The sequence below is a fragment of the Alkalicoccus urumqiensis genome (assembly GCF_002993335.1).
GTDB classification, from domain to species: Bacteria; Bacillota; Bacilli; order Bacillales; family Salisediminibacteriaceae; genus Alkalicoccus; species Alkalicoccus urumqiensis.
The window spans coordinates 1-113963 of sequence record NZ_PVNS01000003.1; the positions used below are offsets into that span (position 1 = coordinate 1).

A 113963-nucleotide genomic window follows, 5' to 3' on the forward strand; every position below is an offset into this window, starting at 1 on the left:
GATGACACACCCTAACCTTGAAGTTTGTTCAAAACAGAAATGGACTGCGAACGCTTAATCATTCAAGAATCCCACTCTTCACACCGTAAGGTGTAGAGCTTGCCCCTTTAGGGGTGGGAGTGTCAAATGTTTGACTATGAAATGTCTGAACTTTTTCCCACTGATCATGTTTATTCGGTTGTTCGAACTCCTGAACACATGCGATCGGGCCTAATGGTGGGCTCTTCTGAAATCCTTGAAGAAGAAGGGATAACAGATAATATCTGGCCTTTTTTTAAGGTGAAACATTCTTCACTGTTAACTTGGACTAGAAATGCCGTGGATATACACATGCCAAAACAGAAAAAACCAAATCATTATGTGTATGTTACCGTAGATGAAGTCGTTGAAGTGATTGCAGATAGAGATCCGAAAGTGACCATTCAAACCAAAAAATAGATCTAAATACGATACCTCCAATTTCTGGTGCGATGACATTACACACATCACATAGTACTAAACAAGCAACATTCTCTGTAGCTGCACGAAAGGAGAAAATCAGGTACGAATAAAAATAATTTTATACGAGAAGCCATTCAATGGAGGGGTTTAAAATTATACCGTTAGTTTTTTGGAATCCTATTCCGAATCACACATTAAGCATCTCTGGAAAGCTTGGTGAATATGATGCAATGCAACTGTACTCTATAGCACAAGGACATGAGCTTCATATTGTTTTGGAAGATAATGATTATTTTTACTTGATTGATTATGAACGGCCTGAAATTCCTAATGCGGAAGGAATTGAGGGGGATGTCTATGCTGTTGTTCAAACTCCTGAGGTCATGCGATTTGATATAAAAAGCACTGCTGATGACAAGCTTAACGAAGTAGGGGTAACAGAGTACTATTGGCCTTTCTTTAAAATGGAGGATTCTTCCTTACTGGCATGGACCAGGGAGGCAGTGGGAATCTTTCTGCCACCAGAAAAAACGGCGTATCATCATGTGTATGTTACCGAAAGTGATATAGTTGAAGTGATTGCAGATAGAGATCCGAAAGTGACCATTCAAACCAAAAAATAGACAGCTGCACGAAAATAAAATCGTCCTCCTTCGTATTGGTTTCAGGATACGGAGGAGGACGTATTTATTGACCGTCTGCATGGATCTGCTCCAAGAACGCCTCCACTTCTTCGAGTCCTTCACGCACACCCTCTATATAGTATGCACAATTTCAAAATCTCATCGTTTTGAAAGACAGGCTGCTGGTTTTCAAAGGTGCCGGAAGAAACCAACGCTCTTTACAAATGTATCTATTTAGACTAATGTCTAAATAGATACATTTGTAAAGGGAGGGAAGGATCATGCAGCTGGACCGGCTGGAAGCTTTTCATAAAGCGTTAGGGGATAAAAATCGGCTGCGGATTGTGGCGATACTGCAGCGCGGGGCGAGAGCCGGCGGGGAATTGGCAGAACAGCTGCAGTTAAAACACGCGACTGTTTCCCATCACCTTCATAAATTGAAAGATGTCGGCCTCGTGTACCAGCGGCGCGACCGGAATACAATTTACTATCATCTGCACGAGAGGCGGTTAGAGCAGATGGCAGTCTCTGTGACGAAGATCGGACTGCGCACGGATCCGGAGCTGTTCGTCAGTGAGGAAGAGAAAGCGGCGGTACTGCAGTCCTTTCTTCATCCGGACGGAACCGTCAAGGCGCTGCCGGCCAAACATAAAAAGCGGCTGGTCGTATTAGCCTACCTCTCCGAGCAGCTGACCGAAAAAACGTATACCGAAGCGGAAATGAATCAAGTGCTCGCCGCGTGGTATGAGGACACCGCTTCCCTGCGGCGGGAATTAATCATGAACCATTTCTTTTACCGGGAAAAGGGATATTACGAACGGAATCCAAAAGAAATGTGGGTCATTTAAGGCTGGTAAACTGCCGGCCTGCTTTTCAACAATCTATTTAGATAATTATCTAAATAGATGAAAGAGGAGGGATCGTGATGTCGATACTAAAAAGAGAAAAAGACTATGCGGCGCTGTTTTATGCAGCGCTTCTGAACGGCACCGGGCACCGCTTTTCCCAGGTAGCCATTCTCGCGGCCGTTTATCTCTATTCAGAATCCGGAACAGCTGTCGGCCTGCTCATGGCCTGTCTCGTGGTGCCGGCAGTCGCCGCCGCGCCGCTCGCCGGCGTGTTATCGACCCGGACGACCATCATCAACGTCCTGAGAGTCATCGATGCGCTCCGTGCCCCCATCGCGCTGCTGCCACTCACAGCAACAGCCGATACGATCTATCTTTATTACATCACGACCGCTGTCCTCTCGTTTGGGCAGGGCGTTTACCAGCCGCTCCGCTTTGCCGCGATTCCCGCACTGGTCGACCGGAAGCACATTCGACGGGTGAACGGCATGGAGCAGACGATGACAGGGTTAACCTTAATCGTCGGCTCGGTCAGTGCCGGCATACTGGCATTTGTGTTCGGCACCGGGCTGCTGTTTCTTCTGCACGCCCTTTTACTCGCAGCTTCATCCTGTACGCTGCTCCGCTGCCGGCCGGTGAAAACGGCGGTTGATCCCCGCGTCACGAAAGCGAAAGCGATTCCGCTGTCCTTTTTCCTGCGGATTTCCCTGATGAGAAGCCTGCTTCTTATTATGCTGCTGATGCCGCTCGCGAACGGCGTCGACAACGTCATTTTTAACTTGTTTGCCCTGGACATATTTGAAGCAGGTGATTTGGGTGTCGGCATAATGTATGGAGCACTCGGTACAGGGTTAATGCTCAGCACGCTGTTTGCCGGCATGATGAAAACCCATCTGATCACACTCGGCATCGTCACGATCGCGCTGGAAGGCGCGGGCCACCTGCTGCTGAGTACTTCCTCCATGCTCGCCGTCGGTGCTCTCACCGCCGTCGGTATCACATTCGCAGCGGGAATCAGCAATATTTGCTTTGATACGGTGATGATGAAGGCCTTTCCGGAGGATAAGCGGGGTCCGCTGTTTGCCATGCTTGCGATGATCCAGCAGGCCTCCATGGGGCTCGCGATGATTGCAGCAGGCTTTTCAGCCGAGCTTCTGACACCGCCTCAGCTCGCGGCTGGAGTCGGCGTCGTCTACCTGCTGTTTTCGGTTTTGTTTGCCGGCCTGCTTCGCAGCCTCTCCATCAAACGGTCGATGCGTCAGCTGCGTGAGCCGGCCTGATGCATCCCGCCAGCCTTCCGTCCAGATTTCCGGAATCGTGTCCAGAAATCTGGACTCCCTGCCGCACCTGCATTTTTGTAAGGGTTTTCATCCCTTTCACAAAAGTCATTCCAGAAATCTGGACAGCGCCGACACAATTTTGACACAAGCAGGCGGCACGGCGCCTTTTCCTTTCTTGGCACGCTTTTTGCATTACAGGAAGGGGGAAGGGAGCGTGACAATGTGAAACAGATATATACGTCATTTGATGAAGCAGTACAGCATATTCAGGATTATTCCACGATCATGGTCGGAGGGTTCGGGCTCGTCGGCATTCCGGAGAACCTCATTCTCGCCCTCGTCCGCTCGAACGTCCAGCACCTGACCGTCATCTCGAACAACTGCGGCGTGGACGACTGGGGGCTCGGCCTGCTTCTCGAAAACAAGCAGATCGATAAAATGATCGGCTCCTACGTCGGCGAAAACAAAGAATTCGAGCGCCAGGTGATCGCCGGGGAGCTGGAAGTCGAGCTCACCCCGCAGGGCACACTCGCCGAGCGGATCCGCGCAGGCGGCGCCGGCATTCCGGCCTTCTACACCCCGGCAGGCGTCGGCACCCCGCTCGCCGAAGGAAAGGAAGTCCGCACGTTCGACGGCAAAGACTACCTTCTCCAGACCGGGCTGAAAGCAGACGTCAGCCTCGTGCGCGCCGCAGAAGGCGACACCTACGGCAACCTGATCTACAACAAAACCGCAAGAAACTTCAACCCGATGATGGCAGCGGCAGGGGACATTACGATCGCAGAAGTGGAAGCGCTTACCGAAGCCGGCACGCTGCATCCCGATCACATCCATACCCCCGGCATCTACGTCCAGGGTCTCATTGAAGGAAAACAGGAAAAACGCATCGAACGCTACACGATCCGCGAACGCACCGCAGAAGGAGGAAACTAAACGATGGCCGTACAAAAAGACAAAGCAGCACTCCGTGAACAGATCGCCCGCCGCGCCGAACAGGAAATGGAAAGCGGCATGTACGTCAACCTGGGCATCGGCATGCCGACGATGGTCGCCAACTACATCGATCCGGACAAACAGGTCGTCCTCCAGTCCGAAAACGGCCTCATCGGCATCGGACGCTTCCCGTACGAAGACGAAGTCGACCCCGACCTCATCAACGCCGGCAAAGAAATCGTCACCGAAGCCAAAGGCGCCTCCTACTGCGACAGCGCGGAATCCTTCGCCATGATCCGCGGCGAACACCTGGATCTCGCCGTCCTCGGCGGCATGGAAGTCGCAGCCAACGGCGACCTCGCCAACTGGATGATCCCCGGCAAAATGATCAAAGGCATGGGAGGCGCCATGGACATCGTACACGGCTCCAAAAAAGTCGTCATCATCATGGACCACGTCAGCAAACACGGCGAACCCAAAATCGTCCAGGAATGCAGCCTGCCGCTCACCGGCACCGGCGTCGTCGACCGCATCATCACCGACCGCGCCGTCATCGACGTCACCGAAACCGGACTCACCCTCGTCGAAACCGCCCCCGGCTGGACGATCGACGAAATCACCGAAGCCACCGGCGCTCCGCTCGCCGTCGCAGAAAACGTCAAAGAAATGACCGTCTAAAAAGGAGAGAACCCCCATGACACAAACCGTCCTTATTACAGGAGCAGCAAGCGGCATCGGCTACGAAATCGGCGCAGCATTCGCCCGTGACGGAGCCCATGTTGTACTGAGCGACATCAACGAAACGAAGGTCCGGGAAGCGGCACAGGCCCTGCAGGAAGGTGGGCACGACGCCCTCGGTCTCGTCTGCGACGTGACGAAGGAAGCCGACATTCAAAAGACGATCGATACCGTCGTGGACACTTACGGACGTCTCGACGTTCTCGTCAACAACGCCGGCCTGCAACACGTCGCCGCGATCGAAGACTTTCCAACGGAAAAGTTCGAGCAGATGGTGCAGATCATGCTCACCGCGCCGTTTGCGGCAACAAAGCACGTCTTTCCCATCATGAAAAAGCAGGGATTCGGCCGGATTTTAAACATGGCCTCGATTAACGGCGTCATCGGCTTTGCCGGCAAAGCGGCCTACAACAGCGCGAAGCACGGCCTCGTCGGCCTGACGAAAGTGTCCGCCCTGGAAGGAGCAGAGCACGGCATCACCGTCAACGCCCTCTGCCCGGGCTACGTCGACACGCCGCTCGTCCGGAACCAGCTGAACGACCTGGCCAAAAACCGCGGCGTTTCCACAGAAAAAGTGCTCGAAGAGGTCATCTACCCGCTCGTGCCGCAGAAGCGGCTGCTCGCCGTGCAGGAGATCGCCGACTACGCACTGTTTCTCGCGAGCCCGAAAGCAAAAGGCATCACCGGACAGGCGGCCTTAATCGACGGCGGTTACACGACGCAGTAGAAAAGCAGAAATAGACCGGATGGAGCTGCCGGACGGAAGAGGCGCGGCCACCGGTGAACATACCGACAAGCACCGAAGGCAGATAGAAACGTTCGTTTTATAAAGGAGAGGTTACGATGACACACGTGTATGTACTGGAAGGGGCGCGGACGCCGTTCGGCACGTTCGGCGGGGCGCTCCGGGATGTGCGTCCGACAACGCTTGGTGTGACGGCGGCGTCGGAGGCGATGCGCAGAAGCGGCGTGGAGCCGGGGCTGGTGGATTTTACGGTAATGGGGAATGTGATTCATTCGTCGAAGAATGCGCCGTACCTGGCCCGCCATATTGCGCTGGAGAGCGGGGTGCCGGAGTCGAGTCCGGCGCTTGCGGTCAACCGGCTGTGCGGCTCGGGCATGCAGGCGGTGATTTCGTCGGCACAGTCGATTCTGCTCGGCGACGGGGGTATCGCGCTCGCCGGCGGCGTTGAGAGCATGAGTCAGGCGCCGTACGCGCTGCACGGGAGCCGGTTCGGCACGAAACTCGGTGCGCCGAAGCTTGATGACATGCTCTGGGCGGCGCTCACGGACGAGCATATCGGTGCCGGCATGGGCATCACCGGGGAGAACCTGGCGGAGAAATACGGCATTACGCGCGGGGAGCAGGACAACTACGCCGCACGGAGCCACAAGCTCGCAGCAGACGCCCGGGCGTCCGGACGCTTCCTCGAGGAGATCGCTCCGGTGGAGTATGAGACGAGAAAAGGAACGGTGCGTGTCGACGCCGATGAAGGGATCCGCGACGACACGACGGTCGAGAAACTCGCCGGATTGAAGCCTGCCTTTCAGAAGGACGGCACCGTCACCGGCGGAAACGCAAGCGGCATTAACGACGGAGCAGCAGCACTCGTACTCGCCGAGGAAGACGCGGTCGAGAAGCACGGCCTCACGCCGGGCGCGCGCATCCTGTCCTGGGCCGTCACCGGCGTTGACCCGCATATCATGGGCATCGGCCCCGCACCTGCGATCCGTCAGGCTGCGGAAAAAGCCGGCCTCGATATTTCGGATCTCGACCTGATCGAAGTAAACGAAGCCTTCGCGGCCCAGTACCTCGCCGTCGAAAAAGAGCTTCAGATCGACCGGGACAAAACGAACGTAAACGGCGGAGCCATCGCCCTCGGTCATCCGATCGGCGCAAGCGGCAGCCGCGTGCTCTACACGCTGATGAAGGAGCTCGAACACCGCGGTGCGCGGTACGGAGCGGCGTCTTTATGTATCGGAGGCGGACAGGGCATCGCCGTCATTCTGGAACGTGTGTAACACCGTGTTTCACGTGAAACAGACAGAGGGGGAATAGACATGCTAGGTATTTTTCTCGGTCTCGCGACACTGATGATCCTCGCCTATATGGGCTGGTCGATTATCTGGGTGGCGCCGATCGCAGCCGGCGTCGTCGCACTGACCGGCGGACTCGATTTACTGGAAGCGTACCGCGACACGTACATGGGCGGCTTCGTTTCATTTGCGCAGGACTGGTTCCCGGTGTTTATGCTCGGAGCCATTTTCGGAAAGCTGATGGAGGATACGGGCATGGCCCGCTCGGTCGCTGTGGCGCTGACGAAAGTAATCGGTACACAGCGCGCGATTCTCGGCGTGCTCGTCTCCGCAGCGGTACTGACGTACGGCGGGGTGAGCCTGTTCGTCGTCGTGTTTGCGGTTTATCCGCTCGCGCTGTCTCTCTTTAGAGAAGCGGACATTACGCGGAGGCTCATTCCAGCCACCGTCGCACTCGGCGCGTTCACGTTTACGATGACCGCGCTTCCCGGATCGCCGCAGATTCAGAACCTGATTCCGATTCCGTACTTTGAGACGAGCGCAACCGCAGCGCCGCTCATGGGAATCATCGCGGCCATCGTCATGAGTGTCGGCGGCTACCTGTACCTGCGCTGGCGGGAAGGAAAGCTCCGCGATGCCGGAGAGGTATTCACCGAGCCGAAGGAAAAGCAGAAGGACAGCGGTCCGGAAAGAACACCGACATTTCTTCTGTCGGTGCTGCCGCTTCTTACCGTGCTTCTCACACTGAACCTGCTCGACTGGGATATCGTCGTCGCGCTCTTATCCGGTATTATTTTGATCATGCTGTTAAACATAACGATGGTGAAACATTTCGTTCCGGCGATGAACAGCGGGGCCGGCGGCTCGGTCATTGCCATCATTAATACGAGCGCTGCCGTCGGTTTCGGTACCGTCGTCCGCGAAGTGCCCGGGTTCCAGAACCTGACCGAGCTTCTCATGGGCGTGCGCGGCAACCCGCTCATCTCGGAAGCGATCGCCGTCAACGTCCTCGCCGGTGCCACGGGCTCCGCTTCCGGCGGGATGGGCATCGCGCTGGAAGCACTCGGCGCGCAGTATTACGAGATCGCCATGAACACCGGCATCAGCCCGGAAGCGTTCCACCGCGTCGCCTCGCTTTCCTCCGGAGGCCTCGACGCGCTGCCGCACAACGGAGCCGTGCTCACACTGCTTGCGATCACCGGCATGACCCACAAGGACAGCTACAAAGACATCTTCGTCGTCGCCGTCCTCATCCCGGTCATCTCCGTCGCCGTCGTGATCCTGCTGAACACGATCGGTATTTTATAAGGGAAAGAAAGGCAGTCCTTAGCGGGCTGTCTTTTTCTATGAGGTATGGCAGGAAAGGGTGAATGTCGAAAACTTGTTGTAGATAGAGGAAAATAGCATGCATGGAGTTTTTTGGAGGGAAGGCGCTGCGTGGTACACTAGAGAAAATCGCAGCAAAGGAGTCCACTATGCAGATTACGATTATCAGCGTCGGCAAACTGAAAGAAAAATATTTAAAGCAGGGCATCGCCGAATTTGAAAAGCGGCTCTCCAGCTACTGCCGCCTGCAGCTCGTCGAAGTAAACGACGAACAGGCCCCGGAGACGATGAGCGAGAAGGAAGTGGAACAGGTCAAAGACAAAGAAGGGGAGCGCATCCTGAGCAAAGTCAAACCCGGCCAGCACGTCATCGCGCTCGATCTAGCCGGCAGACAGCGCACTTCGGAAGCCTTCGCCCGCGAGCTGGAGCAGCTCTCCATCCACGGCAAAAGCCAGATCGCCTTCATCATCGGCGGATCCAACGGTCTGAGCCAAAGCGTCCTTTCCCGCGCCGACGACCGCATCAGCTTCTCCCACATGACCTTCCCCCACCAGCTCATGAAGCTCATCCTCGTCGAGCAGGTGTACCGCGCGTTTCGGATTATGAAGGGGGAACCGTATCATAAGTAAATGAGGTTTTGGAGATGATGGGTAATTTTTAAGGATTGTTGTATTATATGAAAGGAGATAACTTGTGAGTGATCTGAAAACAATTGAATTGAAACAAATTGCATACCAAGAATTATTAATTGAAGTTCAAGAAGTATATGAAGTGTTGCATAGACTAAAGAATTCAGATGCTAAAATAACTGCCTACATTTCAACGTCTCTTATTCCTTATTTATGCTTTTTGTGTGATGGTTTAGATTATTTTCATAAAGGAACGAACAAAGTTCATTCAAATTGGTACAACGATATAAAAGGAAACTCTGTACAAAAATTAGTTAAAGAAAATCGTAGTGCTCTAAAGCTATACTCAGATTACAAAAAAAATAAAGTTATTCCAAAATTAGAAGATGACACAGATCTTTTTAATGAATTATTAATTGGCAATTATAATTTAATTCAAAAAGCAATTATAAAATCATTTGGGCAACATGATTTAGGAATTTATTCATTTAGAAATATAGATTATGCCAATACTTACCAGCTGTTTAAAAATTTAAACACTCTGTATTTTGATAATGAAATTATTGACTCTGTAATAAAAGAGTTTGGCAGGATTCTTGCAAATTATATTTCCAAAGCAAGTATCTATCCAGTAAGCAAGTCTCCACATCAAATTTTTTCTTTTACAGATAATTTTACTCACCAAGACGTTTACTTTAAGGACTCTAAGCGTTTTAATGCTTTTAATAATAAAGAAGATAAATATTGGCAACTATTTTTATATAATTATTACTGTCAAAATAATTTCATTAGAGACATTTTGCCGGTGGTATTAGGAGTCCGTAGAAATTTCTACTATCGAATGAAATTTTGTTCCTATCTATTGTCAATAAAGGGGTTGGATTTATTGTTAAAGAAAGTACCAAAAATTACAGAAGAACACCCTAGTATTATCGAATTAATTAATGCTAGGGAAACTATTGTTCCAATAAATTCTGATTTAAGAAATAACCTTTTCCATTATGGTATTGCAAACATTCCATATGAATCATTTGACGAAAACAAAAATCTATTAACTCAAATAGTAGAGTATTCAGTCATGAGACCTTTTGAAGAATTCGATAATTTAGTCGATCAAGAATTAGATAAATACCAAAAATTAATAAGTGAAATTCTATTTAGATTTTCCTAACCTCTATCGATGGTATAGTAAGGGTGCTTACGGTAGCGGAAGCACCCTTACTAATGAAAAAATGTGCGTACTACGTATCGAGTAATGGCGGACTTGGTTCGGTGGAGGCTGTAGATACATAGAAGCGATGGCTTATACATGCTATAGGCTGCCGTCGAGAAATGCGTTCCATTTTAGCCGCGTTGCTCGTTCCACGCTGCCTGCTGCGGCGCAGAGTCCGAGGCCGATGTTCGTCCACATGGGCAGATGAATGGGGGAGTCGAAGGTTCCGAAGTGTTTAGCTGCGGAGGGAATCTGTGTAACGGATTCGATCACTTGAGGGACAGCGAATACGATTGGGAGGAGAACCATCCCTAACGAAACCACTCCGATCCACCGGCTTAGCGTCGGATGCTCTCGGTCAAGGCGGGCACGCCGGCCTTCAGCAGAACGTGGATCCGGGATAAGTGGCTGCACCGTTCCTTCATCCGTGACGAGGTGACAGCGCTTGAGCCCAAAAAGGCTGGAAGCAACCTCGATCCTGCCTCCTGCCAAGGGAAATGAGGCCGGGAGTCTGGATACTGCGTAATGTTTGCCGTCGAGGTATAGGTGGGCCTTTCCTTTACCATCATTGGAGAAAAACTGCTGCCAATAGGATACGTCAACAGCTAACACCATTTGCTGACCCATCTCGTTTGTCAACGGCAGGTAAAATAGGGCGCGGGAGAACGGCTGCCACCAGCGGAACTTCTTCAGCGGTCGTCCGTTCCCGGCTTTATATTTTCTTTTCTGTGTGAACATTTCCTTCCCACCTTTCAGTATGATGCTGCTGCGGTCATTCGCTGCCTGACCTTCTTCGTTTGTTGCTTTTCCTGCATGTAAAGGATTTCTTTATGACAGAAGAATAAATCTCCTTGTTAGTTTAAAAGGAACGTATGATTACAGCATTAACTGGAGAGTGAAAAGAAGAAAGATTGGAGTGAATGGAGCTGTGTGCCTGTGAAGGCTTCATATCAACGGTCAACATATTGCAGAACGTATGTTCCTTTTTGTGTGCTTCCTCGAGCAAGCGGATGGAAAAGAATTTGATTCATTCTGGAGTGATTTGAATGGCAGAGCAGCCCGTCCTTTCCATACAAAACCTAAGTAAAATCGATAGAGATAAGGTATGGTTTCATCCCTTCAGCTTCCAGCTGAATCAGGGGGAAGTAGCCGCTGTCCAATGCGACCATATAGTAGGAAAAGTATTACTTGGCATCTTAACCGGACAGGACGCTGGTTCAGGGACCGTTTTTTATTTTGGTCAAACGGACTCCCTCCCTTCGCGCTGGAAGCAGTACAGTCACCGAATTGGATTGGTGCAGCATGAGGAAGGGATTTATGATCGGTTAACCCCTTATGAATATTTGAAATTTTACCAGCGTCTGTACGGCCAAAAGACAGATATTGAGGCATGGTTACATAAAATCAATTTGTTCGGTAAAAAGGCGCAAAGAATTAAAATGCTGACGTTTTCAGAAAGAAAGCGTCTGTCGTTTGTCAGGGCCCTTCTTCACCACCCTGATCTGGTAATTTTGGAAGAGCCGGACCAGAATATTGACTTAGAGAGCAAGGTGATCCTCCGGAGTTTAATTCATGCGTACAAAGCAAAAGGGGGAGCTGCTTTCATTCTTACGAGTAATATGGAGAGCGCCATCCTTATTACGAATGATGTATACCGTTTACATGAAGATGGATTAAAGAAAATGGATGTACAGGAGTCGGAAGAGCAGGAGGAAGTCGAAGAACAGGATGACATGAACCAGTCGGAGCCTGAAGCGAGCTCCCAGGTTCATTTGGAAAGAATTCCAGCGAAGGTAAAAGAAAAAATCATCCTGTTTGATCCTACAGAGATCGACTATGTGGAAAGCGTGGATGGCACGGTGCAGCTGCACGTGAAAGGAGGATCCTTTCCGTGTACAATTACGCTGCAGCACTTAACGGAGAGACTGGAGCCATTCGGGTTCTTCCGCTGCCACCGCTCCTATATTGTGAATCTGCAGAAGGTGAGGGAAGTAATGACCTGGACGCGAAACAGCTACAGCTTAATTCTCGACGACACGAATAAAAGCAACATCCCATTATCCAAAGGAAAGCTGCAGGATCTAAAGGATGTATTGCGGATGTAAACAACTATTTCCCGGGAAATAATAGCGAATGATTCTTTGGAAAACCGGTCTGGTGCGTCAATTTCTCGTTCTGTTCACAGGCTTATAGCTCCATTCATCCCATTATCTACTCTTTCTATGCTTGATTTAATGCTGTTATCATCAGCTCCTTTTAGACTGAAGGTAGTCATTTGCGAAAGCAGGAAAGGGGAAATAATGATGAGCGAGATTATTGAAGTGTCGAATGTTCGTAAAGATTTTGACGGGAAGCGGGCGCTGGATGATTTGTCGTTTTCTATTCAGGCGGGAGAGACCTTTGGGTTTTTAGGGCCAAGCGGCTCAGGAAAAACGACCACCATTAAGCTGCTGACAGCTCAAGAAGGTTACCAGTCTGGAAGCGTCCAAGTGTTTGGAAATGCTGTAGAAGCTCTAAAGGATCCAAAGCAGATGAAGCGGATTGGCGTACTGACAGATAACACCGGCCTGTATGAACGCTTAACGGTAGATGCCAATTTAAAATTATATTGTAATCTGTACGGCTTGTCCTATAGCCGTATTGCTGAAGTGCTGCATGAAGTCGGGTTAACGGGAGAAGAATCGAAGGTGGTCAGTAAGCTGTCGAAGGGGATGAAGCAGCGGGTGACTCTGGCCCGGACCATCCTGCATAAACCCGAATTGTTATTTCTGGATGAACCTACGTCTGCTCTGGACCCGGTCAGCACCGAACGGATTCACTGTATACTGCGTACGTTAAACGAAGAAGGGACCACCGTTTTCCTAACGACCCATGACATGTATGAAGCGGAAAGAATCTGTGATCGTGTCGCTTTTTTAAATAAAGGAAAAATTCAGCTGCAGGGGCCGCCGCGGACACTGCGGGTCAATCATTCGGACTCTTCCATCCTTCTTTTACTGAAGGATGGAAGGGAACAGCTTGTCGGTCAGAATCCCGAAGGAGCAGAGCGCATTCGGGAAGTGATCGCCAGTCAGCAGCTGGCGTCGGTGCACTCCAATGAACCGACCCTGGGAGACATTTTTGCCAGAGTCACAGGAAAGGAGCTGTTCTAATGACTTCGATCAGACGCATCCAGGCCGTATTTATGAAGGATTATCGTGATCTGCTGAAAAATGCGTATATGCTCTCGACGGCAATCGTGCCGCTGTTCTTTGCTTTCATGTTAAACCAGGAAGGAGAAATCGAAACAACAGCTGCCTTTTTACCCATCATCCTGTCGATGGTAATCGTTGGTTCCTTCATTCAAGCAGGAGTCATTGCGGAAGAAAAAGAAAAGAACACCTTGAGGGGGCTGCTTCTTTCTCCATTAAACACCACGGAAATTTTTATTGGAAAAAGTTTACTTTCAACGGTTCTCAGTATTATGATGATTGTGGCGGTCATTTTCATCGGGAACATCTCTATGCCAGATCAAACGCTCCTTGCAGCTGCAGCGACACTAATAAGTCTCGCGGTATTTATCAGTCTCGGGACCATCGTTGGTCTTGTTTCCCGAACAGTCATGGAAACGTCGGTTATTGGCATCCCTGTTTTATTTATTTTCGGTATGGGAGAGATCATTCAAACGATGATTGAATCCGAACTGGTCATTGACGTGATGGGCTATCTGCCGGATCAACAATATGGCCAGCTGCTTCTAAACCTAAGGGAAGGCCAGGCCGTTGGGGAACCTTTCTTCGTATTATCAATGTGGGTCGTGGTAAGTGTAGGATTGACCATCCTTATATATAAAAAACGCCGGTTTGATTAATGATACCGGCTTCGATCCCATGCTGCAGCCGGGCCCCAGCTCTCCGGCTGCATTTACTTTTCTTTCCTGCAATTGTATAGTAAGTGTGTTTACGACTACGGAAAACGGGGTGAGGATGTGCGAATCTTACTGGTGGAGGATGACCGGACGATTGCGTCGGGGCTGCAGTATTCGCTGGAGCAGGAGGGCTTTTCGGTGGTGCTGTGTGCCGACGCGGCGTCGGCGCAGGAGGTGATCCGCGGGGAGCTTGGTTCGATTGATTTGTGTCTTCTGGATTTGTCGCTGCCGGATGGGAGCGGCTATGATCTGTGCCGTATGATTAAAGCAGCGGGGGATACGCCGGTGATGTTTCTGACAGCGGTCGACGAGGAAGTGAACGTCGTTATGGGGCTCGATATGGGAGCGGACGACTACATCACGAAGCCGTTCCGCGTGCGCGAGCTGATCTCCCGCATCCGCATGGTGCTCCGCCGCTATCAAAAACAGCCGCAGCATGTCATTCAGCTGAAGCACGTGACGGTACATACACTCGAAGGGAACGTCTACAAACACGGCGTGGAAGTGGATATGACGGCGCTGGAATACCGGCTGCTCCTCATTTTTGCAAATCATGTCGGCCAGGTGCTGACGCGGGCGCAGCTGCTGGAGCGCATCTGGGATGTGGCGGGGGATTTTGTGAATGACAACACGCTCACCGTCTACATGAAGCGCCTCCGGGAGAAGCTTGAGGAGAATCCGCACAAGCCGGAGATTATTAAAACGGTCCGCGGCATCGGCTACAAGGTGGACGGCTGATATGCTCCGCAACCGGGAAATCCGCCTGCTGCTTCTCGTGATGATCGGCATCAGCGCCGCAGCGTCGGTCCTCGCTCTGCTGCTGCCTGCTGCGGCGCCGGTCCTCGTTCCGGTACTTGCCGTCCTTTTGATCGGCGCGTCGCTGTTCTTTACGTTCCGGCGGTACAAGAAGCTGGAGACGCTGTCCGGCTATTTGAAAAAAATCAGCGCGGGCGACGTGTCGCTCGACGTGCGGGATAACGAAGAGGGCGAACTGAGCATTTTGAAAAACGACATATATAAAGTGACATCGATGCTCGCCGAGGAGCGTTCGGGGCTGAAACAGGACAAAACGGCGCTGACCGAAGCGATCTCGGACATTTCACATCAGCTGAAAACGCCGGTGACGTCAATGGTGATTATGGCGGATCTTCTCCGCGCGCCGGAGCTTTCCGAGGAGAAGCGGCGGGAGTTTACGAACAACATTTCCGTGCAGCTGGAGCGGATCGAATGGCTCGTCTCGGCGCTGTTGAAGCTGTCTAAAATCGACGCCGGCTCGATTCAGTTTAAAAAGGAGACCGTACTGCTCAAGGACCTGATTGCCAAGGCGCTCGAGCCGCTGGCTATTCCGGCTGAGCTGAAGGAGCAGTCGCTTCTCGTCCACGGAGAGGACGGCGCTTCGTTTCAGGGCGACGTGAACTGGACGGCGGAAGCGCTGATGAACATCGTGAAAAACGGCGTCGAGCATACGCCGGCAGGCGGGACGATTTCAGTGACCGCCGCAGAAAATGCCCTCTACTCGGAAATCGTCATTCAGGACAGCGGGGACGGCATCCCGAAAGAGGATCTCCCGTATATCTTCCAGCGGTTTTACAAAGGCCGCCATACCGGGGAGGACAGCGTCGGCATCGGGCTGGCGCTTGCCGAGCGGATCATTACCGGCCAGCAGGGGAATATCGACGTAAAAAGCCGGCCGGGGGAAGGGACGACGTTCCGCATCACGTTTCATAAGCACGTGTTTTAACAAGACGCCGGGTGACAATATTGTCACTTTGGAGTCACCGGATCGTCATGCTGCCCGTCTATGCTGAACGTATCCTAACGCAGTGGAGGGCATCATTTATGGACATTTTACACGTAGAAAACCTGTCGAAGGTGTACGGCAGCGGCGATACCGCCGTCAAGGCGCTCGACAACATCTCTTTCAGCATCAAAAAAGGCGAATTCACCGCTATTATCGGGCCGTCCGGCTCGGGAAAATCGACGCTGCTTCACCTTCTCGGCGGCGTCGACCGTCCGACATCAGGAAAGGTCATCGTCGATCAGACGGACATTTACAGCCTGGACGAAACCCAGCTCGCCATTTTCCGGCGCCGGCAGATCGGGCTCATTTACCAGTTTTACAACCTGATCCCGATTTTGACGGTGAAGGAGAACATGACGCTTCCGGTGCTTCTGGACCAGCATGAGGTGGAAGAAAAGCACCTGCAGGACATCATCACCGCGCTCGGGCTCCAGGACCGGCTCGACCACCTGCCGAACCAGCTCTCCGGCGGCCAGCAGCAGCGCGTCTCGATCGGACGGGCGCTCATCAGCCATCCGACGGTCATGCTTGCCGATGAGCCGACCGGCAACCTCGACAGCAGAAACAGCCACGAAATTATGGACCTGTTGAAGATGTTTAACAAAACCTTCAACCAGACGCTCGTCGTCATTACCCATGACGAGCAGATTGCGCTGCAGGCGGACCGCGTCATCGCGATTGAAGACGGCGTGATTGCCAAAGATGAGGTTCTCCGGCCATGAATATCATCAACCAGCTGACGCTCCGTCACTTAAAGCAGAACCGGCGGCGGACGCTCGTCACCATTTTCGGTACAATCATTTCCGCGGCCATGATCACTGCTGTAGCCACGCTCATCATCTCGTTTATCGACCTGCTCGAGCGCCAGCACATTCATGACCACGGCGAGTGGCACGTGCAGTACGCAGACATCCAGGCGCATCAGGCCGAGGCGGTCCGCAGCGATGAGGCAACGGACGAACTGATCCTCTCGCGCGACCGCGGCTATGCAGTGTTCGAAGCGAGCACGAACCGCTACAAGCCGTATGTTTTCGTCCGTGAGCTGAATGAGAGCGGGCTCGACCGGATGCCGCTTTCCGTCCAGGAGGGGAGGCTCCCGGAAGCGCCCGGGGAAATCGTCCTCTCCGAAGAAGTCATGAAGGCGGAAGAAGCATACGCCATTGGCGGAACAGCCTCCTTCGACGTCGGCCGGCGCGTGCTGCTCGATGAGCCGGACACGCCGGCTGATCAGGAGATGGGACTGCACGTCGTAGACGATGAGCGGAGAGAGGAGATCCGCGGCACCAGGGAAGAAATGTACACCATCGTCGGCGTCATCGACCGCCCGCTGTGGGAGCCGTCCTGGTCGCCGGGGTATACCGCGGTGACGTACATGGATGACAACTCTCTCGCCGGAACCGGCGCCGTGAACGGGCTCGTGCTGTTAAACGACGTGGACCGGTCGCTGTATGACCATGCCTACGAGGTGGCCGACGAAGCGAACATCAATCCGGAGACGGTGAGCTTCAATCAGGAGCTGCTCCGCTTTATGGGAGTTTCGAACAACGAAAACATCCAGACGACGATGTATTCCCTGGCAGCTATCATTATGGGGATCATTCTCTTCGGCTCCGTGGCGCTTATTTACAACGCATTTGCCATTTCCGTTTCCGAACGTGCGCGGCATCTCGGCATGCTCGCAAGCGTCGGCGCGACGAAAAAACAGAAGCGCAACTCGGTGTTTTTCGAAGGAGCAGTCATCGGTCTGATCAGCATTCCGATCGGCGTGATTTCAGGGATCGGCGGCATGGCCGTGACGTTCTGGTTTGTGAACCGGCTTCTGAGCGAAGCGCTGAATGTCTCCGTGCCGCTTCTCGTCCGCGTCACACCGGGCATGCTGCTGACGGCGGCTGGGATTTCGGCACTGACGATTTTCATCTCCACGTACCTGCCGGCGCGGAAAGCGTCGAAAATAGCAGCGATCGATGCGATCCGGCAGACGAACGAGGTGAAATTGACGACAAAACAGGTTCGCAGCTCCCCGTTGACGCGCAGGCTGTTCGGCTTTGAAGGCGAGATTGGATTAAAGAACATGAAACGGAACAAACGAAAGTACCGGGTGACGGTGTTTTCGCTCGTCGTCAGTATCATTCTGTTCCTGTCTGTCTCCTCCTTTACCGATGCGCTCACAAAATCGATGACGCTCTCGCAGGAGGAGCTGAACTATGATATTCAGGTCAGTCTGAATGACGCGGACGAGGATTTCACCGAAGCGGTCACGTCGCTCGAGGAAGTGACGAGTGCGGCGGTCGTGAACGAAACCTTCTACTCTGCGATGGTGGAGGAGGAGCATCTGGCAGCGCCGCTTCAGGAGCAGGTAAGCGAAGCGCCGGATCTGTTGGAGGATGGTCGTTTTCCCCACTTTGTCAATGTGTATGGGCTGGATGAATCGTCCCTTGCGGCGTATGCCGAAACGATCGGCGTGGACGTGGAGGCGCTCGCTCCGGGGGAGGACCTCCCGGCGGTACTCATCGATACGATGGTATATGAGACGGGGACACCGACGCGGCGCGTGGAGGCGGCACCGATCCAGGCGTCGGTGGGCCGCACGCTGGAGCTGTACGCGGAGGACATGGAGACCGGTGACAGGCTGCCGGCAGGAGAGGTGACGATGGCGGCGCTGACCGGGGAGCTGCCGACCGGGGTGATGACCGGCGGGCCCGGCCAGCTGGCGCTGATCGTGTCCGAGGAGGTGTTCGAGGACTTGACGGTGGAGGAAAGCGTTGAGACGACGTCGTATTTGTACGTGGAGAGCACGGATCCAGAGAAGACGCAGGAGGACATCGAGGCGCTGTCGGACTCGTACCTGTCGATCTACAACGTGCATACGTCGCGCGAAGGGCAGGAGCAGCTCGTCCTCCTCGTCCAGGTGTTCACGTACGGCTTCATTGCACTGATTACGCTCATTTCTGTGGCGAATATTTTCAACACGATTTCGACGAGCATTGCGCTGAGAAAACGGGAATTTGCGATGCTGCAGTCGATCGGCATGACGCCGGCGTCGTTCCGGAAGATGATCCACTACGAGAGCATTTTCTACGGATTGAAGGCGCTGCTATACGGCCTTCCGGTCAGCATCGGCATCATGTATCTCATCCACCAGTCGGTGAACACGACGTTTGTTTACAGCTTTACCCTGCCGTGGCTGAGCATGCTCTACGCAGCGGCTGCCGTGTTCGCCGTCGTCGGCGCATCGATGCTGTATGCCACCGCGAAGATCAAGAAGGAAAATATTATCGACACGTTGAAGCAGGAGAATATTTAACCGCAGGAAGCGCCTCTTTTTTCGGAAAGGGGCGTTTTTTCGCTGCAGTCAGCTGAGGCCCTGCACCCAGCAGGCGGTTGTTGTCATTGGCAGAAGCCGACCACTCATACAGAAAGCCCTCACCAAAAATGGTAAGGGCTTCTTTTTCTTCTGGTTGTCCCAGCCTGTTGTTATTATAACGATACTTTATCATTCGTATCCGTTGGATGCTCTCCAATGGAAAAGGTCGTGTGCAGTACGTTAGCAATGGCTAATAATGTGGAGACTTGAGGGACGGTGATCCCCGCTTCAATCCGGCCGATCGTTGATTTAGGTTTGCCAATCGCATCGGCGAGTGCCTGCTGCGACAACCCTTGTTGCTGCCGTTTCGTTTTGATGGCTGCTGCCAGCGCTGCTTCCTGCTTTAACCGATCAATATGCGCTTTTCCTACAACTTGTTCATAGTTGTTGAATGCATGACTCATGGATATCTTCTCCTCTATTTTAAAGGCCACTGTAATCTTTTTACATTTGTTCCGCAGTTATTATATTTATATGATAGCACATAAGCTATCACAAAGGAGAGTATTATGGTGATAGATATTCGTGTCAGGAGACCATATCTGCCGGAGCAGGGATTGGTTTTGGAGCAGAGGGCCGCCGGGATGGACTGCCGTGCGGCGTGTGCAGACCGCCACAGCATTTTCTAACGTTACCACGGCCAGTCTGGAGACCGCAGCAGATTCTTTTTGCACCCGACCGGCAGGAGAGACTGATCAATAAGTTTATAAACAATAATAAATTTAAATAAAAACCGGTATATTGAAGAATATATGTACCGATAAAGGAAAAAAAGAGAAAAAATTTTATTTGAAATAATAAAATACAGTGTATAATTTAAAAAAAGCTGTTTTTTTAAATGGAGGTGGTGAAAAAGGATGGAATATGAGCGGTTATCGAAGGTTTTTTATAAAAAAGGGAACGAGGCTTATCAGGAAGAAATAAAGAAACGCAGAGAAAACTATGGAAGTTTTGACACAGGGCTGAAAATAAGAGGCTTTCGAAAAGGGAAAAAAATGCCGGAGTCCTATGGGTTGTTTTACGTCAATGTCCCTTCATTAATGATATTGAATAACCGAGTACTCTTAAACAGCTCCAACATAACTTCCCTCATTGCCCGTCTGCCTGCTTTTGTAGTGGAGCCTTACTTTCATAAGTTGATTGTCAACGAAGCGCAGAGTAATAATGCGGTCGAAGGCGTGCGCAGCACGAAGAACGAACTGAAAGAGGCGCTCACCGATGTCCTTCAATCTGAAGCGAAGCGCAGGCGGTTTAACGGCTTGATGAAGACGTATTTGTTCATTGACACGATCAAGCCATTTAGGGAAGCTCGTGATTTCCGCAGTCTCTATGATGAGCTGGTTTCTGGAGAAATCGAAAGCGGGGACGAACCGGATGGTGTTCTCTTTCGGAATGGGTATGTAGAAGTAAACGATGGAACGAAAACCACACACATCGGCCTTCTTTCGGAAGTTGAAATTATGGAGGGGCTGAACTCCCTCATTCAATTTTTAGAAGATGACAGGCAGCCGGAACTTTACCGCTTTATGGCAGCTCACTACTATTATGAATATATCCACCCTTTTTATGATGGCAATGGAAGGACTGGAAGGCTTCTGGTTGGAAGTTATGTATCCAAGTATTTGGAGAAGTATTCTGCCGTCGTGTTTTCCTATATGGTGAACAAAAATAAATCGACGTATTATAAAGCGCTGGAAACCATACCGGACCCGTTGAACCAGGGGGAAATAACCTTTTATCTGATGGACATGCTGCAGCTGCTGGCACAGGGACAGGAAGAAGTAATCGACGATTTAGAGATGAACGCAGCGAAAATGGAGCGTATTGAGGCGTTTTTTCAAAGCGGGGGCGGGCCGGAAAAGAAAGAGGAAGCCGAGCTTCTGCGTCTGATGACATACATGCATGTGTTTGTAGAAGAAGATGAACCGCATACGTTGAAGTCCTTAATGAACCTCTCCGGCCACTCCCGTTACAAAGTAGAGCAGGCGGCCAGCCGTCTCGAAGCGGAGGGGGCCGTTCATCTTACGAATCACCGGCCGAAATCGTATCGAGTGTCAGAAACCTGGCTTAACCAGGTGTTTGAATCTGAAAAAACGGACATCAACCACGTATAATAGTTACTTCACTGGAGGCGGTATAGATGACAGATGCATCCGCGCAGTCGTTAGGGAGGACGATGAAACGATGCCGCTGCGTGAAACACACCTCCGGATCGTCCCCCCGAAAAAGTGCGTAAGAATCACTCACACGTGACGATTACATGTATTTTCAATCATGACAACAAAAAAAGAAGCGGCGGCAGCCGCTTCCTTTTTATCAAGCAATACTATGCTTTTTTCTTACCGGCTACAGCTTTCATCACGAATGAAACAATAAGAATCAAGATGATAGCACCTAATATACCGCCGACAATACTAATACCGCCGACTGACGGTCCAATATCCAACCCGAGCGAGTTACCGATCGATGCACCGACAAGACCGGCAATAATATTACCAATAATACCAAGAGGCATATCTTTACCAAGAACCACTCCAGCAAGCCATCCAATAATACCTCCAACAATCAACGTAATAATCCAACCCATTTGATGACCTCCTATCGAAAAGTTTTAAAGTGAAAAGAATGAACGGTCTTCCCTACCTCAGCTGAGAAAATTTTAATCATTGACCTATCATTTTTCATCTTTACTTGTATATTCCATTTCATGAAAGAAAATAAACCTTTTCATTCGGGAAATGACCAACCTGTATTTACCGCAGGCCGAACCCGCCCGGCGCTGACACAAAAAAGCTGCCTGCCGGCAATGAACCGGCAGGCAGCTTGTCATTTCTCGTTAGTTGGAGTAGGCAAACCCTTTTTCTTCCTGAAAGCCGTTCGCTTTCTCGAATTCGTCGAGGAGAGCCCGGACGTCGTCGGTGGATTCGGTTTCCATCAGACGGTTCCGGAGCTCGCCGGCGCCGCGGAAGCCGCGCACGTAAATTTTGAAAAAGCGGCGGAGCGGCTTAAAGAGACGCGGCTCCAGCTCTTCGGAGTACTTGTCGTGCAGATCGAGCTGCAGCCGCAGCAGATCGAGCAGTTCGGCACTCGTATGCTCTTTCTTTTCCGTTTCAAACGCAAACGGATTGTGGAAAATGCCGCGTCCGATCATGACGCCGTCGATGCCGTACTTTTCCGCAAGCGCTTCGCCCTGCTGCCGGTCTTCAATATCGCCGTTGATCGTGAGAAGCGTCTCTGGAGCGACCTCGTCGCGGAGCTTTTTGATTTCCGGAATCAGCTCCCAGTGCGCCGGCACATTGCTCATCTCTTTTTTCGTCCGCAGGTGGATCGACAGGTTCGTAATGTCCTGCTCAAGCAGATGCTTCAGCCAGTCGTGCCATTCCTCAACGTACGTATAGCCGAGGCGCGTTTTCACACTGACCGGCAGGCCGCCCGCTTTCGCCGCCTGAATGATCTCGGCCGCGGTTTTTGGATGGCGGATCAGGCCGGAGCCCTTGCCGTTTGCGGCCACATTCTGCACCGGGCATCCCATGTTAATGTCGACGCCGCGGTAGCCCATTTCCGCCATGCCGATGCTCATCTGCCGGAAATATTCCGGCTTGTCGCCCCAGATGTGTGCAACGATCGGCTGCTCATCCTCAGTGAACGTGAGCCGCCCCTTCACGCTGTCCTTGCCGCGCGGGTGACAGTAGCTCTCGGAATTGGTAAACTCAGTAAAAAACACATCCGGCCGCGCCGCCTCGCTGACAACGTGACGAAACACGACATCCGTCACCGCCTCCATCGGAGCAAGCACAAAAAACGGCCGCGGCAGCTCATGCCAGAAATTCTCTTTCATCTCTATCGGAACCCTTTCTTTTTAAAAAATAAGCAGTGCGTATCTTTATATACTTTAGTAGGATTCGCCCAAAAGTGCAAGTAGCAGGGAGGAAGAAACATGACACGTGCAGACGAGAAACACATCCGGAGACTCGCCCCGGAGGAATGGGAGCTGTGTGCCCCCATACGAAAAGGCGGGGAAAACGACGAGCTGGATGCGTGGTTTTTTCAAGAGCTTCTCACCGGCAACCGGTACACCTTTGTCTATGTCGAGGAAGGTCGTTTTCTCGGGGAGGTGTCGCTTGTGTTCCGTCACGAGGATCCGGCGTATGCGATTGCGGGGAAACGGGTGTATGTGTCGCGGATGATCGTGAGGGAGGACTGCCGCGGCCGGGGGATCGGCGGGGCGCTGCTCCGGTTTGTGACCGCGTATGCCGACTCGCTCGGGTACACAGAGATGGCGCTCGGTGTGGATACGGCGAACACGGCTGCGCGGGCACTGTACGAAAAGCACGGGTTTACGACGGTGCTGTTCCGCGGGGAGGATGAGGCCGGAGAATATGAGAAACGGTTGAAGCGGATTTAAAAAACAGCTGGAAGCATCGTATCTGCTTCCAGCTGTTTTTGATTAGGATGCTTCGTTGGTTTTTTTCAGTCTGTCGAGGAGGTCTTCAAGTTTCGGGTCGCCGATATAGTTGTCGATGGCAATGATCTCATGATCTTTAAAGGACATCTCGGTCCGGTCGACGAGGTTTTTGTGTACGACGATAATGTCGGAATCCGTCGGTACGTCTTCGATCCGGTAGTGCTTTACTTCGATGCCGTCGATGTTCTGCTTGGATAGCTTTTTACGGAACGTTGTTGCACCGAGTGCACTGCTTCCGGCACCGGCATCACAGGCAAAGGAAATTTTGCTTACTTCTTTCGCTGGTGCTGCTTCTTCAGAAGCAAACGCCTGCTTTCCTTCTGCTTTCATGGACTTCGATTTTTCGATCGATTCATTCAGTGCGTCATCGTCCTGATCGGAGCGGCGGTCCAGCTTCAGGATGATGGACGTGACGATGAACGAAACGATGGTAGCAACAAGGACACCGGCGATGATACCGATAAAGCTTCCGCGAGGTGTCAGTGCCAGGTAAGCAAAGATGGAGCCCGGGCTTGGTCCTGCAACCAGACCTGCATCAAACAGCTGGAACGTGGCAATACCGGACATACCGCCTGCGATGACACCAAGAATGGTCAGCGGCTTCATCAGGACGTACGGGAAATACAGCTCGTGAATCCCGCCGAAGAAATGGATGACAATCGCACCGGGAGCAGTTCTCCGCGCGATTTTGTTTCCGAAAAATGTATAGGCGAGAAGCAGTCCGAGACCCGGTCCCGGGTTGGAAGCGACGGTGAAGTAAATCGACTTTCCTGCATTCACCGACTCCTGCAGGCCGAGCGGGTAGTAGATCCCCTGGTCGATCACGTTGTTTAAGAAAAGTACTTTTGCCGGTTCGTTGATTAACGAGAGAAGCGGCAGGAATCCGGTCGCAACCAGTGCTTCAATAGCCACTGTTACACCGCCGTTGGCTGCTTCGATGACCGGTCCGATCACTGTGTAGGAAAGCAGCATCAGGAAGAAGCCTAAGATCCCGATGGAAAAGTTGTTGATGATCATCTCAAACCCTGCTGGAATTTTATGTTCGATCAGGCTGTCGAACTTTTTAATCAGCAGGCCGCCCAGTGGACCGATAATCATGGCTCCGAGGAACATGGGAATATCTGCGCCGATAATCAGCCCCATCGCACCGATGGAACCCATGACAGCTCCCCGCTGTCCGCCGACCATCCGTCCGCCGGTATAAGCGAGCAGAAGGGGCAGAAGATAGTCGATCGTCGGGCCGACCAGTTCAGCCATATACTCGTTCGGAATCCAGCCGGTTGGGATAAAGAGGGCGGTGACAATCCCCCAGGCAATAAAGGCACCGATATTCGGAAGGACCATATTCGTTAAAAACCCGCCGAATGCCTGAACTTTCGCCCGTGCCGACGACTTTGGTGCGGAAGTTTCCGCCTGCGCTAATGGTGTGGACATAGCTTTTCACCCTTTCAGGAAAGTAGTTTTTGAAACAGAGAAACGGTTATTTTGTAAGCGGTTAAATTATTTTCTACGCTGAAGTTACTCAGCGCTGTCAATAATCCGGAGAACCTCGTCTTTCGTTTGGGCATTCTCCAGCTCTTCCCGAATTTCTTCGTCGGCCAGAACCGAAGCCAGATCGGAAATGAGTTCTAAATGACCCGAGCTGTCTGTGGCAGCCAGCACCATGACGATCTTGACTTCTTTCTCTTCGGGGTAAGCAACGGGTTTCTCCAGCTTCAGAAGAGACATACCGTTTTCCAGAACGCCGCCCTTATTCTGCGCGTGCGGCATGGCGATGCCCGGAACGATAATCACATAAGGTCCGAATTCGTGGATGTTGGAAATCATATCGTCCACGTAGCTGTCGTTAATGTTTTCTTTGGCAAGCAGCGGTGCGGCTGCGATGTGGATGGATTCCTCCCAGGAGGAAACGGTGTCCTTAAATTGAATGGTTTCTTCTAAATATGCGCTCAGCATCGTGATTCATCCTTTCTTCAGGTAGCCGTTCATGCGTTTACTCAATGTCAATTCTTCGTACCGGCTGGCGAGCTGGTCGAGCAGCCGGGTATCGGTAATGCCGGTGATGTCCTCCACGGTCCGGCGGATGCCGTTTTCCGAAATCATCGTTTGAATGCGGACGGCTTCCTCGTCCTCTGCTGCGGTGAAGTGAAATCCTGCAGCGGCTGCGGTGATGAGATGGGAAACAGGAAGCTCCAGACTGTGCAGCTTCGTCATCGGAGTGACGATCCGTTCGTCCGGCCCCAGTTTCCGCATAGGAGCGCGGCCGACGCGGAATACCGAATCGCTGATGTTCGGGTTTTCAAATCGTTGGAGTGTCTTTTTAATATACCTCTCCAGCTCCGCTTCGGCGATGGGAAAAACCTCCACAAAGTAGCGGGCCGATTCATGCATGACGTCTGAGACAAACTGCCGGATATCCGGATGCGTTAATGCATCCTGAATCGTCGTATATCCGTGCAGATATCCGTAGTAGGCAGCGGCGGCATGACCCATGTTGATGATATAGAGCTTCCGTTGGATATACGGGTCCAGGTCCTCCACATAAGAGGCATCCGGAATCCGGGGAAGTCCGGTGTCGGCAATATCTTTGGTGTGAATGACCCACTCAAATGACGGTTCCACAAGCGCTGTCGTCGACTCTTCCTCTGACGTCAGTGCCAGGCGGTCGACAGCGGTGTTTGGGAAGCCGGTCTGCCCGAGAATCGCTTCCATCTCTTCTGAAGAGACCTGTTTTTCAATCTCCTTTTTTAACGTGGAGGAGGCGTACACGGCATTTTCGTTGGCTATCACGTTCAGTTTTTTGCTGCTGTCGGCGGTCCGCCTGCGAAGCCCTTCTGCCAGTACCGGTGCAATGCGCGGTAAATTCTGCACGCCGACGGAAGTCGTAATAATATCCGCCTGTTCAATGCTTTGGACCACTTCTTCTTCCTGTGTCCGGCTGTTTAATGCCGACACAGTGGAGATGGTTTCCGTCGTGCCTTCATCATCCAGGTATTTTACCTTGTAGGCCTGTTCGTCATTCAGCCGTTGAACCGCCGCCTCGTCGACATCGACAAAACAGACGCTGTAGCCGGCTTTGTGAAGCAGCAGGCCGATAAAACCCCGGCCGATGTTTCCCGCTCCAAAGTGGAGTGCCTTCATGTGTTCCGCCCCTTTCTCCTCGTTCGTTTCTTTTGATCCTATTCCAGGTTGGCGTGGTATTCCCACAGGCTCGGCATATCAATGTCCTGTTCGCGGATCAGCATCAGTGCGAGCGTATCGCCGAGAAGCAGCAGGCTCTGCTCAAACAGGCTCGTCATAGGCTGGACGGAAGGAACTTCGTTCGGCAGCTGCAGCTTCGTGCTGACGGGAATGCGGACAAATACATCCGAGTATTCTTTCATCGAGCAGTCCGGATTGGCACCGATGTGGGCTACGCGCGCCTGATATTTCTTTGCTTTCTGAGCAATGATCAGCGGGAAGGCGGACTCACCGCTTCCGGAGCCGACAATGAGCAGATCCTTTTCTGTAATGGCAGGTTCTGTAATCTGACCGACGACGTACGTTTTAATGCCGAGGTGTGCCAGACGTTTGGCGATGGCCTGCAGGGACAAAAGTACCCGGCCGACGCCGACGAAAAAGACTTTGTCTGCTTTTTTAATCTCTGCGAGCAGATCGTCGACACTTTCGCTCTCAATGTGACCGAGCGTATGAAGAATTTCTTCGGTAATCCCTTTCTGTGCTTCTGTGTAGTTCATTATCGAACGCCCTCCTTTGATTGCATGCCTTCTGCAATTTTTGCTTCCATGATCTTTTTATTCTCTCCGAGGCTGTTTCCTTTCAGAAAAAGGCTCGTGCTTCCTGCGACTAACATGTCGGCGCCGGCGGCAACGAGTTCCGGGATGGTTTCCAGCGACACCCGGCCGTCGACTTCAATCTGTGTGGAAAGACCGCGTTTCTGGATCAACTCGTGCAGGTCTTTCACTTTCTCCGCGGCATATACGACCTGCTGCTCGCTTTTCACGGTCGCAAATCCCGGGTTGATGAGCATGAGCAGCACCGTGTCGCACTGCGGCAGGATGTATTCCAGTGAAGAGAGGGGAGTGCTCGGCGTCAGTGCGACACCGGCTTTTGCTCCGCTCTGCTTGATCAGGTTCAGGTAGCGGTCCACGTGGACGCTGCTTTCTAAATGGAACGTGATCTGCTCGACGCCGATATCGAGCATTTCCTGGATAAAAAACTCGTTGTCGTTCGCCATAATATGAACATCGAAATTCATCGACGTAATTTTCCGAAGCTGTTTGACGGTATCAATACCGAGCGGCATGCTCGGGCTGAAAGCGCCATCAATAATGTCAATGTGAAGTGTGTCTAGTCCGGCGGCTTCAATTTCCCGGACGCTTTTTTCAAGGCTCAATAAATCCGAACTCATAATGGACGGTGCAATGGTAACTGCATGTTTCTGCATGTTGGTGCCTCCCTTTGCCTGTTTGAATAAATTATAATCGGTAAACATGCAGATGTAAACACTTAATTTGCACTTTTATGCCCGTTTATGCACATCAGACGTCTGTTTTTGCATGTTTTTTCTTGAATATGGTAAGATGAAGGCAAGAAAATGAAGCAGAATGAGGGTGAATCAGCCGTGCTGAAACAAGAGCGCCAGAAGAAAATACTCGATATATTAAATGAGGAACAGAAAGTAATCGCCAGAGACTTGAGCCGGCGGCTGTCTGTCTCCGAGGACACGATACGAAGAGATTTGAAGGAACTGGATAAGAACGGCCTGGTGCGGCGGGTGCACAGCGGAGCGCTGCGGATCGGTCCGCCGGTAGAAGACTTTTTTACGCGCAAAGAAGTCATGAATGAAGTGAAAATGGAGCTGGCGAAAAAAGCAGTCGAATTTGTCGAAGATGATATGGTGCTCCTAATCGATGGGGGAACGACGAACCTGCATTTCGTCAATCAGCTGCCGCTGTCATTGAAAGCGACGGTGATAACTAACAGTCCGCCGATTGCGATGGGGCTGTCGAATCATCAGGATGTCGAGGTCATCATGATTGGCGGTGCGCTGTTTAAAGAATCGATGGTAAACCTCGGTGTGGAAACGGCAGAAGCGCTGAATAACATACGTGCAGACCTCTATGTGATGGGTATCCATAAAATTGATCCGCAGATCGGCATCAGCGTGCCGAGTCTTGGGGAGGCGGCCATCAAGCGGAAAATGGCGTCGATTTCCAACGAAGTTCTGGGTATGGTCACGTCGGATAAATTGAACACTTTTTCCAGTCACATTGTGACGCCGTCGAGCTCGTTGACGTATCTCATTACAGATGCGGTGCAGCAGGATCTCGTCAGTCTCTATAACAGTCAGCACATCATGGTCGTCAACGAATAACGAAGGCAGGCCGTCCTTTCCTAGAGGGCGGCTTTTTTGTGTTATTGTGTAACCGGCGCTGTGGCGGGGGAGCAGATCACCTGCCATTGGGCTGTTTCGTTCCGGGAATTCATCACACATTTTCACATAATTAAAAAAGGGAAAAAAAGGGGATTTAGTGTGCGTATAAGGGGTATGAACAAGGGCGAAGGGTGACTTTTTAGTATTGGGGATGTGCCGTGGTGTGCGGCCGCCCTGAAAAGTATAAAAGAAAGCTTCATTAGTGGTTTCAATAAAGGAGGTATTTATGCGGTTTTTAGGTGTTGGCCTGGTGATGCTGGCGGCGATGTTCTGGGGAATCAGCGGGGGCATTGCAGATATATTAATTGAAAGAGACTGGGATCCGATGGTGATCTCCTTTTACCGAGGGGCGGTCGGTCTCTTATTCTTCATCGTCTGGTTTCTGTTGAAGCTCCGCGGAGAGCACGTCCGCTCGAGAGGACTGTACATCTGGTCCATTCTCGCCGGTATCGGTGTGGCGGGGAATTTCTCGTTTTACTTTCTCAGTATCGAGGAATCGAGTGTCGCCGTTGCGGCGACGCTGATGTATACCGCTCCGATCTTCGTGCTTCTCGTTTCCTTTATTCTGCGGATCGAGCGCTCGACCTGGTTCAAGTGGGGATGTATCGGCGGCGTTCTCGTCGGCATTTTCTTCCTGACCGGTGCATATGATTTCGGTGAGCTTTCGGTCAGTCTTATCGGCGCCGCGTTCGGTCTTGCGGCCGGTGTATCCTACGCGCTGTTTATTTTCGGTTTCAAAAACGCCTCGGTGATCGGACAGCCGCAGACGACGCTGACGATCGCGTTCCTCACGTTTTCCATCGTGTTGTTCGCCTTTATGGACCGGGGGCAGGCGCTTTCTGCGGCCACTTCCAGTGATTTCGTCTGGTTTATTCTTCTCGGGGTGATCGGTGCCGGTCTTTCCTTTATTCTGTACATGATCGGGCTGAACCGTACGACAGCGACCACTGCATCCGTCGTCGCCATGGTGGAGCCGGTCACCGCCTCGGTATTCGGCGTCGCGTTCATGGGGGACTCACTTGGTCTGATGCAGATTCTCGGTCTCGTCCTCATCCTTGCCACGGTTACACTGTTAAGTGCCAAGCAGTCCGGCTGATAACGAATATGTTTCACGTGAAACACCCAGCACGTTCCACAGCGGAGCGTGCTGTTCTCAATTTAATACGAAAACCCCGCTGTGAGCGCTTATATAACGGAACATTTCGACTATTTTCCATTCTATTGCAATCTCCTCCCCTTCTTGGCAGGATAGAGACACACAGGAAAAACATTTGTCCTTTACATGAGGACAATACAGGGGAGAGAGACAATATGAAGCTGATTATCAAGCTGCTGATCGGGATTGCAGCAGGTATTGGTATCGGCCTGTCCGGGGTGGACTGGCTGATCCGTTCGCTGGTGACGTTTACCAGCATCTTTGGAGAGTGGATTAACTTCGTCATTCCGCTCATCATTCTCTTTTTTATCGGCTCCGGGATCGCAAGTATCGGCAAAGGATCCTCGAAGCTCGTCGGGGCGACGGTCGGCACCGCGTACGTCTCCACGATTACAGCGGGTGTTCTCGCCTTCTTCGTTGCAGTGGCTGTCATGCCGTTTGTGGCAGACGGACGCAGCGCACCGGAGGAAGGAACAGCGCCGGAAGCGTTTTTCAGCTTCGAACTGGCGCCGCTCATGGATATTTTAACCGCGCTCGTGCTGGCGTTTATTTTCGGGATCGCCATTGCGGCACTGAAGCTCGACGGCTTAAAGCGTGTATTCGATGAAGGACGGACGGTTATCGAGAGGGTCATTTACACGGCCGTCATTCCGGTGCTTCCGTTTTACATCGCCGGCGTGTTCGTCGATATGGCCGCAGAAGGCACCGTGCTGCAGACGCTGCAGGTGTTCGGCGTGGTGCTCGCTGTCGCGGTGTTGACCCACTGGGTATGGCTCACGATTCAGTACACGATCGCCGGACTGGCAACGGGGCAGAACCCATTCGCATTGATTAAAACGATGCTGCCGGCCTACGTGACCGCACTCGGTACGATGAGTTCTGCAGCGACGATTCCGGTGACGCTCCGCCAGACAAAAAAGAACCGCGTGAACGATGCCGTGGCGAACTTCAGCGTGCCGCTCAGCGCAACGATCCATTTGTCCGGCAGTGTTATCACGATTGTCAGCTGTGCGGTCGCCGTCATGGCCGTGCTTGACGGCTACACCGTACCCGGCTTCTTCACGATGCTGCCGGTCATTCTGGCGCTCGGCATCATCATGGTGGCAGCACCCGGTGTTCCCGGCGGCGCGATCTTCGCCGCCCTCGGTGTACTGACCTCCATGCTCGGCTTCTCGGAGGCTGCGATGGGCATGATGATCGCCCTCTACTTTGCGCAGGACAGCTTCGGCACCGGCGCGAACGTAACCGGTGACGGCGCCATCGCCGTCCTCATGGACAAGCTCGCCGGGCGGACGCCCGAAGACCCGGCAGCCCAGGCCGTTCCCGACGAACGGCAGGCGCAGTAACGCAGGAAAAGAAAAAACGCTCCCGCAGCAGTGACCGCGGGAGCGTTTTTTTATGGTTTACCATGATGGATCATGCGCACGCGCTAGGCCGAGACTGTTTTCGCCGCCCGCCCTTGTGCACGGTATGGCTGGAATAGAAAACGGTCCGGGCAGAGGGGGCAGCGGGGCTTGGCTGCCGGTGGATGGAGAAGTTGGACTTTTCCGGTGCGTAGTGGGAAAAATGCGTGGAGAAGTTGGAATAGTTGTTGATAAAGTTGGACTTTCCGCCCCGTGTGGGAACGGGTACCTAAGTTATAGGAATGGAAGGCGGAGTTATGGGAATGGCCCCTGCCGTTATGAGACTCCAGCCCTCTGAAGTGAGACTCGGACACTGCAGGCCAGCCTGCTGCGAATGTTAAAGCAGTGCAGGATTTCATTCAATCACCGCATTTGGCAGATATATGGTAAAATTGTGGCAGGTGAATACTGATCTGGAGGGATTTGATGAGAAATTTTTTGGAAATCTACCTGATATGTCTCATCACCTGCGCTATTATCGTGGTGTTCTTTGGGGCCATCCTGCAGAACTTCTGGATGTTCGTCGCCGTTATTGCACTCGTGCTGGCCGCCGGAGTGACGGCTTTTTTCGAACAGGAATCCCGGCTTGAAGCGCTGGAGCAGAAGGTGAAGAACCTGGAGGGCGAAGAATAGAAACCGATCATCCGGCACCAGCCGTATGTTTCCCCTGATTGGATACCGCCATGATAGACTAAAGAAGAATGAAAACGAAGAACACTTTAGAAGCGCGATGATCGTAAAGGTCAAGGGGCGCAAAAATGGAGGAAAGCCATGCGCAAGTTTTTGAAAGTTTACGCTATGTGTCTGCTGGTCAGTATCGTGATACTGTACTTCCTGGGCTGGGCACTGCAGTTCCCCGGAGTGTTCCCTGCGGTTATTGCGCTCGTTTTCGCCATCGGTATCACCGTGGTGGACGGGCTCGAGGACCGGGTGGAGACACTGGAGCGGCAGGTGGCCAGGCTGGAGCGCGAAGTAAAAAACAACTCGGCCTGAATGGATAAGGAACGCTTCTCTGGAGAAAGGTGGTAAAGCGATGAAAAACGACGATACCAATGAATCCATCCGCAGATGGAACACCTTTGCGGAGGCATACGCAGCGGCCCATCACGAAGAGGGGGATCTTCACAAAGAAGTCCTCCTCAATCCCGTCCTTCACCGCTTTCTCGGTGATGCAGACGGGAAAGATATTCTGGACGCAGGCTGCGGAGAAGGATATTTCAGCCGGCAGCTCGCTGCAGCAGGAGCCGTCGTCACAGCGGCCGATGCGTCGTCCCGGATGCTTGCGATCGCCGGAGAACGGACGGATCCGGCAGCGCCCATTCACTACATACAGGAAAACGCGGAGACGCTCGCTTCTTTAAACAGCAGAACGTTTGATGCGGTCATCTCGAACATGGTGATGCAGGACCTCGGAGACATAGAAGAGGCCTTTGGGGCTGTCCACCGTGTGCTGAAAAACGGCGGGGCCTTTGTGTTCTCCATTCTGCATCCGTGCTTCATTTCTCCGGGCGGGGGCTGGGTGAAAAACGACGCCGGAGAAAAGCTCTACTGGAAAACGGACCGCTACTTTGAAGAAGGCGTGTACGAGCAGCCTTTCGGCACGGAGGAAAACATGCTTCTGTTTCACCGGACACTGACGACCTACATCATGACGCTTCTCCGCGCAGGCTTTACGCTGAAAGCCGTCGAGGAGCCTAAGCCGTCCCCGGCGATGCTCGAGAAATACCCCGCTTTTCAGGAAGATCTCCGCTGCGCCGATTTCATCGTATTTCATGCGGTGAAAGAAGGGCCAGCGTCTTCCTAGAACAAAAAAACGCAGCCCCCGTTGGTACTCCGGAGGCTGCGTTTTCTCTTACTGAAAGGACAGCACCATGCGTCCCTGAATCTTGCCCTGTGCCATTTCTTCGAAGACGTCCTGCACCTCATCGAGCGGGCGCATCTGCACGACGGGAACGACTTTTCCGTCGGCGCCGAACGCGAAGGCTTCTTCGAGGTCGCGCCGCGTGCCGACGAGGGAGCCGATGACTTCAATGCCGTCGAGGACGAGACGCGGAATGCTTAAATCCATCGTTTCCGACGGCAGGCCGACGGCGATGACTTTGCCGCAGGCGCGGACAGCATCTACGGCGGAGTTAAACGCCGCTTTCGACACTGCGGTTACAACCGCTGCATGCGCACCGCCGACCTGCTCCTGCAGAAGGTGATGCGCGCCGCCGTCTGTTTCCGGATTGATGATCATGTCGGCGCCGGATTCTTTGGCGAGCGCCAGCTTCTCATCGTTCAGGTCCACCGCGGCCACTTTGGCGTTAAACACGTGCTTGGCGTACTGCACGGCGAGGTTTCCGAGACCGCCGCAGCCGTAAATAACAATCCATTCTCCGGGCTGCACGCCGGCGACTTTGATCGCTTTGTACGTTGTAATGCCCGCACACGTAATGCTGCTCGCCTGCGCCGGGTCGAGCCCCTCCGGTACTTTCACGGCGAAATCGGCCTGGACGATACACTGCTCGGCCATGCCGCCGTCCACGCTGTAGCCGGAGTTTTTCACACTGCGGCAGAACGTTTCCCGTCCGGTCGTACAGTATTCGCATCTGCCGCACGCTTCGTGCAGCCAGGCGATACTGACCCGGTCGCCTTTTTTCACGCTCGTGACATCAGGCGCTGTCTCTGACACGATGCCGATGCCTTCATGACCGAGCACCCGCCCGTCCACCTTGCCGAAATCCCCTGCCGCGACGTGAAGATCGGTATGGCATACGCCGCAGTACTCCATGTCCACCAGTGCTTCTCCCGCCTCCAGCGGGCGGAGCTCCTTTTCCACCACATCAATGTTTGCTCTACTCCCGGAACTGACAACCACCGCTTTCATGGCCCGCACCTTCTTTCGTTAGAATAAAAGCCCGACTGAACGCCGCCGCTGCGTGATGAAAGAGGGCATCCCTGCTTCTACTTTTACTATAGCACGTGGTGCACAGAAATGATTGTGAAATATTGAACAAAGTGTGACATATCCCGTCACGGCGCAGAAAACGTCGTTTTTCTCCCGGTCCGAAAAGGTGCCAGGATCTGAAATGATCCGGGCACCTAAAGACAATTTTCTATTTACGAACGAAGCAGCTTTTCTTCAAAAGGAAAATCGGAAAAGTTTTCGACACCGTCTTTGGTGACGAGCAGCTGCTCTTCCAGCTTCACGCCTTCTTTTCCGCCGGGGGAGCCGATGTAGCTCTCCACCGAGAGCACCATATTGGGCTTGATGATCCCGTCGTAGCCTTTTTCCTCAAAATCCTGCGGGTAGACGATGTACGGGTACTCGCCGCTGAGGCCGGTGCCGTGCGCTACGGTAAAATACCGGTTCGGGAAAAATTCCTCCGGGATCCTCCAGCTCTTCTCCGCATACTCGCGGAAGGACATGCCCGGCTTTAAGAGCGCAATGTTTTCCTGAATCTGCTCGTACGCCGTCTGGTACAGCCGCTTCTGCTCATCCGTCGGCCGGCCGCTTCCGCAGTAAAACGTCCGGCTGATATCCGTGAAATATCCAAACGGACCGTTCATATCCGTATCAAACGCCACCAGCTCTCCGTCCTGGATGACTTTGTCGCTGCATTCCTGAAACCACGGGTTCGTCCGGCTGCCGGAGCTTAACAGCCTCGTTTCAATGTAATCCCCGCCCTGCGATATATTCACCTGATGCAGGTGCGCCCACAGTTCGTTTTCCGTCATGCCGGGCTCCAGCGCCTGCTGCATGCGGATCATGCCTTCCTCCGCCGTCCGGACAGAAATCGCCATCGCCTGAATCTCTTCCTCACTCTTAATGCTGCGGGCATGCTCGACCGGCTCCTGGCCGTCCACGATGTCGATGCCCTCCGACGCCAGCGCGAGCGCTCCGGCTGACGGAACGTAATCGATCGCAAGCTTCTCATCGGGACCGGCATGCGTACGGAATAAGTCCGCAATTTCGCGGGCCCACGTGCGGGCATTGTCGTGCAGGTTCTCCCCGGATGCCACGTAGGACAGCGTCACAGCCGGCCGCACCTCATCGATCGTTTCAATCCCGTCCGACAGGTGTTCACAGTTCGGGAAATCAAACAGCGTCACCGGCCCCTCCGTCGGAATAAACACATACCGGGCCGGATTGCGCAGCATAAACACCTGCATATTCCGGCTGCCGACCGCATAGCGCAGGTTCACCGGATCAAAAATCACAATCCCGCCGTACCCGAGCCGCTTCAGCTGCCCGCGCACACGGTCAAGCCGGTACTTCCGGAGCCGCACCAGATCAATCTGCGTCTTTGCATGGCGGATACTCGTTAACTTACTCATTGCAGGCCTCCTCGTACGATACTGCCTACATGTTACAACAAGTTAAAACCTATTACAATAAGTCATCCGGCGAAAACGCATCGATTTCCAGCGAATAACGGAACCCCGCCGGCGTATACTTCATCAAGCTGTACTCCAGCGGCATCCGGTCCAGCCCGAGCGTCGTCCGCTCAATCGTCACCAGCGCCTCCCCCGGAGAAATCCCGAGAAGGTCCGCCTCATACAGCGTCGCATTGCACGCCGACACCTGCTCCTGAATACTCGTATGGTAAATCCCGCGCCGGCCGAGAACCGCAAAATAATCAAACGCCGTCCCCGCCTCCGGAGCGACCACCTCACCAACCGCCGCCGGAAAAAACGACTGCTGCATGCCGATCGGCAGCCCATCCGCCAGCCGGAGACGATCCATGAAAAAAACGACGTCTCCATCGGCAAGCCCGAGCGCCTGTTTCGCTGCTGGATGCAGCCTGCTCTCACCGCTCCGGATCACAGAAACGTCAAACGCGGTGCCGATTTCATGATGAACGACTCCGGGACTCGGACTTCCTTCCTCCGGGCGCTTTTTAACCCGGGCCGGTGTCCCGCGCCCGGTTTCCAGAATGCCGTTGTGAACCAGCTCCCGGATCGCCTGGCGCACGGTCGTCCGGCTCACGTTGTACTGCTCCATCAGCCGGCTCTCCGATGGAATGGCCTCCCCGGGCTGCCAGCCGCCCTCCTGAATGACGGTGATAAGTTTGTTTTTAATCTGCACGTAAAGCGGCAGCTTCTTCTGCGTGGACCCCATCATCTTTCCCTCCATTTCTCTGCTTTTCTTCCATGATACAGGGAAAGGCGGGTGGAAGCACCTGTAGAAAACGTCGTTTTCCGAAAGGAATTGGAGGGAGTCTCCGAGAAATAAGACAGGAGAGTGGAGGGTGAGGACGATGATTGTGTACGAGGCAAGCAAGAAGGAGTTTCTGCAGCACGTCGATCAGGACGTGCTGGTGATGCATATTCTGGAGCGGTTCCAGGAGCGGCTCGGCCGCACAACGGGGGAGGCGGAGATCCGTTCGTGGGATCATTCGATGCTGCACATGTACCGTGTGCTGCTGGATGAGGCCATTCCGGAGGATGCCGGCGTGGCGATTGAATACAGCATTCCGCAGACGTCGAAACGTGTCGATTTTTTGCTTTCGGGCTACGCGGAGGACCGGGAGCAGGTCGTCGTGATCGAGCTGAAGCAGTGGTCGGCACTGGAGAAGGTGGAGGGCAAGGAGGCGGTGGTCCGAACAGCGCTCGGCGGCACGCTCCGCGAAGTGACGCACCCGTCGTATCAGGCGTGGTCGTATGCGGCGCTGATTGAGGACTTTAACCAGCACGTCCAGGAGGAAAACATTCACCTCGTGCCGTGCGCCTACCTGCACAATTACCGGGAGCAGGCAGACGATCCGCTTACTGATCCGGTGTATGCCGACTACACGGCGCTTGCGCCGGTGTTCGGGAAAGGGGACGTCGATAAGCTGCGCCGGTTTTTAAAGCGCTGGATCCATACCGGCGACCGGGGGGACATTCTCTATCGGATCGAGCAGGGGCGGATCCGTCCGTCCAAATCGCTCCAGGACGCGCTGAACAGCATGCTGCGGGGGAACGAGGAGTTCGTGATGATCGACGAGCAGAAGGTCGTTTTCGAAACGGCGCGGGAGCTTGCCGAAAAGGCGGCCGCCACCGGCACGAAGCAGGTGATGATCATTGAAGGCGGGCCCGGCACCGGCAAGTCGGTCCTCGCCGTCAACCTGCTCGCAGCCCTCACCAGCAGAGAGCTTACGTGCCAGTACGTGACAAAAAACGCGGCGCCGCGGAGCGTGTATGCGGCGAAGCTGAAGGGAGACGTGAAGAAAACGCGTATCGATAACCTGTTCAAAGGATCCGGCAGCTACACGGAGGCCGGTGAAAATGAGCTGGATGCGCTTCTCGTTGATGAAGCCCACCGGCTGAACGAAAAGTCGGGCATGTTTCAGCATCTCGGGGAAAACCAGACGAAGGAGATCATCCACGCTGCAAAGTTCTCGATGTTTTTTATCGATGAAGCGCAGCGCGTGACGCTCAAGGACAAAGGAAGCACCGCGGAGATCCGCCGGTTTGCGGAAGCAGCCGGGGCGGAGATAACGAGCGGCACGCTTCACTCCCAGTTCCGCTGCGACGGTTCCGACGGCTACATCGCCTGGCTCGATGACGTGCTCGGCATCCGCGAAACGGCAAACGCGCACGATATGGGCATGGACTACGATTTCCGCGTGTTTTCCGACCCGCACGATCTGCTCGCCGAAATCAAGGCGAAAAACGTCCGCAACAAAGCACGCCTTCTCGCCGGCTACTGCTGGGAGTGGCCGAAAAAGCACCGCACGTCCTCCGAGTACCCGGACATCGTGCTGCCGGAGCACGATTTCGCCATCAGCTGGAACTTGGACAACACCGAGACGTGGGCGATCGACGAGACGTCTGTCCACGAGGCCGGCTGCATCCATACGAGCCAGGGCCTGGAATTTGACTACACCGGCGTCATCATCGGGGACGACCTGCGCATGGAAAACGGCCGTCTTATCACCGATCCCGGCAAACGAGCGAAGTCCGACCAGTCGCTCCGCGGCATCAAAAAAATTCAGAAGGAAGATCCGGAGCAGGCCGCCGCGCTTTCGGAGCGCATCATTAAAAACACGTACCGCACGCTCATGACCCGCGGGCAGAAAGGCTGCTACGTCTACTGTACCGACAAGCCGCTCGCCGACTATCTGCGGAGCCGGCTTGAAAAAGGACAGCACGGAGCGCTGTACGCCGCAGAACGCGGGGAGGAGTACCGGTAGAAAAGGAGGAAAGCGGATGACACAAATTAGAATAGAGCCATACATGGAACATCTGCAGGTGGGATGAAACCGGTCATCCGTACCGCAGACATACGGGACTATGAAGCACTTCTCCCGCTCTTCCGGGAGGTTCACGACGTGCACGTCCGGCTCCGCCCCGACATTTACCGGGACACCCCCGCCCCGGTGGAGAAAGCTGCGTTCGAGCGTCAGATCCGGAGCGGTGAGGAATACATCTGGGTGGCCGAAGCGGATGGCGGCATCGCCGGTTTTCTTGCGGCAGAAAAGGGAAAAGTGGAGGAAAATACATTTGTGCATGCCAAAACGTTTCTGATGATTCACAGCCTGGGCGTCGCTTCTGCCTATCGGAAGCAGGGAATCGGCCGCCTGCTGATGGAACATGCCCGGGAGGCAGCCCGGAAGCTGGACGTCGACTGTCTGGAGCTCGGCGTGTCAGACGCCAACCGGGAGGCCGTCGCCTTCTACGAATCACTGGGGCTAACAACGAAAAGCCGGAAAATGGAATGGCCGCTCCGGCTGTAAGTATACTGGCCAGAGCAACGGCCTCCTAAGCCGTAGGTCGGAGGTTCGAATCCTTTCCGGACAACGTATTTTTAAAAGGAGGTGGCTGCATGCAGCTGGTACTCTCGCTTCTCGGCATCGGTTCCGCCGCCGGATTTCTCTATTTTTGGGGAAAGTCCGGCAGCAGGGAATCGTAACTGAGCCGATCGATGTCTTTTTCATCCTGCCGGCATGATTCGGAGGAAAACGGGTAACGGAATAACATCAGGAACGCCGGCCGTTTTTACCATCCACGGGAGGTGCTTTTCGTGAATGCTGTCACCCGTTTTGTCACGATGCTTGCCGCTGCCGGACTGCTGTTTTTGATCGGCGTCGAAGGCATGCTGACGACGCTCGACCGCGAGCTGTTTACCGTGTACTACGTCATGTCGATCACCGGCTTCATCTGGGCCATTATTCTGCTGCACCGCTGGCGGGAAGCCAGACGGAGGCAGGAAGTGGACATGTGAAAAAGAGAACCGTGCCTGAAGAGGTGCGGGTCTCTTTTTTCGTACATGGGAAAACGCGGGGGGTTGGACAGGGTGATGCAGATGCTGGGAAAAATAAGTTCTTGCATCTGTGTAAAAGAACCACTATACTTATAAATCGTAATGATTTCGATTTAAGGAGTGGTAAAAATGAAAAAGAAATCTTTGTTCCTTTCTGTCTCTGTACTGGCGCTGGCTCTAACCGCCTGCGGAACGGAAGAGGAAAACAGCACAGACAGTGGAAATAATGCCGAAGCAGAAGAAGCGGAGGCCGGGAACGACGTAGAGGAAGAAGAAGCCGGAGAGGAGAATGAGGAGGAAAACAACTCCGGCACTCAGGAAGAGAACGAAGCTGAAAATGACCATGATAACGAAAATAACCACAACCACGATCATGAACATGAAGATAACCACGAGCATGACAACAACCACAGCCACGACGATCATGATCATGACAATCATAATCACGATCATGACCACGATCACAGTCATGATGACGAGGACCAGGCGATCTACGACGGATACTTTGAGGATGAGCAGATAGAGGACCGGCCACTGACAGACTGGGAAGGGGAATGGCAGTCGGTTTATCCCTACCTTCAGGAAGGCGAACTGGAAGCAGTGATGGAGCAGAAAGCGGAAGAAGATGAAACGATGACTGCAGAGGACTACACGGAGTATTACGAGACCGGATACGAGACCGATGTGGATGAGATCGATATTCAGGACGGCACGTTCACGTTCCGAACCGGGGATTCAGAAATGGAAGCCGCCTATGCGTACGATGGATATGAAGTACTTACCTACGAAGCAGGAAACCGAGGTGTCCGCTACATATTCGCGAAGGAAGACGGCGATGACGAGATGCCGGCATTTATCCAGTTCAGCGACCACGCGATATTCCCGACAGATGCCCACCACTTCCACCTCTACTGGGGAGACGACCGGGAAGCGCTGCTGGATGAAGTCACCAACTGGCCGACGTACTACCCGGCTTCCATGAACGCAGAAGAAATCCGGGAGGAAATGCTGGCTCATTAAACGCCCTGCAGAGACAAAAAACAGCCGCCGGGGTTTCCGGCGGCCGCTCCCTACGCCAGCAGAAACGGCAGGAGTTTCCCGAGCAGGACGGCGGGCTGGTCTTCCTGAACGAGGTGGCCGGCGTCGGGGATGATGCAGAACGATGCGCCCGGAATGCGGCTGTGGAGTGCGCGCCCTTTTTCCACCGGAATCCATTCGTCCTCTCTCCCCCAGAGGATCAGCGTCGGCATCCGGATGGAGGCGTACAGCGGCTCGATCTCGTCGGTGTAGCGCTGCCGGGCCTGGGCAATCTGCCGGTAGAAGGCGGGCCGGCCGGTGCTGCCGAGCCACGGATGGAGAATGCCCCGGCGCGTATCCTCCGGCATCGGCTGGTACATGGCCCCCTGGACATACGTGGAAACGAGCGCTTCGTGCATCGCATCCGGCAGTCCGCGGAAGGCGGCCTCGTACTGATTAACGTGGGTGAAAAACGGCGATCCCCACGGACCGATGGCAACCGGGTCGATCAAGACGAGCTTTTTGTACGGCACGCCGTGAAGCAGATGTGTGCGGAGGGCGGTCGTTCCGCCGAAATCGTGCCCGATGACGATCGGCTCCTCGAGCTGCCATTCGTTTAACAGCGCCTTGAATAGATCATGCTGCACCCCGAGGGACACATCTCCCTCGGGTTTTTCGGACTTTCCGTAGCCGAGGAGATCGTAGTAGTACACGGTGAAAAATTCACTCAGCCCCGGTATAATGTGGCGCCAGTTAAACGACGACCAGGGCGTTCCGTGAATGAGGACAAGCGGCGGACCGCTTCCGGAAACGCCGTATCTGACAAATCCGTTTGACGACGAATAGGTACACCGCATCCAGTAGCTGTTCACGCCGCACCCTTCCTTTCGATTATAGTGATATGAGTGTACCACCGGCGCCCTGCGAAAGCTTCTATCGAAAGAAGCTACTTTTTCCCCTTTCTCTGGGTTCACGAAGTAATACCAATAATAAAAATACATAATTATCCTCCAAAGGACTAACAATTATGTCGATTTATGCCGATATAACTTGAAATAATGGGGGAAGCGGGGCGCAGCTCATGAAAATAAGGACGATGGTACTGCTCCTGACGGCGGTGCTCTGCCTCGGCGGAGTGATTGTGGTGGAGGGCGTCGGGTCACCGATGCTGCTGGAGGAAGCGAAGGAAAACGACGCACGAGTGCTCGAGGAAAATGTCGGCCGGACGGCGAATTTTCTGGAGCTGGAAGAGGAAGCGCTGCACCGGCAGCTGATTGACTGGTCGGAGTGGAACGAGACACACGACTTCATCCGGAACGAAAACGACGACTATATTGACATGAATCTGGAAGAAGAGATGCTGGAAAATATCCGCGTGCAGCATGCAGCGTTTTTCGATGAATCAGGAGCGCTCTACTACGAAACCGGTCTGCCCGGAAGCGGAACGGCGGAAGCCATTCTCCGTCAGCACGAGGAGGAAGGGGATCCGGTCGTCATTCATGCTGCAGAAGACGGCATGATGATGGCGGCGGTGCATCCGATTACGAGAAACGACGGGTCGGACCCGGCCGGCATGATGATCATGAGCCGGATGCTGGATGAAACGTACATTGAAAACCTCGGGGAGCTTCTGTCGATCGATATTGCAGCCGAGTCTGCTGCGCGCGGGGATGCGGTGGCCGCATCGGACCGGATCAGCCGGACGTACCGCCTGCAGACGCAGGACGCGGGACAGCCGCTCGAACTGAGCATCGCCGGAAATCAGACGATTTACAACTCCCAGCTGGAGCACCTGCAGCAGCTGAAACAGACAGCAGGCATCGTGTTTCTCGGCGTACTTCTGCTCGTGCTGCTTCTCACCCGCAAGTACGTCGTCCGGCCGATTTCGCAGGTGGCACTGCAGCTTCAGGACGTGCAGCTGGATCAGCGCCGCGGGACGAGAACGCGGATCCATGTTCCCTCGCGCCTCATTGAAACGCAGGATCTGGAAAAGGAGATCAACAGCATGCTCGAGAAGCTGCAGAAATCCCACGAAGAGATTACGGAATTGGCGTACCACGACCAGCTGACCGGGCTCGGGAACCGCTTTTATCTCACGCACACATTCACGGACTTTACGGCAAAGCACGGAAAAGCGGCGTTGTTTTATTTCGACCTGGATGGGTTTAAGCAGGTGAATGATACGTGGGGGCATGAGACGGGGGATCTGCTGCTGCAGGAAGCGGCGCGGCGGATCCGGGCGTTTTTTGATGGGGAGGAGGCGATGCTCGCGCGTGTCGGGGGCGATGAGTTTGTGGTGGTGACGCAGGCGGCGCCGGTGGATCGGCTGAAGCAGACGGGGGCGCTTCTGGTGGATGTGGTGAGCCGGGAGTACCGGTTTGGTTCGGTGGTGACGTCGGTGACGGCGAGCGTCGGGGTGGCGTCGTACCCGGCGGATGCGGAGGCGCTGTCGCAGCTTCTGCAGGCGGCGGATCAGGCGATGTATGAGGCAAAGCAGACGGGGAAAGCGCGTGCGGCCGTCTATGCGGAGATGGAGCTTGCCGATGGATTTACGCGGCGGGAGACGCTGAAGCGGGATCTGGTGAAGGCGCTCTCCCGCGGGGAACTGCGGCTCGTATACCAGCCGATTTATGAAAGCGGCAGAAAGGTCCAGGGAGCCGAGGCGCTGCTCCGCTGGCGTCATCCAGTGTACGGCGAGGTGTTTCCGAATCAGTTTATTCCGCTGATGGAGGAGAGCGGCGTCATTCATGAGGCAGGCCGCTGGGTGCTCCGGGAAAGTGCAGGGCAGCTGAAGCGCTGGCAGGAGCAGGAACGGCCGGATCTGTACGTGTCGATGAACGTTTCCAAGGCGCAGCTGTCGGAGTATCGGTCGTTTCTGACCGTGCTGGATGAAGTGCTTTCGGAAACCGGCGTTTCCCCGAAGAAGCTGCAGATGGAGATTACCGAGAGCGAGGTGCATTACGATGACTCGGATCTCGTTACGTTCATTGAAGAAGTGAGCCGCCGCGGCGTGCGGACGGCGCTGGATGACTTCGGGAAAGGGACGGCGTCGCTGTACGGGCTCCGCCATCTGCCGGTCGATGTAGTGAAAATGGACCGGAGCTTTATGGAAAACATTCCGTACGATGCGTTCAATGCGAGCGTGCTCGTCGGCATCAACAGCCTGCTTCAGGAGCTCGATGTGCACGTGACGGCAGAAGGCATCGAAAATGACGAGCAGTACCATTTCTTATTGAAGCATGGGATTACGAGCATGCAGGGCTATTATTTCAGCCGGCCGCTGGAAACGGCCGACATGGAAGCGGTGCTTCAGAAAGGGCAGCCGGCGCTGGATGCATGAGGGCGGAGAGGAGACCGCGGGCTGGATGCCGCCCGCCAGCTGCTTTCGAACCGTGAACAGATTGAGTCGGCGGCCGGTCTCTGAACGTTGGGGGTAGTGGACGTTTTTCGGGAGATAGGTGCGTTTTTGCGCGGCGGAGTGATACGTTTTGAAAGAAGTGGACGCCGATCGCTCCGCTGCGGACGTCCACCCTGGAGTTATGAACGTGCAGCGCGGAGTTACGGACGTTTTCCGAAGAGAAGTGAACGTTTTTCACCCTGCCGAAACAGAACCCGCATTCTGTTTTCCGCTGTCGTTCCAAAAAAACGCTATGTTTTTCTGCAAGAGAATATGACAACCGCATCAGCAGCAGTGGATGGCGCTGTTCTTCCATCGGCAGAAAAGGCGCCGGTATCCGGGGAAACCCGTGATGCCGGCGTTTTTGGTATGGAAACGGAAATAGCCCCTGAAAAAGGAAGCGCATACATGATCCGGGTTGTCTGGAAGAGGTACGGAAGAAAATCTCCGTGCCCTTTAAATTGACTGACTATTTTCACAATTGAACGGCTGTGCTTGGACATTCTGCACAATGACCCGTCGGCCGTTGTGCCATACGATGAGGACAGTTCAACAGACCGGTTCCGGCCGGCACAATCAAAAGGGGGCTGGAGTCAATGACAGCGATCGAAGCAATAGCGTCCGTCATGGACGAAGGAGAGATCGTGCGGGAGAGCACGCAGGTGGAAAAGCTCTCCAAAGACTACTACTGGTATTCGCCGGTACTTGCCGAAGAACTTCGCGAAAAACGGGCGGAGGCGGTCATCCGGCCGCAGTCGTATCAGACATTAAAACGTGCGCTCGAAGCAGCAGCGACAGCGCGCCTGCCGGTAACGGTGCGCGGCGCCGGTACCGGAAACTACGGGCAGGCCATTCCGCTGAACGGCGGCATCGTCGTCGATTTAAGCGGATTAAATCAGATTCTTCATATAGAAGAAGGAAAAGCCCGGGTGCAGGCCGGCACGAAAATCAAACAGATTGAAAAGGAAGCAGCGGAAACGAATCAGGAGCTGACGATTTATCCGTCCACCTTTGCCAAAGCGTCGATCGGCGGCTTTATCGCCGGCGGATCGGGCGGTATCGGCTCGGTGACGTGGGGCAATCTCTGGGACGGCAACGTGCTCTCTGCCGTCGTCATGACTGTCGAAGACGAGGTGCGGCTTCTGGAAGTGGAAGGGGAAGAGCTGCAGCACTACATTCACAGCTACGGCGTGAACGGACTGCTGCTGGAAGTGACGATCCCGCTGAAGCCGAAGACCGACTGGGAGCAGACGATCTTCTCGTTTCCGGATTTCGACAGCGCGCTTACGTTTTCCCAGGAGCTTGCCGCAGGCGCCCTCCGAAAGCGGCTCGTCAGTACGATGGAAAAAGGCATCGGTGACTTCTTCCTTCCGTTAAAAAAGAGCATCGCCGGGGAGGATCACCTCGTTTTCACGGAAACGTCCGAAACGGAGCGGACAGACGTCCGGGAGCTCGCAGAAGCCTCCGGCGGCCGTCCGGTCTATGAATCCGACGCTGCCTCCTATCGGAAAGGCCTCGGCATTTCCGACTTTACGTGGAACCATACGACACTCTGGGCGCTGAAAGCCGACCCGCAGTGGACGTACCTGCAGAACTTTTTCTCCCCCGACACCTACAAAAGCCAGATCGACACGATCAAAGCGCGGTTCGGGGAGGACGTTTTGTTTCACTTTGAATGGCTCCGGGACAAAGGCACGCTCCTTCCGGCAGCCCTGCCGCTCGTCCGCTATACATCCAAAGAACAGCTGTATGACGTCATCGCCTTTTTCAACGACATCGGCGCACCGACACACGATCCCCACACCTGCCTGCTCGGCGCCGGGGGCTGGAACCTCCAGCTCGAGGAGATCCGGCAGCGCAAGGAAACCAACGATCCGTATCAGCTGCTGAATCAGGGGAAGCTCCCGGACAAAGCCGTGCGGGACGAAGCGCTCAGCGCAAAGCAGTCCTCGTAAGGACGGGGAACGACTTTTAAGGAGGAATGATTCATGAGCCAGGAAAGTGTGGCAGCAACAGATACCGTGAAGCAGGAGCGTTTGGATACAGCCGGACAGAAACGGACAGAGGCGGGGCGCTTTACCGGAAAAGTACGAGAGATCAGCGGACGGGTGCTTCCGCCGGCCGCGGCCTTTCTGATCGGGATCCTGCTCTGGCAGGCGGTCGTCATGATCACCGGCGTGCCGCCGTATATTCTGCCGGCACCGACCGACATTGCTATCGCGGCAGCGGAAAACGCAGAACGGCTGCAGACGGCGGTTCTGTCCACGATGCTGTCTTCCGTTGTCGGCTTTATCGCGAGCGTCGTTTTGGGCATCGGGGCGGCGGTGTTGATGGCCAGTTCGAAGATGGTGGAGCGGAGCTTGTATCCGTACGCGATTATTCTGCAGACGATTCCGGTGGTGGCGATTGCGCCGATTATTGTGATCTGGTTCGGCTCGGGGCTTAATGCGATTATGATGATTGCGTTTATCATTGCGTTTTTCCCGATGGTGTCGAATACGCTGATCGGGCTGAATGCGACGGAGAAGAACATGAAGGATTTGTTTCATTTGTACAATGCATCGCGCTGGCAGGTGATGTGGAAGCTTCGGTTTCCGGCGGCGCTGCCATTCATCATCGGCGGCATGAAGATTTCGTGTACACTCGCGGTCATCGGGGCGATCGTCGGGGAGTATATTGCGGGTGGCTCCGGCGGATCCGGGGGGCTCGGCTACGCGATTACCGTGGCCGCATCCCGGCTGCAGACGCCGTACCTGTTTACGCTCGGGCTTTCAGCATCGGTGTTCGGGATTGTGTTTTTCTTGACCGTCAACTATTTTTCCAGCCGGCTTCTCCGCTCGTGGCATGACTCCGAGCTGAAGCAGGACTGACTTTACATTAAATCCAGGGGGAATGAACAGATGAAAAAGCAGAAGGTATTGGTTTCGGTGACAGGTTTGATGGCAGTGGCGGTCCTTAGTGCATGCGGCGGGGAAAACGATACGGTCGAGGAAAGTGCACAGGCCGATGAGACGGAAAACACATCGGCGGAACTGACAGAAATGACGCAGGTGACGAGCTGGTTCCCGCAGATTGAGAGTGCAGGGCAGTACATGGCGGATATGGAAGGCTATTACGAAGAAGAAGGCATCGACATGACGACAGATCCCGGCGGACCGGAAGTGTCTTCGGTATCGATCGTTGCGTCCGGAAACGCCGAGATCGGTATGGCACAGGGCGATGAGGTGCTGCTGGCCATCGAGGAGGGCATTCCGCTCGTGGCGGTGATGGCCAATTTCCAGCAAAGCCTGCAGGGCATTATGTACCACGGCGAGCATGACGTGTCGGACTTTGACGACCTCGCCGGAGACTTCGAAATCTTTACGAGCGCCGGCGCCGGCTACTGGGAGTACCTCGTCGCCTCCACCGACATTGAGCAGGAGCAGAACGCGGTATACAGCGGCGACCAGTCGGCATTTGTCTCCAACAGCGACGCCGCGTCCCAGATGTACATCACGTCCGAGCCGTACTACCTCGATCAGGAAGGGGTCGATGTCGGCACGCTGCTCATTTCCGACTCAGGCTATGAGAACTACGGCGACGTCCTGTTTACGACCGAGGAATTTTACGAGGAGAATCCGGAGCTCGTCCAGGCCTACGTCGATGCGACAGTGCGCGGCTGGGAGCAGTTCCAGGAGGATCCGGAATCGGTGTATGACTACGTGCACGATCTGGCGGATAACGACAGCTCCACCGACCAGATGGAATATGCAACCGAGCAGATGGACGAGCACGTCTACGGCGGAGATGCCGTGGAAAACGGCGTCGGCTACATGAGCGAAGAGCGCTGGCAGCAGCTGATTGATCAATTGACCGAACTCGGCGTCATTGAAAGCGGCATGGAAGCATCCGACGTGTTTGTTTCTGATTTTATTGACTGATCGTTTAGACACGTCCGTTGGAAAAACGAGTAAAGCCAGAGGAGGCGCTGGGATGTATGATCATCACGAAGCGTGGAGCGGCCGGTTTCTGCCGGCGCTCACCACGCGGAATATCGAGGCATTGGACAAAACGAACGCAGCCGTCGTTCTGCCGGTATGCGCGGTGGAGCAGCACGGACCGCATCTTCCGGTCTACACCGACACGATGATCGCAGAAGGACTGCTGCAGAAAGCCTCGGCAGTGCTTTCAGCCGATACAGACGTCTGGTTTCTGCCACCGCTCGCCTACGGCAAAAGCACCGAGCATCTCGGCCACTCCGGCACGATGACGCTGACGGCGGAGACGCTGCAGCACGTCGTTATGGATCTTGCCAGAAGCGTCAAGGAGAGCGGTTTTTCCCGGCTCATTTTATTCAATTCGCACGGCGGCAACAACGACCTGCTGAACATGATGGGACGTGAGATCCGCATCGACACCGGCCTGGACGTGTTCCGCGTGAACGCCATGGACGGCCGGGCAGCCCTTGAAGGACTGATCAGCGAAGACGAGCTCCGCCTCGGCATTCACGGCGGTGAAGTGGAAACATCGCTGATCCTCGCGCTTGAATCCCGGTGGGTGGATATGGAGAAGGCGCCGTCGGAAACGTACACGCCGCATGCAGTGATCGACATTAAAGGAAGCCCGGCCGCTGCCTGGACAGCGGATGACTTAACGGCGTGCGGCACGTCCGGAGACGCTGCGCGTGCGACGAAAGAAACCGGAGGCATCATTCTCGAGCGCCTCGGCGGAGAGCTCGCCGGGGTATTTGCCGAAATGAGCACGTTTCACGTGAAACAGACGAAGCCAAAAGAGGAGGCCCTCTCATGAATACAGCTGTCCAGACCCCCGTCCAGATGACCCTCACCGGTGTCGGCAAAGTCTACGCCAACGACACGACCGCCCTGCAGAACGTGAACCTCGAAATCCGGCGAGGCGAATTCTACTCCTTCGTCGGCCCTTCCGGGTGCGGGAAATCGACGATCTTTAAGCTGATCGCCGGTCTCAGTGAACCGACGAGCGGCTCGATTGAAATGAACGGCGAAGAGCTTTCGAAAGAGGATATCGGCTTCGTCTTCCAAAACGCAACGCTGCTTCCGTGGCGTCCGGTGCTCGATAACGTGGCGCTGCCGCTCGAATTAAAAGGCGTCGGCAAAAAAGAGCGGCGTGAGAAAGCACAGGAGGCGGTGGATCTCGTCGGGCTGAGCGGCTACGAGGAATCGCTTCCGCGCGAGCTGTCCGGCGGCATGCAGATGCGCGTCTCCATCGCGCGGGCACTCACCGCGCGACCGAAGCTTCTGCTGATGGATGAGCCGTTCGGCGCGCTCGATGAAATGACGCGCCAGAACCTTCATTTCGAACTGCTGCGGATCTGGCAGAAGACGGAGATGACCGTCCTGTTTATTACACATAACGTGTTTGAATCGGTGTTTTTATCGACGAAAGTGGCCATCATGTCCGCCGGCCCGGGACGCATCACGAAGGTACACCGCATCCCGGACTACGAGCGGAACGAACGGTTCCGCAGCTCCCCGGAATTCAGCGACTGGGTCGGCACCATCTCCGAAGAGCTGCACCAGCACGAAGCCTAGCGGCGGCCCGCCGTAACGGAAAGAGAACCGGAGACCGCGGGCTGAAAACCGCCCGCCCCTGCAAAAAGCAGGAACAAGCACGGCACAAAAGAGGAGGAACCGCGATGCAGACAGGTTGGATCAAGGAACTGGAAGAGGCATTTCCGGATATGCGCATGCTGACAAAAGAGACACAGGTGCAGAAACAGTCGAAGGACTACTTCTGGTATTCGCCGGTGCTGAAAGAAGAGCTTGAAGGCGCGTCTGCGGACTGCGTCTGTTTTCCCGCTTCCACAGAGGAAGTGACCAGGCTGCTTGCATTCGCGGCGGACCGGCGCATTCCCGTCGTTCCAAAAGGGGGAGGAAGCGGCAACTACGGCCAGATCGTGCCGCTGTACGGCGGGATTCTGCTCGATATGACGAAAATGAACCAGATCCTCTCCATCGATGGAGACATCGGCCGGTTTCAGGCCGGCATCCGTCTTGGAAAGCTGGAGCGGGAGCTGCGGAAGCAGGATCTGGAGCTCCGCTTTTTCCCGAGCACGCTCATGACGTCGACGCTCGGCGGGTTTATCGCCGGGGGCACCGGCGGGATCGGGTCGATTACGTACGGCACGCTCTGGGATGAGGGGAATGTCCTCGGTCTGACGATTTTAACGATGGAAAAAACGCCGCGCGTGCTTCACATCCGCGGCGGGGAACTAAAAGCATATATCCACCATTACGGCATTTCCGGCATCATTCTCGACGTGGAGCTGGCGCTCGCGCCGAAAACGGACTGGGTGGACGGCTGGGCACAGTTTGATTCCTTTGCTGATGCTACGGGGTTTGCTGAGCATCTTGCCCGCTCGGACATAAAAAAACGCGTCGTCTCCGTCGTGGAAGCGCCGGTACCGGCAGTCTTTACCGGCTGGGAGGAGCGGCTCGTGCCGGGAAAGGCAGCTGTTTTATACCAGACGTCCCCCGGCGGTCTGGAAGAGGCGGCGCACGCGGCTGCCGTACACCAGGCCGTGCATACCGGCAGTGATGCTTCGTCCAGCATCCGGCTGAGCGATTTCGTCTGGAACCACGTGACGCTGTGGTGGCTGAAAAAGCATCCCGGGGATACGTACATTCAGGCGCGGTTCACGCCGCACTCGTACCGCCAGCAGATCCGCGCGCTGCAGAAAGCGTTCGGGGAGGAGATCGTGTTTCACCTGGAGTGGATCCGCGCAGGCGGCATGCTCGTCCCAAGCTCCCAGCTCATCGTCCGCTACACGACGACCGCACGGCTGTACGCCATGATGGATGCGATGCGCGACATCGGCATGCGTGTCAGCAGCCCGCACACGTACCTGCTGGAAGAAGGCGGCAAAGACGAATGGGTCGAAAAAATCTGTCAGGCGAAGCAGCAGAACGATCCGGATAACCTGCTGAATCCGGGCAAGACGAAAGGCACGCAGCCGAAGGAGGAAGCCGCATGTCTCTACTCTGGATAACAAACGGCGTCACGCTCGATGGAGAGGCGGCGCCGTTCCTCATTCAGGACGGTGTGTTCACCCGCCACGAGGGCACGGCTCCCGCCGGCGCAGACGTGCTCGATGCGGCGGGCGGCCTCGTGCTTCCGCCGTTTGTCGAGCCGCATATTCATCTGGACACGGCGCTTTTGCAGGAGGAAGAAGAAAACAAAAGCGGGACGCTGCAGGAGGGCATTTCGATCTGGAGCCGGCTGCAGCAGGAACTGACGGAAGAAGACGTCACCGCACGCGCGGAAACCGTCATCCGGGAGCTGATGGCAAACGGCGTTCTCGCTGCGCGCGCCATGGTCGATATTTCCGACCCGAAGCAGACGGCACTCCCGGCGCTTCTGGCGCTGAAAGAGCGCGTCGCTCCGTCGTTTCAGCTTCAGCTGACGGGTTTTCCGCAGCAGGGGCTTTCCTCATCCGAAAGAAAGCGGCAGCTCGAAGCGGCGGCAGCAGCTGGCGTGGATGCGCTCAGTGCCGTGCCGCATCTGGAAGCATCTGTTCAAGCCGGGCGGGACTCGCTTGCGTTCTGCTTTGATACAGCCGAGGTTTACGGCACGGACGTCCACATCTTCTGTGACGAAACCGACGATCCGTCGTCGCGCTTTATCGAAACGGCGGCCGGTGAAACGATCCGCCGCGGCATGCAGGGGCGCGTAACGCTCAGCCACTGCAATGCGATGGAGCATTACGATGACGCGGTAATGGCGAGTCTGCTGCCGCAGCTGAAAGAGGCAGCGATCCGTCTCGTCGTCTGCCCGCTTATCAATACCGCAGTGATCGGGAGAACGCCCGGATCTCCCGCCGGACGCGGGATTATGCCAGTCCGGAAGCTGCTTCAGGCAGGCATCCCGACTGCCTGTGCCCACGACGATCTGAAAAGTCCGTTCTATCCGCTCGGAAGTGCCTCGATGCTGCAGGCCGCCCATATGCTGGCACACGCCGCCCAGCTGACGTCCGCTGAGGAAATGCGGCAGCTGATCCGCATGATCTCGACAGAAGGCGCACAGATTATGGGGCAGAACGGAACGCTGGAACCGTGTGCTCCCGGGGACTGTATCATTTTACCGGTATCCGGGGCAGCGGATGCGCTGCGCCTGCAGCCGAAGCCGCGCTGGGTGGTGCGGGGCGGGTCGGTCCTTGTCGAAACGATCCCGGAAGAAACGTCATTTTCCAAGGAAGGGGTAGGTGTATGAAGATAAAAAATGTGTTGGATCCGGTCCGTGGCTGTGTGGATGTGACGGTGACGGACGGGGTGGTGCAGGCGGTGGTGCCGCATGAGCCGGGGCCTGCGGATGCGTGGTCGCCGGGGGCGCTCCCGGGTGCGGCGGGTGTGGTCGATGCGGGCGGACGGCTTCTGCTTCCGTCGGCGGCGGATGTGCATATGCATCTGGATAAGTCGCATACGTACGCGAGTGTCGGGAATGAAAGCGGGACGCTCGGGGAGGCGGTGGCGAATTATGCGCAGTTTGCCCCGGGGGTGACGGAGGAGGATATGCTCGCCCGGATGCGGAAAACGGCGCTTCGTGCGCTTTCGTTCGGAACGACGGCGATTCGGACGCACATTGATTTTCATACGCGTGCCGATGAGGAGACGACGTTCCGGGGCATCCGCTGTGCGCTGGCGCTGAAGGAGGAGCTTGCGCCGTGGATGACGATCGAGATTTATCCGATGCTGCCGTTTTTCCCGTACAACAAGGAGGACCACCGGCGCATCGAGAAGGTGACGGCGATGAATATCGACGGCCTCGGCGGGGCGCCGCACCTGAGTGAAGCGCCGGAAGAGGCGATTGATGCGCTGTTTCACTACGCCCGGGAGTCGGGGCTTCCGATCGACGTGCACACCGACGAAAGCGACGACCCCTCCGTGCAGACCGTCCGGACCATTGCGGCGAAAACGATGCTGCATCACATGGAGGGCCGCGTCACGGTCGATCACCTCTGCTCGCTGAGCGCGGTGCCGGAGGACGAGGCCGCGGAGATGATCCGTTTGATGAAGACGGCCGGCCTTCAGGCGGTGACGCTTCCGGCAGCGAATATGTACCTGCAGGGAAGAGAGGACCGCGGGCTCGTCCGGCGGGGAACGACGCGTATCCGGGAGCTTCTGGATGCGGGCATTCCGCTTGCTTCCGCTTCGGATAATGTGGTGGATCCGTTCCATCCATTCGGCCGGGGCGACCTGCTTCAGATTGCCCAGCTGACGGGCTATGCGGCGCACATGGTCAGTCCGGAAGACTGGAAGACGCTCGCGGAGATGATCAGCCGGGTGCCGAAGGAGATGATGGGGCTTCCGGAAGGCATTCATCCCGGGGAGAAGGCGTCGTTTATGATCGTCGATGCGTTCTCGCTCGGTGAAGCGCTCGCGTCGCTTCCGGAGGAGCGGGGGGTGTATCATCACGGCAGCTGGGTGGCGTCGACTTCAAGCAGCACGCAGTTTTCGCCGGCGCTCGGCCGGACGGAGGCGCCGCAGTATGGCTGAGATTCTCGTCCTGTACTACAGCGCCTACGGTCACTGTCAGGCGATGGCGGAAGCGGCGGCCGCCGCGGTGGAAGGCAGCGCACGGCTCCGGCGCATTCCGGAATGGAACGAGGAGGTGCCGGCCGCTGCGTCGGATCCGGTTTCGTCGTCGGCCGGTGTGGCTTCCTCGTTCGGCAGCCGGAGGGAGCGCTACGAGACACAGCGGGAGCACCAGACCGGGACGCCGGAAGCGGAGCTGGAGGACCTCCGCCGGGCGGACGGGCTGGTGCTCGCCTTTCCGACGTACTACGGCATGATGCCGTCGCAGGTGAAATTTTTTCTGGAGAAGGCGGGAAGCCTCTGTGCGGATGGCAGTATGGAAGGCAAGCCGGCCGGCGTGATCACCAGCGCCGGCTCGATCCATACCGGGCATGAGTCGACGCTGTTGACGACGATGGTGCCGCTGCTTCACTTCGGTTTCGTGCTCGTCGGGCTTCCCTACACGCAGAATCCTGAATACTTAACGGCCGACGCGGTCGGCGGCACGCCGTACGGCGCTTCCACGCTCGCCGGCCCCGACAGCAGCCGCACCCCTGACCCGCGCGAGCTGCTTTTCGCCGGACGCCTCGCCGAAAACGTCCACCGCATCGCCCGTGGCCTCGAACTCGTACGGGCAGAAGCGGAGTGAGCGGGTTAGGGAAACCGCGGGCTGAACTGCGCCCGCCATCTGCTTTCGAACCGTGTGCTGATTGGATCAGCGGGGCCGTCGGGGGTTTTGGCGGCCGGTCTCTGGAGGTTGCTGGTGGCGGTAGTGGACCTTTTTCGGGGAGAAGTGGACGTTTTCCGGGAGATAGGTGCGTTTTTGCGCGGCGGAGTGATACCTTTTGAAGGAAGTGGGCACCGGCAGCTCCGTTACGGACGTTCACCCCGGAGTTGTGAACGTACAGCGTTGAGTTACGGACGTTTTCCGAAGAGAAGTGAACGTTTTTCAACCCGCCGAAAAAAACCTCCAGCAACGAACGAAAAGCAGCAGGCTCATCAGCGGCCTGCTGCTTTTTAAGGTCAAAAGAATGATAGGTGCATTCATTGCAGGAAGAAAACGTGTCTTTCCCGAAAGATATCACAATTTTTCCGGCATGAACCTCCGAAGAGAGGATTCTACCGATCTTTCAAATTCCGCAGAGCATGATTATAGCGGGACATCACTTGGTTCATCGCCTCTTCCGTATCCGGACGCACTCCTTCCGGAAGGGAACGCGGCTTTCTGCTTTTTTTGTACTCGATCGTGCCTGCTTCCTGATCATACGCTGCTTCTAATTCATCTCCTATTTCGAGACGGAGCGATTCCCGGGCTTCGGCGGGGATGCTGACGACAAAGGTATTGTTGACTTTGCTCACTCTTCCGCGGATCACATGCTCCTTCATTAGACTTCCCCCGTTCCTGAAAAATGATGCCTTCATTATAACCTGTCCTCATTAAAATGGCATCACCGCGAAACAAACCCGCCGACTCCCCCCAAAAAGTGCTGCGTTTTCCTATCAGCGAAAAAGATAACTGCGCGTGTGAAAAGATTCTTTTACCTGCACAGGCTGCACCAGCCGGTACAAAGCACACAAATGAACATAGAAAGTACTAGAATCAATAAATAGAAATATATGTTAAAATAGCTGTTAAATTGAGATTTTCGTCAGCACTCCCTTTTCATCCCGGGAGCGGAGGATAACGTTTTCGCTGAAGATGAAACAGAGGCAGAGGGACTTACAACAGAAATGGACTGCGAACGCTTAATCATTCAAGAATCCCACTCTTCACACTGTAAGGTGTAGAGCTTGCCCCTTTAGGGGTGGGAGTGTCAAATGGAGGAGGTTTCTTTTTGGATCTGATTGTCTTTTTGATCGTCTATACGATCGTCATCCTCGTCATCAGTCAAATATTTGTAGGTAAACAAATTCGCGCATTAGAGCAGAGAATCGAAAAAAAGATAGCACGTGATAAGGATACGGAAGATGAAGAATAGAAGGAAGTTCGTTACATTCCAATGAAGAGAGCTCCCTTTCGAAGCACCGAACCCCCGCCCGCCATCTGCTTTGGAGCCGAGAGCTGTTTGGATCAGCGGGGCCGCCGGGAGTTTCGGCGGCCGGTATTTGGAGGGTTGTCTGGTTTGGGGCAGTGGACGTTTTTGGGGGAGAAGTGGACGTTTTCCAGGAGATCGGTGCGTTTTTGAGCGGCGGAGTGATCCCTTTTTAGCGAAGTGGACGCCGGCCGCTCCGTTACGGACGTCCACCCCGGAGATATGAACGTACAGCGTTCAGTTATGGACGTTTCCAGAAGAGAAGCGGACGTTTTTCGAAGCACCGAAACAGCAACCGCGGGCCGAACCCCCGCCCGCCATCTGCCTCCAGACACGAAAAGACGGAACCTCCGCCGGACAGGAAGGTTCCGTTTTTTTGCTGCTGCTACACGTTCTGCCGCAGCGAGCGGGTAAACAGGATACCGGATAGGATCACCAGCGCGATGTTTGTCTCCGTATTGTAAAGGAGATTGTGGAAAAAGCCGGTGCTGTAGCCGAACAGGTAGAGCCAGTAGTAGGACGGTACCATGCAGAACAGAAACAGCGCAATGGCAGGGGCCATCATCCAGCCGACGCCGATCTCCCCCTGGAAAACCGAGCGCAGCTTCCTCCATTCCACGAGCACCCCGAACAGAAAACCGGCGAGCCCCATTTTCAGAAAAGGATATGGCGTCTGGTCGTTTTCCTGGATCGCCTGTTCCATCTCCCAGTGCGCATCGCCGATCACATACAGCGCAAGAATCATACCAGCTGCAATACACAAAGCATACACGAATTTCCCGATGGTACCCCTCCTCGAAAAGTGCCTACCAGCGCCCATCTTCCCGCGCTGCACGGATCTGCTCCGTAAACGCATCGATCAGCTCTTCCGTCTCGTCCACATCATTGTCGATATCCACCTTCACACTGTCCGCAACCAGCGTCCCGTTCTGCTGCCGGATGGCGTCCGTCAGGTGATCCACCGCGCCCGCAAAATGCGCGTAGCCGGAATCCCCCGAGCCGAACACCGCAAACGAAAGCCCCGACAAATCCGTATCCTCCAGATCCCCGTACAAATCATCCATCTCCTCCGGCACATCCCCGTCGCCCCACGTGAACGAACCGACCACAATCAACTCATACTCCCGAAGCTCTGACACCTCCACATCCATCGCCTCTTTCACCACGACCGTCACATCTGCCTGCTCCAACCGCTCCTGAATCATCTCCGCCAGCTCCTCCGTATGCCCGCTCATCGTCGCGTACGCAACCAGAACCGTCATCGATAACCCTCCTGTACTTCGTCTTACCTCCATTGTACGCCCTGACCCGATTTCCTGTACAATGGAAAATGACATTTCCATCGGAAGGAGCAGTTGAGATGAAAACATACCGATTCTGCCTCGGCGCCGGGCTGCTTTTTGCAGCTGGCTGCGGGTCCGGGAATCTGAACAATGCTGTGAATCCGGACGACATCGACGAAATCCGGCTGTATGCGACCGACAATTTTCAGTCAGAAAACCTAGAGCTGCAGCAGGTATATGACACAAACGAAGACATCGCCGCCTGGGCCGGCATCATCAACAGCGCCGACCAGGTGGACGGGATGGTGGATATCGCCGCCCCGGATTATGAGATCGCGCTCATCGGAGAAGAGGATACCGATCCCTACTTCCTCTGGTATTCGGAAGACAGCGCCTCGCTCATGGACAGCGCAGACACCCATACGCTTTACAGCATCACCGAAGACGGAAAAGAAACCCTTTCAGAGCTGATGGAGGAAAGCGGGTAAGGTCGTAGGGAGAAAATCCCTATCCGAAATATCTTTATTCGGGACCTTGTACAAGCTGTTCGTACGATTCGTAAAGCTCGAGCATCCGTTCCAGATTCTTCTTCTCTTGTTCGGTAATCGTATGTTCTACAGTACCCTGACCGGAGAAGCGGACTTTGGCTGTAGTGGACTCTGCAATCGTTCCTAGAAACTCGATATACTGATCCATGTTGTAAACTGTATTATGGCTTGCTGCCATATACCATTCATAAATACCGCGGTCTACATCTGTCTGCTTATCGAGTCTCTCTATAAACCATGTTTCTGTCTCTCCGTCTACAATGAATTGTATCTGTTCGAAAAAGATCCAGCTGTCCCTATGAAAGCCAAGAACCATATAAAATTCCCCAAAGATAGAAGGGTCATTTTCAAAGCCTAAGTCGCCAACTTTCAATCTCGGATAAAACGCAACACCGTGGCGGGGAATTTCGATGTACTCTGTACTATATCCGGAAGGTACATAAATAGTGACATCGTCAAATTCGTCATAGCGGTAATCCGTATATTCGAGAAGTTCTTCCAATTCCGCTTTTTTTGAAGCAGTAATGGTATTATTCAATTCTGTTTCCAGATTATCCAGCACCATTGTATTTCCTTTAGCATAATCTTTCGTTTCCTGAAGCAGTGTGAGGGCCTCATCCAGCTGCCCCTCCGATTCTAATTTACGGATAGCTTCAATATCCTCCAATACCGCTTCTTTTGAATAAGTTTCAATAAGGTCGGAAGAAACCTCATTACTTGTATACTCGGATTCTGCGTCCTCTAATGTCTGCATTGCTTTCTTGGTTAATCCATTCTCATATTCTGATTCCGCTTTTGCTATTTCCTGATCAAGGGCACCGGCATACAGATTCTCTAATTCTACAGCAGCGTCCTCGTGATACTGCTTTGCGACAGGATCGACTTCTTTCAAGTGTCTGATTGCACGGTCGAATTCATCTGTGCTTTTAAATTCCATGCCATACTCGAATTTCGTCACAGATTCTTCAATCTGCTCCAGCGTTTCAGAAGTGCTGCGGATTTCCTGGTCGAGGTCTGATACAGGAAGAGCATCTAAGCCATTTAAAGAAACTATGTAGTCTTCATAATTAGAAACGTCTTCTTCAAGAGACGTGTTGATCTCCTCAAGTAAATCGGCGGCTGCGGTTTCTATTTCATTACGCAGGGTTTCCCGCTGTTCGTCTTCCAATTCTTCATCTGCTAAAGCAGTATCAGCTGCTTCAGCAGCTTCGCCGATGTTTCCTTCATCGAATAAAGAAGTAATGGTGTTTTTGTGAGCAGTATATGGGTCGGAGCACCCTGCCAGTAAGACAACACCACCAACAATTATTAATCTTTTTTGTAACAAAAGACATCCCTCCTGAATGGAAATAATGAGTATATAAACCTAATAAAATAGACGAATAACCCAATTTTACAATATTAGTCTTATAATTCAATAGAATAAAGGAAATTAAAGGATGAAAAATAGCATTCAGGATGAATAAAATAGTTTGTGTTCATTCTGAAACGATAACTACATAATCGAACAGGACTTTCCCGGCACGGAATCGAATCGAAATCAGTGGATAGACAGACAGGAGGCACGGTGATGAGTACAAAGAAGTGGTATAACGAGCGGAAGGCACAGTTGAAAAAGCTGAAACGGACAGAGCTGGAGGAGTGGGTGCTCCAGTGGATGGAACAGCATCCGGGGCTGGATGAGGCGTTTTCGTTTTCGCATTCATCGAAAGAGGACGAGGTGGAAGCAGCGGTGCGGCGGATCCGTGCGGCGCTGAAGGAAGCGCAGAATCCGTTCCGGGATACCTTGGAAGCAGCAGAGACAGACCGTATCCAGTCGGTACTGGACCGGGCCTGGAATCTGGAGCAGGACGGGGAGCCGGTCCGTGCGTTCCGGCTGTACCTTGTGCTGCTGGACGAACTGGAGGGCACATCTTTTGACGAACTGCAGGCAGAAGCGGCGGAAGCATTAAGTGACATGTTCTGGGGGGAAGACGCCTATCTGGCCCCGAAGGAGCAGGAGGAGATCGCAGGAATGATGATGGAACGCATCAAAAACCTCAGGGATCCGCTCTGGTTTGATTTGATGAGTGCCAGTCTGCCGCTGACGAAAGTGAATCCGCGTTTCCACAACCTGTTTCGGGAGGCGCTGGAGACCGGTAGATTCCTCGTTTTACCGGAAAAGGAAGAATTTAAGGAACGGCAGCTTCTTATACTGGAGGGGAAGCTGCTGGAGCTGCATGAGGATCCGGCGGTGGCCGAGGCGTTCCGGGAGAAGCATCGTTCGAAGGTGCCGGGCTTTTTAATGGGTCTGGTGTGGTCGAAGTGGGAGCGCGGCGAGATGAAGGAAGCGCTGGCGCTGTTGGATGAGGAGCTCGCGTGGAAACCGGACGGAATGGAGCGGGAGCTGCTGCTCATGGCGAAAGCGGATCTGCTCCGGGATTCCGGAGCAGAAGACGCGGCGCGGGCGTTTGTGAAGGAATGCCTGCTGGGGCCGTTATCCGATCCGGCGGCCGAGGGGCTGTACAACGTCTGGAAAACAGTCGTGCCGGAAAATGCGTGGGATAAGGAACTGGAGAGGCTGATGGCAGAAATTCCCATGAAGTCGCATTTGTTCATTCATATCTGCATGCAGGAGGGACTGACCGGCCTGCTGAAGGCGGTATGTGAAGCAGAGCCGGAGCTCATTTTGTCGATGTATGAGGCGTTTCTGCCGGAGGACGATGCGTTTGTCTACCGGATGATCGAAACCCATGTCATGCAGGAGGCAGCGAAGGCGTCGACCCGCCGCGATTACGAAGGGCTCGCGGAACTGCTCATGAAGTACGCGTGGATTACCGGAGCGGGCTTCGTGAAGGAACTCATTGAGCTGCTCCGGAAGGAATATCCGAGGAAAAGGGCGCTCCGGGAAGAGCTGGAGGAAGTTGAATTCTTGTTGTAATCGAGAGAAAAAAAGCAGTTTCCGGCAGACCGTCCGGGAGCTGTTTTTATTGGAATGGATAAAATCTGAAGACTTTTTTACATAAGCATGCTGAGAGCTGCAGCACCTGCTTTTCGCTTTCGGCATGGAGAAGTTGGACTTTTCCGGGGCACTGCGGGAATAGTAGGCGGAGAAGTTGGAATATAGGTGGGAGAAGTTAGACGATGGCAATGGAGTTGGAATGGGCCGCCGGGTTGTTGGACTGGAAGGGGCAGTTGTGAGAGCGGAAGCGTCCGTTGTGAGAGAAATCGGCTCCGAAGTTAGACTCCCCCGCAGCTGCGCTTCTCTGCTCCGGCTTCCGCCGGAACGCAGGCAGGGAGCGGGAACCCATTCACTAATTTTCACTTTTCATTTAAGGGGGGCAGCGCACAAAAAAAGAACCCTTACTGCTGCAAGGATTCCTTCTGTGATATAAGCTTCCAGAAAAACAGGGACAGGCCGAGGACCGTCAGTACGAGCGAGACAGCAAGTGTACCCGGGTAGTAGGTCCAGGCGGCCTGCATGGAGCCTGCTTCCCCCGCAGCGGCGGCGGTTTGTTTCGTGAAGCTGAGTATAAGAATGCCGGTTAAGAGTAACGCGGCGCTTGTCATTAACGTTTTCATGTTCATTCTCTCCTGTTCTCTATGTTTCATCATCCAATGTATGAAGACTTTACCTTTTTATGGATGGCATTAAACATACAGCAGGCGATCAGGTGAAAGATGAATCTTTCGGCTTACGCTCGCGGAAGTAGTACAGCCAGACGCGGACGACGGAGCTGAAAAAGAAAATCATCACAAACGGATAGACGGTGACGTTGAACCATTCGAGACCGGATAACGAGGCGCTGCCCTCCTCGAGCGCGTTCGGGAGGATAAACGAAAAATAGTTCAGCGCAAACAGCATCACGATCGGGAGAAACAGAATCGTGTACGTTCTCGTCACGCGCATCGCCGCACGGCTCCGGTCTTCTGCCGTGTCATGCATGACGGGCTTCGGTTCTCCGGCGCGGCAGGCTTTCCGCCAGATCGACCATTTCTGCCACACCATGCCGGAGGCGTACACTTTTTCCCAGCCGGCCTCTTCGTGAAACTGATGGGCGCCGGCATCGGCGCGCCCTTCAAACAGCACTTCGTAGGCGTAACGCTCGGCGGGTCTGCGGTCGGTAAAGCGGAAGCGGATGCCGCCGGGGCGGACGCTCTCCAGATGCCAGCCGTCATTTTCCTGGCGCTCGAGCCACGCTTCGAGCTTATCCGGCGCATACATCCAGCCGGGCTTCATCCGGTGCTTTTTCACCCCGGCTCCGTCCGTGTCCTCCGCCGGCAGTTTCTGCTGGAAAAGGCGGGCCGATTCGCGCTTCAGTGCAAGGAGCTGATACACACCGAGAACCGTAACAAGAATCTGCAGGAAAAGGGCGGTGTACGTTACGATCCAGAGCGGGCTTTCCACGCGGGTGACTGTCACCGGCGCATCGGACAGATACAGCGGGAGAAAAATGGCCGCCTGCATGCTGAGGGAAAGCACGATAAATAGAAAGTAGATCCACCAGACTGCAGCAATGCGGCTGTTTCTCGATTCGAGACCGTCCCGTACGATCGTCGTTTTTACGTCCCGGGACGGTTTTTCGTTCGCGTAGACGGCCCATTTCCGGCGTCTTGAGGCGACGTGCCAGCCGTCTTCTTCGAGGGCGTGCGGGAGCGGATGGTTCCGGCTGCGGTCGAAGCTGACGGCGAACGTGGCGTGCTCCGGCTGGGCGCGGGTGAAGGTGAAGCGGCTCGTTTTCGGCTGAAATCCGGTGAGCCGCCAGCCTTCTTCGGCCTTCGAGGCGAGCCAGGCTTCGGTTTTTTGGATGTGGAAGCTCCAGAATGGGCGGAATGTCGTTTCGGTCACGGGGATCCCTCCTGATGGGCGGCGGCGTTCGTGTACAGCTCCTTTAACCGTTCGGTTTCAAGGCGCAGAATCTCGGCGCCGGCCGGGGTGATTTCGTACGTTTTCCTGCGCCCGCCGCCTGCATAGACGACGAGAAGCTGGTCTCTGGTCATCTTCGTCACCGTGCCGTAGACGGTCCCCGAGCCGAGCGTGAGGCGGCCCGCGGTCAGCCGCTCCACGTATTTGATAATGCCGTAGCCGTGGCGTGGCTCATCCGCCAGACTCAGCAGAATGTAAAACGCCGTTTCCGACATCGGGATGTATTTTCTGCGCAGGTGTTCGGTTGCGTAGCTCATATAGTGCCTCCTAAGTATGTCACGCTGTGAGTATATCACGTTGTGACACATTCTGCAAAATGTTTCCATGTTTGCAGTACAGGGCGGGTGGGGTGTAACGTGGGGGAGGAGATGCACGTAGAAACAGACAGGACGAATCACAAGGAGGTTCTTCATGGATCCGATTACGCTGGTGCTTCTCGTCATTTTAATTATCGCCTTCTTTCCGCTCATTCTGCGGAGTGTCGGCTGCCTGCTGCGGATTATTGCCGCCGTCGTCATCATTGCAGTCGGCATTTCACTGCTCTCACAATTACTGTAAAAAAAGCGGCCTCCCCGTCTTCCGGGAAGGCCGCTTTCGTTATTCCGCCGAGGTGGCGATATTGTTCAGCGCGTTTTCCACGCCTTCTTTGTCGCCGCCCGCATAAAACATGGCCAGCAGCTCGTAGCTCGTACGCAGATCGATCAGGTAGCAGTCGTGCGTCTGCGTATTGTACACGAAATGATGCAGCTCGCTTCCTTTCGTTCCGTCGACCACTTTGTACGGCCCCGCGTCAAACAGCTCCCGCATGCCGCTCTGGGCAAGCTCCATAAACTCCTCGCGCGTTACCTTTTTCTCTGCAGTAAATTGACTCATCGTATCCCTCCTGAAATCCTTTGTTATCCCCAGACAGTTTATCACGACAGGCCGGAGGGAGAAAACGAAAACGGCTTTCTGTATGCAGGAGGGGAGAGGGGAAGGCTGCTTGTTTCAGCAGACGGGCAGCTTTGCTGCCTCTGGACAGACATACCTACGCCTCTTCTTCGTCCTTTACTATAATCGTACAAACATCCATTTTCACACTGCCGGATTCATCTTCTTTCAGAGGTTCTTCGCTCACGTTTCGAAAAAAGAAGGCCTCGATATCCAAGTCGGTTAATATTGTTATCCGCTCTTCCCCGCTTTCTTCCAATATTCTTTCAAACTCCTCCATTGTCAGGCGCTCTCCGTCCTTTCAGAAAGGCAGCAGCTTTTTTGCCGCTGTATCTTGTGTCCTGATCAGCCGGCTGATGGTTACCAAAGTATCGCTGAGATAGCATTAGCGCGTGCTGGGCTTCTTTCAAGAAATGACATCCGGATGCATCGAGGCCTGTTCAGAGCGGGAAACCTGCGGGCGGAGCCCGCCATCTGCTTCAGACCGGTGACCGTTTCCGGCGGAGGGCAGCGGGGTGTGCTGCCGGTGGATGGGGAAGTTGGACTTTTTCGGTGCGGAGTGGGAATACCGGACGTCGGTGTGGGAATTTCGGCTGGGAAAGTGAGACTTTCCGGCCGCTGTGGGAACGGCCCCCTCTGTAGTGGGAGCGCTGGGCTGAGTTATGGGACTCGAAGCGGCCGTTATGGGAATCGATCTCTTCGTAGTGGGACTCCATGGCGGATAAGAATACTGCGGGCGGAGCCCGCCATCTGCTTCAGACCGGTGACCGGTATCGGCGGAGGGCAGCGGGGTGTGCTGCCGGTGGATGGGGAAGTTGGACTTTTTCGGTGCGGAGTGGGAATACCGGGCGTCGGTGTGGGAATTTCGGCTGGGAAAGTGAGACTTTCCGGCCGCTGTGGGAACGGCCCCCTCTGTAGTGGGAGCGCTGGGCTGAGTTATGGGACTCGAAGCGGCCGTTGTGGGAATCGATCTCTTCGTAGTGGGACTCCATGGCGGATAAGCACGGCTCCGCGCAGCCGCACCGCCGGGCAGCAGTTCACCGCCCGGCATGCCATCCAATTCTGAAAATTTTTCCTTTTTCTACTGGTTCCATACCGGGATCTGCTATAAACTGGAGATACATCGGTACAAAACTGTCACGAAGAAAAAGGCCTGCTGCGGGGGCTGTCCTGCAGGAGGACAGAGGGGGTATTCGGGATGGATGTAAAGTATCTGGATCTATTGGCGAAAAAGTACGGCAGTGAAGAGGAAGTGGCGACGGAGATTATTCACCTGGAATCGATTCTGGATCTGCCGAAGGGCACGGAGCATTTTGTCAGTGACCTGCACGGCGAATACCAGGCGTTTCAGCACGTGCTGCGGAACGGCTCGGGCAACGTGAAAATGAAAATCGCCGATGTGTTCAAGGGGGAGCTGAGCGAAGCGGAGATGAACGAGTTTGCGACGCTCATCTACTACCCGGAGGAGAAAATGAAGCTCGTCAAAAGTACGTTCACGAGTAAGGAAGCGCTCGGGGAATGGTACGAAAAAACGATCGCGCGCATGCTGCGGCTGATTTCGCATTCGTCCTCCAAGTACACGCGCTCCAAGCTCCGCAAAGCGCTGCCGCAGCAGTTCGTCTACATCGTCGAAGAGCTGCTGTACAAAAAGGATGAGTTCGACGACAAAAAAGAGTACTACGAAAAGATGCTCGAGCGGACGATTGCTTTCGGACAGGCGGACAACCTGATCATCGGCCTCGCCTATACCATACAGCGGCTCGTCGTCGACCATCTGCACGTCGTCGGCGACATTTACGACCGGGGGCCCGACCCGCACAAAATCATGGATACGCTCATCAACTACCATTCGCTCGACATCCAGTGGGGCAACCACGACGTGCTCTGGATCGGCGCCTACGCAGGCTCCAAAGTGTGCCTGGCCAACATCATCCGCATCTGCGCACGCTACAACAACCTGGACATCATTGAAGACGCCTACGGCATTAACCTGCGGCCGCTGTTGAACCTCGCCGAAAAATATTACGGTGACAACCCGCCGTTCCGCCCGAAGCGTACCGAGGACGACCAGCTGACCGAGCAGGAGCAGCTGCAGATTACGAAAATCCACCAGGCGATCGCTATCATTCAGTTCAAGCTTGAAAGTCCGATCATCAAGCGGCGCCCGTGCCTGCATATGGAGGACCGGCTGCTGTTGGAGCGCGTTGACTACGGCAGCAGCGAAGTAACGATCCACGGGAAAACGTACCCGATCGAAAACGGCTGCTTTGCCACCGTGGATCCGGCCGATCCGACTGCACTTCTGGACGAGGAGCAGCAGGTGATCGACAAGCTGCTGTTCTCCATCCAGCACTCCGAGAAACTGACGCGCCACATGAACTTCCTGATGAAAAAGGGCAGTCTTTACTTGAAGTATAACGGCAACCTGCTGATTCACGGCTGCATTCCGCTGGAAGAGGACGGCAGCATGAAAGAAATGGATATCGAGGGCACGGCGTACGCCGGGCGCGAACTGCTCGACGTGTTCGAGCGGTATGTGCGCGACTCGTTTGCCCGCCCGGAGGAGACGGATGATTTCGCGACCGACATGATCTGGTATTTGTGGACGGGGGAGAATTCGTCGCTGTTCGGCAAGCGGGAGATGACGACGTTTGAGCGGTATTTCATCCAGGATAAGGCGACGCACAAGGAGCGGAAGAATCCGTATTATTCGCTGCGGGAGGATGAAACGATGTGCCGGCGCATGCTGGAGGAGTTCGATCTGGACCCGGATCAGGGGCGCATCATCAACGGGCACACCCCGGTGAAGGAAATCGACGGGGAGAATCCGATTAAGGCCGAGGGGAAGATGATCGTGATCGACGGCGGTTTTTCGAAGGCATACCAGTCGACGACGGGGATTGCGGGCTACACGCTTCTGTACAATTCGTACGGCATGCAGCTCGTCGCCCACCAGCATTTCAACTCGAAGGAAGACGTGCTGACGAAGGAAACCGACGTTCTCTCGGTGAAGCGTCTCGTCAACGAGGAGCTCGTGCGGAAAAAGGTGCGGGAGACGAACAACGGGGAAAAGCTGAAGCAGGATATCGAAAGCCTGCACCAGCTGCGGGAACACCGGTATATGAAATAGACAAAGCGCCGCTCCTTTTTCGTAAAGGGGCGGCGCTTTTTGAGCAGATATTAGTATACTAATCGTTATTTTCGAAGAGGCTGTGGACTTAATAGATGGAGGAACTATAGACTGTACAAAAGCAGTTAATGTTGAATGAAGGAACAAATGATATGTTCTTAAGAGTATCTTATTATTAATTTATGAGAACAGGGAGTTTTAAATATATGAAGAGAGTTGTCGCGATTCTCATTGCGGGAGCCGCTTTAGCTGGTGTGGTGCTGGTCATTATGGGAACGATAAGCGATGATTCTCAAGCCCCCTCTTCCGGCAGTGAGGCAGTAATAGGAGCTAATTACTATAGTCTGCGTGATACCACCGGCGAACAATCGATCAATATGTTTGCGATGCAGCCGGTGGATGCGTCGGTTGCATGGAGGGAAGACACGATCGAATCGATCACCTTTGCAAATGAGGAAATGGAGGTCGAAAATGTCCGTGTCAGCACCGGAGGAGAGCATTCCGGTCACATCCTCCTCAACATTATATTGAATGTCCGCTATGACAATACCGGGCTGGAAACGACAGAAGATATGACAGTGACATTTACAGATGGCACGACAGAGACGCATACGTTTGGAGAGATGTCCTTTAGGCGATCCGATTCTCACTATACGGAAGTGTTCGGGACGCTGGATGACTATAGAGTGACCTACGAGGATGTACACTTTGAGGCTGCTTTAGAAAATGAGGCTGCGGAAACGATCCACCTCCGTCAAATCAGCGACAATCAGAATGTACTGAGCTACCAGTTCGAGCCGGCCTTGGAAATGGCGGAAGGAAGCCGGGAGGACATAAGCATCACGTTTGATGTTGAGGACGAAGCCTATGATTTCTATACGCTCCATCCGGTGGTTCACTACAGTCGGGAAGAAGGAGCGGAGGAAACCATCGCGCTGCCGCCGGTGCAGTACAATGTGTTCCTGTCGGACGAAGAAAAAGCGGAGCGGATACTTACGGAATAACGTCGTTTATCATGCAGGGGAAGTGCAGAGGGAGCCTCTGCGGTTTCTGCATGAATCGATACATGGAATAGACAAAGCGCCGCTCCTTTTTCGTAAAGGGGCGGCGCTTTATTCAGCGGTGCCGGTTTCCCGGGCCTGCTGCAGCTCGTCGATCGAGAGGCCGAACGTCATCTGCAGGTGCGGGTAGTCGCGGAAGCCGTGCCAGTCGCCGCCCCACTCAAAGCCGATATCCTTGGCGATGGTGGCCACTTCGAGCCAGTCCGGCTCGCCGCTTCCGTTGAAGTCGGTTTCCGTGTCCCAGACGAGCCCGTCGTCGGTTTCGAGCGCATAGTCAATGGCGAGGCCGTAGTTGTGGTACGACTCCCAGGCGGCGGCATGGGTGACGATATCCCCGCCGGCCGACCGGCCTCTTGCATACAGCTCATCCTGGCGTTCCGGGGAGCGGTAGCCTTCTGTAATCACGAGGCGGATGTTCTCCGCCTCCGCCCGCCGAAGCAGCTCCTGTTTGGCTTCCTCCACGCGCGGGTGAAGGTCGTTTTCCGACACGACCGCCTCCGCGGAGACGAGCGGATTCCGCTGTTCTTCAGTACTGCCCGGAATCTCCACCGTCTTCCAGTCGACCGCTGACAGCGCCGCGAGCGCCGCCAGGAAAAACATGACTAAAAATAACCGCATACGTTTCCACCTTCTTTTGTTTATCCTATCACAGGAAGAAAAGAAAGGGATAATGAAAGAGAACCTGGAGACACCAGTGTATACATGAATACAATTTTTGATATAATTATGTATACAACAGGAGGTGTTCCGATGAATACGCAGGAATTGGTTCGTACTCGTCTTAAGCAATGGCTTGAAAAAGAAAATAAATCATATGAGTGGCTGGCGGAACAACTGCATGTAAGCAAAGCTCTGGTTGGTCATCTTTTGGCAGGAAGAAGGACGTTTCAGCCTCATCACATCGAACAGACAGCGGCACTCATGAATCTTTCAGTATCCGAACTACTGGCCCGGGAAGAAAAGGGGAAACTGCATGTACAGCTGCGCGGCGAGTTAACAAACCGACGTTCCAGACGAGAACTGGATAATGTTATTTTTGCCGTGGAGGATTATCTGAATATAAAGGAACAGAAAGGCTCATGAATCCAAAGGAAAAAGCAGAACAGATTGCAGAAGCCTTTGCTCAGGATTACCTTGAAGAAACGCTTGGGCATGACATATTTATTGGTGCTTTTATTGAACAGCTTGTAACAGATGAGGCGAATGTGATTTATCATTGGGTGGAAGACCCGGGGTATTTCGGTGCCGCTCTTACGTCATCAGAAAACGAGCGGTTTATCGTTATAAATACGTACCATCCACTGCGCATGCGTTACTTCACTGCTGCTCATGAGCTGTGGCATTTAACAAAAGGATCCCTTTATGCCGGAGATGATCCCAACTTCGACCACGAACGAGCAGCAGATCGATTCGCCGCCGCTGTGATGATGCCGAAAGCCTTAACGAAGTATTTGTGGAGACAGTTCCGCAAAGCCTATACACCGGAAATGGCAGTCATTCATATTGCAGACATGGCCGGGGTGCCGTACAAGGCAGTAGCCCGAAGGCTTCAAGAATTAAATGAGAAGCCGGTCCACCTCAAATGGACAGAAGAACAATGGGGAAAATGTCGGGAAGCTGTGGGGCTGAACCGCACCCCTCTGGATATGCCGCTCCGGGGACAGCACTTTACCGCTTATGAAAAAGCAGTCAACCAGATGGTAAAGGAGCAGGAATTGAACAAGCTCAGCGCTGCCAATAAACTATCACCTTATGCACCAGCGCTCGCTGAACAATATCAGCAGGAAGCAGCTTATAAGGATCGGCAGAATGAAGACTGACAATGCGGCATTCATTGATGCAAATGTGTTAATCGAAGCAGCGGCTTACAGTCAAGAGAATGTTTTGGAATGGTTGTCGAACCTATATGAAGCAGTATATATCCACCAGCAAGTTTTGGAAGAACTTCAGCTTTCCAGCGTACGTAAACGTGTAAAGACTTATATTTCTCAGGGAAAGTGGAAACTGTTTGATCCAGAGGATGAAGCTGTACTTTCTGACGCTGATTACGCTGTGTATGACAGCTATGTCAAAGATATCAGGGAGGCCTTCCGGAGACTGGACCGGAAGAAAGAAGCAGAGGGACGAAGAATCAAACATACAAATGATTTAGGGGAAATGCACTGTATTGCTGCTGCGCTATTACTAAATGTTGGCATTATCTGCAGTAATGATTATGATATTGGCGAAGTAGTGGTCGACGAGCATCTTACAATTCATGTGCCTAACGAGGAAGAAATGCCCCTTCAGCACGATACTCTGGTCGATGTCTGTTACGCGGTGATCTGCCGGGAGATCGGTTCAAAAAGCAGCGTACGTAAATTTTTAAAAACGGTTCGTTCCAGCCGAATAAGCGATCTGGATGCACGACTTTAAATGAAAATCACGATCGATTCAAACAGAAACAAAAGATATCATTATCAAGTAAAACAATTCTGTCAACTTTCTTGACTTTGCTCCTTCAGCGGTGTATTCTGCAGGCTACTCGAAATTTGTTCGGGCCTTCCCCTGTGCCCTGGGCGCAGAATTGATAAGGAGAAAGAGGAGATATCATGGCAAAACGCAGTCTGGAACAACGGTTGGAAGAAGGAACGGTCATTGCCGGAGAAGGGTACCTGTTTGAACTGGAGCGCCGCGGCTATCTGCAGGCGGGCTCGTTTGTGCCGGAGGTGGCGCTTGAAAATCCGGAGGCATTAAAGCAGACGTACCGCGATTTCATGAACGCAGGCTCCGACGTTGTGCTCGCGTTCACGTACAACGCCCACCGCGAAAAAATGCGCATCATCGGCAAGGAGGACGTGCTGGAGCCGCTGAACCGGCAGGCGATCCGTCTGGCCAAAGAAGTCGCCAAAGAGCACCCGACAGAAGAAGCACTCGTCGCCGGAAACATTTCCAACACGAACATCTTCGACCCCGAAGATCCCGCGACAGGTGAAAAGGTCCGCGCCATGTTTGCGGAGATGATCGGCTGGTGCAAAGAGGAAGGCGTCGATTACGTCAACGGCGAGACCTTCTACTACCACGAAGAGGCCGTCATCGCTCTCGAGGAGATTCAGCGCCAGGGGCTGCCTGCCGTTATTACACTCGGACTCATGGGCGAAAACATCCTCCGGGACGGGTACACGGTCGAAGAGTCCTGCCGTCTGCTTTCGGAAAAAGGGGCACTCGTCGTCGGCATGAACTGTTTCCGCGGCCCGGATACGATGCAGCCGTACCTGGAAAAAATCCGCGCCGAGGTGGACGGTTACGTCGCCGGCCTGCCGGTGCCGTACCGGACGACCGAAGAGCATCCGACGTTTTTCAACCTGCCGGATGCCGGATGCAGCTGCCATCTGCCGACCGAGACAACGTTCCCGACGTCGCTCGATCCGCTGTACCATAACCGGTACGAGCTCGCCGCCTGGGCGAAGGAAGCCAAAGATGCCGGAATCAACTACATCGGCCTCTGCTGCGGCGGATCGCCGGCAATGCTCCGCGAAGTCGCCGAAGCGGCCGGCGAAGAAGCCGTCAACTCGAAGTACTCCCCGGACATGGAAAAGCACTTCCTGTTCGGCAAAGACGATACTCTCTCCACCCACAACGTCAACTACCGCGGCAAAGCGTAATAGAACCGGCCGGCTTCCCGAAGACAGGGGAGCCGGCTTTCTTCGTAGTATAAGAAAACATAAAATCCGAAGCCTTCTCCAGGCAGGTGTGCCAAGGGATGCGGCAGTTCACCGATTGTTCCATCGATCGCTTTCTCCGCTATGCTCGTACGTCTCTGTCCGCTGCTCAAAGGTCTGCCGGAGCTTGGTGATGATCTCCTCTGCGCGTTTTTGTGGGCGCAGAAGCGTCCGTTTCGGAGAAATGCAGCGGAGATCAAGGATCGCAACGGCGGTGTTCAAGATCGCCACGCCGGCATGTCAGACCGCCATGGGCTGGATAAAGACCGCCATACCAAGGGTGGACCGCCACGCGGGAGCAGAAGACCGCCACACTGAAAACAGAGATCGCAACGATAGGCAGAAACATCGCCACGTGCTGGGCAAAGACCGCAATGGAACTGCTGAGAAGTGAATGATGATTGGGCGGAGCCGGTTTTCTTCGTGCATCTGATGAATCGTTTTTCCTTTCCCGCCCGTACATTTACGACACGAACGATTCAGGAAGGGAGACGCACATGAGAAAACAACGATTGCTTTTGGCCGCACTGCCCCTGATCCTGATCGGATGCTCCGGCGAAACGCTGCAGGAATACGTGTTTGCAGCAGAAACCGACTCCTGGGAGACGGAGCTGTTCGTAGAGCAGCACCCGGCCGCAGAAAATATCTCCGAAGAGGCGCTTCTGCAGGTCCAGCATGCAGGCGACAGCGCAGATATCGAGTCAGTGGAAGTACAGCTGTGGATCGATAGACTCGGTGGAGGGAGCACGAGCACCAGCTTAAGTTACATGCCGGAGGACGGCAGCCTTGAAATGCTGCTGAGCAATTATGATTTTGTATATGAGGAGGAAAAAGGGAATCCGATCCACGTGCAAGTCACGTGGCAGGAGGATCAGGAGGAGTATACGGACGAGATGGTCCTCGAGCCTGCCGGTTCACAGGAGACAGAAGGGTAGAGCAGACCTGCGGCGGCAGGGATGTATTTTTCAAAACGACTTTCATAATAAAAAAGGAAGAACGCTGCTTTACAGCGAATCGGTCATATTAAAGAAACTTATCGTTTCTATGAGATTACCGTGTAGCAAGCCGGTCGCGGGAAGCTTTATGAAACGCGGAGGCCTCTGCACGGATTGTTTCAGCTATCAAGGAAAGTCATCCGTAAAAAGATGGAGGGACAAATGTGAAATTTACAGGCGAAGTGAACGAGTCAGGCTATTTCTTTAATTTTGAAGCGATATCGGAACCAAGAACGAAGGATACATCGTTAAGAATCATTGTGAATAGAAGTAAGGAAATAGCTGATTTACTCCTCTTTCCTGATCCGGATAGTAAGGTGACAACCTTCCAAATCGATTTCCCGAATTATATTACGTATTCGGTCACCTACGATGATTATACGGTTTGGGACAATGGAGAAACGTTTGAAGGCGAAACATTTCGAATCTATTCAAAATCAAACTATCTGGATTATGTTCAAAAAAAGTTTGACCTGGAGGGAAAGCAAATAACGCATTATTCATTAGCCTGCGAAGAACATCATGTCGACATCATCTCTGAACACGAACCAATCGTGACAGAAGTTTCCTCGTGACGCTTTCGACGAAGGTCAGCAGTTCCATTGCACATGATGTATGGGAGAGCGTTCATTCAAGCAGTCCCGAAGAGCCTGGGCAGAACAAAAAAAAGAGCCTATAAGGAAAGGTATCTTTCCCATAAGCTCTCCGCATGCTTCGCATTTCCGCGTCAACCTACACCCGCTTCAGCTTCCGGTTCACTTTCTCCCGGTAGAAATACTCCGGGTCAAACTTTCTGCCGTTCGTATCTTTTTCCGCCCAGGCGAGCATGTTCTCATAGTCCTCGTCCTCCGGGGAGCGGATGACGGAGAGGAAGTACGCATAGCCTCCAGGGCCGCCGACATCTTCCGGCGGCCGGCTTCGTTCGCCACCGGTGCAGACGACCTCTTTCACCGGAAGCTCGAACGTTTCCTCGAGCGTGATGCGGTGCAGCCACCCGTCGCCGAAGTCGTATTCATAGACACACTCCTCGTATTGTTCCATCACCTGCTCGACTTTCACTTTTTTCGGCGCTTTCTCCACTTCATGAAACGAAAAATCTCCGCCCGGCTCGATAATCAAAAAATCGGAAAATTCAAAGCTGTACAGGTGGTAATCCTGCCAGTCAAATGCGGCTTGAATGATTTTGTGCAGCCGGTGAAACGAGATGTTGGCCGGCACATGCAGCCGCCGCCAGATGGCCGGCTCGATCTCCTCCAACGTGATGAGCAGCTGGTAATGTTTGTACGTCTCCTGCATCGCTTTTTCCCCTTTCTTTTCCGCCTATCACAGCTCCTGATAGTGCATGCATATATGCACGCATACAGAAGGAAAGCCGCCCGGCGGTGGCGTTCTTCCTCTCATCATACGTAACGAAAGCGCCGCTGTATACAGCAGAAGAGATCAATCAAAAACGACCCCTTTGGATAGGATCCGGTTCCAAAAGGGCCGTTTCCGCTTTAAGCGGCGGCTGGCTTGGTTTTTTCTCGATTCTCCCGAAGCCGCAGAAGCCAGTCGACGGCGAACAGCGTAAGGGATAAGGTCAGGAGCATAGAGAGAACGGAGGGGCGAGAAAGAGGCTGAAAACGAACGCGCCTACGACGTGGAGGAGCAGTATACATATCGTCTTGTATGCCGGCGAAAACGAGCTGACCCACTCGATCAAGAGCATGGCGGGCAGGCCATAAAGAAAGACCTGCACGAACATAAACATCGGACCGAGCACAACGGCTGTCAGCAGCCCGTAGTTAAAATCAGCGGAAAACACCGCATACAGCGCAGCAAAAAGAGGGAGGGCAAGGAGAATCGACGCAATTTTCCGTGGCACCATCAAAACCGCCTCCTGCTTCGTAAGTGTTTCCTCCATTTTACCATTTTGTACGCTGCTTCTACATTAATACAGGAAGAAAGGGCATTGTTAGAGGGAAAAGGATAATTGAATGCGGAAAATAAAGAAGATAGCACTTGGGCTACCTTCTGGAAAGCATTTATCTTGACCTTATGGAGATTTTGCAGCAACACCACAAAAACAGTTTCACTGCGTTAAGCTTTTCTCTATATAGCCGTCAGCTTTCTTAAGTTCTTCTAATATCCGCTGCTTGTTTTCCTCCGAGGCTCGGAATGAGAGAAGGTAATGTGGATAGTCTTTTTTGTTTCTTCCCCGCCTTTTCCGGATGTTTCTTAACGATGTGAATGCTTGAACATTACCTGGGCTCCCGCCGATACTACCTGTAGCAATAAACGGCGTTTTACTGTCCATCTCCTCAGGAATTTCTTCAATGAATACATCTGTGACGTGGTACCGCAGCAACCTGGTTTTAAGCGATTCTGCTGCATTCTCATTCTTGAGATACACGTTCATATGAACAGACATAAGCACTCTTCCTTTCTGAATATTCTTTCTTTTATTTTCCCTTTATTCATGCTCTCCAAACCACTGTACAAACAATAAAGCTGGAGGACAGGAAGAAAATGACGAATTGTTATGAAAGCAAGAAGTGTTTTTCTCATTATTAGAAGCCGTTTCAGTTTAACGGTAAAAGGAAAAGAAGAAGTAAAGGAAAGTTTTTCAGGCGGATAACACAGTGACTGAACCGAAAGCTTCTGCGTCCCGGGCTCTGGCCCGTTCACATACAATCTCCTTGTTTCTTTGTTTTGGAAGAAAGGAGGGATCCCTGTGAAGCAGCTCAAGTTCTCTTTCTTGATGTTTGCCGCCATGGCTGTACTGCTGGCAGCTTGTGGTGGCAATGGTTATTCCTGAGGATCCGGAAAATGAAGCGGCTGACTGGAAGCGCAGACAAAATAAAAAAGAGCGGTCTGGGGTTCTCCCGCCGCTCTTTTTGTATGGAAAACGCAGGTTGAACCTGGCTGACAAAGCAGGAAGGATGAAAACGACGGGGTAAACAAAAAGATCTGCATCGTTTCCCGGCACGATTTCAAGACGTGCGCTGTACGTTCATCTGACCCTCACTGCTTCCGCAATTTTAACGAACTTCCGAAAGAAGTCTCCCTCTTCAAGCGTGTGAAGGGCGCAGCCCAACGGTAAGGGGGAGATGAATTTCGGTTGGGCGACAGCCCAAAGCGTTTTACTTTTCACCTATATATGATAAAATCAGTCGTATATTATATAAGGGCTGATGCATCAATGGATTTAGATAGTAATAACCATTCAGTGTTCTCAATGTATTATCATCTCGTGTTGGTCGTGAAGTATAGAAGAGATGTCATTGACGATGATGTTTCAGAGTACATCAAGGATAAATTTATGTCTTTAGGCGAACGTTACAACATCACGTTAGTCGAGTGGAATCACGATATAGACCATGCCCATATCCTATTCAAAGCTCATCCTAATTCGGAGTTATCGAAGTTTATTAACGCATACAAAAGTGCGAGTTCAAGGCTTATCAAAAAAGAATTTCCTCTTGTTCGAGAGAAATTATGGAAAGAGATGTTTTGGTCGAGGAGTTTTTGTCTGCTTACAACAGGGGGGGCGCCTATTGAAGTAGTGAAAAAGTATATCGAAAATCAAGGTATAAAGTGAGGTGATTTGATATGACGAAGCACAACAAGGCTTACAAATTTCGACTATACCCAACTGAAGAACAGGCTATACTGATGCAAAAAACGTTCGGTTGTGTTCGTTTTGTCTACAATAAAATGTTGGCAGAACGAATCGAAACATACGAAAAGCTAAAAAATGATAAAGAAGCGTTAAAACGTGTCAAACACCCCACGCCTGCTAAATACAAAAAAGAATTTGATTGGTTAAAAGAAGTCGACGCTTTAGCACTGGCAAACGCACAGCTAAACTTGGACAAAGCATACAAATCCTTTTTCAAAGGGGATGCTAAGTTTCCAAAATTCAAAAGAAAACGACATAAGCAAAGCTACACAACAAATGTCGTCAATGGAAACGTTCAGTTATTGGATGGTCATATCAAATTGCCGAAGCTGGGAAAAATTAAAATCAAACAACACCGAGATATTCCTTCGGAATACGTCATCAAGTCCTGCACCCTATCCATCACTGCCTCCGGAAAATATTATATTTCGATTTTGACAGAGTACGAGAAGGAAGTTGAATACAAAAAAGTCGAACACGTTGTTGGGTTAGATTTTGCGATGAATGGATTGTTTGTCGACAGTGAGGGTAAGAAAGCCAATTACCCGAAATTCTACCGTCAAACGCTCGAAAAATTAGCCCAGGAACAACGGAAACTTTCTCGAAAGAAGAAAGGTTCTTCGAATTGGCACAAACAACGTATTCGAGTTGCCAAAATCCAAGAGAAAGTTGCCAACCAGCGGAAAAACTTCCTTCACCACAAATCGAAAGATTTGGCTACTGCTTATGATGCAGTTATCGTTGAAGACTTGGATATGAAAGGAATGTCGCAAGCCTTTAAATTTGGCAAAAGCGTAGCTGATAATGGTTGGGGAATGTTTACGTCTTTTTTAGTGTATAAGCTAAAAGAACAAGGGAAGCAACTTATCAAAATAGATAAATGGTTCCCTTCTACTAAGATGTGTTCGTCTTGCAGGAGTACAAAACCTATGCCAATGAGTGTTAGAACATACACTTGTTCGTGCGGTTATATTGGAGACAGAGACCATAATTCAGCACTCAATATCAAAAACGAAGGCATTCGCTTATTAGCAAATAACTAATTATCACTATCAACTCTTGGAACAAGAGGGGTAGCTTGGTCAACATAGATGGCTAGTAGAAGCATCTAATTCCCAAGAAGCCCCCACTTCAAGGTTAGGAAGAACCTAAGTGGTGGGTAGTTCACACAGTTTCCACAGATAAAACATGAGATAATGGAGGAAATAAGACGTCTCGATAAGCTGGTTGGAACGCCATCTGCACTTACGAGGAGGAGATGAGTATGACCTTTCGTTACAGTACCATCCTGGTGGCGGTGGATGGATCGAACGAAGCCAGGCGAGCGTTTAGGAAAGCCGTCGTCTTATCAAAAGATCACGGGGCAAAGCTGCTTTTGGTTCACATCATTGAACCCCATACCACTGCTGCTGTGGGACCCAGTAATCAGCCTCTTTCTTCCGAAGACGACCGGCATCGGCATGCGATAAGGATGATGAATGAGTACCAGGAACTGGCTGAAAAGGAAGGGCTCCGGGACGTTTCTGTCATTGTCGATTACGGTTCTCCAAAAGTAAAAATTACAAAAGATGTTGCCCAGGAACACGACGTCGATTTAATTGTTATTGGAGCGGCCGGGTTAAATGCCGTGGAAAGGCTTTTAATGGGCAGTGTATCGGTGCATGTTACCCGGCATGCCGCCTGTGATGTGCTGATTGTGCGTACGGAGACGGAAATGAAATAGAAAGGTACGGAAAAGGGCTTGATTCTTCCATTCTGTCAACGCAGGAGAGGGGAAGAAGCCCTTTTATGGTTTCATCGAAAACTCCTGGTCAGAGGAAAAGAAGTGCTTTCCGTACATAATTCTTCTATGGCATCATTTCAGACGTTCTTCCTCCATCATCGACAGCAGCTCGTCCTCCCGCAGCGGCTGGTGAAAATAAAAGCCCTGAAACGAGCGGCAGTCTCTGGCGAGCAGGTACTCCACCTGATAGGATTCTTCCACGCCTTCAATCAAGAGATCCAGATTCACACTTCGGACGAGCTCCAGTACGGCATCGAGCACCGGCGCTTTTTTCCTGGAAGCAGGAATTTTTTCGACAAAATAGCGGTCGATTTTAATCTTGTGGATCGGAAACTGATCGAGGTAGTTGATTTTGGAATAGCCGGTGCCGAAATCGTCGATCGCAATGCGGAAACCGGCGTCCGAAAGCCGCTTTAAGTGGGAGGGAATGCCGGCATCCGACGTCAGCTCCACGGTTTCGGTAATTTCCAGCTCAATACTGGACGGCGGCAGGTCAAACGCTGCCGGCAGAGAAGCGAGCGTATCGATAAAGGCCTCCTCTTTCAGCGACGAGGAAGAGAGGTTGAATGCCATCGTGCCCGAAAAGGCATGCTGCGCCCGCAGCTGCTGAAGCAGCGTCAGCCCGCGGCGGATGATTTTCAGCGTGAATTCGCTGATGAGCCCCGCTTTCTCGGCTGCGGGGATGAACTCGGCGGGGGAGATCGGCCCGGCTTCTTCATGCTCCCAGCGCGCGAGAACCTCCACACCGGTCATGCTGCCGGTCTGCCCGTCCACCTGCGGCTGATACACGAGGGAGACAGCTCCGTTGTCGACATCCGGCAGAAGATCCCGCTTCATGAGAAAGCTGCGCAGATGGGTCTCCCCGAGCTCCGGCGTATAAAAAAGGATCTCGGAAGAAGAAGCGCTCCCATTTTTCAGGCTGAGCCTTGCAGCATCCACCGCCTGCAGAATGCGGAACGGCGAGTCGCCGTCTTTCGGAAAGGTGACGACGCTTTTCCGGAAGTCGACGGGAAGCGCTGCGGCATCATTGATCGGGAAAGGCTCCGTGAGGCACTCCTCCAGCTGCTGCAGGGATTTCTGCATGTCGATCCCGGAATACGCATCGTCCAGAATAAGCAGAAACTCATCCCCGGTGTAGCGGTAAATCCGGTAGTCGATAAACGCTTTCTGCAGACGAAAGGCGATCGCCTTCAGCAGCTGATCGGCCGCCTCATGGCCGTACAGATTGTTCGTTTCCTGAAAATCCTTCATGCTGAGCGTCACGATCGTAAACGGCGTCCGCTCCGCTGTGAAAAGCTCCAGATCTCCGGTCAGCCGCTCACGGTTCGGCAGCGACGTAAGATTATCAAAATACCGGCCTTCCTCCAGCGTTTTCAGCGTCATCATCTTGTCGTTGATGTTTTGAAAAAAGCACGCGACGTCCCCGTTCTGGTGCGGAAGCAGCGTAATTTCAAACCACGATTTCCGCTCCTCGGCATAGTAGTCAAACGTCTGCCGGAGAAGGGTCTCCCGTGCCGCGGTAAGCTTGGAAGTTAAAAAGTGGTTCAGCTGAATGCCGAGGCTTTCCTGCACATCCACATTCAGCATCTCCTCCCGCGGTTTCCGAAGCAGAAGCTCCGCCCGGTGGTTCATAAACTTCACCGTATTATCCTTATGCAGCACGACAAAGCTGTCATTCATCGACTCGATCACCTCAAGCGCATTCCGCTCATAGAAAATCATCTGCGAAATGTCCGTATGTGAAATCAGAAGTAGCGGCGACTGCGCGTCATCCCCAAGCGGCACCGCCTTCAGCCGGTACCACGTCTCCTCCGCAGAACCAGGACAGCGGTAATCCTGCTCGTACAAGTCATTCACCCCGTGGAAAATGGAGAGAATCTGGTAGGAAGAAATGTTCGTTCCCAGTACGTTCATCAAGCGGAAATAGTTCCGGTCAGACGGATCCTCTGCGACCTGCGGAAGTACCTGATGAATATACTGATCCCAGCTCCCATTGCTGTACAGAATCAGCCCCTCCCGGTTAATCACCACCAGCTTCGTTTCCATTGCGTTTAAAAGTGCCTGCGAAACGCTCAAGCCAATTCCTCCCAAAACGTGATAAAAAAGATACAAAAAGATTGTACACAACAATAATAAAGTAACTATATCACTAATACGAAAGAAATCAATTATCGTCATTTTATGGACTTTGTGTTATTGACTTGGAAAACTTTCGCCTTAAAACGACGTTTCTACCGGCAGCGGTCGTCATACAGATCGGTTTGTGCTATCGTAGAACGAAAATGTAATATGAAAAATATGTCAGTTTATATACGTGCAGGGGGACAGCAGAAAAGAGACGAAGAGAAAACGGGAATTCCGTTTAGGCAATAGGCAGGGACGGCCGTTATGCCAGCGGACATGAATATAGCAGGGAGGGGTTTTTCAGGATGCTTCGTCATGTTCATTGGAGAAGGATATGTTTACTTGTTTACCTCATGGCGATGGGTGTACTTCTTGTCTTTTATCACCATTACATTGGTACGCAGGTGAATCATATCGAGCGGGTTTTTACGTATGCGACAGCCGGAATCAGTGCTGTTTTATTCGCCGGAATGGTACTCATTCCGAGTGAAAAAAAAGTCCTGCTGGGAGCGTTTGTGTCGATTTTCATCATCGTCCTGGCCGCAGGAATTACGTTTTGGGGAATCCGTCCATATACGATCCTGTACGCAGAAGTGCCGGAGCGGATCGACATGCTGGATGCCCACCTGGAAGAAACGTATCCGGAAAGAAACTGGGAAATCAGACAAAGTCCAGCCCCATCGGACAGTCTGTACCTGCTGCTGGTCACGTTTGAAGACGAACCGGAAATCACGCACCATTACCACATGAGCGATGACGTGGTGGAAGGGGAGCGGGAAATACGAAGTACCGGAAGATCATGGTGAGAAACGCCGCCCACGAAAAACGTCGCAGCTTCTGGAAAAGGGGAATAAAGATGAAATTGACGGTCAGTAAATTTGCAGAGATCGCAGATACATCGATCCGCACGTTAAGGCACTACAGGCAGCTCGGTATTTTAGTTCCTAGAGAGAAAAACGAAAAGCAGCAGAACATATACACAACGAGGGAGTTTGAAAGGTTTCATCATATCAAGCTATTGCAGAGCCTGGGCCTTTCCTTAAAGGAAATTAAAGAAAAGGTGGATGAACCCAAATATTCCTTTGAAGAAATGATCGATGTGCAGGAGGAAATTCTGCGGCAGAAAAGAGACACTATTGAATCTTCGCTGGAGATGATTGCACGGATTAAGTCTATTAAAGACCAGGGGCAGGAAACTGATGCAGAAATCTTCCTGCTGCTCATGAATTCCATGCTTCTGGAAAACGAACAGAAAGAAATATTTATGGACTACTACTCTAAAGAAGCAGTCGATCACCTTTTTCCTGCAGATAAATCAAAGCAGAAGGAACTGGACAGACTAACACGGGACATATTGAGCGTCGTGCACGAGGCTCTTATCCACGAGTACGCTCCGGATCATCCGCAGGTGCAGCAGCAGCTGCGGGAACTGAAGCTGCATACATACGTCAAAGGGTGGGAGATTGAGGACCGGAAAGCCGATGAGCTGAACGAACGGCTCCAGCCGTATATAGCTGCCTTACCAGAGCGCATCATCGGCTTTTTGACAGAAGCAGTGGAAATAGCAGCGGAGGAAACGGGTAGGGAAGAGGCGTAGCTGGAGGGAAACGGCAGGTCGAAACCATAAAAAGAGTTATTACCCCTTGCGGAGGACGTTACGTCCCAGGATAACCTTACATTTACTAAGTGAAATGGAGGTAAATTATCGTGGAACAACGATCCATCCTTCGCAACAGAACATTTACGTTTATACTCTGCTCCGGCTTTCTCGCTGTCATGGGCTACACCATGTTTTTCATGACAACTGCCTGGTACGTCATCGCTGAAGCAGGCTCCTCCCAATTGCTGGGTGTGGTCCTTATCGCCATTACCGTCCCCCGATTAGCGATGATGGTATTCGGCGGTGTCCTGGCAGACAGATTGAAGAAAACGACCATCATGTTCAGCACCAGTATGGCACAAAGCATCTTTCTGTTTATCATCTTCCTGCTTCACAGCGCCGATACGATGTCTATGCTGTATTTGATTCTGTTCGGCATGCTGTTTGGCACGCTGGATGCGTTCTCCGGACCGGCGAGCGCTTCGCTCATACCCAAAATCGTTCAGCCGTCACAGATACAGCAGGCGAACGCTTTCTACCAGGGCGCCAGTCAGGCAGGAATCATAGCAGGACCGGTTTTAGCAGGAGCGGTGATGGAAGCATCCGGGGTCTCTGCCGGGTACCTCACCGCCTTCCTCGTCGTTTTTCTCTCCGCCGTGCTGATGTTCCCTCCCTTTTTAAACGAAGGGGCCCCTGAAAATCAGGTTAAACAAACTCCGTTGAAAGATCTGCAGGAAGGTTTTTACCATATTAAGTACAGCACCTTTTTAATAACAGGAATTCTCGTTCTGATCACCCTGAACTTTTTTGCATTCGGTGCAATACAAATCAGTATCCCCATTCTCGTAGAGGTGCACGGGGGATCGCCGATCAACTTGAGTTATATAGAAGTGGCATTGGGAGCGGGGATGCTCTTCAGCTCGGCTCTTTTAGGGGTAGTACAAATAAAAAGAAGAGGCGTGACGTCTATTATCGGACTGACCGCTATCCTTGTGACCGCACTTATCTTCAGCCAGACAGCCGACCTGCTCGTTCTGGCCGGACTTGCTTTCCTTATCGGCTTCTCCATGGTTTTCGTTTATATTCCATTCTTTACTTCCGTACATGAAAAAACCGATGAACGAATTATGGGGCGGGTCATGAGTGTCATTTTCTTAGCCATGAACGGGTTCGATCCCATCGCGTACGCAGGCGTCACCCTGCTGCTCGCAAATGGATTTGACATTCAAAACGTTATCGCAGCATTTGCGCTGACAGGATTAACAATTGCTTTTCTACTATTGTGGAAAGGAAAAACCTATCGGAAAGACGTTTCGGAGGTATCCCAGACAGAAGCCTAGTATACGTGCACAGCTTCTGATGAGGTATACGAGGATATTTTTTGTTCTGAGTAAGTAGAGAGAACCGCTGCCTCAATACTAAGTCTAATCAATCGCGGAATATACACTCTATAAAGGAATGCTTGAACCATAGAATAAACCTTTTTCAAAAAGTAGAACCATGAGAAAAGAGCAGTGACCGAGTCAGAACGTATACCCTTTACGTGTTTAGAAATACGTTCATCGATATTCTATCGTACATGCATCATCATTCCACCAATAGAAGGAAGAAGAGAAGGATAGATAAACCAAAGAAATAAAGAATTACAGAAGATGAAAGCAGGTGATTGATATATATACATATATTGCATTGCTTTTGCCATTCATCATTTCCCCTGGAGCTAGCTATGTGCTTACAATTGCAGCCGTTGAAAAAGAGGGGTTCAGTGGTGTATATCGAGTGATACTTGGAACTGTCCTCGGTATTGCTGCACATGCCTCGCTCGCAGCAATGGGTATATCCACCCTCCTCCTCGAACTGCCACAGCTTTTTTCTGTGATTCAGGTGATTGGTTATTTAATGCTGATCTATTTAGGTGTTTCTATTTTACGCAATCTCTTTAAAGTCACTCAACCTCCAGCGAAAATTATTACGACCACCCGAGTATTTTTGCTGAATATTTTCAATGTTAAGCCGCTGCTTTTATATGTGACTATAATTCCATCATTTTTGCAAAACACGGAGATTTCACTTTACTTACACTATCTATATGTGGGAATAACGCACATTTCTCTACAGATCACCTGGCTATTGTTTCTTGGCTGTTTCACGATGGGGGCGAAAAAGATAAATCTGCATCGTATCCTCACTTTTTTCTCCGCTGGGGGCAGCCTATTTCTAATCGCACTCGGAGTTTTCCAATTAGTGAAGCTCGTTTTAGAGTTATAAAAGAAACTCGAATTATTTAATTGAAGGAACTGGTTTTTAGAAATATAAAATATCACAAATAAAAGCTACCGATCATTCGACAAAATATAAACCTTCTAAATGAAGTTAACATTGATGCTCTGTTAGTTAACTCCATTCTTTAAATTTCATATTCCTCGCTTACTTTCGCTTTCATCTAATTCTGTTCTACTAATTTGTAAATAAACTTTCTTTCAATCAGTTCACAATCATTAGCTTGAAATATTCGCTGCATGGGAACGTTATTTTGTCCAGTTGCCCCAATATAATAATTGGCACCCATTTTTTTGAGAAGATGCAGCGAAAGTTTATGAAGATATTCGCCCCAACCTTTGTTACGAAAAGACGGGAGTATTCCAAAATAAAACAATCTACCTTCATCAATAGTTCCCTGCTCAATTTGTGGCATTGTCACCCCTAGAGGTTGATTCTCATAAAAAATAACCAGGCAACTTCTTTTATAATCCGAGCCAAGTTCAGATTTCATCCCTTCAAATTCTTTTTCGACAGAAAGGGAATTTGAAGAGATGGAAGCATTCAGAGAACCGGAACTAGCTGCTGTCCACGTCTTTATAAATACATCACTCGTAGTTTCTTCCAGTGATTTTATTTCAAGAGATGCTTTCATTTTGAGTAGTTCGAAAGAAGTGAGGTCACGTTTATAAAAATATTGGGTTTCTTGTTTTTGATAACTAAGCTCTTCAAGTAGAATTGTATATTGAGTTTGTTTAGCATCTTTTTCATTCAGGACAATCGAAGCAGACGGAATAGCGTGCCCCCTAATATGTTTCTTCATTTCGTATAAAATTTCTTCAAAATGCTTTAAAGAATCTATTCTCCCTAACTCTTCAATCACCAAGTAATTTGGTGTGCCATCAAGAATTTTCGCTTCCTTAGTAGTAAACATATATACACCCCCTTATATTGAATTAAACTATTTCAGATGTATTGGCAGTAAAATGAAGCTTTCTTTTACTATAACCAAACTTCTCTCATATATCCATTTGTTTTCCAACAGCTTGACGTATAATGGGAATAATCAAACTTCTCGATAAATCGAAGTCCCCCAAGATTTATCTTCAATCGAAAAGCAGCAGTTGATATGACAATTAGTCCAATTTGATCCATCTCCTTCAGTAGAGATTATTAACGAATTGACTTCTTAGGGGAACTGAATAATGAAACTGAATCGAAATTTTAACTTGCTGCTCACTGGGCCATCGTTTTGCCAACATTGGCGATGCCTTGTACATCGTCAGCATCACTTACGTTATTTTTGAACTGATCGGATTAGGGTCTTCAACCTCAACAGCGAACTGTCAAGAAACGTCCTCGTGAATCGGATGAGCTGGGCGATTAATTAGAATAGAAACAGACACCGTTCAAGGCTCTTTCAAAAAACCCTGAACGATTTGAGATGAAATGTCGGAATTTTCGAATCTTTTTAAGGTTTTTGTTCGTCTATAAGGGGGAGGCGTATTTTTTAGATCGACTGTTAATAACGTTCGGGAAAGTCTATTTAGAAAAGCAGACGTTCGAAAATAAGGAAGTGAGTTTTTTGGACATAGTAATATGTAGTTTTCAAGTTGCTTTTTACCGTTCGGAAAAGTGTACTTTTATGAACGGGGGATTTAATCCTTTTAATTTCCAAAGGAACTTCAAATGATGTATAGTTATTTATATTGAAAATTTAGAAAATATATCCTAGGAGAAATTAATTATGGCAAACCCAATAAGAGCTCGACAATTAGGAGATGATTATCAAAAGATTTTCTTTTGGTTAAAAGCTTGTGAATTTTTGGAAGAAAATTCTAATATTGATACTATTTCTTATGAGGATATGGAATTAAAATCCCTTGATGATGTAGTTATTAGATATAAACAGCCGATTAAAGACTTTAAAGGCAATCTGATTAAAAGAGAGTATTATCAAGTTAAATACCATGTAACTTATGGGGGGAGCATCACACTAGATAATTTAATGGATCCCAAATTTATCAATGCCTCTAAGTTTTCTTTTTTAAAAAAGGTTAAAGAAGCTTCTTTCTCATTAAACACAGAAGATGAACCCGGAATCGCAATATTGGTTACACCCTGGACTATTCACCCCAATGATGTACTTTCTACTTCTAGATTAATTGATACTCAAGATGGGTCTTTCAGATTGGAAACTCTATTTGATGAGAAAAATAAATCTCATGTAGCAAAAGCCAGAGAAAAGCTAAAAGAACATTTGGATGTTCAAAACGATAAGGAATTGGAAAGTATTATAAAACTGATCAGAATATCTAGTGATTCTTCTACTTACTCTAATCTAGTGAATTTATTAAACTCTAAACTTTCATCAGTAGGTTTGAGACCTATAAATGCTACTCAGCGTATTAACCCTTACATTAGTCTGTTGGCAAGACTATTCCAAGAAGGCAAGACAAAATTTAATAAAGAAGAATTAATACAAATTTGCAAAGATGAAAGATTATGGACAGGAACTAACATTATGTTCTCTAAGGAAGTTCCTATAGGAATAAGAAGTTTTATGCATAGAGCAAGGAATATGGAAAATAATACTTCTTCAATGATTTGTTTATCAGAACATTTTGAAGGGCGTCATTTAAAAGAGAATTTTGGATGGAACGAGGACATCAAAAGAAAAATCGATGAATTTTTGACACAAAATTTAACTGAAGGAGGGAGTTATTGTATACACTTAGACACGCATTCAAGCGTGGCTTTTACAGCTGGATATTATCTTGATCCTAAGTCAGGAGTAAAAGCTGTTCCTATACAAAAGGGTTTAACTGGGCGTGAAGTATGGAGATCGGATTCTACTATTTCTAAAGAGCAATATCCTCAATGGAAAGTTAATCAAGAGGTGCTAAATGAAGATGGAGAACATATAGCGATTATAATAGAAATGACTCATTCAGCACTAGAAGAAGTTGAGAATTATATTAGCGATAAAGGTTTGTCTGTGAAAACAAAAGTAAGATTTTACTTCGAAGATGGGCCAAACGCTAGTTCCATCCAAGGGGGAGTACATGCAAGGCATCTTGCTAATGAAATATTGCGGACCTTAAAAAATCTTCCTCCAGAAGATAGGAAAAAAAGATATCATATTTTTGGTGCAGCACCAAATGGTTTTTGGTTTATTTTAGGACAACTCTCAAGGAGCTTTGGTCAAATAACATTATATGAATATGATTTTGAAATAGCACAAGAATATCGTGAATCTATCAATTTACCGTAAAAAGTAGAGAGGATGAGTGATGATGGAAGTGAAATCTTATTTTAGTGACTTTTTGACAAGTATAAGATTAACTGAAAATCAAGTAAATGATTTGAAAATTGGTCATAACACCTTACGAGATAGATTATTAGAAGATGAAGATACCTCATCAATTATTGTTAACACATTCTTGCAAGGTAGTTATAGGAGAGCAACTGCTGTTCGACCTAAAAATGGGAGTAAGTCTGATGTAGACGTTATCGTTGTTACGAATCTAGATAAGGATGATTACACCCCTCAGAGAGCACTAGACTTATTTTTACCATTTTTAGAGAAATATTATAAGGATAAATATAAAATGCAGGGCCGATCTATTGGTATTGAACTTAGCTACGTTGAGTTAGATTTAGTAATTACTTCTGCTCCTTCAGAAGCTCAAAAAGAATTATTGAAAACGGAAAGTGTATCGAAATCTTTTGCTTTGAATGAAGTGGAAAATTGGTCTTTGTCTAAATCATGGAGTATGAAGACTCAAAAAGTAGTTGATGAACCCACTTGGAAGACAGAACCATTGTTAATACCTGATCGAGAAGCAGGGATTTGGGAAAAAACCGATCCATTAGCTCAAATTGAATGGACTTGGAACAAAAACGCGACATGTAATGGACACTATGTAAATGTAGTAAAAGCATTGAAATGGTGGAAAAAATTAAATCCGGCACCTAAATATCCAAAGGGGTATCCATTAGAGCATTTAATAGGATTATGTTGTCCGGATCATACAGACTCCATTGCTAATGGCGTTACCTTCACATTAGAAAACATAGTATCAAACCACCCTAAAAAGCCTATCCTTGAAGACCACGGGGTACCAGAACATGATGTATTTAAACGTATTACTGAAGAAGAGTATAAAGAATTTTATGATCTAGTTAAAGAAGCTGCTTCGATAGCAAGACAGGCCTTAGACAGTACTGACAAAGTAGAAAGTATCGAATTATGGGGTAAGTTATTTGGTTCTAAGTTCCCTCCACCGCCTAAGGCACAAAAATCAGGATTTACTCCAAGAACTGAGCCTACAGAATCAGTTTCTGGTGGGAGATTTGGATGTCAGTAAAGAGAATTCCTAATGAGCGACTATTAAAAGGTAGAAGAGCCACTGAATTTATTGACGGAATAGAGATAATTAATGACCTAGAATGGAAAGAGTCCATAAATAGATGGGTTATTCATTGCTCATTGTATTCAGATGAAATAGAAACGGCTGTTATACCAAGAGAAACAGAGTGGTATATATTACTTGACGATAATTATCCTAAAGGAGATATTCATTTTTTCCCCTCTAAAAGTAATAGCCTAACTCATACTTTTCCTCATCAAATGTATAATGGAGAAGGAAAGAAAGAGCATCCTTGGAGAAGGGGCTTTTTATGCCTTGATGCAAATGTAAGTACGTTAGGAAAGCTGGTACCTAACCAGGAACCGTTTGATGAGGAAGAGCGTCTATATTGGTATGTAACGAGAGCAATAGAATGGTTAATTGCAGCTTCCACTAACACACTTACTTCTGAAAATGAACCTTTTGAGCTGGTTGACTTTCCAAAAGCTTCCCCACTAAAGGTAGGTTTTTCAGAGACAGTCCAAACATTTAAATTTTGGAATTCTTTAGATATTAAATTTGGTTTGGTCACTTTTTCAATATTAAACAATGGTGTTTTATTAGTGAGAAAATATCAGAAACTCAATGGAACATGTGTTAGAAGAGTGAACTGGGGAAATTACCCCACTCAATATGAACCTGTAAAAAAAATTTCAGGGTCTTGGGTCATTTTGAAAGAAATACCGCATATTAAACCGTGGCAAGCCCCATTCACTTGGGGGGAATTAACAAACATTTGCAGAAACCAAGGAGTGGAATTATTAGATATTTTAAGAAAAATCAAGAAAAGTCACAATTTCAAAAATAAACTGGCTCATATTATCTTAATTGGTTTTCCTATTAAGGATAAATTAAACGAAGATTATTCTGAAATCTTCTGGAAGGGAGTTGAAATCTCAAACTCCTTTGATAATAGTTCTAATTCCAAAGGGACTAAGTTAAATATTAGTAACATGACTAAGAATAAACATCGAATAAATATTAATGGGCAAGAACAAATTAAATGGATGGATTCATTCAATTGGTCTAAGAAATCAGTTATGAGCCGTGGAATGTTACCAAAGCCTATTAACGAATCAAAAATATTAATCATTGGAGCAGGGGCCCTCGGTTCATCTATTGGAGAGTTGTTGACGAGGGCTGGAGTAGAAAAATTAGGTATTGTTGATTTCGACAAATTGGAAATGGGGAATCTCACAAGACATAATTTATTGTTAACAGAAGTAGGCAAAAGTAAAGCAAAAGAATTAGCTGAACGTCTAAATAAAACATCCGTTCATGGGAAGGTGACAGCCTATTCAGGAACAATAAAAAATAATGTAGAAAAAAACATAGATGAGTTAATAAAATATAATTTAATATTGGACTGTACAGGTGAAGATGAAGTTTTAGAATATTTACAGCAAAACAGCTGGCCAAAAAAAGCGCAATTTATTTCAATATCTTTAGGGTTTGGCGGAGAAAGACTGTTCATATTCAGTAATTATGGTTTTAGTTTTCAGTACAATTTTTTTAGAAGTTTGGTGGATCCATGGTTACTTGAGGAAAGAGCAAAATTTGAAGAAGTACAATTACCAAGAGAAGGATTAGGGTGTTGGCATCCTCTTTTCCCTGCCAGAATTGATGATATTTGGATCATGGCTGCAACTGCAATTAAGACTTTAGAAAAGATAAATAAAGAAGAACATAGAACCCTATTCAAAGTCCATGAATATGAAAAAAGTATGGAAGGCAGTTTTGAAGGAATTAAATTAGTTAATGAAGAGGTATATGATGAATGATTTGATATTTGCTGAACAAAGTCAAAGGTTTAAAGTATACATACCTGGCTATTTATTAATTGAAATTCAAAAACAATGTATATTAGCATATCCAAATGAAACAGGAGGTATATTAGCTGGTAAATATTCAAGAGAACTTGATTGCGCATATATTTCAGAACTATTAAAAGCTCCCCCTGGTTCAAAAAGTGGCCGAACGTGGTTTTTAAGAGGTATCAAAGGTATTAAAAAAAAGCTGGACAGGTTATGGAACAAAAAGACATATTATCTTGGTGAGTGGCACTATCATCCTGATAACAGCTCAACACTGAGTAATCAAGACATCAAACAAATGTTTAGTATTTCTAATAACCCAAATTACAAATGTCCTGAGCCTATACTATTTATAGTTGGTGGAAAGCAAAATTCTTGGGAATATAGTGTTTATGTATTTCCTCAGTGTGAAAAATATATCCATTTAAACCTCGTCGAACTTCACAGTTAAAATACACATGTTAACATAATCCCACTTATACGAAACTCCCACCCACAAAACCCAAAGCCGATCCCCCACAGGATCGGCTCTTCTTCATTCCTTCCGCTCATACTTCCTCTCAAAGTACGTTTCCAGCCGATACTGACTGATCTGGTCGGTCCAGTCGTACAGAATGGCTGCGTTCTCTTCGGTTACGTGGAGGCCAGTGTCGAGCGTTTCTCCGTCAAACACGGCCGGGGCGCCGAGTTTGGGAAAGGGCATTTGACGCAGCGTGCGGATGACGGCGGGAAGGTCGTCTTCGCTCCAGTGTTTGTTGGCTTTGTCCTGCAGGTCCTGTCTGCGGTACAGTGTTTCGGTCAGGTAGTGCAGGAAGAACGGGGCGGTGTCCTCCGGTGTGATCGGCTCCATCCAGCGCGCCGGCCCGCGGGCGAGCATCGCCTGGATGACGACCATTTTGTAGCTTTTGCTCATCGCTGTTTTCTCCACCATGCGGAGCCAGTCGCCGCCTTCGTGAAGCGCGGCGGCTTCAGTGTCACTCAGTTCACCGGCGGCGTGGAGAAAGTCCGGAAACGATGGAAACGACGGGCGGATAGTGTAGCGCCCCTGAAAGCGGAGCCGGTAAAGCTCGAGGTAGGTCGGGCGCCGGCCGAGTTCTTCTTTGAGCTCCTGGAATAGTGCTTTCATGCGCTCTTTTTTCGGCTGGAGCCGCCGCCTCATTTCGGCAATCAGGTCAATGACGCCGGTTTCTAGGTGCACATCACAGAAGGAAGGGACGGCAGGCTCGACGCTCTTTTTCCGTTCGTTCGGCTCGCGGCTCAGCACCTGCAGCTTCGTGTCGGCGTTTTTGTAGTTGCCGATCAGGTCGATGACGTGGCAGCGCTCTTTGCCATCGTGGAGGCGGAGGCCGCGGCCGATCTGCTGGGTGAAGATCGTGAGCGATTCCGTCGGGCGCACGAACAGGAGCGTATCCACCGCCGGAATGTCCGTACCCTCATTGAACAGATCGACGGTAAACACGACGTCGATCGTGCCGTTGTGCAGGCGCGCAACCGCCTCCTCGCGCGCCATGCTTCCCGGTCCGGAATGGAGCGCTTCGGCGCGGACGCCCATCTGCTGAAAGTGCGCCGCAAGAAACGACGCCTGCCGGATCGACGAGCAGAACGCAAGCGTCCGCGTCTGCCGGTGCTTCTCCCACGCTTCATACACCTGCGCGGCTGCATGCTCCTGCAGCTGCACCTCCGCAAGCTCCTCCGCGTCATAGCGCGTGCCGAGCCACGTGACGGTGGAATAATCCGTATCATCGTAAATGCCGTAATACGAAAATGGCGCAAGGGCCCCGATCTCAATCGCTTCCGTAAAGTCCATCTCAAACGCCACGTTCCCGTCACAGAGGGCGAAAACGTCGTTTCCATCGAGTCGGTACGGCGTCGCCGTCAGTCCGAGAAGAAACTCCGGCTGAAAGTACGCCAGAAGCCGCTGGTAGGAAGCTGCGGCGGCATGGTGGAACTCGTCGACGATGATCAAATCGAACGCGTCCGGCGGGAACTGCTGCAGCCGCTTTTCGCCGGCGAATGTAAACACCGAAGCGAACGTGAAGTCCGCCTCGGTTTCTTTTCGTTTCCCGTCATAGAAGCCTGCCGTTTTTTCCGGCATGACGCGCTGAAAGGAAGCGGCGGCCTGCGTGAGAATTTCCTCGCGGTGTGCGACGAACAGAATCCGTTTGTAGCCGACGGCAAAGAAGGCGGCGAGGTACGTTTTTCCGAGACCGGTCGCCATGACGACGAGCGCACGCGGGTAGCCTTCTTCGACGGTCGTCTTCAGCGCCTCGAGCGCATCGATCTGCGGCCCGTGCGGTTCAACGGGAGTCTCGTAGACGGGCGGGGATTCTTTTCCGTACCCTGCGCCGGATTCCACGCCGTACATCAGCTGCGTTTCGCTCTCTTCGGTCGTCTCTTTCGCCCACGGCGGAAGCGAGGCGCGGTGTTCTTCGTGCCGGCTGCGGTAACGTTTCACCGTCTCGGCATTCAGCGGGATCGTCTGTTCATCGTAAAAAAGACGGAGAAAGCTTTCCTCTGCTTCCTGGACAGCCGTTTCCGCCTCTTCTCCCGAGACACCGAGGTTCCATTCCACCCCTGTCGAGAGCGCAGATTTGGACAGATTGGACGAACCGACGTACAGCGTGCGCTCTGCACCGTGGTCAAACCAGTACATCTTCGGGTGAAACGAGCGGCCGCGGCTTTCCCAGAGGCGGAGCTCGGCGTGTGCTTCCAGCTCGAGCAGCTGCTCCAGTGCGCCGGGCTGGGTGATGTAAAGGTAGTCGCCGGTGCAGATTTTGATCTCTGCACCGCGTTCGGCCGCGTGACGCAGAGCGGGAAGGAGGAGCGAGACGCCGGAGTTCATGGCGAAGGAGACGAGGATGTAGATCGTCTCCGCCCGCTCCGCCTCGGATATAAGTTCGTCGATAAAGTTCTGCTGGATCAGTGCAATGCGCGTCATGCCGTGCCTCCTAGTATTTCTGCTTTTCGGGGATGACGCCGCGCACGCCGCCTTCCGGGTGGGTCATGTCTCCGCTGTAGCGCGGAATGAGGTGCATATGTACGTGAAAAATCGTCTGGCCGGCCGCCGCTCCGCAGTTAATGCCGACGTTAAAGCCGTCCGGCTCCCGCTCGGTGAGAAGCCGCTCCCGCATGTCACCCATGAGCGCATGCATCGCCTCCTGCTCTTCTTTCGTTAAGTCGAAATAATCGGCCGTGTGCCGCTTCGGTATGATCAGCACATGCCCGTCGGAAACCGGGTATTTATCATAGATGGCAAACGCCAGTTCATTGTCTATTTCCCAGGACGTCAGCTCACAAAAGGCACACATCGGGCATTCCTCCTTTATTCTGTCTTTATTGTCTTTGTTTTGGACGCGTGATGCAAGCTTGGATCTAACACACATCTCTACATGATTGTTCCAATTCATGTACAATAAGGTCATAGGTAGAAAGGGGCGGATCGTGTGGAAGAGCGGCTGTTAGTCAACAATGAGAGTGAAACGTTATTAAAGGAGCTGACGAATTCGTTAGAGACGTGCGACCGGTTTTATTTCGGCGTCGCTTTCGTCAACTACAGCGGGGTGCAGCTGCTGTTGGATGCGATTCATGAAGCGGTGAAAGCAGGCAAGCAAGGGCAGATCATGACGTCGACGTACTTGAATTTCACTGATCCGAAGGCGCTTCGCCGGCTGCAGGAAATTCAGGATATTCACATCAACGTGTTCGTCACCGATGAGAACCGTGGCTTTCATACGAAAACGTACATATTTGAATACGATGACAGCTACAAGATTATTATCGGCTCGTCGAATTTAACGCATTCGGCACTGAAGTCGAATGTGGAATGGAACGTGGAGATTATCTCTAAGAAAGAGCGGCCGTTCGTTGAGCGGGTGCTAAAGGAGTACCATCTGCTGTGGGATGCGTGCCATACGCTGTCGGAGGACTTTTTACGGGACTACGAAAAGCAGTACGAAGAGGTGCAGCGGCTGCGCCCGCAGCAGCACGTCTTGCAAATGCGCTCGGAATACGTCGTGCCGAACAAGATGCAGCGGCGGGCAATGGATAATTTAGCGCGGCTTCGTCAGCTTGGAGAAACGAAAAGCCTTGTCATTGCAGCGACCGGAACAGGCAAAACGTTTATGGCTGCGTTTGACGTGCAGCGGGTGAAACCGAAGCGTCTTCTGTTTTTAGTGCACCGAGAAGACATTTTAATCAAAGCAAAGGAGACGTTCGAATACTTGCTGCACCGGGAGAACCGAACGTTTGGCATGCTGACGGGGACGAAAAAGGAAGCGCAGGCAGACTACGTCTTTGCGAACATTCGAACGATGGCGACTAGGTACGAGTCGTTTTCGCCGGATGCGTTTGATTACATCGTCTATGACGAGGCGCATCATACCGCCGCGCCGCAGTATCAGGAAGTGATGCAGCACTTCACCCCGGATTTCATGCTCGGCATGACGGCCACGCCGGAGCGAAGCGATGACGCCTCCGTCTTTGAGCTGTTTGATCACAACGCGGCGATTGAAGTCCGTCTGCACGATGCGCTGGAAGATGGGCTTGTGGCGCCGTTTCATTATTTCGGCATTACCGATGTAGAGGATATTGATTTAAGTGATTTGAGTGCGTCGGAGCAGCGGGAAATCGCACGCCGGCTGCAGGTGCACGCGCGCGTCGATCACATTTTGCATCATCTGTACTTTTACGGTCATCAAGGCACGAAGCGAAAGGCGCTCGGCTTCTGCGTAAACGTCGAGCATGCGAAGTATATGGCGAAGGAATTCACAGAGCGGGGCATTCCAAGTGCGGCGCTGTCCGGAGAAGATCACGCCGCCGAGCGTGAGCGCGTCATCGATCGGCTGGAAGATGAGAGCGATCCGCTGGAATGCGTGTTTACCGTCGATATATTCAACGAAGGTGTCGATATTCCAAGCGTGAACCTTGTGCTCATGCTTCGTCCAACGGAGTCACCGATCGTGTTTATCCAGCAGTTAGGGCGGGGACTTCGGAAGCATCCCGGAAAAGAGTTTTTAACGGTGCTCGACTTTATCGGCAATCATAGCCGCGCCTTTCTCGTTGCGCTCGCGCTAAACGGCCAGCGTTATTACGATAAAGAAAGTTTGAAAGTGGCGGTTGCGACCGGGTTTGCGCATTTACCCGGGCCGGTGCATGTGCAAATGGATGAAATCTCGACGCAGCAAATTTTAGCGCAGCTCGATCAGGAATCTTTTCAGAGCATGAAATATTTACGTGCGTCGTATGTCGAATTCAAGAAAATCCGCCACGGCAAACCGCCGTATCGCCTCATGGATTACCATACGTACGAAGGCGCGCCGGATCCGGTTCTTTTCATCCAACATTCCGGAAGTTACTTGCATTTTCTCGCCAAAATGGAGAAGGAAACGCCGCTCACGGAAATGCTTGCAGACGACAGGTGGGCGAAGGCGTATGAATCGCTTTCGAAACTGCTGCCGCTCAAGCGACCGCACGAAGCAGCGATTTTGACGGTGCTGTTGAAACAGCGTACGATCACGGTAGAGCAAGCCAAACAAGCCGTGCTTCATTGGATGGAAACGGTGGAAGAAGCGACCGTTCGGCACGCGATGCGAACCCTTGCTCAGCACTTTTTAGACGACAGCGAAAAAAGCCGTCAGCCGGCACTCGTTTCCTGGGAGGAAGAGGTGCTCGTGCGAACGGACGTCATGGACACCTTTTTGGAAAACGACGTCTATGTAAGCTGGCTGGAGGATGTGTTGGAGTACGGACTGCACCGCTTTGAGCAGGAATACGGCGCAGTAACGGATCACGTGCCGTTTTTCCATGCGGGCACGCAGTATAAGATGCGTGATGCTGCATTGTTGTCGAACTTCGAGAAAAGCCATTCCTCGTTTCGAGGATCCGGCCTGCTCGTGAACGGGAACGATTATTTCTTATTCGTCGATTTGCATAAGGACGCTTCGGTAGAAGAGCGATTGAATTATCACGACGAGCTGGAAAGCCCGACGACGTTTTTGTGGGATAGCCCGAACAACATGGCGCAGGCGTCGAAGCGTGGACAAAATCTGATTCACCACGAAGCGAAAGGGAACCGGCTCCATTTATTCGTGCGAAAGTATAAAGAGATCGAGCGGAATAAACCGGAGCCGTTTATTTACTTGGGGGAAGTGCGTGTGGAAAGCTATGAGGGCGAGCGCCCGGTTTCCTTTCGGATGCAACTTGAAGAGCCCGTTCCGCCGCTATTGTACCGAGAGCTGACGGAAAAGGTTTAGCGAACGGCCGCGGCTTGAAGGGATTCAACGGCGGGAATGTCTGCTGGTGCCCATAAAAGGGAGTCCAGCTGCTCTGTCGGCATCCAGATCAGCTTCGCATGCTCCGAGGCGATCGGTGTGCCGTTCGTGATCGTTGCGTGCAAGCAGTGAAGCGTGACCGTTACTTTTTCGTAGTCGTGTGTATGCGTATGGAACACGTCACCAGCAGTGATGGTGCAGTGGAGCTCTTCTTCGATTTCTCGCTCCAGCGCTGCCTGGTAGTCTTCGCCGTCTTCTACTTTACCGCCGGGGAATTCCCATACGTTCGGTAGTGACATCTGGCGGCTGCGGAGGGCACAGAGAAGCTCTCCGTCTTCGTTTCCTATAACTGCGGCTACGACGTGAATGTGTTTTTTCATCTCGATTCCCTCCTCTGTGTACCACTATAGCACATCCGAACAGGAGAGGGACGGGGACTACTAGACGCGTTGATTTTTTAAGGAGGGTACGTATGAGTGTACGTCTTTACACAACAAACGACTGTATCGAATGCAATTTTGTGAAGCAGGCGCTGGATGCGCGCGGGGTGCCGTATGAGGTGCGTAATGTGCGGGAGGATGCGCAGTACCAGGAGGAAGTGGAGGCGCTCGGCTACCTTGGTGTGCCGGTGATGGTGTATCAGGGGGAAGCGGTGAAGGGTATGGTGCCGGAGCTGGAAGCGTTAATAGAAAAAGCGGCGGCGGATCAAGCCGAATGACAGCCTCTATCGGGGCTGTTTTTTTTGTGGCTGAACCGGGACGTTTGATGATAGAAAAAGGAAAAAGACTTCCAGTAAACAGAAATCGTGATATACTGAAGGGAATGGAACAAGGAGTGCGAGAGTATGAAGCAGCATTCCCTGCAGGTGGGGTATGTGATCGGCATCTTTCTGCTGCTGGTGGTGCTCGGGTTTGGCTCGTATCCCTTCGGCGACGTCCGCTATGTGATGCTTTATCTCGCCGGGACGCTCGGGATCGGACTGCTTGGTGTGTATGTTTTGGCGGCAGCTGGAAGCTTTATAAAAATATCTACTTTCTCAGCTATCTGCTGGCGGGGTGGATGGTGTTTCTTCCAGACCTCGGGGTATCTGCGTCAGGATTCAGCCGCACGTACGGATTTCCCGTGCGGTGGTTCGAGTATCATAGGGAAGCGGCGGTGTGACGGTGCGTGGGTTTTCGCTTGCGATCAATGTGCTGGTGTATTACTACCTGCTGAAGCTGATACAGCGGGTGTACGCACACGTGATCGGCCGCTTTAAAAACGAGACAGTGCAGTAAATAAAACGGAGGAGGGGATGGCATGGAACAGGCGCCGCGGCTGGATGTCCGGCTGAGTGCTGCTCTTATCGATGGTTTTTTCCTGATTGGGGTGAATCTGGTGATCGGCCTTTTCCTTGTGCTGGATCGGGGCGGACCGCTCCCGTCGATTCCGCTTCCCGGTGGTACCACGATTCACTTCGCGCCGCCCGTTGTCGAACTTCTTCTCCTTCTAGCGCTGCCGCTTCTCTGGAAAGGAAAGACCGTCGGCAAACGGGCGTGCGGGCTGCGGATCACCCCGGTGCATGGAAGCCGGCTGCATGCCGGGCATATGCTGCTGCGGACGTTGGGCGGCGTGCTGCTGTATACGCTCACGCTCGGCGCCGGGCTGCTCGTCAGTTTCTACCTCGCATCCACACGGCCCGACCGCCGGATGCTGCATGACCTGCTCGGGGGGACACGGGTGGCCGTGGAGGAAATGTAATGAGTGATACAAAGGAAAAGCCGCCGGCTCCGGCAGCTAAAAGGGAGAAGGGTCATGTTGTGAACAATGAACAAAAGCACGGCTGTAGTATTAAGGAAGCTGGTGGCACCCTTGTATAAGTTCACGTGACTTTGAAGGATACACTTTAGGAGCTGAAATAATGCGATACACACTTTTGTTTATACTCATTCTATTATCTGCATGTTCAAACTCGAATGACAGCAGTGAAGAATCCTCCCCCTCCTATCAAACCCTGCTTACGGAAAATGATGGTGAATACGCCACTTATGCTATGGTAGAGAGCGAGGAAAGGGTGCATGAACTAGTAAGCAGACTACGTTCTCCAGAGTACAAACATGTTTTAAGTAATCGAACGGGTGAAGCGCGTAATGCGGACGACGCACATTATACGGATTTAGAACCTTCCGGAGTTCCAGCATACTTTGTTTTTGACAATGACGGTTTAATTTTTCAAACGACGGATGAAGAGGAATTTTTTTCGTATTTAGACGACCTGTCCCCAGAATAAGCTTCTCAGTTAATCCACTCCACTTCCTGAATACCCTTTTACACACATCTACCTTTTTTCCTCATGCCCGGGGCGCTGTTTTTAGTCACGGGTAGTACTAATTTATACATTCACGTTTGCTTTTATGTATGGTGTGGGACGCTCAGCTGCTGCGGGAGCGGGTGCAAACGATTAAGGAGAGCGAAGCCGCCAACCGGGAAGGAGGGCGGCTTCAGATTTTAATAATGAATCGTGAAGGCAGGAAGAGTCTACGACCTGGTGGTGTGTTTTTAGTGAGAATAATTGCACGAACCATGTATTAAGAGTAATCATTACCCGAAACGTTTGTTGAAAAGATACCGTCTTCTAAAGTAGAAATAACTTTCAGTATGGGGGGTTAAATAATGAGGAGAATTTACTCGATATTCCTAATCATAGCGGGGCCCCTTGCTCTTTTCACTGCGTGCTCGGGGGAAAACAATATAGAAAGCGAAGCATTGGATGATTTTGATCACGCCCTGAGGAGCCATGTTAACGACAGCGGTCAGGAGGACAGCATCACATTAAATATTTCGGAACCCTATATGGAATACTACCAGGAACAGGATATAGAGGTTGAATCCATTTACCGGCTGATCCATGTAAAACGAACAGAAGATTTGGAGGTCATCGATGGAGAAGGCAGTCCTATAGCTGTTGATGAAATCAACCAGGGAGATATTGTTTACCTTGATTTTGATTTATCAACGAGGAGCGGCGAACTGCAGGATGGAGAAACGACCATAGAGACAGATACGCTTGTTGTAGATGAAAGGGATGGCTGACTGCATCTACAAATAGTTATTGGTGCACCACCGCGACGTGTTGTGGACGAATACGCGGACAAAATGAAAAATAAGTGGCAGATCCTTTATCGTGAATGTTGTTGGGACAAACACGAGCAGGTTCTGCCACTTTTTTCTGGATGATCAGTAAAGCTGTCTCTATGATCGAACGCAGTTCGGCGCAGCTGGACCGGCCTGTGGAATGAGAGCAGCGGAAATGTCAGCGGTGTCCTGTGATTGCGGGAATGGACTTCGGCCGGTTTCGTTGCGGTCTTCGCCGGCCGTATGGCGGTGTCGGCGCTGATCGTTGCGATCTTCGAGGGCGGCGTGGCTATCTGGGGCGCAGGTGTGGCGATCTGCTCCTGGTATGGCGGTCTTACCTGCTCCTGTTGCGATCTTGTATGCCCTCGTGGCGGTCTTGACCGCCGCTGTTGCGACCTTCTCCTGCATCAAAAAAACAGCCGGGCGCTGTCTACCCGGCTGCTGCGGTACGTCATGAGCGTAATCCTGCTCGTCTCCGTACCTATTCCGCTGTTTCGGTATTCTCCTGCTGGTAACCGTGACAGCCGCCGTTTTCCTGCATGATGGTGTCCATCTGCGCGTGCATGTCGTCATGGAAGGTGCGGTCTCCATGCATGCCGCCGTCAAATGGTCCCATTGGAAGATCGTCGTTTTCCATCATCTGCCCGTGCGGGTGATCCTGCCACGGCATGTTCATAAATCCGCCCGGCTGTGCTGCAGCGGCGCCGGCGGCAGTCAGGACGGCGAGTCCAAGGACGATAATGAGGGTGATGAGCAGTCGTTTTTTCATGATCGGTCGCTCCTTCCGGTAGTGGGATGAGAGGAGGATCCTTCCTCTTATCTACAGTGTAGGGGAAGGGTGTGTATATCGTATGAAGGTGGCGGCGCAGGTTATGAAGATGTGATGAAGAAATGCCGGCGCACGGGGCGGGCGTGCTATACTTTGGGTAAAACGGACCGGGGGTGGTGTGTGTGCACGTGCTGATTGTGGAGGACGAGTATTCGATGGTGGAAGTGCTTGAAGCGTACCTTGTCCGCGATGGGCATGAGGTGTCGTATGCGCTGAACGGCGCGGACGGACTGAAGCAGTTCCGTGTGAAGCGGCCGGATTTTATTATTCTCGATTTGATGCTTCCGGATCTCTCCGGGGAATCGGTGCTCCAGGAAGTTCGGAGAGAAGCGGATACACCGGTGCTTATTTTAAGTGCGAAGTCCGCGGAAGAGGAGCGGGTGCAGGGGATGCTTTTAGGGGCGGATGACTACGTCGTCAAACCGTTCAGTCCGCGGGAAGTGATGGTGCGGATCCAGGCTATTATGCGCCGGTTTCAGAAGCAGGAGGAGCAGTCAGAGGTGTGGTCCTTCGGCGGCGGGAGGCTGCGCATCCGGCTGAACGAGCGCCGCGTGATCTGCGGCGGGGAAGAGGTGCACCTGACGCCGATTGAATACCGGCTGTTGACGGCGATGGCCAGGCATCCGGGATGGGTGTACGAACGGGCCGAGCTGCTGGAGAAGGTGCAGGAGGACCTGTTCTTTGAAGGATACGAACGGAGCATTGACGTACACGTGAAAAACCTCCGCAAAAAGATCGAAGTGGATCCCCGACATCCGGAGTGGGTGGAGACGGTGTTCGGCATGGGCTATCGGTTCCGGGGGGAGCGGGATGTTTAATACGGTGCAGAAGCGGTACTTCGCCTTCGGACTGCTGCTGGCCGGCGGAAGTCTGCTGCTGCTGAGCCTGCTTGTCTTCTGGAGCGTCGAGCGTCACTTTGGCGACTACGTAACGGACCAGCAGGAACAGCGGGTGGAGGAGATAGTTAGAGTAATTGAAGCCGCATACGAAGCCGAAGGGTCATTCGAAGAGATATCGCCGATGCTGCCGCATACGCTGTGGATGGAGGAGGGAATTTCGGCCGTCCTGTACGATGGAAACGGCGTTCAAGTGGAGAGCGGTATGGGAGGCATGGGTAATATGGGCGGCATGATGCAGGATATGATGGGCTCCGGAAGCAGCGGGGAACAGCGGACGTATCCGCTGTACGCCGGTTCAGAAGAGGTCGGCACGCTGGAAGTGACGTACCCGGCAGGTCCCGGGAGTGCAGAACGCCAGTTTCTCCGCGACATGGTCTTCCAGCTGACCGGCCTTGGGGTGCTTCTGCTCGCCGCAGCCGCTCTGCTCAGTCACCTGGCTTCCAGACGGATGACCGGCGGGCTGCGGGAGATCAGTGCAGACGTTCAGGCGCTGAAGCAGAAAAACGGCCAGCTGGAGAAGAAGGACTACGGCGTAAAAGAGCTGGATGAGCTGGCGGAAGGGGTGTCGGTGCTGTCCGCTTATTTGGAGGAAGAGGACATTCGCCGGAGGCAGTTTACCGCGGACCTGGCGCACGAGCTGCGGACGCCGCTCGGAGCACTGCGGAGCCAGATCGAAGCGTTCCAGGACGGGGTGATGCAGCCGGATGAAGAGCGGCTGGCACGGAGCCACGCAGAACTCATGCGGCTCGTCCGGCTGGTCGGCGAGATGGAGGAGCTGTACGCCTCCGAGCAGGGGAGCCGGTCGCTCCGGATCGAGTGCATCGACCTCACGCACTTCGCCACCTCGCTGGAAACGGACGTCCAGGCCATGTTCCGGGAAAAGGGCGTCACTCTGCAGGTGGACTGCCGGGCGGAGGAGGTGGAAGCAGATCCGGACCGCCTCCGTCAAGTCATGCAGAACCTGCTTCATAACGCGTGGAAATTTACCCCCGCCGGCCGGACGGTGCAGCTCCGGATCGCAGAGCAGGAGGACCTGGTGGAGCTGATCGTGGAAGATGAAGGCATCGGCATGACGAAAGACGAACAGCGCTTCGTCTTCGACCGGTTTTACCGCGGTGAGAAGTCGCGCAGCCGGGAGCTTGGCGGACGCGGCATCGGGCTCTCTATTGCCGCCGCACTCGTCCATGCCCACGGCGGTACGATCGACGTCTCGGACGCAGAAGGCAGCGGAACCCGCTTCCGCGTACGGCTGCCGAAGAGGCACGGGTAAGGCGGGCCCGACGCGGGAGAGGCAGGTTATCGAGAGGAACACGGTGCAGATTCGACATGACGGCATTTTAAGTGATATCCATACGGATCAAGAACATTCAGCCTGAGGATCCGTTTAAAAACAGGCTTACACTGTCACCATTCCCCATGATAAATGGTAAAAATATCCGACATCGTGAAACGTATACCCTTCTTCTCCCGACAAATACAGTGAGAAGATCACAAAAAAATCTGCAGAGAAAAGCAAGTGCAGAGGATATTTTCACAAAGGGGGAGGTCGTATGCGTACGCTGCGCAGGGGATTGACCGCATGCATGCTGCTTGCTGTCGTCACCGCCTGCAGTCAAACCGACGGACAGACAAATGACGAAGAGGCACAGGCTGCCAATACGGAAAGCACCAGCGATGAAGGGGAAGTCACGGCCACGACCGAAGAGGGTGACTTTGAAATAACGCTCACTTCAGCCAAGAAAGTTTATCAAGAGGGCCAATCGCTCGATATTGCAGGGTTATTGACTTACAAAGGCCAAAGAGAAAACATCGAGTTATATCATGCCGCAGCACCCTTTAATTATGTCATAACAGATTATGAGCGTAGTCATATCACATTTCCTGAAATAGAAACATTAGGTAAAACCTCCACTCTTGCTCAAGGAGAAGCATTAGAAATAAACACTTTTAAATTAAGTGAAGTAGGTTATCCACTAGGAACACAATCAGAAAAAGAAAAGGAAAAAATGAAGGAAACATATGGTGAAGCAGACCATTTTCCTGCAGGTGTTTATACCATCACCTTGTTAGTCGATTTCTCGTATGAAAAAGAAGGGGAAACGACGGATGTCTATCTTCCCACAAGCATCGATATTGTCGTCGAACCGTCGTAAAATGAGAAAAGGATGATTCCCGCATCATAGCAGGGGTCATCCTTTTTCTATGTAGTCCTCCTTGATCTTATAAATGGTATTCCGGCTTACTTCGATTTTCTTTCCTCTAAGGAACGAAGAATGATATTACGTTCCCCGCTGCGTCTGGAGGAGCGCTCGGCCATTTAAAACCTCAGCGTCTCCCCATCCTCCGGCACCGACAGCCGGTCGGCATAGCCATGCGCCTCCGCCGAATACCGGAGCGTCTCACGAGAAAGCATCCAGTGGTTCACCGCTTCCATGTGCACCGCCACAACCGCCGCTTTTGGCGCCTGTTCCGCCGTCTGCCGCACATCCTCCGCACCCATCACGAGCGGACCGCCTTCATGGAACTGGTTGTCCCCCGCATTTACGACGATCACCTCCGGCGCATGCCGGTCTATCTCCGCGCGCACCTTCTCATTCCACACCGTATCCCCGGCGATATACAGCGTCTTTTCCGACGGATGCGAAAACACGACGCCGCATACCTCGCCGGTCATTTTCAGGATCTCGCCGCGGCCATGCTCGCCATCGGTTTTATCGAGGCGGATGCCGTCAAAGGAAGACGGTTCTCCGAGCACGGTGACATTGGTGAACCCGGCTTCCTCAATCGTGGTCTTGTCTGTCTCATTTTGAACAAACAGCGGCAGTTCGTTTGGAACCGCTTCTGCAGCGGCCGGATCCCAGTGGTCCAGATGCAGGTGGGTGACGATCACCGCATCGACGCCGTCCAGAACAGCTTCCACCGGTTCCGGGAGCGGAGCCAGCGGATTGTACTGATCCTGACGGGCGGCGTTCGGAAACGGCTCGTAAGCTCCCTGACTGCCGAGCATCGGATCGATCAGAAAGGTTTTGTCTGCGTAAGTGACTTTCAATGTCGCATTTCGAATCAGCTGGATGTGCATAGCTATCCCTCATTTCATTGATTTTCTGAGCGTCTTCTTTGTATTCTAAACCGGTCTCCGCCCTGCTGCCAGCTATCAGCCTGTCCATCGTTATTCTTGGCAGAAGGCAGGAACAAGGAGGCGTTTTCAGAAGAGTATCCCTCTATGGTAAAATGGAAAAAAACGGGCGCTGATGTACATCGGCATGATGCGGGTGGTCGATTACTTAATGATTTCCTACAGCGGCACTTCGGCGTACACCGACTACTTCGATCAGCTGCAGCAGGCGCGCCTCGATACGAAACGGGAGGGATGGAAGTGAACAGAGAAGCTTACTGCCGGTATGTCTTAAAACCGTTTGTGCGGCGGGACCTTCCGCTGCTGCGAAGAGAAGTGGAGGCGCTCGCCGGTGCCATGTCGGAAGGCGAACCGGTCCTGTACGCCTACAATTCCCGGCGGGACGCCTTTTCCGGAAAAGCGCTGTTCGTCTTCTCCGACGAAACGCTCTACGTGCTGAGCCGGGAAGGAAAGGACGTCGTGCTGCTGCACGCCGCTTTCCCACTCGTCCGCGCCGTGCAGATCGAAACGCGCTCCTCCCGGTATTACCTCTATCTCACGCTCGACCGGCAGCCGCTTCAGTTTGAAATACCAAAGGACAAGAAAGGCACCGCCTTCATCCACCATATCCGCGATACGTTTCAGCCGGAGGAGTATTCCAACACGTGGAGCCAGCGGGTCGACCGGAGAAACCGCGAGCTTCAGGCCGAACAGGAGCGGCTGGAAAAAGTGCGTATGGACGCCGCAGCCGCGCCGTTTAGGGAGGAGCCGGCGCTTCTTTGGACAAAGGAGACTGTCGACGTCCTCGCCGCCGAAGGCATCGCGCTCGCACCCGGCTCCGCCGTTCTCCACCGCCTGGAAAACGGCGGCATCCTCTGGGAGCAGGACGGAACGAAGCGCTCCGGCATCTGTACCGCCGTGAAAGCAGACCTTCGCTCCAAAGAAGGCCTCGCCGTGCTGACACGGCTCGGCATCGAAGGGATCCCGGCCGGGGCCAGGCTCCTCGCCTTTGACGAAGACGGCGTGCAGAAGTATGTTCTCGTAAGGGAGGGAGCGGGGCTTCCACCGAAAGAGCAGGACTGATCCTTCACGGGATCGGTGCTGCTTTTTTCTTTTCCTGGATCCGCATCCGCACGTATGCAGGAAGTTGGATGGAATATGCATAACGACTCCGACCTGTTGCATAACAGAAGGGCGAAAAAGATTTCAGACAATAAGGCTTGATTTCTTCCGGTGGACGATTTAGAATAAAAATATAATTAGTTTGTATGGTAAACAAATTAAAAAGAGAGAGGAGGAGATGTGATGGCTTCGATCGTTACGGCAGGGGAAGTAATGATGCGTCTTACGCCGCCGGAGGCCGGACGGATTGCGGCAGCGGATTCGCTGAAGGTGCATATCGGCGGGGCGGAGGCGAACACGGCCTGTGCGCTTAGTGGACTCGGGCACGATGTCTCGCTCATCAGCCGGCTGCCGGAGCATGATATCGGTACGCTTGCGGCGAGTTCTCTCCGCAGGCACGGCGTCCATCTGCAGCATGTGTCGAGAGGTTCCGGACGGATGGGTCTGTATTTTGTGGAGGAAGGGGTTTCCATCCGCCCGTCGCAGGTTATCTACGACCGGAAACCGAGTGCGTTTACGGCGTTGACAGAAGAACCGGTGAAGCGGGAGTATGTACAGGGAGTGGAGGTGCTCCATCTCAGCGGCATTACGCCGGCGCTGAGTGACAGCGCGGCCGATTGGAGTCTGGAGTTGATGCAGGCAGCCCGGGAAGAAGGGGTCTGGATCAGCCTGGACATCAATTACCGCAGCAAACTGTGGAGTCACACGAGAGCGCTTGCCTGGGTGGAAAAGGCCCTTCCGTATGTGGATCACTGCTTTGCCGGCTGGAAAGATTTCGAATGGCTGTTCGGCTGGGAGAAAGCAGAAGGGGATCTTTCGTCCAGACTCGGGGCCTATTACCGCCGCCTGGAAGAGGAATACGGCGTCAGGAGCGCTGCCTCCACCGACCGTACGATCCACGATGACGGGAGACATACGCTCCGGGGGTATGTGTATGAAAACGGCCGTGTCACCGAAGGGGAAGGCATGACCTTTCAGCCTCTGGACCGGATCGGCGGCGGGGACGCCTTCGCAGCCGGTGTCCTTCACGGCATACAGACGCACCAATCACCGGAGGAAACCGCCGCTTTCGCAGAGAGCCTGAGTGCCATGAACCATCTCGTCCGCGGCGACAATGCGTCGTTTTCGGAAGCGGAAGTCCAGCGTTTTGCAGCTCAGCTCAATCAGGATATCAGCCGCTGATACCGGGCGGAAACTACGATAATGGAGGAATGCACATATGTTATATCCAATCGCAACAGAAAGCCGCACACTGACTGATTTAAACGGAGTCTGGAAGTTTATGATTGACCGGGAGACCGAAACGGTCGATCCGGCATCGCCGATTCCTGCCGACCGCCGTATGGCTGTCCCGGCATCATTTAATGATCAGACTGTCGACCGCGACGTGCGTGAACACAGCGGGTACTTCTGGTACGAGCGGGAGTTCAGTGTGGCCAAGGCGCTGCTAAACGAGCGCGTGGTGCTCCGCTTTGGTTCGGCGACGCATGAGGCGTGGGTGTATGTGAACGGAAAGCAGGCGGCGTACCATAAAGGCGGCTTCATGCCGTTTGAAGCGGAGCTCAATGAGTATCTGGAGCCGGGAAAAAACCGGCTGACGATCCGCATCAGCAACCTGCTCGACCACACGACGCTTCCTGTCGGCAATTATTCGGAGAAGAAGACCGATGACGGCCGTCTGATCCGCAATGTGGATGAGAACTTTGATTTCTTCAACTACGCCGGGCTGCACCGGCCGGTCCGTCTGTACACGACGCCGAAAACGTACATTCAGGATATTACGATCGCACCCGAAGTGGATCTGCAGAACGGCAGTGCCGATGTGAACGTCTCGGTGGAAAGCGGCGGCAGCTTCGATGAGATCCGGGTCACTCTGATCGATGAGGACGGAGTGGAAGTGGGAGAAGCAGCCGGTGCGGAAACGTCGATTTCCGTGAAACAAGTGCATCTCTGGGAACCGCTTCAGGCCTACTTGTATACAGCGCGTGTCGAAGGGGTGAACGACGGGGAGGTTGTCGATGTCTACGAGGAGCCGTTCGGCATCCGCAGCGTGGAGGTCAAGGATGCGCAGTTCCTCATTAACGGGAAGCCGTTTTACTTCAAGGGATTCGGTAAGCACGAGGATACGTATGTGAACGGACGCGGGCTGAACGAGGCGTACAACGTGCTGGATATCAGCCTCATGAAGGATATGGGGGCGAACTCTTTTCGGACGTCGCACTATCCGTACTCCGAGGAAATGATGCGCCTCTGTGACCGGGAAGGGATCGTGGTGATCGACGAAACGCCGGCAGTCGGCCTGATGGCGTCGTTTAATTTCGATATTTCTGCGCTGGAGCGCGGCGATTTCACCGACGATACGTGGGAGGTGCTCGACACGTCCGAGGCCCATGAGCAGGTGCTCCGGGAACTGGTGGCGCGGGATAAAAACCATGCGTCGGTCGTCATGTGGTCGATTGCCAACGAGGCGGCCAACTATGCCGACGGGGCGTATGAATACTTCAAGCCGCTGTTTGATCTGACGCGCTCGCTCGATCCGCAGAACCGTCCGTGCACGTACGTGAACATCATGATGGCGACACCGAAGGCGGACAGAAGCTCGGAGCTCGTGGACGTGCTGGCGTTAAACCGCTACTACGGCTGGTATGTGCAGAACGGCGATTTGAAAACGGCGGAGGAGAAAACGCGCGCCGAGCTGAAAGAGTGGTCGGAGAAGCATCCGGAGAAGCCGATCATGTATACGGAGTACGGAGCGGATACCGTCGCCGGCTTCCACAGCCCGTACGGCGAACCGTTTTCGGAGGAGTACCAGCAGGAGTATTACCAGATGAACAGCCGCGTCTTCGACGAGTTCCCGAATTTCGTCGGCGAACAGCTGTGGAACTTCGCCGATTTCCAGACGAAGTTCGGTATTATGCGGGCCCAGGGCAACAAGAAGGGGATCTTCACGCGCTCCCGCGAGCCGAAAATGACGGTCCAGTACCTGAAGCAGCGCTGGAGCAGCATTCCGGAGTTCGGCTACAAAAAATAACCGTACCAGCGGCAGAGCCGGGCACAGACGTGTCCGGCTTTTGGCATGCGGAAGAAGAGAGAGGGGGAGTTGGAGCAGTGTCCGGTTTCAGCGTGCAGCAGTCTCACAACGACGGCTGGCGCTCTGCCAAAACCTTATAACACTAAAAACCGAACGGCCCTGTCTCTCGTATCAGCGTTTCAGGATCGTTCGGTTTCGTTGGTTTTGTAGAGGTTTTAGACGTCGTAGTATTCGGTTTTAGAAGGCTGGGGATAGTGCTCTCTCAGGCTTTTATAAATATAGTTGTTTATCTATGATTTAATCAAACCTGTCACTTCGCTGCTCGCTTTCATTATAGATCGGCGGCGGCTCATGACGGAATCCTACTGCTTTCAGGTAGATGCATGTATGATTCTCATCGTATTTATAAATCAACCGCATGTCGGGTTTGGCCCCTTTGATGCCCCGCACATGGGGAGAGGAAAACCATTTGCATGCATAATACCCCAGAGCTGCCGACCGGCCATGCTGGAGTGGTTTGGACAATTGATACGGCGACCGTTTCAAGCGCTGAATTTCTTGTTCTAATTGGTCCACTAATAGATAAAAGGATGCTTCAGGATCGGAAACAGCCGATGTCTGCTGAAGAAATTGTTGGATACGGGGCAGGTCTTTTTTGAAAAAATCCTGGTGGTATTTTTCTTCCATATGGAGTCTATCCTTACCGGGACTTTCCCTGTTGCCGGGTGTACCACTCGGCTAAAGATGTGCCTTCAGGCTTTGATGTCCACTGCCCGGGCGCTTCGTCCGGATCCCGACGGTTCCCATACCGCTGTTCCATCTCCAGGCTTTCCACTTCTGCTTCCAACTTTTCCAGCCGGTCGATCAATTCATTATACGTATTAATTTCCAGCATCGTTACCTTTGTCACATTATTAAAATTAAATGCCAGCTTCCGCTCTCGTTCCAGCAGTTCCAATAATTTAGCTTGAGACATGGTGCGTAACTCTTTGGCCGCATAAATCTGCTGCGAGTTAAATTCTTTTGTGACCATGACCCTCACTCCCTTTCTTATCCTGCATGGAGGACTTTTCTTAATTATACCGTAAAGCCAATGAAATGACTAAATATATGTACAATATAATGCACATAATATTGTACATATATGATTGCAGCTGTCGTCCGTCGGTAGTCCCATAGCAGGAGGCTGAAACAAAAGCTTTTGACCACATGAAAAAACCGAACGGTGAGGACCCACTATCGGAGGTTCCTCATCGTTCGGTTCATCGTATTATTCGGCTTTAGACAACTGGATGGCCGCTCTTTCCCGGCTCCACAATCTGAAAGGTGGGATCAGGAGGTGGGTTCGAGGTGAAGGTCCTGATCGTGGTGGACCATGATCTGAATGTCGAAGTATTCTTTTAACGCGAGCGCGGCACCGCCGAGGGCACACGCGGGACGCCCGATCGTGGAGGTGCGGATTTCGCGGTAGTGGTTGAACCGGGAATGGAGCTTCTCCTGGATCATGCCGATGATCTCCGGATTCTCGTTAAAAATCGAGCCGTTGATGACGATTTTCTCCGGGTTGAAAATGTTGATAATGTTGTTCACGCCGGCTGCGAGATATTTAATATAGTAGGCGAGAAGCGGCTCGGAGGATGAGGACTGGAATACTTTTTCAATCCGTTCCGCTTCTGTCAGCAGCGGATATTCCTGTTCGAGCTGCTGTTTCAGCGACCGCTCGGAGGCGTAAAGCTCCCAGCAGCCCTGGTTGCCGCACGCGCAGATCTTCCCGTCCGGCTGGATGATCATATGGCCGATTTCCCCGGCGAAGCCCTGGTAGCCGCGGTAAATGTTATGGTCCTGAATGATGCCAAGACCGATGCCGGAGTACAGCGTCAGGCAGAAAAGGTCGCTGATGAACTCCGAATAGACCTGCTCGGCAAACACGCTCAAATTGGCGTTGTTGTCGATGTGCACCTCTGTCTGAAACAGCTCCGCAAGCTTTTGTTCGATCTCCTGATCCTGCCAGTGGGGGCGGGGGGAGTAGACGATCTGCTCGTCGGTGCTGACGATGCCGTGGATGCCGACGCCGATGCCGACGAGTCCGTGCGGTGTGTACGTCTTCTCCAGCTCCCGGATTTTCGGTGTCAGAAGCTCCTCAAGCAGCGCTGTAATATCCTCCATCTCCTGGGACGGGAGTTCGTGGCTTTCCTGTTGAATGACCGTCCCGTTGAAATCGGCGAACACGATCAGCAGGCTGTCGGCGTCGATGTCGATCCCGATGCTGAAGCCGGCCTGCCGGTTGATTTCCAGTAAAATCGGCTTTCTGCCGCGGGTCGTCGTTTCCCCGATACTCCGCTCGACAAAAAAGCCCTCTTCGATCAGGTCGTTCACCTGTACGGATACAGTCGCTTTGTTCAGTCCGGTCGCACGCGACAGTTCACTCCGGGAGAGCCGGCCGTTTTTAATCAGCTCCTCCATGAGTATGCGCCGGTTCATTTTCTTTATATAGGCAGCATCTCCAGTATTCACAGCAGCAGTCTCCTTTCTCTTTTTCAATATGTTTACCCGAAAAACTTATTCTTCTATTATAGCAAATCTTTCCACGTTCTGTCGAAAGGGCATGCAGAGAAAAATGTCGAAAAAGAGAAAAAAACTTCGCAGAAAAGGGTTGTTTTTACCCGGACCTCCTTATATAATTCAATTAATAGTTTGATTGATAAACAAATTAATTAAAAGGAGGTCTTCGACAGAAATTGTAAGCGATTGCAGATTCTATGACAGGAAGGTGATTCGATGTCCGCTGAAGAGAAAGTCTACACGGGAAAGTACCATTCCGCCAAAATGTGGCAGATAGCATTTTTCGCCCTGAATAACACGGCTACCAACATTTATTTGTTCGCAATGGGATTTGTCACATACTACGCCACCGGCATTGCCGGGCTTTCCGTTTTGATCGTCAGTACCGTGTTAACGGCGATGAGGGCGTTTGACGCCGTCACGGATCCAATTATCGGCTTTATCGTGGATAGAACGGAAACGCGGTTCGGAAAATTCCGTCCGATCATGGTGCTCGGTAACATTGTGCTCGCCGTCTCGTTTTTACTCATGTTTACGTTGACGCACGAGCTGCCGCTCGCCGCTCAGCTGCCATTTTTCGTTCTGATTCATGCCATCTACATTTTAGGCTACACGATGCAGACGACGATGACGCGCGCAGCGCAGACGGTGCTGACAAACAACCCGAAGCAGCGCCCGCTGTTTACGATTTTTGACTCGGTTTACAACATACTGCTGTTTACCGGCGGGCAGCTGTTCGTCGCCGCGTACCTTGTCGAAAAGTATGGAGATTTCACACTCGGGTTCTTCGCCGAACTAAATACGATCGTTGTGACAGCCTCAGCCATCTTCACGGTGCTTGCGGTCATTGCGATCCGGTCGAAGGACCAGAAGGAATTTTTCGGCCTGTCTGATTTTGCGCCGAAAGTGCGCTTCCGTGATTACTGGCCGATTTTAAAAAACAACCGGCCGATCCGCATGCTCGTCCTGGCTGCCTCTACGGATAAACTTGCCGGTCAGGTCATGCAGCAGCAGGTCGCCCAGGTGATGTTCTTCGGTATTATTCTCGGCAACTTTGCTTTAAGCGGCACCGTGTCGATGATAGCGATCGCACCGAGTCTTCTCATTACGTATCTCGGTGTCATGTACGCACGAAAGCGCGGCTTAAAACGAACGCTCGTCGCCGCTTCTTGGGCTGGTGTCATTGCCTTTACGACGTTGTTTGTCCTGTTTTATCTGTTCGATCCGCAGGAGTTTACGCTGGCGGAATTCGGTGTACTGACGGTCGTTTTCCTCGCCCTCTACAGCGTTGGACGCGGGGTGAGTACGCTCGGCCCGTCGATTGTTATTCCGATGATTGCCGACGTGGCGGACTATGAAACGTACCGCACAGGCAGGTACGTGCCGGGAATGCTCGGTGCCCTGTTTTCTCTCGTTGATAAAGCCGTCTCCTCGCTCGCGCCGGCAATTGTCGGTGGACTCGTTGCCGTGATCGGTTTCCGGGATGAATTCCCGACGGTCGATGACACACTGACAGACGGGCTGCTCTTCGTCGGACTGCTGGCGATTCTCGGTATTCCGGTCCTCATGTGGCTCGTTTCTATTATTGCGATGAAATTTTACGAGCTGGATTCGGAGCGGATGGAAGAGATTCAGGCAGAAATTGCGAAGACGAAAGAAGAGATTCTCGAAGGCAAAGAACGCCGGGAGAAGTACGGAACGAGTGTGAAAGGTGAAGATCCGGAAAAGAAAGAATAAAGGGCTTGCAATACAGAAATCAACGCGTTAAACTATAATTAGTTTATTAGTCAAACAATTAAGTGGGGGTGACACACATGCAGACGTTTATCGAGGAGGACTTTTTGTTAAAAGGGGAGACGGCGAAGAAGCTGTACCATGACTATGCGAAGGATCTGCCGATTATCGATTTTCATAATCACCTCGTTCCGGAGGAGCTTCTCACAGATCGATCGTTCTCCAATCTGACTGACGTATGGCTCGGCGGGGACCACTACAAATGGCGGGCGATGCGCACGCATGGAGTCGAGGAATCGCTTATCTCCGGCAGCGCGGATCCGAAAGCGAAGTTCGACGCGTGGGCGGATACGGTACCGAATCTGATCGGGAACCCGCTCTACCACTGGACGCACCTGGAGCTGTCCCGTTACTTCGATATAAATAGTTTGTTGAACAATCAAACGAAAGATGATATTTACGAAAAAACAGCCGAGATGCTTTCTTCGGGCGGCGTGACGACGCATTCGGTTCTGAAAAAAAGCCGTGTGGAATTTCTCGGTACGACAGACGATCCGGCGGACCCGCTCGATACGCATCGGAAGCTCCAGCAGGCGGACGTTCCGTTTACCGCAGCGCCGTCGTTTCGGGCGGACCAGGCGATCCATCCGGAAAAACCGACGTTTCTATCGTGGGTCGAAAAGCTTGGCAATATACAGCAGAAGCCGATTGAAACGTACGATGATTTTCTCGAAGCGCTGTCGGAACGAATCGATGCGTTCGATGCGGCAGGCTGCCGTGCATCCGATCACGGAATCAACCGCATGTTTTATAAGGAGACCGGCGACCGCGAGGCAGCGGCGTTGTTTTCCCGGAGGCTTTACGGCGGGGTGCTGAATGAGGAGGAAGCGGAGAAGCTGAAGACGCACACGATGCTGTTCCTCGGTGAGAAGTATGCGGAGAAGGGCTGGGCGATGCAGCTGCATATCGGGCCGCTGCGCAACAATTATACGAAGAAGTTCCATGAGATCGGGGCGGACAGCGGCTTTGATTCGATTGGGGATGCGCCGGTGGCTGAGCCGCTTGCGGCGCTTCTGGACCGGCTGGCCTCGAAGGAGGCGCTGCCGAAGACGGTGCTGTTTACGCTCAATCCGAGGGATAATCCGGTGCTTGCGGCGATGGCGGGCAACTACCAGGAGGGCGGCATTCCGGGCAAGGTGCAGTTCGGGACGGCGTGGTGGCATAACGATCATGAGGCCGGCATGATTGATCAGATGACGGCGCTTGCCAGTATCGG

Annotated in this window: 114 protein-coding genes (1 of these 114 running past the window's edge); 78 read left to right on the forward strand and 36 right to left on the reverse strand. The window is 52.3% G+C overall.

From position 1 onward, the window contains the following. Positions 1-126: 126 nt before the first annotated feature. From C6I21_RS03325 to C6I21_RS03375, 11 genes are all read left to right on the forward strand, one after another. Positions 127-438, forward strand: coding sequence for a hypothetical protein (locus C6I21_RS03325; protein WP_105958024.1), 312 nt, complete (start codon positions 127-129; stop codon positions 436-438). A 140-nt stretch (positions 439-578) separates the two neighbouring features. Beyond that, positions 579-1064 (forward strand): hypothetical protein, encoded by a 486-nt coding sequence (locus tag C6I21_RS03330; RefSeq protein ID WP_105958025.1) that lies wholly within the window; start codon positions 579-581, stop codon positions 1062-1064. A gap of 281 nt (positions 1065-1345) precedes the next feature. Then, complete coding sequence (locus C6I21_RS03335) at positions 1346-1912, forward strand: DUF2087 domain-containing protein (protein ID WP_105958026.1); 567 nt, start codon at positions 1346-1348, stop codon at positions 1910-1912. 77 nt (positions 1913-1989) lie between these two features. Beyond that, positions 1990-3192: an MFS transporter gene (locus C6I21_RS03340; RefSeq protein WP_105958027.1), complete on the forward strand. Its 1203-nt coding sequence runs from the start codon at positions 1990-1992 to the stop codon at positions 3190-3192. A 222-nt stretch (positions 3193-3414) separates the two neighbouring features. Next, positions 3415-4125, forward strand: a complete 711-nt coding sequence (locus tag C6I21_RS03345) for a CoA transferase subunit A (RefSeq protein WP_105958028.1) — start codon at positions 3415-3417, stop codon at positions 4123-4125. A 3-nt stretch (positions 4126-4128) separates the two neighbouring features. Beyond that, the gene (locus tag C6I21_RS03350; RefSeq protein WP_105958029.1) at positions 4129-4803 is read left to right on the forward strand and encodes a 3-oxoacid CoA-transferase subunit B; all 675 of its coding nucleotides are present in this window, start codon (positions 4129-4131) and stop codon (positions 4801-4803) included. A gap of 16 nt (positions 4804-4819) precedes the next feature. After that, positions 4820-5590: a 3-hydroxybutyrate dehydrogenase gene (locus C6I21_RS03355; RefSeq protein ID WP_105958030.1), complete on the forward strand. Its 771-nt coding sequence runs from the start codon at positions 4820-4822 to the stop codon at positions 5588-5590. Between the two features lie 116 nt (positions 5591-5706). Then, complete coding sequence (locus C6I21_RS03360) at positions 5707-6885, forward strand: thiolase family protein (protein WP_105958031.1); 1179 nt, start codon at positions 5707-5709, stop codon at positions 6883-6885. 39 nt (positions 6886-6924) lie between these two features. Beyond that, entirely contained in the window at positions 6925-8208 is a 1284-nt protein-coding gene (locus tag C6I21_RS03365) for a GntP family permease (RefSeq protein ID WP_105958032.1), read from the forward strand. A 167-nt stretch (positions 8209-8375) separates the two neighbouring features. After that, positions 8376-8855 carry a 23S rRNA (pseudouridine(1915)-N(3))-methyltransferase RlmH gene (gene rlmH / locus C6I21_RS03370; RefSeq protein WP_105958033.1) on the forward strand — a complete coding sequence of 160 codons (480 nt, stop codon included), beginning with the start codon at positions 8376-8378 and terminating at the stop codon, positions 8853-8855. Positions 8856-8919: 64 nt separating this feature from the next. Next, positions 8920-10026 carry a hypothetical protein gene (locus C6I21_RS03375; RefSeq protein WP_105958034.1) on the forward strand — a complete coding sequence of 369 codons (1107 nt, stop codon included), beginning with the start codon at positions 8920-8922 and terminating at the stop codon, positions 10024-10026. Between the two features lie 141 nt (positions 10027-10167). Here C6I21_RS03375 and C6I21_RS03380 read toward each other — a convergent pair whose 3' ends face one another. Beyond that, positions 10168-10806: a hypothetical protein gene (locus tag C6I21_RS03380; protein ID WP_105958035.1), complete on the reverse strand. Its 639-nt coding sequence runs from the start codon at positions 10804-10806 to the stop codon at positions 10168-10170. Positions 10807-11114: 308 nt separating this feature from the next. On the opposite strand from C6I21_RS03380, the gene C6I21_RS03385 reads away from it, so the two are divergent. The 7 genes from C6I21_RS03385 to C6I21_RS03415 all read left to right on the forward strand — a co-directional run bounded on the left by C6I21_RS03385 (position 11115) and on the right by C6I21_RS03415 (position 19080). Then, entirely contained in the window at positions 11115-12173 is a 1059-nt protein-coding gene (locus C6I21_RS03385) for a LytTR family transcriptional regulator DNA-binding domain-containing protein (RefSeq protein WP_105958036.1), read from the forward strand. 198 nt (positions 12174-12371) lie between these two features. Continuing rightward, positions 12372-13220 (forward strand): ABC transporter ATP-binding protein, encoded by an 849-nt coding sequence (locus C6I21_RS03390; protein WP_105958037.1) that lies wholly within the window; start codon positions 12372-12374, stop codon positions 13218-13220. Beyond that, positions 13220-13918, forward strand: coding sequence for an ABC transporter permease (locus C6I21_RS03395; protein ID WP_105958038.1), 699 nt, complete (start codon positions 13220-13222; stop codon positions 13916-13918). The genes C6I21_RS03390 and C6I21_RS03395 overlap by 1 nt, the downstream gene beginning before the upstream one ends. A 117-nt stretch (positions 13919-14035) precedes the next feature. Next, the gene (locus C6I21_RS03400; protein WP_105958039.1) at positions 14036-14713 is read left to right on the forward strand and encodes a response regulator transcription factor; all 678 of its coding nucleotides are present in this window, start codon (positions 14036-14038) and stop codon (positions 14711-14713) included. Between the two features lies 1 nt (position 14714). Continuing rightward, entirely contained in the window at positions 14715-15716 is a 1002-nt protein-coding gene (locus C6I21_RS03405; RefSeq protein ID WP_105958040.1) for a sensor histidine kinase, read from the forward strand. A gap of 98 nt (positions 15717-15814) precedes the next feature. Next, positions 15815-16498 carry an ABC transporter ATP-binding protein gene (locus tag C6I21_RS03410; RefSeq protein WP_105958041.1) on the forward strand — a complete coding sequence of 228 codons (684 nt, stop codon included), beginning with the start codon at positions 15815-15817 and terminating at the stop codon, positions 16496-16498. Then, entirely contained in the window at positions 16495-19080 is a 2586-nt protein-coding gene (locus C6I21_RS03415; RefSeq protein ID WP_105958042.1) for an ABC transporter permease, read from the forward strand. Before C6I21_RS03410 ends, C6I21_RS03415 begins: the two co-directional genes overlap by 4 nt. A gap of 173 nt (positions 19081-19253) precedes the next feature. Here C6I21_RS03415 and C6I21_RS03420 read toward each other — a convergent pair whose 3' ends face one another. Continuing rightward, entirely contained in the window at positions 19254-19544 is a 291-nt protein-coding gene (locus C6I21_RS03420) for a helix-turn-helix domain-containing protein (RefSeq protein ID WP_105958043.1), read from the reverse strand. Positions 19545-19997: 453 nt separating this feature from the next. Here C6I21_RS03420 and C6I21_RS03425 point away from each other — a divergent pair, with 453 nt between their 5' ends. Next, positions 19998-21254: a Fic family protein gene (locus tag C6I21_RS03425; protein ID WP_105958044.1), complete on the forward strand. Its 1257-nt coding sequence runs from the start codon at positions 19998-20000 to the stop codon at positions 21252-21254. A gap of 212 nt (positions 21255-21466) precedes the next feature. On the opposite strand, the gene C6I21_RS03430 is transcribed toward C6I21_RS03425, so the two are convergent. Then, a complete protein-coding gene (locus C6I21_RS03430; RefSeq protein ID WP_105958045.1) occupies positions 21467-21727 on the reverse strand; it encodes a GlsB/YeaQ/YmgE family stress response membrane protein in 261 nt (86 codons plus the stop codon). Positions 21728-21976: 249 nt separating this feature from the next. Continuing rightward, positions 21977-22978: a tRNA dihydrouridine synthase gene (locus C6I21_RS03435; protein ID WP_105958046.1), complete on the reverse strand. Its 1002-nt coding sequence runs from the start codon at positions 22976-22978 to the stop codon at positions 21977-21979. A 99-nt stretch (positions 22979-23077) separates the two neighbouring features. Between C6I21_RS03435 and C6I21_RS03440 the strand changes: the two genes are divergently transcribed. Further along, positions 23078-23545 carry a GNAT family N-acetyltransferase gene (locus tag C6I21_RS03440; protein ID WP_105958047.1) on the forward strand — a complete coding sequence of 156 codons (468 nt, stop codon included), beginning with the start codon at positions 23078-23080 and terminating at the stop codon, positions 23543-23545. Between the two features lie 42 nt (positions 23546-23587). Here the strand turns inward: C6I21_RS03440 and C6I21_RS03445 are convergent, their stop codons facing one another. The 5 genes from C6I21_RS03445 to C6I21_RS03465 form a co-directional block, all read right to left on the reverse strand. Continuing rightward, complete coding sequence (locus C6I21_RS03445) at positions 23588-25039, reverse strand: PTS mannitol transporter subunit IIBC (protein WP_105958048.1); 1452 nt, start codon at positions 25037-25039, stop codon at positions 23588-23590. A gap of 84 nt (positions 25040-25123) precedes the next feature. After that, positions 25124-25561, reverse strand: a complete 438-nt coding sequence (locus tag C6I21_RS03450) for a PTS sugar transporter subunit IIA (RefSeq protein ID WP_105958049.1) — start codon at positions 25559-25561, stop codon at positions 25124-25126. A 6-nt stretch (positions 25562-25567) separates the two neighbouring features. Next, entirely contained in the window at positions 25568-26746 is a 1179-nt protein-coding gene (locus tag C6I21_RS03455) for a mannitol-1-phosphate 5-dehydrogenase (protein WP_105958050.1), read from the reverse strand. Between the two features lie 38 nt (positions 26747-26784). Continuing rightward, positions 26785-27342: a 6-phospho-3-hexuloisomerase gene (hxlB, locus tag C6I21_RS03460; RefSeq protein ID WP_105958051.1), complete on the reverse strand. Its 558-nt coding sequence runs from the start codon at positions 27340-27342 to the stop codon at positions 26785-26787. Continuing rightward, positions 27342-28052: a ribulose-phosphate 3-epimerase gene (locus C6I21_RS03465; RefSeq protein ID WP_105958052.1), complete on the reverse strand. Its 711-nt coding sequence runs from the start codon at positions 28050-28052 to the stop codon at positions 27342-27344. The genes hxlB and C6I21_RS03465 overlap by 1 nt, the downstream gene beginning before the upstream one ends. A 150-nt stretch (positions 28053-28202) precedes the next feature. On the opposite strand from C6I21_RS03465, the gene C6I21_RS03470 reads away from it, so the two are divergent. From C6I21_RS03470 to C6I21_RS03495, 6 genes are all read left to right on the forward strand, one after another. Next, positions 28203-28982, forward strand: a complete 780-nt coding sequence (locus tag C6I21_RS03470) for a DeoR/GlpR family DNA-binding transcription regulator (RefSeq protein ID WP_245411526.1) — start codon at positions 28203-28205, stop codon at positions 28980-28982. A gap of 286 nt (positions 28983-29268) precedes the next feature. Then, positions 29269-30138, forward strand: coding sequence for an EamA family transporter (locus tag C6I21_RS03475; protein WP_105958053.1), 870 nt, complete (start codon positions 29269-29271; stop codon positions 30136-30138). Between the two features lie 215 nt (positions 30139-30353). Beyond that, positions 30354-31544 (forward strand): dicarboxylate/amino acid:cation symporter, encoded by a 1191-nt coding sequence (locus C6I21_RS03480; protein ID WP_105958054.1) that lies wholly within the window; start codon positions 30354-30356, stop codon positions 31542-31544. 483 nt (positions 31545-32027) lie between these two features. Next, positions 32028-32234, forward strand: a complete 207-nt coding sequence (locus C6I21_RS03485) for a hypothetical protein (RefSeq protein WP_105958055.1) — start codon at positions 32028-32030, stop codon at positions 32232-32234. 138 nt (positions 32235-32372) lie between these two features. Then, positions 32373-32594: a hypothetical protein gene (locus C6I21_RS03490; RefSeq protein WP_105958056.1), complete on the forward strand. Its 222-nt coding sequence runs from the start codon at positions 32373-32375 to the stop codon at positions 32592-32594. Positions 32595-32634: 40 nt separating this feature from the next. Beyond that, positions 32635-33405 carry a class I SAM-dependent methyltransferase gene (locus C6I21_RS03495; RefSeq protein WP_105958057.1) on the forward strand — a complete coding sequence of 257 codons (771 nt, stop codon included), beginning with the start codon at positions 32635-32637 and terminating at the stop codon, positions 33403-33405. Between the two features lie 48 nt (positions 33406-33453). On the opposite strand, the gene adhP is transcribed toward C6I21_RS03495, so the two are convergent. From adhP to C6I21_RS03510, 3 genes are all read right to left on the reverse strand, one after another. Continuing rightward, positions 33454-34470: an alcohol dehydrogenase AdhP gene (gene adhP, locus C6I21_RS03500; protein WP_105958058.1), complete on the reverse strand. Its 1017-nt coding sequence runs from the start codon at positions 34468-34470 to the stop codon at positions 33454-33456. A 233-nt stretch (positions 34471-34703) separates the two neighbouring features. Beyond that, positions 34704-35921 carry a M24 family metallopeptidase gene (locus C6I21_RS03505; protein WP_105958059.1) on the reverse strand — a complete coding sequence of 406 codons (1218 nt, stop codon included), beginning with the start codon at positions 35919-35921 and terminating at the stop codon, positions 34704-34706. A gap of 52 nt (positions 35922-35973) precedes the next feature. Continuing rightward, positions 35974-36708 carry a GntR family transcriptional regulator gene (locus tag C6I21_RS03510; protein ID WP_181186067.1) on the reverse strand — a complete coding sequence of 245 codons (735 nt, stop codon included), beginning with the start codon at positions 36706-36708 and terminating at the stop codon, positions 35974-35976. Between the two features lie 136 nt (positions 36709-36844). Between C6I21_RS03510 and C6I21_RS03515 the strand changes: the two genes are divergently transcribed. From C6I21_RS03515 to C6I21_RS03530, 4 genes are all read left to right on the forward strand, one after another. Then, positions 36845-38761, forward strand: a complete 1917-nt coding sequence (locus C6I21_RS03515; RefSeq protein ID WP_105958061.1) for a DUF2075 domain-containing protein — start codon at positions 36845-36847, stop codon at positions 38759-38761. Between the two features lie 63 nt (positions 38762-38824). Continuing rightward, a complete protein-coding gene (locus C6I21_RS03520; RefSeq protein ID WP_105958062.1) occupies positions 38825-39304 on the forward strand; it encodes a GNAT family N-acetyltransferase in 480 nt (159 codons plus the stop codon). Between the two features lie 287 nt (positions 39305-39591). Then, positions 39592-39792, forward strand: coding sequence for a hypothetical protein (locus C6I21_RS03525; protein ID WP_105958063.1), 201 nt, complete (start codon positions 39592-39594; stop codon positions 39790-39792). Positions 39793-39960: 168 nt separating this feature from the next. Continuing rightward, on the forward strand, positions 39961-40851 hold the full coding sequence (locus C6I21_RS03530) for a metal-binding protein ZinT (RefSeq protein WP_105958064.1): 891 nt from the start codon (positions 39961-39963) through the stop codon (positions 40849-40851). A gap of 50 nt (positions 40852-40901) precedes the next feature. Here the strand turns inward: C6I21_RS03530 and C6I21_RS03535 are convergent, their stop codons facing one another. Continuing rightward, positions 40902-41720 (reverse strand): alpha/beta fold hydrolase, encoded by an 819-nt coding sequence (locus C6I21_RS03535; RefSeq protein WP_210200629.1) that lies wholly within the window; start codon positions 41718-41720, stop codon positions 40902-40904. A gap of 224 nt (positions 41721-41944) precedes the next feature. On the opposite strand from C6I21_RS03535, the gene C6I21_RS03540 reads away from it, so the two are divergent. The 10 genes from C6I21_RS03540 (at position 41945) to wrbA (ending at position 54421) form a co-directional block, all read left to right on the forward strand. Continuing rightward, complete coding sequence (locus tag C6I21_RS03540; protein WP_181186068.1) at positions 41945-44188, forward strand: putative bifunctional diguanylate cyclase/phosphodiesterase; 2244 nt, start codon at positions 41945-41947, stop codon at positions 44186-44188. Between the two features lie 653 nt (positions 44189-44841). After that, entirely contained in the window at positions 44842-46200 is a 1359-nt protein-coding gene (locus C6I21_RS03550; protein WP_105958067.1) for an FAD-binding oxidoreductase, read from the forward strand. A gap of 33 nt (positions 46201-46233) precedes the next feature. Next, a complete protein-coding gene (locus C6I21_RS03555) occupies positions 46234-47115 on the forward strand; it encodes an ABC transporter permease (protein ID WP_105958068.1) in 882 nt (293 codons plus the stop codon). A 30-nt stretch (positions 47116-47145) separates the two neighbouring features. After that, on the forward strand, positions 47146-48165 hold the full coding sequence (locus C6I21_RS03560) for an ABC transporter substrate-binding protein (RefSeq protein ID WP_245411527.1): 1020 nt from the start codon (positions 47146-47148) through the stop codon (positions 48163-48165). A 52-nt stretch (positions 48166-48217) separates the two neighbouring features. After that, positions 48218-49033: a creatininase family protein gene (locus C6I21_RS03565; protein WP_105958069.1), complete on the forward strand. Its 816-nt coding sequence runs from the start codon at positions 48218-48220 to the stop codon at positions 49031-49033. After that, the gene (locus tag C6I21_RS03570) at positions 49030-49794 is read left to right on the forward strand and encodes an ABC transporter ATP-binding protein (protein ID WP_105958070.1); all 765 of its coding nucleotides are present in this window, start codon (positions 49030-49032) and stop codon (positions 49792-49794) included. The genes C6I21_RS03565 and C6I21_RS03570 overlap by 4 nt, the downstream gene beginning before the upstream one ends. A 104-nt stretch (positions 49795-49898) precedes the next feature. After that, on the forward strand, positions 49899-51251 hold the full coding sequence (locus C6I21_RS03575) for an FAD-binding oxidoreductase (protein ID WP_105958071.1): 1353 nt from the start codon (positions 49899-49901) through the stop codon (positions 51249-51251). Then, a complete protein-coding gene (locus tag C6I21_RS03580) occupies positions 51233-52471 on the forward strand; it encodes an amidohydrolase family protein (protein ID WP_105958072.1) in 1239 nt (412 codons plus the stop codon). Before C6I21_RS03575 ends, C6I21_RS03580 begins: the two co-directional genes overlap by 19 nt. After that, positions 52468-53754 (forward strand): amidohydrolase family protein, encoded by a 1287-nt coding sequence (locus C6I21_RS03585; protein WP_105958073.1) that lies wholly within the window; start codon positions 52468-52470, stop codon positions 53752-53754. Before C6I21_RS03580 ends, C6I21_RS03585 begins: the two co-directional genes overlap by 4 nt. Continuing rightward, positions 53747-54421: an NAD(P)H:quinone oxidoreductase gene (wrbA, locus tag C6I21_RS03590; protein WP_105958074.1), complete on the forward strand. Its 675-nt coding sequence runs from the start codon at positions 53747-53749 to the stop codon at positions 54419-54421. The genes C6I21_RS03585 and wrbA overlap by 8 nt, the downstream gene beginning before the upstream one ends. 470 nt (positions 54422-54891) lie before the next feature. Here wrbA and C6I21_RS03600 read toward each other — a convergent pair whose 3' ends face one another. Continuing rightward, the gene (locus C6I21_RS03600) at positions 54892-55158 is read right to left on the reverse strand and encodes an AbrB/MazE/SpoVT family DNA-binding domain-containing protein (RefSeq protein WP_181186069.1); all 267 of its coding nucleotides are present in this window, start codon (positions 55156-55158) and stop codon (positions 54892-54894) included. 449 nt (positions 55159-55607) lie between these two features. Between C6I21_RS03600 and C6I21_RS16330 the strand changes: the two genes are divergently transcribed. Continuing rightward, positions 55608-55751, forward strand: a complete 144-nt coding sequence (locus tag C6I21_RS16330; protein WP_181186070.1) for a hypothetical protein — start codon at positions 55608-55610, stop codon at positions 55749-55751. A 439-nt stretch (positions 55752-56190) separates the two neighbouring features. Here C6I21_RS16330 and C6I21_RS03605 read toward each other — a convergent pair whose 3' ends face one another. Both C6I21_RS03605 and C6I21_RS03610 read right to left on the reverse strand, forming a co-directional pair. Beyond that, positions 56191-56568 (reverse strand): hypothetical protein, encoded by a 378-nt coding sequence (locus C6I21_RS03605; RefSeq protein ID WP_142393204.1) that lies wholly within the window; start codon positions 56566-56568, stop codon positions 56191-56193. 43 nt (positions 56569-56611) lie between these two features. Beyond that, positions 56612-57067, reverse strand: coding sequence for a flavodoxin domain-containing protein (locus tag C6I21_RS03610; protein ID WP_181186071.1), 456 nt, complete (start codon positions 57065-57067; stop codon positions 56612-56614). Positions 57068-57165: 98 nt separating this feature from the next. Here C6I21_RS03610 and C6I21_RS03615 point away from each other — a divergent pair, with 98 nt between their 5' ends. Beyond that, positions 57166-57576: a YhfM domain-containing protein gene (locus C6I21_RS03615; RefSeq protein ID WP_105958079.1), complete on the forward strand. Its 411-nt coding sequence runs from the start codon at positions 57166-57168 to the stop codon at positions 57574-57576. Between the two features lie 34 nt (positions 57577-57610). Here the strand turns inward: C6I21_RS03615 and C6I21_RS03620 are convergent, their stop codons facing one another. Further along, positions 57611-58963 carry a hypothetical protein gene (locus tag C6I21_RS03620; RefSeq protein WP_105958080.1) on the reverse strand — a complete coding sequence of 451 codons (1353 nt, stop codon included), beginning with the start codon at positions 58961-58963 and terminating at the stop codon, positions 57611-57613. A gap of 243 nt (positions 58964-59206) precedes the next feature. Here C6I21_RS03620 and C6I21_RS03625 point away from each other — a divergent pair, with 243 nt between their 5' ends. Next, positions 59207-60556: a hypothetical protein gene (locus tag C6I21_RS03625; protein WP_105958081.1), complete on the forward strand. Its 1350-nt coding sequence runs from the start codon at positions 59207-59209 to the stop codon at positions 60554-60556. 422 nt (positions 60557-60978) lie between these two features. On the opposite strand, the gene C6I21_RS03630 is transcribed toward C6I21_RS03625, so the two are convergent. The 3 genes from C6I21_RS03630 to C6I21_RS03640 all read right to left on the reverse strand — a co-directional run bounded on the left by C6I21_RS03630 (position 60979) and on the right by C6I21_RS03640 (position 62799). Further along, positions 60979-61197 carry a hypothetical protein gene (locus tag C6I21_RS03630; RefSeq protein ID WP_105958082.1) on the reverse strand — a complete coding sequence of 73 codons (219 nt, stop codon included), beginning with the start codon at positions 61195-61197 and terminating at the stop codon, positions 60979-60981. An 88-nt stretch (positions 61198-61285) separates the two neighbouring features. Then, the gene (locus C6I21_RS03635) at positions 61286-62464 is read right to left on the reverse strand and encodes a DUF2812 domain-containing protein (RefSeq protein WP_105958083.1); all 1179 of its coding nucleotides are present in this window, start codon (positions 62462-62464) and stop codon (positions 61286-61288) included. Beyond that, the gene (locus C6I21_RS03640; RefSeq protein ID WP_105958084.1) at positions 62461-62799 is read right to left on the reverse strand and encodes a PadR family transcriptional regulator; all 339 of its coding nucleotides are present in this window, start codon (positions 62797-62799) and stop codon (positions 62461-62463) included. The genes C6I21_RS03635 and C6I21_RS03640 overlap by 4 nt, the downstream gene beginning before the upstream one ends. A gap of 154 nt (positions 62800-62953) precedes the next feature. On the opposite strand from C6I21_RS03640, the gene C6I21_RS16335 reads away from it, so the two are divergent. Next, the gene (locus C6I21_RS16335; RefSeq protein ID WP_181186072.1) at positions 62954-63100 is read left to right on the forward strand and encodes a hypothetical protein; all 147 of its coding nucleotides are present in this window, start codon (positions 62954-62956) and stop codon (positions 63098-63100) included. Between the two features lie 39 nt (positions 63101-63139). Here C6I21_RS16335 and C6I21_RS03645 read toward each other — a convergent pair whose 3' ends face one another. After that, the gene (locus tag C6I21_RS03645) at positions 63140-63415 is read right to left on the reverse strand and encodes a hypothetical protein (protein WP_105958085.1); all 276 of its coding nucleotides are present in this window, start codon (positions 63413-63415) and stop codon (positions 63140-63142) included. A 154-nt stretch (positions 63416-63569) separates the two neighbouring features. Then, on the reverse strand, positions 63570-63752 hold the full coding sequence (locus C6I21_RS03650) for a hypothetical protein (protein WP_105958086.1): 183 nt from the start codon (positions 63750-63752) through the stop codon (positions 63570-63572). A gap of 918 nt (positions 63753-64670) precedes the next feature. On the opposite strand from C6I21_RS03650, the gene C6I21_RS03655 reads away from it, so the two are divergent. Further along, positions 64671-66602 carry a fructose-1,6-bisphosphatase gene (locus C6I21_RS03655; RefSeq protein ID WP_105958087.1) on the forward strand — a complete coding sequence of 644 codons (1932 nt, stop codon included), beginning with the start codon at positions 64671-64673 and terminating at the stop codon, positions 66600-66602. A gap of 206 nt (positions 66603-66808) precedes the next feature. Further along, complete coding sequence (locus C6I21_RS03660; protein WP_105958088.1) at positions 66809-67606, forward strand: hypothetical protein; 798 nt, start codon at positions 66809-66811, stop codon at positions 67604-67606. A 108-nt stretch (positions 67607-67714) separates the two neighbouring features. Here the strand turns inward: C6I21_RS03660 and C6I21_RS03665 are convergent, their stop codons facing one another. After that, on the reverse strand, positions 67715-68281 hold the full coding sequence (locus C6I21_RS03665; RefSeq protein WP_245411528.1) for a M15 family metallopeptidase: 567 nt from the start codon (positions 68279-68281) through the stop codon (positions 67715-67717). A gap of 132 nt (positions 68282-68413) precedes the next feature. Between C6I21_RS03665 and C6I21_RS03670 the strand changes: the two genes are divergently transcribed. The 6 genes from C6I21_RS03670 to C6I21_RS03705 all read left to right on the forward strand — a co-directional run bounded on the left by C6I21_RS03670 (position 68414) and on the right by C6I21_RS03705 (position 72934). After that, on the forward strand, positions 68414-68746 hold the full coding sequence (locus C6I21_RS03670; RefSeq protein WP_105958089.1) for a helix-turn-helix domain-containing protein: 333 nt from the start codon (positions 68414-68416) through the stop codon (positions 68744-68746). Further along, the gene (locus tag C6I21_RS03675) at positions 68743-69483 is read left to right on the forward strand and encodes an ImmA/IrrE family metallo-endopeptidase (RefSeq protein ID WP_105958090.1); all 741 of its coding nucleotides are present in this window, start codon (positions 68743-68745) and stop codon (positions 69481-69483) included. The genes C6I21_RS03670 and C6I21_RS03675 overlap by 4 nt, the downstream gene beginning before the upstream one ends. Next, on the forward strand, positions 69473-70078 hold the full coding sequence (locus tag C6I21_RS03680; RefSeq protein WP_105958091.1) for a type II toxin-antitoxin system VapC family toxin: 606 nt from the start codon (positions 69473-69475) through the stop codon (positions 70076-70078). Before C6I21_RS03675 ends, C6I21_RS03680 begins: the two co-directional genes overlap by 11 nt. Before the next feature lie 176 nt (positions 70079-70254). Next, on the forward strand, positions 70255-71307 hold the full coding sequence (locus C6I21_RS03685) for a homocysteine S-methyltransferase family protein (protein ID WP_105958092.1): 1053 nt from the start codon (positions 70255-70257) through the stop codon (positions 71305-71307). 554 nt (positions 71308-71861) lie between these two features. Further along, the gene (locus C6I21_RS03700) at positions 71862-72299 is read left to right on the forward strand and encodes a hypothetical protein (protein WP_142393206.1); all 438 of its coding nucleotides are present in this window, start codon (positions 71862-71864) and stop codon (positions 72297-72299) included. Positions 72300-72523: 224 nt separating this feature from the next. Then, positions 72524-72934, forward strand: a complete 411-nt coding sequence (locus C6I21_RS03705; protein WP_245411529.1) for a hypothetical protein — start codon at positions 72524-72526, stop codon at positions 72932-72934. A 157-nt stretch (positions 72935-73091) separates the two neighbouring features. Here C6I21_RS03705 and C6I21_RS03710 read toward each other — a convergent pair whose 3' ends face one another. The 3 genes from C6I21_RS03710 to C6I21_RS03720 all read right to left on the reverse strand — a co-directional run bounded on the left by C6I21_RS03710 (position 73092) and on the right by C6I21_RS03720 (position 74757). Then, positions 73092-73655, reverse strand: a complete 564-nt coding sequence (locus C6I21_RS03710) for a plasmid pRiA4b ORF-3 family protein (protein WP_105958096.1) — start codon at positions 73653-73655, stop codon at positions 73092-73094. Positions 73656-73938: 283 nt separating this feature from the next. Then, on the reverse strand, positions 73939-74226 hold the full coding sequence (locus C6I21_RS03715) for a hypothetical protein (protein WP_105958097.1): 288 nt from the start codon (positions 74224-74226) through the stop codon (positions 73939-73941). Positions 74227-74430: 204 nt separating this feature from the next. After that, entirely contained in the window at positions 74431-74757 is a 327-nt protein-coding gene (locus C6I21_RS03720; RefSeq protein ID WP_181186073.1) for a hypothetical protein, read from the reverse strand. A gap of 783 nt (positions 74758-75540) precedes the next feature. Between C6I21_RS03720 and tnpA the strand changes: the two genes are divergently transcribed. The 3 genes from tnpA to C6I21_RS03735 all read left to right on the forward strand — a co-directional run bounded on the left by tnpA (position 75541) and on the right by C6I21_RS03735 (position 77743). Next, entirely contained in the window at positions 75541-75939 is a 399-nt protein-coding gene (gene tnpA / locus C6I21_RS03725; RefSeq protein ID WP_105958099.1) for an IS200/IS605 family transposase, read from the forward strand. An 11-nt stretch (positions 75940-75950) separates the two neighbouring features. Then, a complete protein-coding gene (locus C6I21_RS03730; RefSeq protein ID WP_105958100.1) occupies positions 75951-77063 on the forward strand; it encodes an RNA-guided endonuclease TnpB family protein in 1113 nt (370 codons plus the stop codon). Positions 77064-77284: 221 nt separating this feature from the next. Next, entirely contained in the window at positions 77285-77743 is a 459-nt protein-coding gene (locus C6I21_RS03735) for a universal stress protein (protein WP_105958101.1), read from the forward strand. Positions 77744-77875: 132 nt separating this feature from the next. Here C6I21_RS03735 and C6I21_RS03740 read toward each other — a convergent pair whose 3' ends face one another. Beyond that, positions 77876-79879, reverse strand: coding sequence for a GGDEF domain-containing phosphodiesterase (locus C6I21_RS03740; RefSeq protein WP_181186074.1), 2004 nt, complete (start codon positions 79877-79879; stop codon positions 77876-77878). A gap of 401 nt (positions 79880-80280) precedes the next feature. Here C6I21_RS03740 and C6I21_RS03745 point away from each other — a divergent pair, with 401 nt between their 5' ends. From C6I21_RS03745 to C6I21_RS03760, 4 genes are all read left to right on the forward strand, one after another. After that, on the forward strand, positions 80281-80733 hold the full coding sequence (locus tag C6I21_RS03745) for a hypothetical protein (protein ID WP_105958103.1): 453 nt from the start codon (positions 80281-80283) through the stop codon (positions 80731-80733). A gap of 50 nt (positions 80734-80783) precedes the next feature. After that, the gene (locus tag C6I21_RS03750; RefSeq protein ID WP_181186075.1) at positions 80784-81524 is read left to right on the forward strand and encodes a MerR family transcriptional regulator; all 741 of its coding nucleotides are present in this window, start codon (positions 80784-80786) and stop codon (positions 81522-81524) included. Positions 81525-81634: 110 nt separating this feature from the next. After that, complete coding sequence (locus tag C6I21_RS03755) at positions 81635-82867, forward strand: MFS transporter (protein WP_105958105.1); 1233 nt, start codon at positions 81635-81637, stop codon at positions 82865-82867. Between the two features lie 322 nt (positions 82868-83189). Next, positions 83190-83795, forward strand: a complete 606-nt coding sequence (locus tag C6I21_RS03760) for a LysE family translocator (RefSeq protein ID WP_105958106.1) — start codon at positions 83190-83192, stop codon at positions 83793-83795. A gap of 175 nt (positions 83796-83970) precedes the next feature. Here C6I21_RS03760 and C6I21_RS03765 read toward each other — a convergent pair whose 3' ends face one another. Beyond that, the gene (locus C6I21_RS03765) at positions 83971-84720 is read right to left on the reverse strand and encodes a GNAT family N-acetyltransferase (protein WP_105958107.1); all 750 of its coding nucleotides are present in this window, start codon (positions 84718-84720) and stop codon (positions 83971-83973) included. 813 nt (positions 84721-85533) lie between these two features. On the opposite strand from C6I21_RS03765, the gene C6I21_RS03770 reads away from it, so the two are divergent. The 4 genes from C6I21_RS03770 to C6I21_RS03785 are packed head-to-tail and all read left to right on the forward strand — an operon-like array spanning position 85534 to position 90463. Continuing rightward, a complete protein-coding gene (locus tag C6I21_RS03770) occupies positions 85534-87060 on the forward strand; it encodes an SAVED domain-containing protein (protein WP_105958108.1) in 1527 nt (508 codons plus the stop codon). A 19-nt stretch (positions 87061-87079) separates the two neighbouring features. Then, a complete protein-coding gene (locus C6I21_RS03775) occupies positions 87080-88156 on the forward strand; it encodes an SMODS domain-containing nucleotidyltransferase (protein WP_105958109.1) in 1077 nt (358 codons plus the stop codon). Next, positions 88147-89979, forward strand: a complete 1833-nt coding sequence (locus tag C6I21_RS03780; RefSeq protein WP_105958110.1) for a HesA/MoeB/ThiF family protein — start codon at positions 88147-88149, stop codon at positions 89977-89979. Before C6I21_RS03775 ends, C6I21_RS03780 begins: the two co-directional genes overlap by 10 nt. Continuing rightward, positions 89969-90463, forward strand: coding sequence for a Mov34/MPN/PAD-1 family protein (locus C6I21_RS03785; RefSeq protein ID WP_181186076.1), 495 nt, complete (start codon positions 89969-89971; stop codon positions 90461-90463). Before C6I21_RS03780 ends, C6I21_RS03785 begins: the two co-directional genes overlap by 11 nt. Before the next feature lie 84 nt (positions 90464-90547). On the opposite strand, the gene C6I21_RS03790 is transcribed toward C6I21_RS03785, so the two are convergent. Together C6I21_RS03790 and C6I21_RS03795 are read right to left on the reverse strand one after the other, a co-directional pair. After that, on the reverse strand, positions 90548-92950 hold the full coding sequence (locus C6I21_RS03790; RefSeq protein WP_105958112.1) for a DEAD/DEAH box helicase family protein: 2403 nt from the start codon (positions 92948-92950) through the stop codon (positions 90548-90550). 10 nt (positions 92951-92960) lie between these two features. Beyond that, on the reverse strand, positions 92961-93320 hold the full coding sequence (locus C6I21_RS03795; protein WP_105958113.1) for an HIT family protein: 360 nt from the start codon (positions 93318-93320) through the stop codon (positions 92961-92963). A gap of 135 nt (positions 93321-93455) precedes the next feature. Here C6I21_RS03795 and C6I21_RS03800 point away from each other — a divergent pair, with 135 nt between their 5' ends. After that, a complete protein-coding gene (locus C6I21_RS03800) occupies positions 93456-96263 on the forward strand; it encodes a DUF3427 domain-containing protein (RefSeq protein WP_105958114.1) in 2808 nt (935 codons plus the stop codon). Here C6I21_RS03800 and C6I21_RS03805 read toward each other — a convergent pair. Further along, positions 96260-96661, reverse strand: coding sequence for a (deoxy)nucleoside triphosphate pyrophosphohydrolase (locus tag C6I21_RS03805; RefSeq protein WP_105958115.1), 402 nt, complete (start codon positions 96659-96661; stop codon positions 96260-96262). The two genes, C6I21_RS03800 and C6I21_RS03805, sit on opposite strands and share 4 nt — an antisense overlap. A 92-nt stretch (positions 96662-96753) precedes the next feature. Between C6I21_RS03805 and C6I21_RS03810 the strand changes: the two genes are divergently transcribed. The 5 genes from C6I21_RS03810 (at position 96754) to C6I21_RS03830 (ending at position 99353) form a co-directional block, all read left to right on the forward strand. After that, positions 96754-96999, forward strand: a complete 246-nt coding sequence (locus C6I21_RS03810) for a glutaredoxin family protein (RefSeq protein ID WP_105958116.1) — start codon at positions 96754-96756, stop codon at positions 96997-96999. Between the two features lie 126 nt (positions 97000-97125). Continuing rightward, on the forward strand, positions 97126-97539 hold the full coding sequence (locus tag C6I21_RS03815) for a hypothetical protein (RefSeq protein WP_105958117.1): 414 nt from the start codon (positions 97126-97128) through the stop codon (positions 97537-97539). Between the two features lie 41 nt (positions 97540-97580). Beyond that, complete coding sequence (locus tag C6I21_RS03820; RefSeq protein ID WP_105958118.1) at positions 97581-98021, forward strand: RDD family protein; 441 nt, start codon at positions 97581-97583, stop codon at positions 98019-98021. A gap of 160 nt (positions 98022-98181) precedes the next feature. After that, positions 98182-98550, forward strand: a complete 369-nt coding sequence (locus C6I21_RS03825) for a hypothetical protein (protein ID WP_105958119.1) — start codon at positions 98182-98184, stop codon at positions 98548-98550. 383 nt (positions 98551-98933) lie between these two features. Next, positions 98934-99353 (forward strand): hypothetical protein, encoded by a 420-nt coding sequence (locus C6I21_RS03830; protein WP_105958120.1) that lies wholly within the window; start codon positions 98934-98936, stop codon positions 99351-99353. Between the two features lie 523 nt (positions 99354-99876). Here the strand turns inward: C6I21_RS03830 and C6I21_RS03835 are convergent. Further along, on the reverse strand, positions 99877-100164 hold the full coding sequence (locus C6I21_RS03835) for a hypothetical protein (protein ID WP_105958121.1): 288 nt from the start codon (positions 100162-100164) through the stop codon (positions 99877-99879). A 182-nt stretch (positions 100165-100346) separates the two neighbouring features. Between C6I21_RS03835 and C6I21_RS03840 the strand changes: the two genes are divergently transcribed. From C6I21_RS03840 to C6I21_RS03850, 3 genes are all read left to right on the forward strand, one after another. Further along, positions 100347-101042: a response regulator transcription factor gene (locus C6I21_RS03840; RefSeq protein ID WP_105958122.1), complete on the forward strand. Its 696-nt coding sequence runs from the start codon at positions 100347-100349 to the stop codon at positions 101040-101042. Continuing rightward, positions 101035-102393: a sensor histidine kinase gene (locus C6I21_RS03845; RefSeq protein ID WP_105958123.1), complete on the forward strand. Its 1359-nt coding sequence runs from the start codon at positions 101035-101037 to the stop codon at positions 102391-102393. The genes C6I21_RS03840 and C6I21_RS03845 overlap by 8 nt, the downstream gene beginning before the upstream one ends. Before the next feature lie 280 nt (positions 102394-102673). Beyond that, positions 102674-103276 (forward strand): hypothetical protein, encoded by a 603-nt coding sequence (locus tag C6I21_RS03850; protein ID WP_105958124.1) that lies wholly within the window; start codon positions 102674-102676, stop codon positions 103274-103276. A gap of 164 nt (positions 103277-103440) precedes the next feature. Here the strand turns inward: C6I21_RS03850 and C6I21_RS03855 are convergent, their stop codons facing one another. Beyond that, a complete protein-coding gene (locus C6I21_RS03855; RefSeq protein ID WP_105958125.1) occupies positions 103441-104202 on the reverse strand; it encodes an MBL fold metallo-hydrolase in 762 nt (253 codons plus the stop codon). Positions 104203-104374: 172 nt separating this feature from the next. Here C6I21_RS03855 and C6I21_RS16750 point away from each other — a divergent pair, with 172 nt between their 5' ends. The 4 genes from C6I21_RS16750 (at position 104375) to uidA (ending at position 108391) form a co-directional block, all read left to right on the forward strand. Next, positions 104375-104503 (forward strand): hypothetical protein, encoded by a 129-nt coding sequence (locus C6I21_RS16750; RefSeq protein ID WP_280953436.1) that lies wholly within the window; start codon positions 104375-104377, stop codon positions 104501-104503. Beyond that, positions 104500-105321 (forward strand): hypothetical protein, encoded by an 822-nt coding sequence (locus C6I21_RS03860; protein WP_105958126.1) that lies wholly within the window; start codon positions 104500-104502, stop codon positions 105319-105321. The genes C6I21_RS16750 and C6I21_RS03860 overlap by 4 nt, the downstream gene beginning before the upstream one ends. 222 nt (positions 105322-105543) lie before the next feature. Further along, positions 105544-106542, forward strand: a complete 999-nt coding sequence (locus C6I21_RS03865; protein WP_105958127.1) for a sugar kinase — start codon at positions 105544-105546, stop codon at positions 106540-106542. A gap of 37 nt (positions 106543-106579) precedes the next feature. Further along, positions 106580-108391 carry a beta-glucuronidase gene (gene uidA, locus C6I21_RS03870; RefSeq protein WP_105958128.1) on the forward strand — a complete coding sequence of 604 codons (1812 nt, stop codon included), beginning with the start codon at positions 106580-106582 and terminating at the stop codon, positions 108389-108391. Between the two features lie 297 nt (positions 108392-108688). Here the strand turns inward: uidA and C6I21_RS03875 are convergent, their stop codons facing one another. The 3 genes from C6I21_RS03875 to C6I21_RS03885 form a co-directional block, all read right to left on the reverse strand. After that, entirely contained in the window at positions 108689-109078 is a 390-nt protein-coding gene (locus tag C6I21_RS03875; RefSeq protein ID WP_105958129.1) for a hypothetical protein, read from the reverse strand. Between the two features lie 13 nt (positions 109079-109091). Continuing rightward, positions 109092-109424 carry a hypothetical protein gene (locus C6I21_RS03880; RefSeq protein ID WP_105958130.1) on the reverse strand — a complete coding sequence of 111 codons (333 nt, stop codon included), beginning with the start codon at positions 109422-109424 and terminating at the stop codon, positions 109092-109094. Between the two features lie 299 nt (positions 109425-109723). Then, positions 109724-110905: an ROK family transcriptional regulator gene (locus C6I21_RS03885; protein ID WP_105958131.1), complete on the reverse strand. Its 1182-nt coding sequence runs from the start codon at positions 110903-110905 to the stop codon at positions 109724-109726. Between the two features lie 312 nt (positions 110906-111217). On the opposite strand from C6I21_RS03885, the gene C6I21_RS03890 reads away from it, so the two are divergent. Together C6I21_RS03890 and uxaC are read left to right on the forward strand one after the other, a co-directional pair. Continuing rightward, positions 111218-112690, forward strand: a complete 1473-nt coding sequence (locus C6I21_RS03890) for an MFS transporter (RefSeq protein WP_245411530.1) — start codon at positions 111218-111220, stop codon at positions 112688-112690. A gap of 77 nt (positions 112691-112767) precedes the next feature. Continuing rightward, positions 112768-113963, forward strand: the 5' portion of a protein-coding gene (gene uxaC, locus C6I21_RS03895; protein ID WP_105958133.1) for a glucuronate isomerase. It continues 205 nt past the right edge of the window; the window shows 1196 of its 1401 coding nt (coding positions 1-1196); it begins with the start codon at positions 112768-112770; its stop codon lies beyond the right edge, outside the window.

Coding starts and splice junctions, on each gene's coding strand:
- C6I21_RS03325 (WP_105958024.1), top strand. CDS start 127: ATGTTTGACTATGAAATGTCTGAACTTTTTCCCACTGATCATGTTTAT.
- C6I21_RS03330 (WP_105958025.1), top strand. CDS start 579: ATGGAGGGGTTTAAAATTATACCGTTAGTTTTTTGGAATCCTATTCCG.
- C6I21_RS03335 (WP_105958026.1), top strand. CDS start 1,346: ATGCAGCTGGACCGGCTGGAAGCTTTTCATAAAGCGTTAGGGGATAAA.
- C6I21_RS03340 (WP_105958027.1), top strand. CDS start 1,990: ATGTCGATACTAAAAAGAGAAAAAGACTATGCGGCGCTGTTTTATGCA.
- C6I21_RS03350 (WP_105958029.1), top strand. CDS start 4,129: ATGGCCGTACAAAAAGACAAAGCAGCACTCCGTGAACAGATCGCCCGC.
- C6I21_RS03355 (WP_105958030.1), top strand. CDS start 4,820: ATGACACAAACCGTCCTTATTACAGGAGCAGCAAGCGGCATCGGCTAC.
- C6I21_RS03360 (WP_105958031.1), top strand. CDS start 5,707: ATGACACACGTGTATGTACTGGAAGGGGCGCGGACGCCGTTCGGCACG.
- C6I21_RS03365 (WP_105958032.1), top strand. CDS start 6,925: ATGCTAGGTATTTTTCTCGGTCTCGCGACACTGATGATCCTCGCCTAT.
- rlmH (WP_105958033.1), top strand. CDS start 8,376: ATGCAGATTACGATTATCAGCGTCGGCAAACTGAAAGAAAAATATTTA.
- C6I21_RS03380 (WP_105958035.1), bottom strand. CDS start 10,806: ATGTTCACACAGAAAAGAAAATATAAAGCCGGGAACGGACGACCGCTG.
- C6I21_RS03385 (WP_105958036.1), top strand. CDS start 11,115: ATGGCAGAGCAGCCCGTCCTTTCCATACAAAACCTAAGTAAAATCGAT.
- C6I21_RS03390 (WP_105958037.1), top strand. CDS start 12,372: ATGAGCGAGATTATTGAAGTGTCGAATGTTCGTAAAGATTTTGACGGG.
- C6I21_RS03395 (WP_105958038.1), top strand. CDS start 13,220: ATGACTTCGATCAGACGCATCCAGGCCGTATTTATGAAGGATTATCGT.
- C6I21_RS03405 (WP_105958040.1), top strand. CDS start 14,715: ATGCTCCGCAACCGGGAAATCCGCCTGCTGCTTCTCGTGATGATCGGC.
- C6I21_RS03410 (WP_105958041.1), top strand. CDS start 15,815: ATGGACATTTTACACGTAGAAAACCTGTCGAAGGTGTACGGCAGCGGC.
- C6I21_RS03415 (WP_105958042.1), top strand. CDS start 16,495: ATGAATATCATCAACCAGCTGACGCTCCGTCACTTAAAGCAGAACCGG.
- C6I21_RS03420 (WP_105958043.1), bottom strand. CDS start 19,544: ATGAGTCATGCATTCAACAACTATGAACAAGTTGTAGGAAAAGCGCAT.
- C6I21_RS03425 (WP_105958044.1), top strand. CDS start 19,998: ATGGAATATGAGCGGTTATCGAAGGTTTTTTATAAAAAAGGGAACGAG.
- C6I21_RS03430 (WP_105958045.1), bottom strand. CDS start 21,727: ATGGGTTGGATTATTACGTTGATTGTTGGAGGTATTATTGGATGGCTT.
- C6I21_RS03435 (WP_105958046.1), bottom strand. CDS start 22,978: ATGAAAGAGAATTTCTGGCATGAGCTGCCGCGGCCGTTTTTTGTGCTT.
- C6I21_RS03440 (WP_105958047.1), top strand. CDS start 23,078: ATGACACGTGCAGACGAGAAACACATCCGGAGACTCGCCCCGGAGGAA.
- C6I21_RS03445 (WP_105958048.1), bottom strand. CDS start 25,039: ATGTCCACACCATTAGCGCAGGCGGAAACTTCCGCACCAAAGTCGTCG.
- C6I21_RS03450 (WP_105958049.1), bottom strand. CDS start 25,561: ATGCTGAGCGCATATTTAGAAGAAACCATTCAATTTAAGGACACCGTT.
- C6I21_RS03455 (WP_105958050.1), bottom strand. CDS start 26,746: ATGAAGGCACTCCACTTTGGAGCGGGAAACATCGGCCGGGGTTTTATC.
- hxlB (WP_105958051.1), bottom strand. CDS start 27,342: ATGAACTACACAGAAGCACAGAAAGGGATTACCGAAGAAATTCTTCAT.
- C6I21_RS03465 (WP_105958052.1), bottom strand. CDS start 28,052: ATGCAGAAACATGCAGTTACCATTGCACCGTCCATTATGAGTTCGGAT.
- C6I21_RS03470 (WP_245411526.1), top strand. CDS start 28,203: ATGAAGCAGAATGAGGGTGAATCAGCCGTGCTGAAACAAGAGCGCCAG.
- C6I21_RS03475 (WP_105958053.1), top strand. CDS start 29,269: ATGCGGTTTTTAGGTGTTGGCCTGGTGATGCTGGCGGCGATGTTCTGG.
- C6I21_RS03480 (WP_105958054.1), top strand. CDS start 30,354: ATGAAGCTGATTATCAAGCTGCTGATCGGGATTGCAGCAGGTATTGGT.
- C6I21_RS03485 (WP_105958055.1), top strand. CDS start 32,028: ATGAGAAATTTTTTGGAAATCTACCTGATATGTCTCATCACCTGCGCT.
- C6I21_RS03490 (WP_105958056.1), top strand. CDS start 32,373: ATGCGCAAGTTTTTGAAAGTTTACGCTATGTGTCTGCTGGTCAGTATC.
- C6I21_RS03495 (WP_105958057.1), top strand. CDS start 32,635: ATGAAAAACGACGATACCAATGAATCCATCCGCAGATGGAACACCTTT.
- adhP (WP_105958058.1), bottom strand. CDS start 34,470: ATGAAAGCGGTGGTTGTCAGTTCCGGGAGTAGAGCAAACATTGATGTG.
- C6I21_RS03505 (WP_105958059.1), bottom strand. CDS start 35,921: ATGAGTAAGTTAACGAGTATCCGCCATGCAAAGACGCAGATTGATCTG.
- C6I21_RS03510 (WP_181186067.1), bottom strand. CDS start 36,708: ATGATGGGGTCCACGCAGAAGAAGCTGCCGCTTTACGTGCAGATTAAA.
- C6I21_RS03515 (WP_105958061.1), top strand. CDS start 36,845: ATGATTGTGTACGAGGCAAGCAAGAAGGAGTTTCTGCAGCACGTCGAT.
- C6I21_RS03520 (WP_105958062.1), top strand. CDS start 38,825: ATGAAACCGGTCATCCGTACCGCAGACATACGGGACTATGAAGCACTT.
- C6I21_RS03530 (WP_105958064.1), top strand. CDS start 39,961: ATGAAAAAGAAATCTTTGTTCCTTTCTGTCTCTGTACTGGCGCTGGCT.
- C6I21_RS03540 (WP_181186068.1), top strand. CDS start 41,945: ATGGTACTGCTCCTGACGGCGGTGCTCTGCCTCGGCGGAGTGATTGTG.
- C6I21_RS03550 (WP_105958067.1), top strand. CDS start 44,842: ATGACAGCGATCGAAGCAATAGCGTCCGTCATGGACGAAGGAGAGATC.
- C6I21_RS03555 (WP_105958068.1), top strand. CDS start 46,234: ATGAGCCAGGAAAGTGTGGCAGCAACAGATACCGTGAAGCAGGAGCGT.
- C6I21_RS03560 (WP_245411527.1), top strand. CDS start 47,146: ATGAAAAAGCAGAAGGTATTGGTTTCGGTGACAGGTTTGATGGCAGTG.
- C6I21_RS03565 (WP_105958069.1), top strand. CDS start 48,218: ATGTATGATCATCACGAAGCGTGGAGCGGCCGGTTTCTGCCGGCGCTC.
- C6I21_RS03570 (WP_105958070.1), top strand. CDS start 49,030: ATGAATACAGCTGTCCAGACCCCCGTCCAGATGACCCTCACCGGTGTC.
- C6I21_RS03575 (WP_105958071.1), top strand. CDS start 49,899: ATGCAGACAGGTTGGATCAAGGAACTGGAAGAGGCATTTCCGGATATG.
- C6I21_RS03580 (WP_105958072.1), top strand. CDS start 51,233: ATGTCTCTACTCTGGATAACAAACGGCGTCACGCTCGATGGAGAGGCG.
- C6I21_RS03585 (WP_105958073.1), top strand. CDS start 52,468: ATGAAGATAAAAAATGTGTTGGATCCGGTCCGTGGCTGTGTGGATGTG.
- wrbA (WP_105958074.1), top strand. CDS start 53,747: ATGGCTGAGATTCTCGTCCTGTACTACAGCGCCTACGGTCACTGTCAG.
- C6I21_RS03600 (WP_181186069.1), bottom strand. CDS start 55,158: ATGAAGGAGCATGTGATCCGCGGAAGAGTGAGCAAAGTCAACAATACC.
- C6I21_RS03610 (WP_181186071.1), bottom strand. CDS start 57,067: ATGACGGTTCTGGTTGCGTACGCGACGATGAGCGGGCATACGGAGGAG.
- C6I21_RS03615 (WP_105958079.1), top strand. CDS start 57,166: ATGAAAACATACCGATTCTGCCTCGGCGCCGGGCTGCTTTTTGCAGCT.
- C6I21_RS03625 (WP_105958081.1), top strand. CDS start 59,207: ATGAGTACAAAGAAGTGGTATAACGAGCGGAAGGCACAGTTGAAAAAG.
- C6I21_RS03630 (WP_105958082.1), bottom strand. CDS start 61,197: ATGAAAACGTTAATGACAAGCGCCGCGTTACTCTTAACCGGCATTCTT.
- C6I21_RS03640 (WP_105958084.1), bottom strand. CDS start 62,799: ATGAGCTACGCAACCGAACACCTGCGCAGAAAATACATCCCGATGTCG.
- C6I21_RS16335 (WP_181186072.1), top strand. CDS start 62,954: ATGGATCCGATTACGCTGGTGCTTCTCGTCATTTTAATTATCGCCTTC.
- C6I21_RS03645 (WP_105958085.1), bottom strand. CDS start 63,415: ATGAGTCAATTTACTGCAGAGAAAAAGGTAACGCGCGAGGAGTTTATG.
- C6I21_RS03650 (WP_105958086.1), bottom strand. CDS start 63,752: ATGGAGGAGTTTGAAAGAATATTGGAAGAAAGCGGGGAAGAGCGGATA.
- C6I21_RS03655 (WP_105958087.1), top strand. CDS start 64,671: ATGGATGTAAAGTATCTGGATCTATTGGCGAAAAAGTACGGCAGTGAA.
- C6I21_RS03660 (WP_105958088.1), top strand. CDS start 66,809: ATGAAGAGAGTTGTCGCGATTCTCATTGCGGGAGCCGCTTTAGCTGGT.
- C6I21_RS03665 (WP_245411528.1), bottom strand. CDS start 68,281: ATGCGGTTATTTTTAGTCATGTTTTTCCTGGCGGCGCTCGCGGCGCTG.
- C6I21_RS03670 (WP_105958089.1), top strand. CDS start 68,414: ATGAATACGCAGGAATTGGTTCGTACTCGTCTTAAGCAATGGCTTGAA.
- C6I21_RS03675 (WP_105958090.1), top strand. CDS start 68,743: ATGAATCCAAAGGAAAAAGCAGAACAGATTGCAGAAGCCTTTGCTCAG.
- C6I21_RS03680 (WP_105958091.1), top strand. CDS start 69,473: ATGAAGACTGACAATGCGGCATTCATTGATGCAAATGTGTTAATCGAA.
- C6I21_RS03685 (WP_105958092.1), top strand. CDS start 70,255: ATGGCAAAACGCAGTCTGGAACAACGGTTGGAAGAAGGAACGGTCATT.
- C6I21_RS03700 (WP_142393206.1), top strand. CDS start 71,862: ATGAGAAAACAACGATTGCTTTTGGCCGCACTGCCCCTGATCCTGATC.
- C6I21_RS03710 (WP_105958096.1), bottom strand. CDS start 73,655: ATGCAGGAGACGTACAAACATTACCAGCTGCTCATCACGTTGGAGGAG.
- C6I21_RS03715 (WP_105958097.1), bottom strand. CDS start 74,226: ATGGTGCCACGGAAAATTGCGTCGATTCTCCTTGCCCTCCCTCTTTTT.
- C6I21_RS03720 (WP_181186073.1), bottom strand. CDS start 74,757: ATGAACGTGTATCTCAAGAATGAGAATGCAGCAGAATCGCTTAAAACC.
- tnpA (WP_105958099.1), top strand. CDS start 75,541: ATGGATTTAGATAGTAATAACCATTCAGTGTTCTCAATGTATTATCAT.
- C6I21_RS03730 (WP_105958100.1), top strand. CDS start 75,951: ATGACGAAGCACAACAAGGCTTACAAATTTCGACTATACCCAACTGAA.
- C6I21_RS03735 (WP_105958101.1), top strand. CDS start 77,285: ATGACCTTTCGTTACAGTACCATCCTGGTGGCGGTGGATGGATCGAAC.
- C6I21_RS03745 (WP_105958103.1), top strand. CDS start 80,281: ATGGCGATGGGTGTACTTCTTGTCTTTTATCACCATTACATTGGTACG.
- C6I21_RS03750 (WP_181186075.1), top strand. CDS start 80,784: ATGAAATTGACGGTCAGTAAATTTGCAGAGATCGCAGATACATCGATC.
- C6I21_RS03765 (WP_105958107.1), bottom strand. CDS start 84,720: ATGTTTACTACTAAGGAAGCGAAAATTCTTGATGGCACACCAAATTAC.
- C6I21_RS03770 (WP_105958108.1), top strand. CDS start 85,534: ATGGCAAACCCAATAAGAGCTCGACAATTAGGAGATGATTATCAAAAG.
- C6I21_RS03775 (WP_105958109.1), top strand. CDS start 87,080: ATGATGGAAGTGAAATCTTATTTTAGTGACTTTTTGACAAGTATAAGA.
- C6I21_RS03780 (WP_105958110.1), top strand. CDS start 88,147: ATGTCAGTAAAGAGAATTCCTAATGAGCGACTATTAAAAGGTAGAAGA.
- C6I21_RS03785 (WP_181186076.1), top strand. CDS start 89,969: ATGATGAATGATTTGATATTTGCTGAACAAAGTCAAAGGTTTAAAGTA.
- C6I21_RS03790 (WP_105958112.1), bottom strand. CDS start 92,950: ATGACGCGCATTGCACTGATCCAGCAGAACTTTATCGACGAACTTATA.
- C6I21_RS03795 (WP_105958113.1), bottom strand. CDS start 93,320: ATGTGTGCCTTTTGTGAGCTGACGTCCTGGGAAATAGACAATGAACTG.
- C6I21_RS03805 (WP_105958115.1), bottom strand. CDS start 96,661: ATGAAAAAACACATTCACGTCGTAGCCGCAGTTATAGGAAACGAAGAC.
- C6I21_RS03810 (WP_105958116.1), top strand. CDS start 96,754: ATGAGTGTACGTCTTTACACAACAAACGACTGTATCGAATGCAATTTT.
- C6I21_RS03815 (WP_105958117.1), top strand. CDS start 97,126: ATGAAGCAGCATTCCCTGCAGGTGGGGTATGTGATCGGCATCTTTCTG.
- C6I21_RS03820 (WP_105958118.1), top strand. CDS start 97,581: ATGGAACAGGCGCCGCGGCTGGATGTCCGGCTGAGTGCTGCTCTTATC.
- C6I21_RS03825 (WP_105958119.1), top strand. CDS start 98,182: ATGCGATACACACTTTTGTTTATACTCATTCTATTATCTGCATGTTCA.
- C6I21_RS03830 (WP_105958120.1), top strand. CDS start 98,934: ATGAGGAGAATTTACTCGATATTCCTAATCATAGCGGGGCCCCTTGCT.
- C6I21_RS03835 (WP_105958121.1), bottom strand. CDS start 100,164: ATGAAAAAACGACTGCTCATCACCCTCATTATCGTCCTTGGACTCGCC.
- C6I21_RS03845 (WP_105958123.1), top strand. CDS start 101,035: ATGTTTAATACGGTGCAGAAGCGGTACTTCGCCTTCGGACTGCTGCTG.
- C6I21_RS03850 (WP_105958124.1), top strand. CDS start 102,674: ATGCGTACGCTGCGCAGGGGATTGACCGCATGCATGCTGCTTGCTGTC.
- C6I21_RS03855 (WP_105958125.1), bottom strand. CDS start 104,202: ATGCACATCCAGCTGATTCGAAATGCGACATTGAAAGTCACTTACGCA.
- C6I21_RS16750 (WP_280953436.1), top strand. CDS start 104,375: ATGTACATCGGCATGATGCGGGTGGTCGATTACTTAATGATTTCCTAC.
- C6I21_RS03865 (WP_105958127.1), top strand. CDS start 105,544: ATGGCTTCGATCGTTACGGCAGGGGAAGTAATGATGCGTCTTACGCCG.
- uidA (WP_105958128.1), top strand. CDS start 106,580: ATGTTATATCCAATCGCAACAGAAAGCCGCACACTGACTGATTTAAAC.
- C6I21_RS03875 (WP_105958129.1), bottom strand. CDS start 109,078: ATGGAAGAAAAATACCACCAGGATTTTTTCAAAAAAGACCTGCCCCGT.
- C6I21_RS03880 (WP_105958130.1), bottom strand. CDS start 109,424: ATGGTCACAAAAGAATTTAACTCGCAGCAGATTTATGCGGCCAAAGAG.
- C6I21_RS03890 (WP_245411530.1), top strand. CDS start 111,218: ATGTGGCAGATAGCATTTTTCGCCCTGAATAACACGGCTACCAACATT.